The sequence below is a fragment of the Aliiglaciecola sp. 2_MG-2023 genome (assembly GCF_030548145.1).
Classification (GTDB): Bacteria; Pseudomonadota; Gammaproteobacteria; order Enterobacterales; family Alteromonadaceae; genus Aliiglaciecola; species Aliiglaciecola lipolytica_A.
The window spans coordinates 1-102,701 of record NZ_JAUORY010000018.1 but is presented as its reverse complement, the minus strand read 5'-3'; the positions used below and the strand labels follow the sequence as shown (position 1 = coordinate 102,701).

Here is a 102,701-nt window from a genome sequence, read left to right as displayed (position 1 = left end):
GCTCAGAGGTTTGGATTGACCTTGAAAAAGTGGTCAAAAGATGACTAATACCTATTGACCAACAAGAGGCTCATATGTGTTAGGCATTTAGGTTTTAACATTAACAGCCATTTTAAGAACATAACCTCTTTTGGGATCTTGTTCTTTAGGATTTTTTAAAGTGAACGAACCATTGCGATATTCCAAATAATAAATTGTTTGATTCCCATCGTTTCTTAACAAAGTCCATATCTCCAATTCCTCTCCGTAGGAATCAATTTCGACAACCTTCAAAGGAACACTGATATCGCTTGGTTTTTCAGCGGAATGAAGTAAAGAAGTGAAAACCTTTTTTACATTAGGGGCTAAATTAGAACCATCTACTAGTAGTAATTTTTCTTTCTTATTCAACCAGGATGTCACCACCTCATATCCATCTGGCGCTTGATTACTAACGCATCCAAATATAAGTAAGGCCAACAATGTGCTAATTACAATTTTCAAAAAACCTCCAAATAAATGCCTAACGCCTGCGACAACGGCGGTTTAGGATTGGCGGTGTTTTTGCGTCTTTTTGCAAAAACGGTGACAAGACTAAGGCGTGCGATTGCTTGCACTTGTTATGTGCTTGTGCCATCAAACTCTAATCTTAAGTCTTTTAGTGCTAAATCCTTAGTTCTTTCAATTAACCTGGACAAGGATTGCTTGGAACTACGGTGATGATCTAGAAGCCCTTCAAAGAAATCAGATTGAGATTCATAGTCCTCTTGTTTAAGTTGGTCATTAAAAATCTCCCCTTTAAGTACTTCGATATCATGTTCGATTAATTTTAAATCAGAATGCAAATATATAGATTTAACTGAAAAAACATTCTCAAGCTTTATAAAACTATCGTTGGTCTTATTTAATAAATCTTGACGCTCTTTTTGAGACTCAAGAGACTCATAATTCTCATTAAAAGCTCTTTGCTCACCTTCAATGTATTCTACATATGAGCGTTGATATACCTCTTCTTCAGGAGTTTCATATGGAGCTCCTGATGAGCAGCCAATATGAACAAAGCAATCTACGTAATTTTCAAAGTATGCAACCAAACCATCTAAGTACTTTTGAGTGAAGTACAAACTTGTTGTAAGTTCCTCATATGCAACTCTTTTTGTTTCCCATATTTGTTGTTTTACCCAGTACTTCTCGTTCATCTGGCTTTTAATACTTTCAACAGCTTTAGTACTTCTCTCAAGTTGATCTATTGCACCATTAAAATCTTCTTTAGTTGCCAATGCCTTTAAACGATGACTGACATAAGCTCCCAGAGGGGCGATAATCAGTGCAGTTACAATAGCTGGTAAATATGGGATCAAAGAATCCAATTATTAAATCCTCAAAGTTAAAATTATATTGATAGCGCATAACGCCAATATTCAGCGGCGGCTTAAAGCCGTCCGGTGGAGACCCTTTAGGGCCGTAACGAACTGGAATGCCTTGTTAAGCAATTATGCGGGCATCTTCTTTTTGATTCGCTCTATGCGTCCCTCGAAACCGGATTTAGTGCCATCATGCAACCCGTGCGCAATTGCTTGCTCACAGACCTCTATCGCTTTTTCATACTCACCTTTATCCGTTAAAAAAGTTGCGTACTTTTGGAACGTGGTAACGCGAGGAAGGATTCCATCCATTTCCTTTTTGAGGGCCGGCTTTATTTTTGGAAATTCTGCAAGATGCGTCTCTGCCACCTTCCGCAACAGTTCAGCATTCTCAGTATCGCTGCGGTTTTTATACGTTTGATCTACGATACTCATTATCAAAAAATGGCGATCAACGAGGTTGGTCTTCCTCTCAAGGGCATCAACCATTTCGCTCAAGCTGCCGGATGTCCAGGCATGGAACGCATCATCAGCTTCCACAGACTGACCCTGCCTAGTGACATAAGTCTTGGATTCCGAATTACTTATGTCTTGTTTTTTCTGTGCCAGTTTCGGGCTGAAGGTTGCTGGCTTCGATCTCTTGGACAGCCAAACTACAACCAAAATGATCGCTACCAAGATTATCCATTTCATGAATGCTTCCTTTTGCTTAACAATATTAATAAGTCGCAAAAGTCCGTGTTTAAACACTGGCTTTTGCCGTATATAAATTTAACCTATTTTAATCACAGAGGGTAACTTATTACAACATATAGGTTTTTCAGATTTCTACTTTTCCCTCTGTGAAAATACGGCAATTACCAGTGATCTTGCATAGTTACGGCTTCGAAGCTAAATCTGTATATAATCACAATAATCGGTGTGGCGGTGACATTGATTTACTAAAAGTTTGAATGTCTGCATATGTCGACTTAGCCGACCAAAGCATACAACTTAAAAGCGAATAATACAGTCTATTAGTTGGCAACCTGACTTTACTTTAGGCACAAAACATTCTACTTGTCGTCACCACTACTTCACTCAATTTAGATGTTGAACGCTAATCTTCCATAATACCTTTTAAGTTCTCCAAGCCTTGTTGAAGGTCTGGGCCAATTAACGAGTCCATGGCGAGTGCAAAATAGCGGTTAATAGGGTTTAACCCAACATCACCGGTACCAATCCAAGTGACTAATGTTTGGCCATTGCTTTCTTGAAAGGTTAATTGCCCTTGGGATGTCATATCAAAGGCAGAAAAGTAGAGTTCATAGGTGACACTTTGGCTTGGCTCTAAAGCAGAAATTGTCATGATACCATCGCCCTCTGACACACTTTGCCAAGAAGATTGCATGCCTATGGATGCACTATCGCCTGAAAACTCTACTTGCATATCGGGATCTCGTTGATACCAGACACCCCAATTGCGCCATTGTTTAAGATCCGCCACTTGCGGATAAATGTTATCCGCCGAGGCGTTAATTGTAATACTCCGTTGAACTCGATACTCAGATGGCAGAAAGTACCCAAATACAATAAACAGAGTAAGTAGTATTAAAATTGCGAATACGATTTTTTTGAGGGCTGCCATGTTAGGTTCTCCTAGATCAACATCTAAATTGTTTTAATATATAGTTTAGAACAGCATCCTTATCGACATTGAATGCCACGTCGATATCAAACCCTTGCTCTGGATCTCGGTATGTTTGCCCAGCATTAGGTTCGTTTGTAGCGACATTTAATTTTACAGATTCAAATTCTATTTCACCGTTTTGCAGGGCTAATACACTGGTTGCTAATACATCCCACATAAAATAGGTAAATTCATAGCTAGGAATGGTATTGATAGTGGTTGCCCAAAACTGACAAGCCAAACTCGATATAGGATAGTTTTTTTGTTCGGCTAACTGCCCCAAAAAATCAATATTAACGGGCAAACAATTAGTGGCATCCAAACCGATGAGTTTAATCTTTAAACCTGAAGCGAACAGTTTTTGGCTTGCGACAGGATCCCAATAAGCATTCCATTCAGCACTTTTATCGTGGTTGTACATGGCTACATTTCCAGGTACATCCACCGCTCCCCCCATCCAGATAACGTCTTTAATTTTACTCTTTAATTCAGGCTGTTTTTCAAATGCAGCAACTAAGTTGGTACATGGGCCAGTCATTAATACACTTACATTTTGCTGATCAGTTAAACATTTGTTGATCAACTCTTCTGCGCTCAGATTCGAAATTTGCTTTTTGTCATAGGATTGCGCCAACATGTCCGGTAGCACGTTACATATTTTGGGTTGCGCGCGCCAGTCCGCCGGAAAGGCATTTTCACCGTGTAATTGCCCTTGACCAACAGGCACATCAGAACGATTAAACATAGATAGGATTTTTAACGTTGATAGCGTGGCATCAGATAAATAACAATCTGCTGGGGTCACTGTTACCGCCAACAAATCGATATGATCCATTGTTAATAGCAGCATTAACGATAATAAATCGTCCACTCCTCCATCGTGATCGAATATGACTTTTTGTTTTTCTATGGGGGTATTTTGTTGATTTTGTAATGGCATTAATTTCTCTTACTAACCTTGATAAAACTGTTGTTGGTACTCGCTTGGGGAAATACCAACAAATTTATGGAAGTTGAATCTTAAAGTAACGGTATTATCAAACCCAACTCGAGAAGCAAGTTCATCCATGGATAGACGATCATGCTCCAATAATTCTTTAGCTAATCTGATTCGCTGTTGATTTAACCATTCTTTTGGCGGCATTCCTACAGACGCTTTAAAATGACGATCAAAGCTGCGACGGGACATATTTGCATGTCGAGCTAAATCATCTACTTTAGAAATAGTATTTAACTTTTTAATTGACCACTGTAAGGTTTTCGCAAACCTGTGGTGTTTTTGCGGCATCGGAGTTTCAACAAATTGTGCCTGCCCACCAGCTCGATGAGGAGAGATAACCAGTCGTCTAGCCACTATATTGGCTACCTCATGTCCATAGTCGTGGCGCACAATTTCTAACGATAAATCTAATCCGGCAGCGCTTCCTGCAGCGCAGTAGACATTATCTTGCTGGGTATAAAGTACGTTATCCACATACTCCACCATAGGAAATCGTTGTTTAAAAAGTTCAGCATAACGCCAATGAGTGGTGGCTTTACAATGATTAAGCAAACCCAATTGTGCTGGCAAAAAAGCACCAGAACAAAATGTAATTATGCGTTTATTTAAACTGTGGAATGCGACTATTTGTTCTGCCAGTGCCAATTTAATTTTGCGGGAATCGGTATCCCAACCAGGAATCAACAAAATGTCGTAATGCAGTAATTCAGTTACTTCGTTGACCTGCATCAACAATCCGGTAGAAGAAGTTAGCAGTTTGCCGTCAAAACTTATAACATCGCATTTGTACCATGGCGATATTTCTTGTCTAGGCAAACTAAACACTTCCAGTGCACAACCTAATTCAAACACCGGAAAATTGTCGGTGACTAAAATCGCCATATGATGCATTTTCGATTCCTATTCGACGCTGCAACAATTAAAACTGGCTTAATATTAGCGAATAATATCTATTTTGCCACCCTAAGATTGGGTTAATGAAAATATCTTTAATAAAATTTTAACAAATCAAATTGTTTTTGCCGAAAGTACGTGCCAAACTCGTTACATCAAGGTAGCTGTTTGAGCCGTCGTTCGCCTTGATCCAACATTATTATAAATTGTTTGAGGAAGTAATTATATGGAAGGACAGAACCCCCGTTATATTAGTAATTTAACTCGTGATACTTATGCTCTAATTTTAGCTGGCGGCCGCGGTTCTAGGTTGCATGAACTGACTACATGGCGAGCCAAACCTGCCTTGTATTTTGGTGGTAAATTTCGAATTATCGACTTCCCTCTTTCCAATTGTATTAATTCTGGCATACGCCGAGTTGGAGTGGTTACTCAGTATAAATCTCACTCATTAATACGCCACCTGGTTAGAGGTTGGGGACACTTTAAAAAAGAACTGGGTGAGTCAGTAGAAATATTGCCAGCATCACAACGTTCTTCTGATAATTGGTATCAAGGAACTGCAGATGCGGTGTTCCAAAATATTGATATTATTCGTAACGAATTACCTAAATATGTAATGGTCTTATCAGGCGATCATATCTATCGCATGGATTATGGTACTTTGCTTGCTCGCCATGCAGAATCTGGTGCAAAAATGACAGTGTGTTGTATGCCAGTTCCTATAGAAGAAGCCGCAGGTCAGTTTGGTGTTATGTCAGTTGACGAATCAATGCGAATTATAGGTTTTGAAGAAAAGCCAGAAAACCCTACACCTCTTCCAGGTAATCCAGATATGTGTTTAGCCTCTATGGGTAATTACGTATTTGACACCGAGTTTTTATTCGAGCAACTAAAACGTGATTCCGAAAAATCAGAGTCAGATCGTGACTTTGGTAAAGACATAATTCCAGACATCATTAAAGATCAACTGGTTTATGCGTATGCCTTTGATGAAGTCGACCAACGTGAAGTGTATTGGCGTGATGTGGGTACACTAGATTCATTTTGGAATGCTAATATGGAGTTGGTACAACCTGTACCAGCACTAAATTTGTATGATAAGCGCTGGCCGATATGGACTTATCAAGAGCAACTTCCTCCCGCTAAATTTGTTTGGGAAGAAGACAACCGCCGTGGTGCTGCAATCAACTCAGTGGTCTCTGGAGGATGCATAATATCCGGTGCAACAGTCCGTAAGAGCGTCTGTTTCTCCAATGTTCGTGTTCACTCCTATAGTGTTGTTGATGAGTCGGTTATTTTGCCTGATGTGGAAATAAAACGTCATTGTAGAATACGCCGTGCAATCATTGACAGAGGTTGTATTATTCCTGAAGGAATGGTTATCGGACATAGCCGTCAGGATGACGAAGCACGAGGTTTCCGAGTCACCGAGAAAGGCGTGACCTTGGTTACTCGAGAAATGCTAGGCTTACCAGTCGGATATTAATCTCACTGCATTTAAGTAGTTTGGGTATATTGTTTTGAATACTTGATACTCAAACTACTTCTTTCATCGACTCCCACTGAGCAATTTTTTGGTTTATCAACTCAGCAACCAACTTTGGTTGCTCAAGGGGAAACATATGCCCCCCTTCTTTCACTACTAAGTGTTCAAGTTTGTTCTTTTTAATAAAGGGCGCAATTAACCTCTCCTTACACACTTTGGTTTTTTCTCCGGTAATAATCATTGCTGGCAAGTTTTCAGGTAATTTGTAACGACCCATATTCAATGGAATTGTTCTAAAAATATTCGCTTCAATACGATGATCAAAATCCAATTTAAACGCGTCCGGCGTTTCTTTAACGGCAGAACTCACGTAATCGGCAATGCATTCTGGATGCATATCTTTAAATAATGCTTTGCCTTTAAAGTAACTCTCAACATCCGTATCTTTAGACCAGGTAGTACATCTATTCATTGCTTGTTTAGCTGGTGATAATCTGTCAGCAAGACCCAATCTACGTACACTTTTAAATAATAGGCTAGTCAAGCCAGTAATTAGCGGAGGGTCAAGTAACACCAGTCCTTTAACCAGTTTCGGATGCTGGCAAGCAGTTAAAAATGACACTACTGCGCCAAACGAATGGCCAACTAAATAACAGGGTTCAGCCTGCTTTTCATGCAAAAATTCGACGAGCTCAGCGACCTGGTTTTGCCAACCAAAATCAACCGGAAAATTGGGATTATGGGCCAATTTATCTATCGCAATCACCTGATGCTGGCTACTAAGAGAGTCCAACAAAACACGATAACTTCCAGCGGGAAAGCCATTAGCATGGGCAAAATGTATTTTAGAATTCGTTTTCATGTTTATATTAGCTTTCATTTTAATTTAAGTCGAAATTGCCATTTTGTAGACAACTATCATTTCTGTTTTTCACCACTTTATACTAAGAACTTAAGGTATCACTTTAAATACCTAAGTATTACTAAGCAGATTTATTTGTGCGCTCCACTGTACCAAACTCAACCCACGTTAAAAAACAAACCAAATTAATTGAGGTCAAAATGAAGGCACAAGTAAAACTTCTTTTGTTAACCAGCATTGCAAGTTTAGGTATCACTACTTTTGCAAATGCATCAATTAGCGTTTCTATGGAAACGGTTTGTAAACAAGCAAACAATCAGAAATTAGCGGTTAAAGCAACACAATCAACCGCTACGGATAATAGCTCTGCATTATTGTCACAACACTTTGCTGTGACAACCTGTAATGGCAAACAGCTGCTAGAACCCACAACTTTAGAACAAGTTAAAATATTGTCGTCTAAATCAGTCGACAACCAGCTTGCAAGTTCAACTGATTAACCGAATTGGACTATCCAATTTAGAAACTAACCATTTCCTTTGATACTTAGTGGTACTTTCCCATCCCTTGATGGTAATAGCCGCTCCTCCCCGGAGCGGCATTTTTTTATCCGTTTCTTTGCTCGGCATTTTCCCAATCTCTATTGACTCGTCTTGAAGTCCAATAAAATGCCAAAATAGATAAAAGATAAGGGACAACTAACCAACTCAGTGCCAACCTTAAGGATTCCACTTCACCATGTGACTCACTCAACATGTTACTAAGAATACCAATAAACGTTGGTCCTCCGCCTAACGCTATAATATTCAGCACAAAGAAGAATAATGCTGTTGACATTGCCCTTACTCTTACTGGTGCTAATGTTTGCGCTAAGGCAAATGATGGCCCCAGATATGCTCCACTTGTAAACAGTAATACGGTCAATAAAATGAGTGACAAGATTGGACTGCCAACCTGCAATGCCATAAACAATGCGGGCGTTCCAATCAGCAACATGCCAGCGGGCACTAAACCGTAAGCTTTTTTACTTTTCTTACCTAATTTATCAACTAATGCTCCACCAAGCCAAACTCCCGCAGCGTAGGCAGTACCATTACTGATACCCATAAAAATAAGTAAATTAAAGAAACTGAAATCAGGATGTGCTCGAACAAAAAAATCGATTATCCACGTAGAAATTGCGTAATTGCCAAAAGACCCAAAAGAAATACCAATACACATCCCCCACCACGAAGGGATAGTGAGCAAGGTTTTAATAGCCTGTTTAAATGGCACAGTCTGCATATCTGCATTACTGTTATCTCCTCCGCGTACCGGTTCTTTAACCGTAAACTTCAGCAGTAACGCCAATACAACCCCTGGCAAGCCCACACTGATCATAACTAAACGCCAATCCGCACTTCCCCCTTTGATAAGAAAGGCAGTAGCAAAAAACGCCAACATAACACCAAAAGGAATCCCCAATGAATAGAACGCTAGGGCACCTGCACGTTTATCCTTAGGAAATAAATCAGAGATCATAGAGTGTGAAGGAGGACTACCGCCCGCCTCGCCAATCCCAACCCCTATGCGTGCCAATGCAAGTTGAAAGTAACTGGTTGCAAGACCAGACAATGCGGTAAACCCGCTCCAAAGGGTCAAAGAAATTGCAACTATATTCACTCGGCTATATTTATCGGCCAACCATGCAATTGGAATCCCGACAAACGTATACAACAAAGCAAAATAAATTCCTTTCAACCAACCTAACTGCGCATCATCTAATCCCAGATCGGCTTTTATCATCGGAGATAAAATACCGATAATTTGTCTATCGATAAAGTTAAACGCATAAACTAAGGTCAATATGACCAAAACATACATTCTGTATTTGTTGCTGACAGGCTCTTGCGACGCAACTACGTCAGGACCATTTTTAGCGTTATTCGACATGTAAACTCCCAGTTATCATTCAAACTGTATTCATACTAATGACCATTCGTTAAAAATAACAAGCAAACCTGTTAACTATTTGTAAATAAAATAATTATCATCATAGAGATTGATAGATCAGTTGATTCGCGAGCTTCGAACAAGAGAAACTTTAAATCACCTCTGGGTTACATCATGATCGGTAAAATGATTCAAAACCCAACTGGACATCCGACCAGCTTACAGTTATAAAAGCATCTCTTTTAGGGGATCAAATATATGACATTAGATGAGTTATTAGCGCAGGCCAAAGAGCACAGCCTAGATGCTAACAAACAACCAACAATGACCATTCCAAAGGAATGGGGTCAAGGACGCACTGTATTTGGAGGATTATCCGCATCTATACTTTATGCAGCGATAAAGGTAAAAATTGACGATGACAGAGTTATGCGCTCCTTTAATTGCAATTTTGTTGGTCCTTTACTTGTGGATACGACTTTCGAAATAGTTGTTGAAATTTTACGTCAGGGTAAAAATGCGACACAAGCATTAGGTCGAATTGTCCAAGATGGAAAAACTTGCGTGACTTGCCAAGTCTGTTTTGGAGTAGCCAGAACCTCAAAAATAGTTGTGAAAAACAACGATACCCACACTATGGAAATTCCCAAAAAAGGCATGTTTTTACCGCAGATTCCTAAGATAACACCTAAGTTTATGCGTTTTTATGATCTGTCAATTGTGGAAGGCAGAATGCCATTTATGGGCAGCAAAAAAAGCGGAATTAGCGGCTGGATGCGATTCAAAAAACCGCCTGTAGAAATTACCGATGCGCACTTAATCAGTTTAATTGATGCGTGGCCGCCGACTATCCTGCAAATGCTCCGGTTACCTGCGCCATCAAGCACAATGAGTTGGAACATTGAATTCATTCATCCACATCAAGATTTTTCACCTGCGGATTGGTTTGCTTTTAAAGCCATCACCAGACAAGCGGCAGACGGTTATGCTCATACTGAAGGGAATGTATGGGATCAAAGCGGCCAGTTAATTGCCATTAGTCGCCAAACAGTGGGTATTTTCGACTAAAGATTTAAGCAGCTCACACAATAGCCGCAGACGCAGGACTAAACATAGCAAGGACGCTAAGACTCTGCATACCCACATGGCTTAAAGCAGCATCTAAGTCACTATCTTCTAAACCTAAGTTTTCATATAACTCAACTTCGAGGTTAGCGTGTCCAGAATAAATTTCTGGATTACAATTATCGAGAGCCAGAATATAGCTTAATTGCATAATTTGCTGTTCAACATCCGAGACTTCATGTTGGCTGTAGTGCTGTTTACTGATGGGCGTAACGATCGCATCAGGTATTCCCCACATTCTTACTAGTGTAGAGCCAATATCCGCGTAAGTTGCACCGCCTAATAACTTTAACTGTAGCTCAAGTGGGGTTTCAGTTTCGTTAATTTGCGCGCACTTTTTAGCAATTTCGGGGTTGAATCTGACCATAACCAGCTCACCCACATTATGTAGTAGACCAGAAACAAATAATCTTTCAGACTCTTTCAGTTTTTTACGTTCTGCAAAATACTTACATAACAAAGCGCAACAAACAGCATTTTCCCAAAAACGCTCTAAATCAATCACCGAAGAATCTAACTGTGTAAAGGTTCGGCATATACTGCACGCAACCACTAAGTCATAAACGGAGTTAGTACCAATGACTTGAATGGCTTTAGACACTGTTTCGATTTTATTAGGAAATTTGTAAAGTGCACTATTGGCTATTTTTAAAATTTGTACTGTTAACGCAGGGTCGAAATTTATCACGCTAGCAATGTCATCCATACCACTAGCGTCATCATCGATAAGTCTTTTTATCTGAAGCACTGAATCAGGTAATACAAAAATGTCTTTTGCTTCAGAAGCATAATCCAACGCGTGCATCATTAAAACTCCGTTAAACCTTATGGTAACTAGTGTAGTTAACTTAACAAAATTTGCCTAAAAGGTGGAACTATTATTCACAATTTAGGATAAAAATAATCCCAAAACCAATTTAGCATGATTTCATGGTTGTATTGTACAACTCTACCGCCGACATTGATTCTGTTATCGTTTGTGGATTGTTAGTTAACTGGTAGATCAGTTCTATTACCTTTTTATTCACTGGCGCGGCAATTCCTAATTTGGCCCCTTCCTCAACTATTGCCCCATTTAAATAATCAATTTCCGTTTGCTTTCCATTTGAGATATCCCACCACATTGATGTTCTGACATTTTCATCAATAGCTAACATGCGATTAGCAACTATTTTGAATATAAAATCCGGTAAACTCAAAACAAAGGGAAGAGAATGGGCAGAAACGGAGGTCACTTTAGGTAACACTATCCCTTTTGCATCGGTAACCAAAAGTAATTCACGCATCATTTGCGCTATAACCAATCTATATTTTCGCTGTTGCAACATGTGTTTCACTGGAATATTGGCTAATGCATTGACACTATTCCCTAAATTTAATTGTAACTTGGCCCACAATAACCAAGTCATTTGAGTACACATAGAAAACGCTAAAATCGGCGAATCTATACTGGCAATTAACTGCTCAGTAAAGTTGCGATCATCAATACAGCTTTCAATAGTCAATCTGCCTTCTGACCCTCGATGAAAATGGCCATCGGCTATCTCCACCACATTGAACGGCACCATAGCTCTTAACACTCGGTTATTAGGAAAGGCTGTTTTAATCACGCTCTCTGATCCCAAGCCATTTTGACAGCAGATAATGGTTGTCTGATGATTAACCAGTAATTGCAATTGCGCTAAAGAGTCCTCCACAGCGGTGCATTTTACGGTTAACCAGATAATATCAAAACTATGCTCTGTTTCTGAATCAGGTAATAAGAATGTAAGGTTGTTAACTTCCACCCGGTGCTCTAAATAGTCCGTTAAAATGATTCCTTTAGATAATTTGTTTACGCTGTGTGATCGAGCCAAAAACGTCACATTTTGGTTTTTGTGCAGTAAACTAGCGCCTAAGTAGCTGCCAATAAGTCCAGCTCCAAAGACTAAATGTTTCGCCATTATATGTTCCATTATTTAAACTTTAAGCTATCTTAAGTCTTTCCCACTTTACTGCATAGGGTTATCATCCACGACCTCCATTGACATGCCCAAAATTGATACTTAGATGACTCAGCAAGCAGAAAAATTACCTAAACAGCTATTGGCCATTGGTTACGTGTGGCCAGAACCAAACTCTTCTGCTGCAGGAAAACACATGTTGAGCTTATTAAAGTCATTTATAGCTGCCGGTTATCAAGTGTGCTTTGCAAGTCCTGCAATTCAGACTGAACACAAGATCGATCTAACTGAATTGGGGATTGAAGAAGCCAGCATCGAGTTAAATCACAGCTCTTTTGATCAGTTTGTTGCCAACTTAAATCCGCAAATCGTTCTATTTGACCGTTTTATGATGGAAGAACAATTCTCTTGGCGTGTTGCGCAAAATTGTCCCAATGCATTGCGTATTTTGGATACAGAGGATTTACACTTTTTACGTGATGCCCGTCATAAAGCCCATAAACAATCGCGGCAAGTATCTGAATCAGATTTAAAAAGTGATATGGCGATGCGTGAAATTGCCGCGATATATCGATGTGACCTAAGTTTGATTATTTCAGAGTATGAAATGAATGTTTTGCAACAGCAATTTAGCGTGCCTTCAGCGTTATTGCATTATTGTCCTTTTATGCTGGATATTAAACAACTGAAGAGATCTCCGGTCGAGTTTAGCCAGCGACAACATTTCGTAAGCATTGGAAATTTTCGTCACGCGCCAAATTGGGATGCGGTTTTATATCTTAAGCAAACAATTTGGCCATTAATTCGCAAACAAATTCCGTCAGCCCAATTACATGTCTACGGTGCATATCCGCCACCTAAAGCCACTGATTTACACAACCCAAAGAGCGGCTTTTATGTGGATGGATGGGCCGAAGATGCGTTTTCAGTATTGCAACAAAGCAGAGTGTGCATAGCGCCACTGCGTTTCGGTGCGGGTTTGAAAGGCAAGTTAGCTGATGCCATGTGGACAGGCACACCATCAGTGACAACCAGCATTGGGAGTCAAGGGATGAATGACTCTTCAATGTGGCCAGGGGCGATTGCAGATGATCCGCAAGAGATAGCGGATCAAGCCGTTGCTTTATATCAAGATGCCAAACAATGGCAACTTGCTTCTGACTATGGATATCAATTACTCGCGCAACGTTTCAATTTGCAAGTGATCCAACAGCAGTTACTAGAAAGAGTCGACTACTGCCTGACACATCTGGCACAACTCAGATTAGATAATTTTACTGGGATGATGTTACAACACCATTCCCATAAAAGTACCCAATATATGTCACAATGGATAGAAGCGAAAAACGCCAATCCAAAGTGACCTATGAACTATAATCGACTGAGTTATTTGACCTGTTTGACGATGCTTTTTTCACCCAACCATTCAATCCGATAAAGGTCTCGTCTTTTATCTAAAAAGTTACGCACTGAGCCAGTATTTTGTAAAATTTGTAATTTATCCAAATCCACGTCAACGATTAACGTCATTTCGGTATTTGGCGTGGTTTCGGCCATCACTGCATCATGGGGGAATGCAAAGTCAGACGGAGAAAATACCGCTGTTTGTCCGTACTGAATATCCACGTTGTCCACTTTGGGCAAGTTTCCGATACTGCCGGCGATAGCCACATAACATTCATTTTCTATAGCACGTGCTTGCGCACAACGCTTCACTCGTAGATAGCCATTTTTTGTATCTGTCCAAAAGGGTACAAATAGAATCTGCATCTCTTCTTCACTAAGCAAACGTGCAAGTTCCGGAAATTCAACGTCATAGCATATAAGTACACCAATGCGACCAAAATCTGTCTCAAATAAAGTAAGGCGATCTCCGCCTTCCATTGCCCAATCTTTTTTCTCAGAAGGTGTGGGGTGCAATTTATATTGAGACTCTATGGTTCCGTCTCGTTTGCAAATGTAGGCTACGTTGTACAACAAATCCTCTTCAATTAGCGGCATAGAACCGGCAATAATATTAATGTTGTAGCTCACCGCCATATGCGACACCGCATTCACGATTTCTTCGGTATAGGTAGATAGATGTTTAATTGCTTCGATCGAAGAACTCTGGTCGCCAAGCCCCATAAGCGGAGCATTGAAAAACTCTGGGAACAGGGCAACATCGCAACGGTAATCAGACAACGCATCCACAAAGTACTCAAATTGTTGCAGCAACTCCCCGACACTTTCCATTTCACGCATCTGCCATTGCACACAGCCAATACGAACAGAGTCTTTTTGATGACCAAACAGTTTGCGCTTTTTCGGTTCATAATAAATATTGAACCACTCTAATAGCGTTGCATATCCTTCAGACTCTTTGTCTTCAGGCATGTATCCACGTAGTACGCGCTTAACTTCAAAGTCATTCGACAATTGAAAGGTCAAAATCGGATCGTAGAGATCTCTGCGCTTTACTGCTTCTATGTATTTTTGTGGCGAAAGTTCATGACTATGATTTTTATAATTGGGAATCCGTCCACCTAATATAATGGCGCGCAGATTCAAACTTTGACACAGCTCCTTGCGAGCCTCGTAAAGCCTTCTGCCCAGTCGCAAGTTGCGGTATTCAGGATCGACAAAAACTTCAATACCGTACAACACATCACCATTGGGATCATGGGTTGTTAAATAGGAATTACCGGTAATTTCGTCATAGGTGTGCTCGTCACCAAATTTATCATAATCAACGATAACTGAAAAAGCGGCGGCAACCACTTTGCCATCATCTTCAATACAGATTTGCCCGTCTCTGAAGATTTTTAACATCGCCAAATAGCGTTTTTTGGTGATGGAGCCGCCCAAATTTGGGTATACCTTGTTCATTATGACTTTGAGTACGTCAAAATCTGATTCAGTTAGATTTCGAGCAAGTAATTTGACTTCATTTTCTTGAGACATATATTTCCTATCATCAGGCTTTAGAATTGCTAAGCACAACTAAATCGAACATTTACCTATTTTGATTGGCATAATGTTGGATTTTCTCAATTACCGCAGCAAGACCGTTACCGCGGGTTTCACTAAGATGTTTGTCTAACTGTATATCAGACAAATATAATTTGTAATCAAATGCTGAAACAAATTCAGCCGTTTGGTTTTGAATGGGTTCTAAAATAATCGCTAACAAGCCACGGACTATTTTACTGCTGGCATCCACTTCAAATGCTAAGCGATTTGGCGATGTGGTTTTACACAACAACCATACCTGAGACTCACAGCCAAACACTTCAGAATCAGCTGTTTTTTTATCCTCAGCTAAGCGTTTGAGGGATTTCCCCGCCAACATAATTTGCCGAAAAACCTGATCCCATCCCCGTGCCGACTTAATACTATCCGCCAACACCAAATTATGTGTTGGAATGTTCAACACCAGATTATCAACTTGGCGATTGGCAGTATCAGTGGTTTTATCAAAGGCAGCAGATTTTGCTGAACCTGTGAAGCCTAATTGCTGAATAGCGCTGCTTAACTGGGCCACAAAAAAGTCGATTTCAGCAAAGGTATTGTAACAACTTAACGAAACTCTTATGGTTCCTAAGATGTTCAATGCCTTCATCAATGGCATTGCACAATGATGCCCTACTCTAACAGCAATGCCTTTTTCAGCCAGAACAATACCAATGTCCTGACTATCATGACCTTGCACAGTAAAAGACAATGTAGCAATTCGGTTTACAGGGTCGCCATAAATAGTCACCCCGGATAGATTTTGAATTTTGTCGAGCAAATACTTGATTAAAGCGGCTTCGTGTTGAATGATTTGCGCACGGTTAACATCAATAAAATGTAATGCTTCTTTTAACGCTAGTATGCCTTCAATATGCGGTGTGCCAGCCTCAAATTTTAACGGGCTAGCTTGGTAAGTCGCCGTATTGAATTCAACATTTTTAACCATCTCTCCGCCGGTTAAGAATACCGGAAGACTCTCCAGTGCACTCTGTTTGCCATAAAGTACGCCCGTGCCGGTTGGAGCAAACGCCTTATGACCACTAAATACTAAAAAATCACAATCTAAGTTGTTCACGTCAATGGGTAGATGGGCGATGGCTTGTGCAGCATCGACTAAAGAAATGGCGTTTACAGCTTTAGCTTTGCGTAAAAAGGGCTCAACAGGCTGAATGCTACCTAGCGCATTCGAAACTAAAGCCAGCGCCACAATACACGTATTATTGGTAAGCAGTGCCAGGCCCTTTTCGAGCTCCCAAACACCCAGCTCATCAATTGGAATAATGTCGATTTGCAAGTTTTTCTTTTTTGCTAAGATTTGCCAAGGAACAATATTGGCGTGATGTTCTGTGGCCGACAGAAGAATCCGTCCACCAGAGGGAAAGTCCCTTTCTGACAATGATTTAGCAACCAAGTTGATACTTTCAGTTGCGCCTTTGGTAAATACTATTTGCTGTTTTTTTTGTGCGCCGATGAACTGCTGAACATAGCCTCTGGCATCCTCAAACTCAGCCGTGGTTTGATTGGCTAAGGAAAATGACGACCTATGTACATTGGCATTTTTAAACAGATAATAATCTTGAATACTGGTCAGCACGTTTTGCGGTTTCTGAGTAGTTGCCGCATTATCAAAATAGACTAAATCCGCATTCGCTGGATGTTGAAAAAATGGAAACAAATGACGTAGAGAAGTATCTTTCATAGGGGCATTTAATCTGTTGATATCTGTAAAATCGACTGGACATCACCTAACTATTTTTTGTGGGTGATGTCCGCAATTGATGCTAGTTGGACAGAAATATATATGTGGCCATTAGCAAATAGGATTATTCCATTAGTTCGGCAAAACACTCTGTCAGTTCTTTTGCTTCAAGCATGATGCCCTCTTCATCCTCACTCAGCGGAAATACCAGTATCAAAGTTCCGTTTTTTTCCATTCCTGGTAACCACTGCTGTAACCAATCATCTAAAAGTATTTGTTTTGGCTTACAGTCAGGAAAATCATTTTTCTCCCACGCTTTAGCGAAGGATTCACTGGGCCAAATTGGCATGCACGCATCTTCTTCAGCTTGCAGCAATAGCCAACCATTTTCCCCGAACAGCCCCCACAACTCTTTGTTTTCTATCATTTTAGACAACGCATAATCGAAACGCGCTTCAGGCTGTAATTTACTAATAGTGATAAATTCATCCGTAGATAGTTCAGGCATCAGGTTTTCCTTTTTACATCGCCAAAATTCATTCACAGCAAGCCAAATGAACAAAATTTAGCCATTTAGCTTGCAAAATACACAGTTTGATAGCTTAATTATCCTATTAGGGAAAAATATTATGCCACTGGAAACTGTGAAATCTACTATTGCCGCCCCCAATAAAAAAACCTGGGTGTACGGTGTTTTGATTCTGCTGATCTTTGCAGCACTGGGTTATTACGCTCTGTTAAATCAAAAAGATCGCACCGCTAATCATGATTATTATAGAGTGCTTTACGAAGCTTCCAATGAATTTAAAGAAAATTTAAATAAACTGGATAGTATGCACCGATATAAAGAAGGTGTTTCTTCCATACGGTCCCTACTCCCGAGTTATACCCGAAAAGCCAATTCGGAACAAAACCTTTTGAAAGCAGATGGGTTTAAATATTCAATTGCGGGGCAAACTCTGCTCGTCAGTGCAGATCTAGACGCTAATGATGAAAAGTTCGAAGCGGAATTGTCTTTTGAAGATATTCTTCCAAATCCGAAAAAAGGATTTAGCAAATATTTATTCGCAGATAAAGAAGGAAAAGTCATTGCTACCGTTGGTGATGAAAGCACAATCTCCATCGTAGAATTACGTAGTATCAATCAACAAATCCAACAAAAAAACAAACAGTTCCAATTTAATTTTAGTGAATCTCAAAAATCGGCAGCAAGCGACACTAACCCGCCCCTTCCAAGCTACAGCAATCATGTGGATATGAAAATATCCTATGGTGATTTCCGTGTATTTGTATTTCCATTCGCGCTGGAAATTCCATTAAAAAAACTGTCAGAAACCTCAGAAGACGGTGCACAGAATAAAATGGTAGAACTGGACAAACTATATTTAGTTGGACTGCTACCACAGAGTAAACTTAGCAACCGAGAAAACAATGATTGGAACCTGTCTTTGCTGGTTGTCACGCTGGTCAGTTTATTGTTCATGTGGTGTCTTCTACGTTTATATTTACTGCCCAAAAACCAATCTATTACTCGCTCATACCGCTCATTAACCGTTGTATCGAGTTATGCTTTTTTTATCGTAATTTTAGCCTTAACTTTAGGTTACATGCAGAAGTCTTTATTACAATTAGAAAAAGATCAAATAGCCTCAGAATACGCTAATTATTTAGGTCAAAAACTGCGTAAAGATATTAATCATGTGTTCAGCCGCTTAGAACAATACAAAACGTTTTATGGCGAGATGTTAGCGACACTTTCGTTATTTTCCGAAAATTCACAACCTTATGATAATTACAAAAGTGAAGATCTAGAAGCCTTCAACTTATCCATGAAAAAAGCAATTTTAAGTCTTAATGCAACACCCTGTGTTGAAGGCCGCCCAGCATATTGGTTACCAGGTAGTGCAAGTACCCCCAATAAGACTTATCCGATAACGTATAACTGCTCGGTTGCCCCCGAAAACCCCAATTTTCTAAAAGTAACATTCGATGATCACGCGATAAATGTGATGTTGAATGCGTATAGATCTAACAAAGCCGATCATGTCATATTGGATTTCTATTCTAATAATCAACTACTTGACTTAACTGCAGAGAAATCGTTAAACACCTCGGTTACTCCTGATTTTATTCAAGATCAATCGCATACCATATTATCGGCATTCGCGATCAACAAAGAAGGTAACTCAGTGCTTCCTTCTCTGAACTTTCAAGAGAGTAACGCACTACCGGCAACCTTTAATTTGTCGCACCGAAACTATTATAAAAAAGTCAGAGATCAAAAAGGTTGGGATATTGACAGGATCCCCTCTGCGATTAAAAATAATGAGTCCCCAAATCAATCTAATCTTGATATTCAACCCTCAGAAAAAAATGCGCCTTCCGGCCCGTTTAAGAATGTATATATTCAGCGTTTATTAAATGTCACTAATGGCACTCGTGGTACCACAATCTCAATGCCAATTTCGTCTGCTGATAGTGACAAAACCTATGATTACATTTTGGCCGCAGATGTATTATTACCTTCAATGTCACTGGGACAATCTCCCCCATACGATTTTAATTACATGGTGGTAGATCGCAGCACTGGTGACGTTATATTTCATAATGATTCTAGTCGCTCATTAGTGGAAAATTTGTATTTCTCTGGTGATAACCGCTCTGCACTGAGTAAATGGCTCAAAGCTGGCTTAGACCATTATCCTGAATTAGGCAGGGAACTCATTGAAGGTACCTATCACGGACAAAGTGGTCGATTTGCTCTTTCCAGTACGGTAATAGACAAATGGGCAATAGTCGTATTTTATCCAAATGATAGTTTGCAGACTTTCATGACGAACCAATTTCTTTATGTGATGACCACATTTGCAGTCATCATTGGTTTGATGGTGATAGGAATATATTCGGTACGCCATTTTGTTTGGACAAGTACCTTAAAAGAAAAGCTCAAATTACCTGCCAAACTCAATGTTAGGTTAGTCATGTTGGTTAGCTCGGTGCTCTTTAGCACAAGTTATTGTCTTTACTTCTTAGGGCATAATATCGACACGCTGTTCAGCCATGGGAATGGCTTGAATTGGTCACTTTGGTTACCCATAGTTGGTTTACTGATTGCGACTATCTTGGTATATCGCGGTTGTTACAATCATTTTTGTTTTCCATACAAAGAATTGAACGATTGCACTTTGGATTCAGCGAAACGTGGCTCCAAACGACTCATTATTGCGGTTCTTATCGCGGTAGGGATTCACTTTTTATATCTACAAAAAACGGCTAGCACACCAGAAAAAACGTTAGATTTTCACTATCAACAACTGGCTTGTAATTGGCTTAATTACGAAAGACAAGAAGTCAATTCAATTGGCTTAAGTCGCTACCCCAACTCTATTACTTCAACTCGAATTACGCCCACTAATTTACTGCCCTTAGATCCAAAGTGGCGAGCACGTTTGACCCGTAAAGATGGGGATTGTCAGAATCACTCTGCGCAAATCCACCCAGACGATTACCCTAGTTTGAGTTCTGTTTTTGGCGCCACCTATTTATGGCAATGGATAAATATTTATATTCTCGATAGAGAACTTGCAGCCAGCTATCAACCCGACTCTGATTTTCGAAGCTATTCCCATAAAATGCCGGGCGGGCTGATCAGCTCAATTGTATTTTACACTGCGCTATTTGCTGTGATTATTTGGGCATGGTTTAGATTCAACACCCAATTATTGTGGAATCGTCTGTATTGCCCTGAGCGTTTTTTGCAGCATATCAATAGAATGACAAGTTCAGTGCAGACATTGCATTTTGAACAACGCAGTCACAACTTAAAAATTGAATGTGACACGATAAAATTAAACGGCATTGGCTTGTCACTTCTGTTACGCAGCATGAATCTTAAGTCGGCGGTTGCTGCAAACGACATGCAAGCAAACCATCTTTTAGCAGGATTTGAAAAATTATTTTCGCTCAGTCCCTGTTTACAAAAATTCAGTGAACAAAGTAGCTTTTTACCGAATTTAAAACTGAATATTATCAATCAAGATCCTAAGAAGATCGCGGTTGAAATTTGGGACATTGAAACCTGCTTAGAAAAAGGTGAATTTAGACAATTGTTGCTCGACTTAATCATGGAGATTAAATCACTGACGTTATCCGGTCAATTAGATAGTTTTACCATTTACACTGGTTTTCACAGCTTGCAACGGGTCAAAATGAAAGACCCCTTAATGCTAGAACAAAGCAGCGTATTGGATCATGCCGAATACCTTTCTTGGGCAGAATGTTTAATGGACTTCATTGTGGTAATTCCTGAAAGCTTTAAACAAGGCATTGATTGGCAAATGTTGAAGGAAGAAGTGGATGCGTTTCCAGAGTTACAATTTTTACAACAAGAAGTTGAACAATCAGAACAACTAGAATCTTGGGCGCACATATGGAAACGAGATGAACAACTCAACATTGAAAGCCGCTGGAGTACCATCAATTACATATTGCTTAATGCAGAGGCATTATACCGCTTCAAATGGGAATCTTGCTCCAGCGCTGAGAAACTCGCTCTGCTTAATTTGGCTAAACGTCAAAAACTAAACCCTGCAAATACCCAAATGATTGAACATCTTGCCCTTAACGGTCTGATTACTGTGCGCAAAGGCAATATCGATGTTATTAATCGTAGCTTTAGCCATTTCATCTTGCATGCAGAAACTAACGCGACTCTAAACCAATTGGTTAAACACGGTGAAGAAGGTTTGTGGAAAAGCTATCGACTGCCGTTGGGAGTCATTATTATTTTAATTATTGGAGGTATCGCACTTACCTCAGGCGAATCTATTTACATCATTGCAGCTTCCATGGCTGGCGTACTAGGCACTATTGCCAGTGTCACCAATAGTGCCAATCTGCTTCGTGGTCAAATGAAAGATTAATGTCTATGTAGCCAATAATTGAGCACTATATAAAAATCGAAACAATGGATAAATAAAGGCTAGCGACAGCTTTTGTGTGCGCACTCCACTAACGGCTGGTGAGCGGCATAAGTTAGCGATAAAACACGAAAAACGCGCAAACTCTGCCGACTTCAGTCTACTGTGGATTGCAGCTCTTTATTGGGTGGATTTCTCATCCCGTTCACTTAAATGCGAAATAGGTTCGTCTCCCATCCTTGGTACAGGTGGCTTAGGATAGTCAGTCCAATAAGTGATATGAAGCTCTAGGTTATTTGCCCAACTTTCATCTCCCCCTTCGGGATACTGTCCCTTAATTAATGTTTTCACATTCATATTAGGAAGTTGCAGTTGGGATTTATCAGAATCACTGGTTTCAAGACCTTCAGCTTTGGCAAATTCAGTAAATTGCCCCCAGTAATTGCTATTGTCAGCGTTCTCGCCCTGCGCGCTATCATTTGTAACAGATAATTCAAATTTGCAGGCAACACCATATTGGAACAGGGACATCCAAGGTTTTTCGGGGGCTCCTTGATCGTGCAGCTCTTTTTGCTGAACTGGCGTTCGATATCCTTCAACGAGTGTAATCGGAACATTTTTTTGTGTCAGATGCGTAATCAAATTTTGTACTTTTTGTCGCATTATCGGGTGTAAATTTTTTAAGACGGTATTGAGTGTCATGGTTGTTTTCCTTCTATTCCTTCTTTATCTATTTGTTTTTTAAATAAACGGAAATATTTAGTCGAATACTTATCCAATACTTCAATAAATCACTTTGAACATCATTACTTTACACGTAATCTCTATAGTTGCATATTTTTTAAACAGCTTGGTTTATACTTTGAAAAAACTGTTTTTTTTAAGATCCGCAAGGCATCATCGTTAAGAGGAAACTGAATGAGTAGCTTTATTGCTGAGTTAAGACGACGCAATGTATTCAATGTCATAGCGGGTTACGCTGTCATTGGCTGGTTAGTCATGCAATTAGCCGTGGTGTTGGAAAGCGCATTACACTTACCAACTTGGTTTGACACGATCGCAACAATCCTAGTGATAATTGGCTTTCCTATCGCGGTTTTACTCGCTTGGATTTTTCAATTTACGCCTAAAGGTTTGGTTCGTACCGCAAAAAACCCCGCATTAAGTAAAGCGGCTAATTCTAAAAATACGATTACTATTTTTACATTAACTGGGGTAATTAGCGCTGGACTGATCACGCTGATGTGGATGCATTTAGGAAAAAACACATTAGTCGATGAAAACCGAGAAATCACTCAGCAAACAAGCAACGCAAATGTTGAAGTCGTTACCAGCTCTGCGACTCAGTCGATTGCCGTTTTGCCATTTGATGATTTTTCAGCAAGCAATGATCAGGGTTATTTTGGGCATGGAATTTCTGAGGAATTACTTAACCTATTAAGTCGTATCAAAGGCTTACGAGTTGTATCGCGCACCTCATCTTTTGCCTTTGTGGATACAGATTCGACCGTAAGTGAGATTGCTAAAGAACTGAAAGTCGCACATATTTTAGAAGGAAGTATACGTAAATCTGGCAATACTATTCGCATCACAGCTCAACTGATCAATGCACAAACTGATGAACATATCTGGTCTGAAACCTATGATCGTCCTTTGTCAGCGCAAAATTTATTTGCAGTACAAGACGAAATAGCCAGTAAAATAACCCAACAACTCAAGGGAAAGTTAACCGTAGTGCCGTTAAAAGATTCTGATAAAACCTTGTCTTTAGAAGCCTACGAGCTTTATTTGCAAGCCCGCGAAAATCAGAAATTACGCTCGCCAGAAAGTCTAGCCCTAGCAGTTCAAAAATTTATTAAGGTCATTGATCTAGATCCAAATTTTGCACATGCCTATTCAGGTTTATCAGACACTTATTTGCTGATGGAAGCTTATGCCGGCTTAGATAAACAAGCATCCCGAGACAAAGCATCACCATTAGTTGCCAGAGCACTTGAGTTAGCGCCTAATTCTGCAGAAGTGCTAGCAAGTGCAGCATACCTAGCAAAAGATAAGAATACTGCCGCGTCCATCAAACAAGCCCAACAATATGCGACACAGGCCATTGAGGCGAATCATAATTATGCTAATGCATACTTTCTTTTAGGCGGTATTTTGTGGGAACAAGGCAAGCTCGATGAAGCAATTGAGCAGTACAAAAAAGCGAGACTACTGGATCCACTTTCTAACAATATTTTAAGTAATCTTGCGCGTATTTATTTATCCGTTGACGATAGAGTGAACAGCAAAATCATTGGCGACGACTTAGTGCGATTGCACCCTACCCAACCTTTTGGTTACAGTGTTTTAGCCGATCTTGCTTTTAAAAGTGGGAATTATTCGCAGGCTCATAGCATGTTGCAAAATGCCTATACCCTTAACCAACAAAGCACGAGTATCAACAGAAACCTAGCTAGGCTATATAATTTAGTCGGCTTATACCAGCATGCGCTTTGGTATAACGCTAGTCCTACTAGCCAAGTCTGGCACGGCATTTACACAGATAATCTAGGATTGGCGGCCGAGCAGTTAGCAAAAGTCACAGACATGACAGATATTGCATGGTTTTTATATTATTTACGTGACTATGAGAAAACCAACCAAATTGTGAACGCTTATATTGAGGCCTATAAGTTGCTCGACAGGCCCATCGAAAGTGCGGCAAGTGCAGACTTTATAATTGCACTTGCGCAAACTCGTCAAGCACTGGGAGAAAATAATGAGCAACTGTTAAGTATGCTAAAAGAATACTTAACTAACAAACCCACTCAACAAGTAAGTAACTTAAATGAAATAAAACAACGTATTTTGTTTGCCACTCTTACCGGCAACCATCAACAGAGTTATAAATGGTTAGAACGGATGAGATCATTGGGCTATATAATGACTTTTATCGATCCTATTTTTGATGAGATAAAAAGTATTGCTGAATTTCAAAACCAACAACAAGATATGCGTGAACTAAGGGATAAGTATCAATCGCAAATTAAAGCACAATTGCGCACACCTAACCCCTTATGGATAGTTCCTCCTAGCGATATTTAGGACAACTTCATCGTGCTAACTCTTAGCCCGAAATAGCACTAAAAAACCTAACTTGACAAGCGTTGCGCCAAGCCACTACTTCTTAAACAGACATTGTTTATACAAGCTTGCAGGCTCTCTTTGTGACTGTATAACACAAACTTTTCCCGTGCACGGGTAAGGCCAGTATAAAACAATTCTCGGCTTAATCCTTTGGCTGACGGATTTAAGTTTACGTCGGGCAAGCACAGATATACCTGATTAAATTCAGAACCTTGGCTCTTGTGAATGGTCATGGCATACACAGGTTGATGTTCAGGCAACCGGCTTAACAATACACCTTTGTAACCACCTTCTGCGGTCTTGAACCACGCTTTTTTTAATTCTCGATTTTCAGGATCCGGCATTACTATCCCCACATCACCGTTAAATAATCCTAAATTATGATCGTTACGGGTTAACATTATTGGTCGGCCTATGTAGTCTTTTTCATCCATTGAAATAAAACCCTGACGATCTAATTCCCGAGTAACTTGATAATTGATGTTATCCACTCCCCACTCACCGGATTTATGGGCGCATAAAATTTGTTGATTTAATAAATAGCTGAAACCTTGTTTCAAATCCCCTTGATTTACTGACAAAAAATAGGCTTTTAATTGACTAGCGTATTGCCGCGCGAATACTTGTACATTGCCATCTTGATGCCAAGTTAAGGTAGCTTGTTCGGTATCAGTGAGTATCGATAAAACAGCATGGGCATCACCTTCAATAACTTGTTCCGACAACAAACCGATTCCACTTTCTGACGAGAATCTGTGACTTTTTCGCAATTTAACTAAGCAGTCCGCGATGGGACTAGTACCACGACTTTCAGGTCGTTGGGGAATATTTTGGTCACAAATGCGAATAATCTGTTGCGCGGTATGCAATGAATATTCAGGGTATGCTTTACCCAATAACGCGGAGTGACAAATATCGGATAAAACACTGCCAGTCTCAACCGAAGAGAGTTGATTGTGATCTCCTAACAACACGACTTTTGTGTTGATGGGAATCGCACTAAGCAGCCTATACATCAATGGTAAATCTACCATCGACGCTTCATCAACAATCAATGCATCCACATGCAATAAATTTTCCGCATTGTGCCTAAATTCAATTTGTCCCGGTTGACTTCCTAATAGTCGATGAATTGTACTGGTTTGTAGATTTAATCCCGTTTTGTAGTTATCCGGCAATGATTCTCGCGCTGACACTATAGATTCAGTCAGCCGTGCTGCTGCCTTGCCCGTTGGCGCAACGAGTTGTACTTTGAGCTCTTTTCCGTTGGCGTGTTGAAGGGCAAACAACAAGGCTAATAACTTGGCAACTGTGGTTGTTTTACCTGTGCCGGGCCCTCCGGTTATAAGGCTAAAATTACGTGTCGCTGCAATCCCAACCGCCACTTTCTGCCAATCGATTTCGGTTTGATCTTGCCCCTCAGGAGCACTAAATAATTCATCAACAATAGGTCTTGCGACGTCGCTAGACACTGTCGTTTCTACTGCTAACTTTTGTTGAATGATTTGGGTTAAACCCATCTCATATTGATAGTATCGCTGCAAATAAATGGCATTTTGCGCGAATATTAATGGTTTTCGAGGATCTTCAACAGGGTTCGAAGAAATACAATAACTTGCATGAATAGCCTCAATTACCTCATTAATACTCGAAAATCCGAGTAATTTAATTTGCTTGAAAGTAAGCTCATGTAAATTTAAACAACTGTGTTGCTGACTCAAACGTTGACTCACTAGACCTGAAAGCAGCGCTATGTTTTGGCTAAGATGGCTTTCCTGCTGAAAAATAAAATGCGCAAAAGCACTATCGAGGTTAGAAAGGCCCATAGCGCTAATTTGACGCTGACAATTAGTATAAAAGTGCGTATCGAGAAGACCATTTACCATAAATCCATTTGCTCCTGACTGGTACTTTGTGGCGCAGCAAAAGAGTCTATTTCCTCCCCTTGAAACAACTTATCAAGGGATTCAATTATGACTTTCTCTGGTTTATAGAAGTAAATTCCGCTGCCTGGGTAATGCTCTGACATTCCCCGTAAGAACAAATAATATGCGCCACCGACATGCTGATCATAATCATAATCAGCTAACTTACTTTTCAAGAATCGATGTAAGGCTAAAACATAGAGCAAAGACTGCAAATGATAATCGTGCTCCACCATGGCTTTTTGCATTTTATCTTCGGCATAGTCAGCATAATCAGGACCTAAGTAATTAGATTTATAATCGGCAACGTAAAAACGGCCATCTAAGCAAAACGTTAAGTCGATATAGCCTTTTAGCATGCCGTGCAATTGGGTAAATTGATATTGCCTTTTACTGGTTTTAAAAACCTTATTAATCAATTGATTAAAAGGTGCTGCTTGCACCGAATTTAAAGGTAGATGGAACTCCATTTCAGGACAAACTTGGTCCTTGGTTAACGATGCCAAGGTAAAAGTCGTGTTAGTATTTTTGCTATGAGTGAGCACAATACTGGTGTTTAGCACGTCTTTTAGCCAGATTTCCACTGTTGCATTCCACTGCTCATCAATACCAAACCAACTGCGTTGCTGTTCAATCACTTGAGAAAGCTGGCTAGGCTGTTGAAAATCAATATTTTCTAACACGCCGTGTAGGAAAGAACCGGCTTGCGCGCCTCGAGTAAACTCAAATCGACTTAAATTATCTTGCGCAGAATCGAGTTCCACTTCCACCTCTTGGGCTGAAAAAGTTGAATCGAGTTGATTTATGGTTTCGCTTTCGTCGGTACCAGGTTGCTCATGCTCAACATGAAATTGATTGCGAGCAATCGCAGAATAGCTCGTTATCCGCCAGTTAGCATCGATTGGCGTTTCAATGATATTGACTGCCAAGGAAGTATCTAAAGTTAATTTATCAGGTCGGTACGGTAATATCTCCGGTTCAATATGCACTGCGGTGTATCCGATATCACCATACTCTGCCAAGCTCTGAATTCGCTGACCGATAAAACTATTGGTTGGTTCAATATTTTCTAGCGAAAGCAATTTCCCTAAAGCAGTGTGAAATAATCCAGAAACAGATTGGTTTTTTCCCAAAGCAGGATTCCAAATCCCAACAAAACAGTTGTAAACAGCGCGAGTAAGTGCCACATATAACAACCTTGTATCTTCGGCTAAACGTTCAAAATCTGCTTTTTCTAAATTTTCAGGAGTGTTTTCAAAATCCATGGTCAAGTGAAAATCTTGATCATGAAATAGCGCTTCCGATGCGGGTTTATAAGAACACCCGAAAGGCACAAAGACATAGGGAAACTCTAGCCCCTTGGATGCATGAATGGTAATAATTTGAACTAAATTGCCGTCGGTTTCTAAACGTAGTTGATGGGCTTCATTATTATGATCTGGCTGCTGTATTTGTTGCCCCAACCAATACAACAATTGATTATCACCTGGAGTGATAACACTTTGTTGCTGCAACATTTCAACTAAATGCCTTAGATCAGTTAAACGTCGCATGCCATCGCTAAAATGCGTCATTAATCCAGTAAACACGTGAAAATGCTGCATAACTCGATTGAGCGCCATCATAATACCAAAGCGTTGCCAGTGTTGCTGCCAAGTAACAAACAGCTCGACTATTTGCTGCCAAGCTGATTCACTGGTAAATAACTGATCCAACTCTACGCTATTGAAGCACATTAGTTCACTGGTCAATGCTGCTTTAATCCGCCTTTCGTCAGAAGGGTTGACCAATGCATCTAGTACACGATACAAGTCCATGGCTGTTTCTGTGGCGTACACGCTATGGCGAACCAAAAACACACTGTCTACACCTCGAGATGCCAATGCCTGCTTGATTAAGTTTGCTTCATTACGATCTCTAACGAGTACACAGCAATCTTTGGCTACAACGTCGCGTTTTAGTTGCTCTAATTCTGTTTGTACATTTAATTGACCGTGCTGCAATAGGTCAACAATAATATTTGCCGTATGGCCGGCCAAATCAGTCTTTGCATCTTTATTCCCAATAACATCTTTAGCACCATGTAGATGATAGAAATTTAAACTGGCATACCGATTTTCATTCGCTTCCAAAAAAGTGGACTTAGATGCAGCCTCTACGGGAAAAAATGGAATCGCTTGTTCAAACAAGAAGCCCTTATCGCTTTTTGCAAACAATTGGTTTACCGCTTCGACCAAAGATTGCTGTGAGCGCCAGTTTGTCGCTAACGTAAACTGCTTTTCATTGCCGATTTGCTGCTTAGCTTGAATATAGGTGTATATGTCAGCACCACGAAAACCATAAATAGCCTGTTTAGGATCACCAATCATGATTAACGAATAGGATAAATCAGGATTTTCTTGCAGTGGATAAACTTGGCTAAACACATTCAATTGGCAATGATCGGTATCTTGAAACTCATCAATCATTGCGGCTGGATATTGTTTGCGGATCAGATCGGCTAAGGTTTTGCCATTTTCTCCCATCAAGCCATCATTTAAACGAGTTAGCAAATCATTGGGTGACAATTTGCTGGTGCGCGCTTTAAACGCTTCTAGATTTTTCCGTACTTGCAAAAGTGCCGTGTTTTGAACTGCATTACGCAGTGCTGTCACAAATGAATGTCGTAACATCTCTGTTAATTCAAAACGCTTAAAATTTAAATCGCTTAAATCTGGACTGGTTTTAGAACGTGCTTTTTCCACTTTTTCAGGAAAAAAGTCGATCCAACCTTTATCAAACGGGCAGATAACTGAATCACTTTGACAGAAATCATCCATTACCCGGTAGATATCTGGCTTACCCAGTTTAGTATTGCCCTTGAGCTTAGCTTGTTGCAATTGGGCCGACACATTATGCTGCAGCCACCAGCTTTTTAGGCTGTTTGTACTGTCGATTAGTTGTTCTAATAATTGATTCGCATGGCTCAACGTAAGCTGTTTACTGGGAATGAATTCCCGCTCTAAAATCCCCCTCAACGACTTTATTAAAGGTTCGGGGCCTGACCAAATACTACGCACATACTGAACCATAGTTTCCGATAAAGGCACGATTTCACTGCGCCAAAAATCTTCAACTGCTTGTTGTATCCAAGTAGATTGGTCTAACTCTAGCTGTTCGTCAAAAACACTGCCACTGGCAAATGCGTGTTCAGACAACATCCGTTGACTAAAGCCGTGAATAGTAAAAATTGCTGCTTCGTCCATTTGTCGTGAGGCCAACAACAAGGTTTCGCAAGCCAGAGCCATATCAGCCGTATCATCGATTAACTTTTGAATAAAACCATCGCTACTGTGGCCTTGATAAAAGTCCAAATAAGCACTGTGCAAACGTCGTTGAATTCGTTGTTTTAGCTCTGCCGTGGCTGCATTTGTAAAGGTCACAACTAGAATCTGTTCTACTCCCAACCCTTGACGCTGGTCGGATTTAGTTAAATTCAAGCCCTCACTTTGATGCCCAAGCAACAAGCGTAAATACAAATTAACAATGGTATAAGTCTTACCTGTGCCGGCGCTAGCTTCGATTAGCGAAGCGCCTAAAAGTGGGTAGCTGTAGGTATCAAGTTGCTTCATTTAGATACCTTATAATCGAATATTGGCGCAAAAATCATTTCGCTCAATTGTTTAAATTCGGCAAAGTTAGCTGACAAATCAGGGCACACCCGATGAATATTGGTCTCTTGACCTTCTCCTGAGCTAAAAATAGTGCCATTAAACTCAGCTAAGGTTTTATCTATATCTTGAGTTTCCAGCCATTTTTTTGCGCTATTGGCGAAAAACAAAGGGGGTTTATTAAGACCAGAGGCAAATACATCGAATAGAATATTTAAATATTCTATTGCTTGGGCTTGAGGTACAACAGTCAATTCTAATGGTTTCTCAATATTAAGATATCGAGCGACACCACTTTTTCGCTCCGATGATGCGCAATAACATAGCCATTTCAACCATAATTCAATCATATCTTTACCACGTATTTTACCGGCTCGATATAACACTAAATCTGTACCGTAGATCTGTTTTAGCCAACCTTGTATAGAGCCGTTTTCTAGGGCTTGGTCAACCTCTACCAAGCTTGCTTTTTTGGCTTTAATATTCTCTATCAATTGATTACGTAGACTCTCAGATGAGCGCCAAATTTGATTGAAACTTAATGGGCCAGCAGCACCGGTGGGCAACTTGCCTTGTGCCAAATAATCCTGATAGAACTGTTGTTGGAAGGCTTCTTCGTCCATTTGAAGTTTTAACATACTATCTAAAATAGTGTCGTTTAATTGAAACCGAGTTAATGAATCTATATCAAAAGGTTCTTCATCGACTAACTCATTAAAGTAAAGTGACAAACTGGTGCGCCAACGTTGGCGAAAGAAAAATTTGGGCGGATTCTGGAAAAAGGCGATTAAATCGTTCAATTCTACAATGAGTTCATTATCTTCCAGTTGACTTGGCAAGGTTTCAGTAAAAAAATGGGCATCTAGATTTTCAGACATTTGTGCATTCAGTACTTTTAACCAAATTGGTTGATAACTCTGTAAATTGTTGGATTTATCAAAATACTGTTTTGAAAATGGCTGCAGTCCATGGGGTTGCATTAAATGCTTGCTTAGTTGTTGCTGGGTCTGTTCAACCGGCAGGCTTAATGTGTCGGCTACACAAAATACCTGTTGGCAGTAATCCAATAATTCGGTTACTAAAATAGACGGATTACGCTCTGAATTATCACGACTACTATTACCAAGAAAGCTGACATAAAACTCTTTACGTGCTGATAAAATGGCTTCTAAAAATAGATAACGATCATCCATTCTGCGGGAGCGATCGCCTCTGCGATTCTGGGTTTCACGCATTAAATCGAAGCCAATTGGCACAGTCTGCCGCGGGTAGTCCTGGTCATTCATCCCCAACAAACAAACTATTTTGAAGGGAATACTGCGCATCGGCATTAAAGTACAAAAATTAACTTTACCGGCTAAAAACCGCTGCCCTACTCCTTTGTCTTGCAAGCGCTGTGTCAATTCCGCAACAAATACGTCCTGACAAACGTCTTGATTAAACTGGTTTATATGATCTTGCATACTTTCCAATGCTTGACGCAATTGGTTTAAATAGACTTGTTCGTTTTCATCAACTGAATAAATTAATTCTATGAACGACAAACTTTGTTGTACCTTGTTATCTAAAGTGTCGCTTTGTAAGCAAAATTTCAGCACATTTTGCAGAAGCAAAGCAAATTGGTACAACTTACCTAACGCAATAGCTCTTTGCCCTTCGATATCTTTATAGGGGGCAATTGGAAGATTTTCAGACACTCTACCTGTGAACAAAAATTCACCGCTCATGGCGTAGCCAGATAACAATCGTTCGAGCGCAAAAATTAGCGTATTCTGAGATTCTTCAGGTACTGCCCAACGAGTTTTATCATCGCCGCTTAATCCCCAACGAAAACCAACTTCAATTAACCAATCTCGAATATCTTCGTATTCGCTGGCAGAAATATCAAAGCATTTTTGAATTGCGGGGATTTCTAAAAATACTAAAATTTCAGATAGGCTTATTCGACTCTGATGTAAATTGAGTAGATTAATAAAGCTTTCAATAATATGTGATTCTTGCGCTGCATTACGGTCTGAAATTCCATAAGGAATAAAGAGATCCGACTCCGCACTACCAAACACCCCATCGATATAGGGTGCATAGGCTGCGACATCGGGCATCATCACCACTATATCTGACGGCTTTAGTTGTGCATCTTGCGAGAAATGGCTCAGCAAATGATCATGTAACACTTCCAATTCTCTGACTTTCGAGTGACAACTATGAATTTGCACCGATTTGTCATCTTCTGATATCTCTATTTTTGGAAATTCCACACCATTGGTTAACAGTTCATCGGCTGACAACGGCGGTTGAGTATCGCGCATTGTTAACTCATACATTTCATGTTGTAACCAACTTAATAGCGTATCAGGTTGCACCTCGACAAATATATCACTCGATTCTGCACTGCTAGCCAACAGCATTTCCAAGTAATCACGCCCTGGTTTCCCCCAACTCGCCAATAAAGGATTGCCAACGTCGAACAATGCACTGCGCTCAGATTGGGTATCGCCTTCTTTTAATTTATGTCGGCTCAAGGTATTTTCATCCACAATGTCACCCCAGAAGTGTTGACTCGGGTTACTCCAGAATAAAAATACATCGCGATGCGCAGCCAATGCTTCAAATACGTCTAATTGCTGCTGTGGCAAAGTAGAAATGCCAAATACGTATAGCGTTTTTTGCCCCCTAGCCGGCTCACTTTCTGCTATTTTTTGCAGTAACTGGGCATGCAAGTTCGCTCGATGATAGACAGATTCGCCCAGTTTACGAGTCTGCGCCACCAGCGCTCGCCATAATATTGGTTGCCAAAGATGTGACGTGATGAGTCTACCATCAACGCTATTTTCACCCGTTTCCCAAAGATTAATCCACTCAGGACGATAGACTTGATATTGATCGAACACATCTGCAATTTTTTGACATAGCTGATAAAACTTTAACTCGCGGTCCCCGTTGAGATATAGCTTTATCTCAGTAAATTCAGGCGTGTCTAAAAAGCCCTCGAGAATACTCATTAACTTCCAAACCATATTAGGCTTAGTGAATGCAGAAGTTTCAGGTAAATCATTAAAAAAGTATTTATATTGCTGCCAAATATAGCTTGATGGCAGTGGAAATTCGATGTTGGCTGCTACCCCTAAGGTTTCGGCAATGGCAATTTTAATCCATTGCGCCATTCCTGGACTTTGCACAATAATAGTTTCTGGGACGAGTAACGCCGACAAATTGCCTTGTGCTTGAGGTGAATTTTGAGAAGGCTTTGGTGATAACTTGTCTAACAAATCAGCCTGTAACACTTCCATTTTATTTGACTGAATTAAATGCAGCACTCAACACCCTCTTCCTTACTTTTTCATGTTTATTAGGATCATGGTAGCGCGTTTAATCCAGTTCCAGCAAACACAAATATCAGCTTTATCGAAACTACTGATTATCTTTATTTTCAACTAAGTAGCTTTGTTTGTTAGAATCACCGGCAAAATTTAGTCGATGAGAAAAACATGAAATTTATATCATTTAATATAAACGGTATTCGAGCGAGGCTGCATCAATTGCAAGCGCTTATCGAAAAACATCAACCAGATGTTATTGGACTACAGGAAATAAAGGTGCATAACGATCAATTTCCTTTAGAGGATGTTGCCGCTATGGGGTATCACGTTTATTTTCACGGACAAAAAGGTCATTACGGTGTGGCAATGTTGTGTAAAGAACAGCCTAGCGACGTGCAGTACGGATTCCCTACAGATGATGAAGAAGCGCAACGACGAATGATTATGGTGACATACCCATTACCCAACGGCGAAAGTGTGCGAGTACTGAATGGATACTTCCCGCAAGGTGAAAATCAAACCCACGAGACCAAATACCCAGCAAAACGTAAATTTTACCAAGATTTAATGGGTTACTTAAATGATAATCACTCACCTGATGAAAATGTCATTGTCATGGGCGATGTGAATATTTCGCATACAGATTTGGATATAGGAATTGGTGAAGAAAACCGTAAACGTTGGTTAAGAACGAAAAAATGTAGCTTCTTACCTGAGGAGCGTGAATGGTTAAATACACTGTTTGACTGGGGTTTCGAGGATGGCTTCAGAACATTAAACCCTGACGGCGGCGAGCAATATAGCTGGTTTGACTATCGTTCTAAGGGATTCAATGATAATCGTGGTTTACGCATAGATTTAATTTTATCCACATCTAAGTTACACGAAAACCTAAAAGAAGCGGGAATCGACTATGAACTTAGAGGAATTGAAAAGCCTTCTGATCATGCACCTATTTGGGCAACTTACGAGTTTTAAATGTTTGAATTAACTTTCCTTCAAATCTCAGCATGGCTGATCTATTTACTCGGTATAGTGTTTGTTCTAACACGAGTATCTTTTGTTCAATTTAAGCACAATAAAAAGCTCCAACATTTAGTGCTGGGCTCGTCCGTTTCAGTATTCGGTTTATGGCTTTTCCGTGTAGGCGTAGAGCCAGGATTGGATGTACATTTTTTGTGGCTCACAGCAATGACCTTGCTGTTAGGCTTGCGTTGGGCTTTATTAGCAGGGTTTTGTACCCTGCTAGTGTCTACCGTAGCCGGATACGATAGTTGGCAGATGTTTGGAATCAATGGTGTATTGGGGATCAGTATTCCCATTGTCACCAGTTATTTGATTTATAACTTTTCGTTTCACAAATTACCTAGGCACTTTTTTGTCTATGTGTTTGTCTGTTCATTTATTGCTGGCGCGGCGATGATCGCTGTAAAAATGTTGCTACTATCTGGCTATTATTATGTGGATGGCATTTATGACGCAGACACACTTTATGACTCTTACTTACTGTTAATTCCTTTATTACTAATGTCTGAAGGTATGCTCAATGGTTGGACAATGACCATATTGGTTATTTATAAACCAACCTGGGTGTATACTTTTTATGATAAACATTACTTACTAGGTAAATAATTCAGTAGGATTAAAAAAGGGCGGATACATTTATCCGCCCTTTTAAATATAATTTCGACTTATTTGTCGAACAATATGTCGTGAACATTCTTCAAATCAGTTTTGCCTTCAATGATCTCATCAGGAGTCAGTCCTGAGATTTCATGCGGGAAAACCAACCATTCATCACTTTCGTGAATAAAGTAATCAGGTACCATTTGAGTTTTGTTATTTTCCGGTTTGTAATACGGACAAGCAACACGAATATCTTCTGGCATATTCAGCCTAGAAAGCTTTTTAATTTGTTCTATTAGCGCATTTACACTGCGCCCAGAATCAAAAACGTCATCCACAATCAGTAAGCCATCGCTAGCATTAGCATTTTCAATCAAGTAATGCAGTCCATGTACCTTGATTTCTTTAGATTGTTTATCGATTCCATAATATGACGATGTGCGCACCGCAATATGGTCTGTTTCAACTTTTTTATAATCAAAATATTCTTGAACGGCGATACCTATGGGAGCTCCCCCTCGCCAAATACCTACAATAAATTGCGGACGAAATCCGTCTTGATACACCTTTGCAGCCAAACGAAAAGAGTCTTCCAACAATTTCTGTGCAGTAATATACGTTTTTTGCATTAATTAACCTTAATTTACAAATACTCAAAAAGCACTTCTGTTAAAACCTATGTGTTTTTGAATATGATTTTTCTATGTTTTGCCAATTATAGCGAAAGCATTCGATAAAGTGTTGAGAAATCCAATTCAATTTATACCTTACTCGTATTTCAGTGCCTCAGCGGGTTGCACCCTTAACGCTTTATATGCCGGATAAAGGGTAGCAACAAAACATAAACCAATGGATAGCAATACCAGAGAAACGATTTGCTGCCATCGAATATCAACTGGCAAACCTTGCCCATCCCCCACAGCTATCGGCATCCCTAAAATGTTTAAAATAGTATTTAATTGTGTCACCAACAGGATCCCACAAATCAAACCGATGACCGTACCTTTAATACCGTTGTACAACCCATTGATCAAAAAGATAGTAATGATGCTAGTTCCGCGCATTCCTTGGGTACGCAAAATAGCGATATCCCCCCTTTTCTCTGTGACCACCATCACAAGTGCTGAAACTATGTTAAATGCAGCCACTGCAATAATTAGCAACAACATCAATGACATCATGTTTTTTTCCATTTTTACGGCGTCAAATAAGGGCCCTTGTCGAACCCTCCAATCAACCGTTGGCAGATCAATTTGTTGCTCAACTTTTTGATATTGAAAAGCATCATCTAGAAATAAACGAGTTTGTTGCAATTTATCCACTGATTTGCGCAATAGTTTGGCATTATCTTGAATATCGATATACACCACTTTATCGTCCAATTGTGAGGCCAAATCAAACAGTCCAACGACACTAAACAACCGCTGACTAGGCATTCTTCCCATTGGAGAATATGAACTTGCTCCTGCCGATATCAAACGTATCTGATCACCAGGGCGAATACTCAATTTGCTGGCTAAAGCTCTGCCCATGATAATATTGTATTGGCCCGTCTTTAATTGACTAAACTGCCCAAAAATCATATTTTCAGCGACAATAGAATGCTGTTGCATAAATTCAGCGTCTACTCCATGCAGTAGCACTCCTTGTATCCCTCGGCGTGATTGCACTATACCTTCACTTTCAATAATAGATGTTATGGACTCAACACCTTCAATTTCAGCCAACTGTTGTATTTCAGTAGGAGTTGACGCACGGGTATCGGCCACTATGTGAGGGGTAATTCCTAACATGCGATTTTTCAACTGCAATTCAAAACCGTTCATTACCGAAGACACGGTGATTAGCGCAATTAACCCTAGCGCGATTCCTACCACTGAAAATAAGTTAATGAAGGCAATAAAATGACTACTTTTACTGGCTCTTGCGTATCTAAGGCCGATAAAAGTGGAAACTGGATAAGACATATATGAGTATTAAGCCTTTTGGGGAATTAATTAAACCAATATCTATTGAACACAATAATTACCCTTTGGCTATTCATTGTGGACGATAAACTGGCATAATACGTGTTTGAGATCAGCTAAACAAGAAACAAAATAGCATCACTTTGTTAAACTACAATCAAAGACTTACTGAGTCTTTGTGGTTTAATTGAAAGAATTTAATAATTGCCATAATGGCGTTGAAACCTAATCAAACGGGGAAACCATGGATCCAATTAGTTTGGAACAAAAAATGGCTCAATTTCATGAGTTTTTTACCATAAAGCATCAGCTCAGTGTGAATATGACCCCAGTAAATGACGGATTTCAACTTCCAAGTTTAGATGAATTAGTGAGTCAAATGCCCTATGCGTTTAAAATTGCAGCAGAGATGTCAAATATTGACACCCAAGCGCTTAGACCGCTGCGCAACCTCAGCGAACACGCGAAAGATTTAACTGACTTTCTAAATCATCAAAACAAAAAATTAGATTTGATGATGTCCTATATTCTGCAGCAACAAGATGATCCGCAACACCGCTATGTGTCAGTAGAATTTGGTGGCGGAGGTATTATATTAAAACGCAATGCGCCTTTAGCAGAAGGGACTTTAGTTGAACTTAAAATATTTTTAACCGAAGAATCCGCCGCTGTTTACTGTTATTCAGAAGTAATCAAAGCAGAGCCTGTTGGTGATGATTACCATATTTATCTACTTTTTAGTCGTATCCGCGAAGAAGACCAAGAATTACTGGTTAGAGCTAGTTTACATATGCAGACATTACAGCTTCGCGCCCGCTCGAAACAACAAAACAATGATTCAAATTAATGATAACAAGTATTTTTACCCCTGAGTTACCTCAAAAAGCCGGCAATATTATCCAATGGGGCAATATGCATGGCAGTAGTTTATCCCTAGCAATTGCTAACGGAGCGAAACGAAACCCCGGTTCTACCCTATTGGTGACAGCAGACACTCCTACGGCTTTAAAACTAGAAAAAGAGCTACATTTTTTTCTTGCCGGTGCTGGCGATGATGAATTAGACGTTAAATTACTACCCGATTGGGAAACCTTACCGTACGATAATTTTTCTCCACACCAAGATATTATTTCTCAGCGTTTAGAAACATTGTTTGAACTGACTCAAAATAAACGCTGCATTTTTATTGTACCGGTGAACACCTTATTGCTCAGAATGCCGCCCGTGGATTTTCTCGGGCGTTATCTATTGATATTAAAAACCGGACAGACCTTAGATATTGACGAGTTTAGACTCAATCTAAATAAATCAGGTTATCAACACGTTAATCAAGTAATGGGGCATGGTGAATTTAGTATTCGCGGCAGCATTATTGACTTGTTTCCAATGGGCAGCAATGAACCCTTTAGAATAGACATGTTCGATGATGAGGTAGATTCGATTCGTCACTTCGATCCGGACAATCAACGCTCTGGCGATAAAGTAGAGGGCATTAATTTATTGCCTGCTAGAGAGTTCCCGACAGATAAAGATGCGTTAAAACGCTTTCGTGAAAATTATTTAGATACCTTTGAAGCAAATAACAGCAAAGATTCAATCTACTATCAAGTAGGCAAAGGCATTATGCCTGGTGGTATTGAATACTATTTACCGTTATTTTTTGATGATACAGCCACGTTATTCGATTACTTGCACCCAAACACCTTAATCATGACTTACGGTGATTTGTCATCTGCTTGCGATTTCTACTGGGCCGACCTTAACGAACGCTATGAACAGCACCGTTACAATCCAGCGCGTCCCTTATTACCGCCGCAACAGATATTCCAACGCTACGAAGAGCTTTTTGCAGGTTTCAAACAATGGCCACGAATAAATCTTTCAAGACAAAAGTTAGAAGAAAAAGCAGGAAGGATTAATTTAGCCACCGATGATATTGGCGAAATAGCCATTAAGCATCAAAATAAAGTGCCCTGGACGAGCATAAAAGAATCCGTTAAAAACTGGCAAGAAAAAGGACAAAAAGTGCTTTTTTGTGCAGAATCTCAAGGGCGAAGAGAAAGCCTTTTAGATCTTCTACATAAAGCACAAATTCCCGTAAAAGCGTTTGAAAATATTCATGCTTTTTTGGCCAGTCATGAACCTATTGGCATCGCGATAGGTTTGGCAGAACACAGTTTTCAGTTATTGGAAGCTGACGGCGAACTAGCCTTTATCACCGAAACTCAATTGTTAGGGCATAAAGTTAGTCAACGCCGCTTACGTGAAAAACGTCAAGCTACCGATGAAAGTGCGATTATTCGTAACCTTGCTGAATTGACGCAAGGCCAACCTGTGGTTCATTTAGAACACGGTGTAGGACGCTTCTTAGGCTTACAAACCCTTGATGCTGGCGGATTGACCACAGAATATTTGTCCATTCAATACGCTAAAGAAGCCAAACTTTATGTGCCTGTGGCTTCATTGCATCTAATCAGTCGCTATAGTGGTGGTGATTTAGACCATGCACCATTGCATAACTTAGGCTCCGATGCGTGGAGTAAAGCACGCAAAAAAGCAGCAGAAAAAGTACGAGATGTGGCAGCGCAGTTATTGGATGTGTATGCACGAAGGGCCGCTAAACCAGGCTTCGCCTATAAAATTGACTGGCCAGAATACCAATCTTTTGCTGACAGTTTCCCTTTTGAAGAAACAGATGACCAATTGCAAGCCATTAATGCTGTTATTCAAGATATGGGCAGTCCTAACGCAATGGATCGGCTTGTTTGTGGTGATGTCGGCTTTGGTAAAACTGAAGTAGCGATGCGAGCCGCTTTTTTAGCTGCGAATCAAGGCAAACAAGTCGCCATTCTTGTGCCCACAACCTTGTTAGCGCAACAGCATTTTGAGAATTTTAAAGATCGATTTGCTAACTGTCCTTTCAGAATAGAGGTGCTTTCGCGTTTTGTAACCGGTAAAGACCAAAAACAAGTGATTGAAGGCATCGGTAATGGCAAAGTAGATATTGTTGTAGGCACTCATAAGTTATTGCAAGATGATTTGAAGTTTAGTGATTTAGGGTTAGTTATCATCGATGAAGAGCACAGGTTTGGAGTACGTCAGAAAGAGAAATTTAAAGCCTTAAGATCTGACGTGGATATTTTAACTCTCACAGCGACACCAATACCCAGAACATTAAATATGGCATTGAGTGGTATGCGCGATTTATCCATTATTGCCACTCCCCCTGCTAAACGTTTGGCTATCAAAACCTTTGTACATCAGCGTAGTAAAGAATTATTACGAGAAGCAATAATGCGCGAAATTTTGCGCGGTGGTCAGGTCTACTTCCTTCATAACGAAGTGGATACGATTGAAAAAACAGCAGCTGAAATTGCAGAAATAGTACCAGAAGCTCGTATTGCAATTGGTCATGGCCAGATGCGAGAACGTGAACTTGAGCGAGTAATGAGTGAATTTTATCATCAACGCTTCAATGTATTGGTGTGCACCACCATTATTGAAACCGGTATAGATGTGCCATCAGCAAATACGATTATAATGGATAGGGCCGATCATCTAGGATTAGCCCAATTGCATCAATTACGTGGACGTGTGGGCCGCTCCCATCACCAAGCCTATGCATATTTGCTTACTCCACCACCTAAACGTATGACAAAGGACGCTCAAAAGCGCTTAGATGCCATTGCGAATTTAGAAGATCTGGGGGCTGGATTTGCGTTAGCCACCCACGATCTAGAAATTCGCGGCGCAGGCGAGTTATTAGGCGACGATCAGTCTGGACAAATCGCCACTGTTGGATTCTCGTTATATATGGATATGTTAGAACAAGCGGTAGAAGCGCTGAAGGCTGGCAAAGAACCATCCTTAGATGATGCTCTATCAGCTCACACTGAAATAGATTTACGCATCCCCGCATTGTTACCTGAGGATTATATCGGTGACGTAAATACCCGTTTATCCTTGTACAAAAAGCTGGCAGGATGTACAAATCTAACTGAAATAAAAGAATTTCAAATTGAATTAATTGATCGGTTTGGCTTATTACCTGACGCGGCTAAAAATTTAGTCCGAGTCGCAGAATTAAAATTGCAAGCTAAATCTGTTGGTATTAACAAAATTGATGCGACAATAAAAGGCGCAGTAATTGAATTTTCAGACTCCACCAAAATCGAACCTGGATACATTATCCGAATGATCCAAACCAAACCCAATAAGTTTAAATTAGAAGGTCCGGATAAATTGAAAGTGATAATTAACAATGATTCGGCCAAAAGCCGAATAGACGTTATCGAAAACCTACTGAATGATTTTAGCCGTCAGGTAAAAGCCGCATGAAAGGTAAACTAAATCTGTTCTCTGTACAAAAGCGTTTTAATCTAGGCAAATCTTCTGGGCGTCTAGTAATCTTAACTTGGCTTTTTATGTCGATGAGTTTTGTCGCCAATAGCCAAGAAAAAGAATGGTGGTTCGACGTTGAAGTCATCATCTATAAACGCAATATAGACCCAGCATCCATTGTTGAAAAATTTCCAGGCAAGTTGCTAAAAGGAACATCTAATCACGGGTTTGAAAACTTGTATGACTATTTATATCCTGATTTAGAAGGAATTTTTACTGGTCTTCCCTTATGCTTCTCTGATTCGCAGCAACAGCAAGAAATTAGTTCAAAAATCATAATGGATGATAGTTTTGGACAATTCGAAGCATTTGATAAAACTCAGTTCACACTTTCCAGCGACGAGACTGCAAATGATACTGTGGTTTATGCAAACCAAGAGGTTGCAAACCCAGGGTTAGACGGCTCAAATGCCACTGGCTCTTTAGCTTATTTGGATGTTTGGCAATTAGATTTCCAGTTAGAGCCGATACATTTACCAGAAAAACTATTGTGTCGATTGCCTGATGAAAAACCGCTTAAACCTTTTATTGAAAAAGTACCTACCCTAATCAGTAATATTGAAGATCCCAGTTTACGCCATACCCAATTATTGTCTGCGGACAGTTTTCAATTAAATGAGCTGGCAAGAGACATAAACCGACAGAGAGGATTAACCACTTTGTTGCATATGGGATGGCGGCAACAAACGCTTTTTGGCCAAGATAATGGACTTGCACTTCACCTATTTGCTGGCAAAAATTACGGCAAAGAATATGATCCTTCAACGGGAAATCGACTTCCGGATGAAAATCTAGACGCATCTTCAATCAATATGCTGACATCATCACTAACAGAGCAAGACAGCAATCTAAGCACTGCTGATTTAACCTCCATTGATCTTGCACAAACGAGTCAGCAAGCAGACTTAATTGAACAAATAAAACTAGCGTTAAATAATGAAAATTTTGAATTTAACGAGCCGACTATTGACATCCTCGACGAGCCTTCAGTTGAAGATATAAATACTTCAACTAATGTGAACGATATCTGGGAACTAGATGGCACGGTAAAAGTGTTTTTACGCTATATTCAGCGTACTCCGTATCTGCATATCGATAGCAATATAGATTTTCGTGCTCCCGTCTTTGATTCTCCTGCTTACCTTAGAGAACAAGCGGCCGCAAAACAGGTACAAGAATCGTTACCAAAACCGGATCGTTTACAAAGTTATCCGTTTAACCAATTACGTCGTGTGATTAGTAATCAAGTGCACTATTTTGACCATCCAATGTTCGGAATGATTATTCAAATAAGACGTTATGATTTACCCGCTTCTTTTGATAAGCAAAAAACTACAGAGCAATAAACTTGAAAATATATACTAAAACAGGTGACACCGGTAAAACCCAAATTTATGCAGACAAAGTGGTTCGTTTAGATAAGAGTGATGAGGTATTAGAATGTTACGGCACTTTAGATGAGCTGAATGCGCATATAGGGATGTTGATAAGCAACACTATGTGCCCTGTCATCACTGCGCAAACTGAGCTGTTAACGGATATTCAGAAAAACCTGTTTCAAATCGGTTTCGCTATTTCAGCCAATGCAACTTTAACAGATAAAGATGTGCAGGCAATAGAAACCAATATTGACAGTTTGCAAGCTGAACTCCCCCCTCAAACCCACTTTATTTTGCCAGGTGGTCATCCAGTCGCTGCACAAGCTCAAATATGTCGAACGGTGACCAGAAGAGCAGAAAGACGCATGGTTGGGTTACTTTCAAATTACCCCGTACCTGAAGCGTGCTTGCAATATCTGAATCGCTTATCTGACTATTTATTTGTACTGGCCAGGGCCGTCAACCACCACTATGTAATAGACGAAATAAAGGTTTAGTCAGGTTAACTTAGAAAGTAAAAACAGTTACACCCGTGATGACCAAAGCAGCAATAATATTTAGCATCACTCCTTCTCTGGCCATGGTTTTAATACTGAACTTTCCGGTACCATAAACAATAGCATTGGGAGCTGTGGCCACCGGAAGCATAAATGCGCAACTTGCACTCATTGCAGCTGGCATCATCAATAATGCTGGATCTATGCCTGCAGCTACTCCTGCGGTAGCTAAAATAGGCATCAATAGTGTTGCCGTAGCTGTATTCGAGGTTATCTCGGTTAAAAATGTCACAAAAAGACACACCGACAGAACCAACAATGGAACTGGCAATTGTGACAAACCATTCAACCAGCCGCCCATAACCTCACTCAATCCTGATGCGGAAAATGCTTTAGCAATACAAATCCCGCCAGCAAACAACAGTAACATTCCCCATGGAATATCATTCGCTGTGGGCCAATCCAAAAGCGTTTCTTTTTTACCTTGTTTATCCAAGTTGCCATTAGGAACTAGGAACATTAATACAACGCCAAAAAGGGCAATACTGCTATCGCCAACATAAGGCATATTAAACCAATCTGTCCAATAAGGTCTTAAGACCCAAGCCAGAGCAACAATCGAAAAAACAATTAACACGCGTTTTTCGGCTACCTGCCAGCTTCCTACTTTAGGTAAATGGCAATCATCCATGGTCTTAAGGCCTCGAGTTAACCATAAAGCCATCAAGGGTATAGCGATTATTACAACAGGCACCCCAGTCTTCATCCATTGAAGGAAATCAATTTCATGTCCTTGTACTTCTGAATAGACACTCATGAAAATAATATTAGGGGGTGTACCAATCGGCGTGCCTACCCCTCCCAAACTTGCGGAATAGGCAATTCCCAACAACAAGGCGACAACAATCTTTTGTTGTTTAATATGGGGAACGATGGCTAATACAATGGGTAACAACATTAAGGTTGTGGCCGTGTTTGAAATCCACATACTTAGAATAGCTGCCGTTAGCATAAAACCAAGAACTAAACGTCGCGGACTTTGACTGCCCGTCATCCTCAACATATATAGTGCAAGTCGGCTATGAACGTTAGATCGCTCTAACGATTTAGACAACATGAATGCTCCCATCAATAATAAAATGACATGGCTGCCCAGAGCAGATGCAGCGTCTTTATGGGTAATCACCCCCGCCATAGGGAAAGCAAAAAAAGGAATAAGTGATGTTGCCGGAATTGGCAGTGCCTCTGATACCCACAAAGTAGCAATGAATAAGGTTATAGATGCAGTAATGGCAATAATGTGGCTTTGTTGTAATGAAAAATATAAACCCGCATAGACTGCAATAGATACAACAAATGCAGCACCAATAACCGGATAATTAACTTTCATTAAATTGACCTAAGGTTTTTAATGCCATTTGGTATTTCGCCGTTTTTTGTAACTCAGAAAAACCTGGAAAAGGCCCCTTGCGCATACTTTTCACTCGCCCTGTTGATTGGTAATCACTGGGTAAACCATCGATGACTTGGGCTGCGTCATTGGGACTGTTACACACCAATGTCATATCACAGCCTGCATTTAAACCGGCTTGCGCACGCTCTACGATTGAGCCCAATTGCACCGCACCTTGCATCGATAAATCATCAGTGAACACTACGCCGTTAAAGCCAAGTTGTTGACGTAAAATTTGCCCAACCCAAATAGGAGAAAAGCCAGCAGGTAAAGCATCTACCGCAGGATAGATGACGTGGGCTGGCATCACCGCATCTAGCAAACCTTGTTGATGTAACTTATCAAAAACAGTCATATCAAGCTGAAATATCTGTTCTTTACTGCGTTTATCTACCGGCATTGCAATATGTGAATCTTCCTTAACATTGCCATGGCCTGGAAAATGTTTTCCAGTGCACTTCATACCAGCACTGTGCATGCCATGAATAAAGGCGCTGGCAAGTGAGACAATATGTGTTGGATCTTGATGAAAACTGCGATTTCCGATGACATCAGATACGCCATGAATATCTAAAACTGGTGCAAAACTAATATCGATATCAAATGCAAGTAACTCAGCAGCCATTAGCCAACCAAAGGTATTTGCTTGTGTCAGCATCAACTCAGAGATCTTGGCGTCAGCCGCACAAAAGCTACCCATTGCCGGTATCGCACTGAAACCTTCACGAAAGCGTTGTACCCTGCCCCCTTCATGATCAACAGCAATTAACAGGTCGTTACGCGCATTTTTTCGTAGCTCACTAACCAACTCTTTAAGTTGTTTCTGATCATGGTAATTTCGTGAAAATAGTATGATTCCGCCTACCAGCGGATGATCTAAGATGTCTTTTTCTTCGGGTGATATTTCATACCCACTGACATCCAGCATTATTGGTCCCATTGGGCTCTCATTAATAATTCAATTGGATGAACAAAACTATATAAGAATGAATGACATAACTAAAGTGAAAATCACTTTTCTTGTGTTATGCCGCTATTTTGAGTTTTGCATACGTATGTTTCTATCAAAAGCAAACGCTTAGGTTACAATAATGTTAACAGCAGAGTTTTATCTCAAATAATAAAAATAAGAGAATAGTATGCTAGCGGTACAAAAAAATCTTAGTAATGGTTTTTACACCCTCCTTAGTTTACCAGCAAGTGCTATGGGGTTTGCACTATCAGTGCAAATAGCCGCGTTAAGTTGGATATTAACAACCCAGTATGGTTTAGATTTACACGATGTTGGATTTGTCTGGGCAGCAGGGCCAATTGCAGGGATCCTAGGGCAAGTAGTCGTTGGCGCAATTAGCGATAACATATGGTTCTGGGGAGGCCGAAGACGGCCATTTATCATCATTGGTGGTGTACTTGCCTCTTTAAGTTTATTAGCTTTACCCAATATCGGTATTATTTCTGCTGCACTCAATATTGAAGCCATTTTAGGTATTGCCGTTCTTATAGCGTTGACACTAGATTTATCAATCAACATAAGCTTCAACCCTACTCGCTCTATAATCGCGGACGTAACTCCTAAAGGACATGAGCGCACTAAAGGCTATACATGGATGCAAACCGTATCCGGTTCATTCGGTGTTTTGGCCTATGTGATAGGTACATTTTGGAATAATTACGCGCTAATTTATGTGGGCGTTGGCTTAGTATTAGTGATGTCTATTTTGCCACCGCTGTTTGTTACCGAATCCCGTTCTTTACAGCAAACGGAATCTGCCACTCCTCACCCAAAATTAGGTTTTTGGAATGGCTGTAAAGTGATTGAGCCGCTATGGGGGTTTATTCTTTACTCGGTGTACGCGTTTACAGTAAAAATCGCTAATATAGATATTCATCACTATTGGATAGAAGCAATCTGCTTAGTGATAACCTTGGCATTAATTTTAAAAACCCTCATCAGTAAAGAAGTCCAGAACCCCGATGGCACCAGTGAACAGGGATTTAAAAAAGTGTTGGCCGCTCATGCGTTCACATGGCTGGGGGTACAGTCGATGTTTATCTATATTATTGGCTTTATTAAACAGAACCTACCGGAATTGACAGATAACCAAACAGGTCAGGTTATCAGCGCAGGCTTTCTTATTTTAAGTGTGGTTTCAGCAATTTTACCAGCGTTATTGTTAGAGCCATTGGCTAAAAAATTAGGCCGTGTGAAAATACATACTTACTGCATTGCATCGATGTCTTTAGCATATTTTGTGCTGTCTCAAGTTGGCGAAAGCAAATTAAGCATTTATATAATGATGGCGTTTTTAGGGATCGGATGGGCCGCAACTATCAGCCTGCCTTTCGCAATAATGTCGCAAAAAGTACATGCTGCAAAAATGGGCTTGTTCATGGGTTTATTTAATCTATCAGTGGTTCTCCCTCAATTAGTTTCCAGTTTAGGAATAGGAAAATATATAAGTCAAGTGGACAACAAAGACTCACTATTTGTGATTTGCGGTGTTTGTCTTCTAATTTCCGCTTTAGCTTGGCTATTTATTAAGGACGATTTACCCCAAGATTTAAAGATAAAGTAAATTAAAAAACCTTAATGGAACTAATGCCCTTGCTCTTGAGAGAGGTATCCTCAATCGCCTGAATCTCAACCTCGCGAACGTGATTTTTCTATCAAGTTGAATCCGAGAATATCTATTTCCTATCGCTTATGCTAATTTTTATAGAACCAATGTATAATTACTAAAATTTCGATGGCAGTTATAATTGTAAAGAGAATCAATTATTCGTAAACCCTGTCGATTTATTTTTAACTTTATAAATATGCTCACGGACAATATCACTTCGAAATTATTGAGAACGACTCAAATCAAATTCAAATTGAGCAATCGAAGCCAAAACTATTGTTAAATCGTTATACAGGTCAGCAGAACTAAACAGGCATCTCTTGTTAAAATTGTCTGACTAGGAGTTTGTAACATGACATCGAAAAACAGTAAAAAGGCACCTTCTTTAAGTAAATTTTTTGAAAAACCCGATGAGATTGAAAAGTATTTTAATGCTGCTTTCAATATCACAGGAGATCCCATTTTCGTTAAAGATGAAGAATGCAGATTATTACTTGTGAATGATGCATTTTGTAAAATCTTTGGCTTAACCAGAAAAGAAGCATTAGGTAAAACCCTTGCGGAGAAAGTAACAGCAAAAGAACGCGAGCATTTTTTGGCCGTCGACAAAAAAGTGTTACAAACTGGTGATGAAATTCTATGCGAAGAAACGTTAACAATATTGGGGGCCGAAGAAAAAACCGTACTGACTAAAAAAAACCGATTTACCGACTCTCAAGGGAAACATTTTTTAGTCGGTATCATTCACGATATCAGTCAACGAAAACAGGCTGAATTGCGGGTCAAGTCAAGTCGTCACGTGTTAGAGCTGATTTCTCGAGGTAAACCTTTACGCGAAATACTACACGCTATAGTACAGGTCGTTGAACAAGAAAATCCCAATATGCTTTGTAGTGTTCTGTTATTAGATGAATCACAAAAACATTTAGTTATTGGCACTGCAAATGGCCTACCTCAATTTTACAATGACGCTATTAACGGCATAGAGATAGGTATTGGAGTGGGTTCTTGTGGAACCGCAGCGTTTACCAACAAACGAGTGGTAGTAGATGATATTAATTGCCATCCATATTGGGCTGCCTATAAAGAACTCGCAAAAGAAGCTGGATTAGGCGCATGTTGGTCAGAGCCCATACGTTCAACTACTGGAACAGTGCTAGGTACATTTGCCATTTATCATCATGCTCCACACCAACCGACTGACGCAGATCTTTTGCTGATTGAGCAAACCGCGAGTTTGGCAAGTATCGCCATTGAGAAAAAACAAGCCGAAGAAAAGCTGGAACGAGCAGCCAGCGTATTTACCCATGCCCAAGAAGGCATCATGATCACCGATGCCAATGTTAAAATTATTGAAATTAACGAAGCATTTACGCACATTACCGGATATACACTTCAGGATGTGCAAGGAAAGGAGCCCAGTATTTTGCGCTCTAATCGCCACTCTACGGAGTTTTACGATGAAATGTGGGAAACCATTGAAACTCAAGGTCATTGGCGTGGCGAAATTTGGAGTCAACGTAAAAATGGCGACATATATCCAGAATTAGTGACCATTAGTGCGGTAAAAAACTCCACAGGCAATGTTCAGCATTACGTATCTTTATCCACCGATATTACGCCAATGAAAGCATATCAAGGACAACTAGAACGTATTGCCCACTATGATGCTTTGACGAATCTTCCAAATCGCGTATTACTTGCAGATAGATTGAGCCAAGCGACCATGCAGTGCGAACGACGCAACCAATCGTTAGCCGTAGCATTTATGGACTTAGATGGTTTCAAAGCCATCAATGACACCTATGGACACAATGTTGGAGATGAACTGCTTATCGCCGTTTCCCAGCGAATGAAAGAAGCCTTGCGCGAGGGAGATACTCTGGCTCGAATCGGAGGAGATGAATTTATTGCAGTGATGGTTGATTTACAAAAATTTGAAGATACTAAACAAGTATTAAAAAGATTATTGAAAGCGGCATCAGATCCAGTAAATGTTGGCGATGCGTTGATGCAAGTTTCAGCCAGTATTGGCGTCACCCTTTATCCCCACGACAATGTAGATTCCGATCAACTCATTCGTCATGCCGACCAAGCTATGTATATCGCCAAACAAGCAGGTAAAAATCGATTTCATTTGTTTGATACCGCAGAAGATATTGCACTCAATACACAACGTGAAAGTATTGAAAATGTAAATATCGCTTTGCAAAAAGACGAATTTGTACTGCATTATCAACCAAAGGTAAACATGCGAACCGGTGAGGTTATTGGAGCTGAAGCATTAATACGTTGGCAACACCGAGTGAATGGTTTGATACCGCCTTTAGCATTCTTACCTTTAATAGAAGGTCATGTAATTAGTTTAAAATTGGGGGAATGGGTTATCGACAGCGCTTTGTCGCAAATACACCAATGGCAAAAAATAGGCTTAGATATTCCGATAAGTGTAAACATTAGTGCTTATCAATTACAACAAAATAATTTCACAACTCGTTTAGCTGCATTGTTGAGCGCCCACCCAGAAGTCAATCCAAATCGATTAGAACTGGAGATACTTGAAACCAGCGCTTTACACGATACTAGCCTCGTATCCACAACAATGAATACATGCCAAGAACTAGGCGTCCGATTTGCGATTGACGACTTTGGCACTGGATACTCTTCACTTACCTATCTCAAACGATTACCAGCATATTTAATCAAAATAGATCAAAGTTTTGTACGAGATATGTTGGAGGATACTGATGACTTAGCGATTGTTCAAGGCGTGGTAGGTTTAGCGAATGCTTTCCAACGAAAAGTGATCGCCGAAGGTGTAGAAAGCATTGAGCATGGAAAGGCCCTTGTAAAACTGGGTTGCGAACTAGCTCAAGGTTACGGTATAGCTAAACCCATGGTAGCTGAAAAGATACCGGATTGGATTTCAAAATGGCAATCAGAAAACGCTTGGCATCTTAAAGTTAACTAGCATTCTTCCATCACGCTAATTAAGCAATGGTTTTCTGCGCTTATTGCCGGGAAATCCACTGTTCTTTAGCCAATTGTAAATACAATTCAACATCCCCACTCTCGCCTGCTAACTGTTCAGCTAATGCATGAATTTGACTATCTCGAGTTTCAATCAGATTATCTGAACGCTCAAACAAGTCTTGCGCTTCTGGGTAATCGAGTTTCAACTGTTGGATATCTTGAAATGAAAGATAATGTTGTTGGAATTTTTTCACAAAAATTTGTCTACAGGCTAAAAACTGCATAAATCGCAATCCATTATCACCAGAGATTAAGGATACTTCAGTGGCAGGCAAATTAGCGGCTACTGCGATTTCAATGGCTTTTTCCTGTAGCGTTTTAGCAAGCTCAATGTCATTATTTTCAACAGCTTGTTGCATCCCCAGTTTAAACTCATCATTGTTTAAAATATCTTTGTATGAGTATTGTTTAATATCATCCGACTGATTCTGGGATGGATGATTAGGTAAATCAGCGCTTAAAACAGTTTCAGGTTGATTTAACTGCGTTAAGGCGATAACTGCCGCAACAATTAACGTTGCAACCAGTAAGAGTTTTTTGGCCATTTAAATTACTATTTAGATTAAGTGAGCGGATTCAGTAAAGTCCAGATTTTAACCAGCTTATTAGGAGGTTTATCCGGTAATGAAACTGTCTCACACCCTTATAAAAATAAGGGTGTGAAATACTCGATTTAAGAGTTTGAAGGTTCCGTATTTTCCACACGACTTTTGAGTTTTTGACCTGGTCTGAAGGTCACTACTCTGCGTGCTTTAATCGGAATATCTTCCCCGGTTTTAGGGTTTCTACCAGGACGTTCATTTTTTTCACGTAAATCAAAGTTACCGAAGCCGGACAATTTTACTTGCTCTCCGTCTTCAAGTGCTTCTCTTACTTCCTCAAAAAATGATTCAACAAGATCTTTAGCATCCCGCTTATTAATTCCCAATTTTTCGAACAAATGCTCAGCCATTTCAGCTTTGGTTAACGCCATAAAGTCAATCCCTCAATGATGCCCCGAACTTTTCTGCTAACTGGGACAGAATGTCTTCAACTACCGCTTGAATATCATTTTCTTCAAGCGTTCTTGTTTGGTCCTGTAGAGTAAGAGAGATTGCCAAGCTTTTATAACCGGCCTCTATTCCCTTGCCTCTGTACACATCGAATAAGTTTAGGCCAACTAGTTGATTTCCGCCAAATTTTTCGATGTAAGAAATTATTTCACCTACAACTTTATCTTCCTCTACAACGATAGCAATGTCACGTCTATTAGCAGGAAATTTTGAAATTTCTTCAGCTAATGGCAGTTTTTTGCCTCCAATTGCATTGAAATCAAGCTCGAAAACGAATGTTTTGCCGTTCAACCCCAATATTTTGGTAAATTTAGGATGCACAGCACCGACATATCCGACCAACTCTTGATCACGATAAATTTGTGCACATTGGCCTGGGTGAAGAGCTGAATGCTGAGCCGCTTTAAAACTAAACTCAGAAAGATTAGCTGTAGTTTGCAACAAAGCTTCTACATCCGCTTTAACATCGTAGAAGTCAACAGCACGGTCTTCCATATTCCAATGTTCATTGTTGCGATTACCACATATCACACCACCAACAACAACTTCTTGTCTTACACCGGTTTTCTCATTCTCATCAGGTACGAATCTCAAACCTGTTTCAAATAATCTGACACGACTTTGTTGACGTTTTTGATTGTAAGACACGGACTGCAATAGTCCTGTCCACAAACTAACACGCATTGCAGACATATCAGCAGAAATAGGATGAGGCAACTGCATACCTAAGGCGTCAGGGAATAAAGCACTTTGCACTTTAGGATCCACGAATGAATAGGTTATCGCTTCTTGGTAATCTCGCTCTACCAACGTTTGTTTTAGTCTGTCTAAAGTAAGGTTTTGTTCCTTATGGACCGACATTTTTAACTTAGCAGTGGGCGCTATTGTTGGAATACTATTGTATCCATAGACTCTGGCAATCTCTTCAATCAGATCTTCTTCGATGCTGATATCAAATCGATAAGCAGGTACAACAACCGTCCACTTATTATCGGAGAAGCTAACGTCTAAACCTAAACGAGTTAGGATATCGGTCACCTTCGCGTCTTCTACATGGATTCCAAGAATACGCGTCAGACGCGATGCTCGCAGTTGAATAGTCTTTTGTGTTGGAAGATGCTCTTGGCTAACAGACTCAGTTATTGGTCCAGCTTCACCACCAACAATATCCAAAAGAAGTTGGGTCGCTCGCTCCATTGCCACTCTTTGTAGCTGTGGATCTACGCCACGCTCGTAGCGGTGTGATGCATCAGTATGCAAACCGTATTGACGGGCTTTGCCCATAATCGCGTCAGGCGCAAAAAATGCACTTTCTAAAAATATATTCTTAGACTCATTTGTGACACCGGATTCTAAACCACCGAAAATCCCAGCCATTGCTAATGCTTTACGTTGATCAGCAATCACCAGTGTATTGGTTTTTAGCTTAGTTTCGTTGCCATCCAGAAGCGTTAATTTTTCATTTTCACTGGCAAAACGGACAACAATATCGCCATCCAATTTATCCAAATCAAACGCGTGCATTGGGTGACCCAGTTCAAGTAAAACGTAATTTGTTACGTCTACCACGGGATCAATACTACGAATACCGCTACGTCTAAGTTTCTCTTGCATCCACAAAGGTGACTTTGCTGCAAGGTTTATGTTTTTTAATACCCGGCCTAAATATCTTGGGCACGCTTCAGGTGCGACAAGTTGGATTTCTCGAGTATCCTCAATTTTACTATCAACGCTTTCTATTTTTGGTGCGTTCACTTCAACCTGATTCAACACACCTACTTCCCGCGCTACCCCTCTGATACCAAGGCAATCCGCTCGGTTAGGTGTTAAATCGACTTCAATAGTGACATCGTCCAATTGTAGATAGTCACGAATATCCTGACCAATTGGCGCATCACTAGGAAGCTCTACAATACCGTCATGATCATCGCTAATACCTAACTCAGAAAAACTACAAAGCATACCAAACGAAGGCTCACCTCGTAATTTCGCCTTTTTAATTTTAAAGTTACCTGGTAGTACAGCGCCAACAGTTGCTACAGCAACTTTGATGCCCTGTCGACAATTCGGTGCACCACAAACGATATCAATTAACTCGTCTTCTCCGATGTTAATTTTTGTCACTCGTAACTTGTCTGCATTAGGGTGTTGTCCACACTCAACAACTTCGCCCACTAATACACCTGAAAACTCGCCTGCAACCGGATCAACTGCATCAACTTCTAAACCGGCCATACTAAGTTGTTCTGATAATTGTTGTGTTGATATTGCTGGATTAACCCACTCTCTCAACCACTTTTCACTGAATTTCATTTTATCGAGTCCCCTTAATTAAACTGCTTGAGGAAACGAAGATCGTTCTCAAAAAAGGCACGAAGATCGTTCACACCGTAACGCAACATGGTAAGACGTTCGACTCCCATGCCAAAAGCAAATCCAGTGTATTCTTCTGGGTCTATGTTAACCGCTCTAAGTACATTTGGATGGACCATGCCGCAACCCAGTACTTCTAACCATTTGCCGTTTTGTCCCATCACATCAACTTCCGCTGAAGGCTCTGTAAAAGGAAAATAAGAAGGACGGAAACGCACCTGTAAATCGGCTTCAAAGAAATTATTTAAAAAGTCATGAAGTACACCTTTAAGTTCCGCAAAACTGACATTTTTATCCACCATTAACCCTTCCACCTGATGAAACATAGGCGTATGAGTTTGATCGTAATCATTACGATATACACGACCTGGAGAGATAATACGTAGCGGTGGCTTTTCTACTTCCATGGTACGAATTTGCACACCTGATGTTTGCGTACGCAGCATTACATCAGGATTAAAATAGAAGGTATCATGATCAGCACGAGCTGGATGATTAGCGGGTATATTCAAAGCATCAAAATTATGGAAACCGTCTTCCACTTCGGGCCCTGATTTCACGGTGAAACCTAGTTCTCCAAAGAAACTTTCAATTCGGCGTATAGTTCTGCTTACTGGGTGCAGCCCGCCGAGATTTTCAGTTCTGCCTGGTAGAGTGACATCAATTGTTTCACCGGCTAATTTAGCGTTCAGCTCAGCATCTCGCAAGTATTCGCCGCGAACTGAAATAAGCCCTTGAATCTTTTGCTTAGCTAAGTTTATTTTTTGTCCGGCAATTGGACGCTCTTCAGCTGATAACTTACCAAGTCCTTTAAGCAAATCGGTCATATGACCTTTTTTACCCATAAACTCTACTCGCACCGCGTCTAATGTTGCCGCATCTTGTGCATCGTTAATTTTAATTTGTGCCTGTTCAATTATGGCGTCGAGATCCATAGCTTCCTCGAATTGGAATTTTACTTAATAAATTAAAGGCCTATCTTCACAAACCTGCTAATGGTACTTCAAAAAAAGAACCGGCAATTCTACACGAAATCAGCCCCTTATAGCTAGAGTCTGGCTGTGAATGATCAACAAATTTTTATTAATTTTGAAAAATGCTAAGTAAATATGCATCAGAGAAGCCCGTTGGGGCAATGAAAGAGTTTTGAATGGGAAAATGTTACTAATAAGTGACTGGTGATCAGACTCTTTTTTAACTTCTAAACCCCACAAAGATTCACTAAATAAGCGTCACTTTGTGAGGTAATGTAAATTTACAGTTTTAGAAAATGTTATATACGATAAACGCCATCAAATATGCGAGGGCTCCATAACCCACAACTAAACCCCAAGCGATCTTTTGACTGCCAGTTTCGGCTTTAATAGTTGCAACAGTGGCAACACATTGCAGTGCAATAACGTAAAACATTAACAGCCCCATGCCTGCGGCAAAGGTTAGCCCATCGTTTTGGATGTTGGCAGCTAAGCCAGCAATATTCTCATCTGCCCCTTCAATACCAAACAATGTTCCTAAGGTACCAACAAATACTTCACGGGCAAGAAATGACATCAAAATAGCCACGCCATATCGCCAATCGATACCAAGAGGTTCAAATAAAGGCTCAATAAAATGACCTATATGGCCTAAGTATGAATTTTCTAAACCGCCCTCATGAATAGGGAAATACCCCAAAATCCAAATCCCCACCGAAACCATGAAAATCACGGGTGCTGCGCGTCGAATAAAATACTTAGCGCTATTTAGCACGCGATACATCAGTGGTTTCCAGTGCGGCAAACGATAACTTGGTAACTCCAAGATAAAAGGCATTTCGCTTTTATCACTGTCGGCGAAATGCATTTTATCCATCACAAAACTTACGATTAATGCCGTCACTATGCCAGTCATGTAAAGACCAAAGAACACCATCCCTTGAGTATTTACCAATCCGCCAAGATATTGGACTTGCGGGATAAATACTGCGATTAATAAAGCATACACGGGCAAACGAGCTGAACAGGACATTAAAGGAATGGTCATCATCGTAATTAGACGCTTACGTGGTGACTCAATTGTTCGAGCGGCCATTATTGCAGGGATGGCACAGGCATGTCCCGATAAGTAAGGAATAAAACTTCGACCTGATAAACCAAAGAAGCTTAAGGGTTTATGACAAATCAATGCCGCACGGGCTAAATATCCACTGTCTTCTAACAACCCAATAATAAAGGTTAACACCATAATTTGTGGAACAAAAACTAAGAAAGAGCCTACCCCACCAAATATAGCGTCATTTAAGAAGTCATTAAAAATACCTTCAGGCAGCATCTCACTGACAAAACTGGCAAGGATTCCTATACCACTTTCAACCGCGTCCATAAGTGGTGTTGCCCAAGTAAAGATACTTTGGAATAACAAAAACATAATTGCCATGAAAGCAACACCGCCTAACCAATTATGTAATAGAAATTGATCTATCTGGTTCTGTTGTTTCAGCACTACGTTGGCATTCATGCCGAACTTATAAGCTAGCTGACGGCTTCGCTTGATAACGTCATCGTGATTATCATTTACTATTTTCGGTATCGTGCTCTGGTGTTTTTCAACTAGTTCAGGTAACGCTTGTTGAAACTCAGACAGTCCAATCAATGTTTTCGCAGATAATGCAAAAACCGGTGAGCCTAGCTCTGTTGATAGACCTTGCACATCGATTTCATGTCCAAAACGCAATGCGTCGTCGATCATGTTGATGACAAATACAAAACCTTTGTTGTGCTTTTTTGCTAAAGCTTGAATTTGCAGTCCAAATACCAAGCTGCGCTCTAGTCTAGAGGCATCTAAGACACACACAATTAAACTAGTTTCATCGCTATCGAGAGCTTTATAAATCGCATCTACTGCCACTTGCTCGTCTTGAGAGAAACTATGTAGTGAATAAGTTCCAGGGAAATCTACAATCGTTAGATCTTTCATCTTACCTGATTTCAGCTCTACTGTGACGCCAGGAAAGTTAGCCACTTTTTGCTGCAATCCCGTTAATTGGTTGAACAGTAAGCTTTTACCGCTATTTGGTCGTCCAATTAAAACAACTTTCTGTTGAGCATTATTAATATTATCTGAAACAGTTGAAGACACTACGGGTACCTGTTTAGTGAGAATTTAGTAAAGTAGAAAATAACGAGCTAACGAGTTAGACGAAATTGAGCTATATTTTAATTTTAATATTTTGCGCTATTTCTTTATCAATTGACAAGATTGCACCACCCAATTCCACAACTTTTGGACCGTTAAATGGACATTGCTTTAAACATACGATTATCTCACCGTCACAAAAGCCCATTTCTTTAAGCCTATTACTCATAGCAACCGAAAGACCACTTTGTAATCCAACGATTTCGGCGGTTTTTTTAGTAGGAAGTTCCCACACTGTATTTTGCAACATGACTTACTGACCACAAATGAGAATTATTTTCATTTATTATCTTATAAAGTACTAGTAAAAGGCAAGGTTTGAATAGCCTGCTTTGAGATTTTTTAAGCGATAAAGTGCATATCTAATTATTAACCCGAATAATCAGTACAATTTATATTCAGCCAAAACGAAAAAAGGCGAACCATCCTGGTTCGCCTTTTCCCGAAAGAACTTAAACTTAATTGTTAAAAATTAAGCCAATGCGCCTTTTGCTGCATCAACCAATGCAGTAAATGCGCCTTTATCATGCACAGCGATGTCAGCAAGGATCTTACGATCGATTTCGACAGACGCTTTCTTCAGACCGTTAATGAAACGGCTGTAAGACATGCCATTTTGACGTGCCGCAGCATTAATACGTGCAATCCATAATTGACGGAATTGACGCTTACGCTGACGACGGTCACGGTATGCATATTGACCTGCTTTTGTTACTGCCTGGACAGCAACGCGATAAACTCGACTACGAGCTCCGTAATAACCTTTGGCTTGCTTTAGTACCTTCTTATGACGGGCACGGGCAACTACACCACGTTTTACTCTTGCCATTTTTTAGTCTCCTGTGCTTTAAACGTAAGGTAACATGCGTTGAATCAACGCAGTGTCAGCTGAATGGGCTAATTTCTTGCCACGCAAGTGACGTTTACGCTTAGAGCTCTTCTTGGTCAAAATGTGACGCAAGTGAGACTGCTTACTTTTGAAACGACCTGAAGCGGTTTTTTTAAAACGCTTGGCTGCTCCACTATTGGATTTCATTTTAGGCATTGCTAAAACTCCGCATTGTTAAGACCACACTTGAGGACATGCATTGCATGACTACTCTGGGGTCGTTGTTTCAACATAGCAGCAAGGTGAACTTAAGGTGCAGATCCGATTTTACGGTCCTTAGTTACTTGTAAACCTTTACTACTTCTTAATTGGGGCGAGCACCATGATCATTTGACGACCTTCCACTCTATGAGGGAAAGATTCGCAATTAGCAATGTCTTCTAAATCCGCGCGCACGCGTTTTAGTTGTTCAATGCCGATCTCTTGGTGGGCCATTTCACGTCCGCGAAAACGAATCGTTACCTTGGCCTTATCACCTCCTTCTAGAAAGCGACGCAGGTTGCGCAGTTTTACCTGGTAGTCGCCTTCATCAGTGCCAGGGCGAAATTTAATCTCCTTGACCTGAATTTGCTTTTGTTTTTTCTTCTGCTCTTTTTGAGCTTTACTCTTCTCGAAAAGGAACTTTCCGTAATCCATTACCTTACATACAGGCGGCTCAGCGTTCGGACTTATCTCTACTAGATCCAAACTAGCTTGGTCGGCGAGAGTTTGAGCTTCTCCTAGAGATACTATCCCTAGCTGTTCACCTTCTTTACCAATTAAGCGAACTTCTGTCGCTGTGATTTCTTCATTGATGTTGGCTTTATCGCCTTGAGCCTTATTATTAGCGCCTTTAATATGTCGTTCCTCCACGAAATTAATCTAATTGCTTAGATGTGACCTGTTGATTAATCAACTCCATAAACCCTTCTATTGAGAATTTACCGAGGTCATCACCCTTGCGAGAGCGCACCGCTACTTCGTTTGCTTCCATTTCTTTGTCGCCTACGACTAATAAAAATGGAACACGTCTAAGAGTGTGCTCGCGGATTTTAAAGCCTATCTTCTCATTTCTCAAGTCCGACTTCGATCTAATTCCATTTTGTTGTAATTTTTTCGCTACATTTGCAGCATATTCACCCTGTTTATCGGTGATATTCATCACCACAACCTGAGTTGGAGCTAACCAAGTCGGATACAAGCCAGCATACTCTTCAGTCAAAATACCGATAAAACGTTCAAGTGAACCTAATGTTGCACGGTGAATCATGACAGGCACTTTACGTTCCCCATCTTCGGCAACATAAGTAGCACCTAAACGACCAGGCATTGAGAAATCAAGTTGCACGGTACCACATTGCCAAGCACGGTCTAAGCAATCATGTAAGGTAAATTCAATTTTGGGGCCGTAAAAAGCACCTTCACCTGGTAAATACTGAAAATCGATATTCTTTGAGGTCAATGCATCGGCAAGCTTTTGTTCGGCTTTATCCCAAACTTCGTCTGAGCCCACGCGTTTTTCAGGACGTGTGGATAATTTCACTACAATTTTATCAAAGCCAAAGACTTTGTAAACTTCGTAAATCATATCAATACAACTTGCCACTTCGGCCTGTATCTGATCTTCGGTGCAGAAAATATGTGCGTCATCTTGGGTGAATCCACGTACGCGCATCAGGCCGTGTAAAGCACCAGATGGTTCGTTACGGTGACAACAACCAAATTCAGCCATACGCAAAGGTAGGTCACGGTATGATTTCAAACCTTGATTAAATATTTGTACGTGTCCCGGGCAGTTCATCGGCTTGATAGCATATTCACGCTTCTCAGACTCTGTGGTAAACATATGCTCAGAGTATTTTTCCCAATGACCAGATTTTTCCCACAAAACGCGGTCCATCATCAGTGGGCCTTTTACTTCACCAAAACCATATTCACGTTGTTTTATGCGAATATATTTTTCTAGCTCAGTGTAAATACTCCAACCATCGTTGTGCCAGAACACCATTCCAGGCGCTTCTTCTTGCCAATGGAACAAATCTAATGCTTTACCAATTTTACGGTGATCACGCTTTTCAGCTTCTTCTAAACGATTGAGGTAAGCTTTCAGTTGTTTTTTATCAGCCCAAGCTGTGCCATAAATGCGCTGCAACATTTTATTGTCACTATTACCACGCCAATAAGCTCCAGCCACTTTCATTAACTTGAAATGTTGACAAAAACGCATGTTAGGTACATGAGGACCGCGACACATATCGACATATTCTTCGTGATGGTATAGTCCTGGACTGTCATCTTTGCTGATGTTTTCATCCAAGATTTCTATTTTATAAGTCTCACCACGAGCTTCAAAGGTATCTCTTGCTTGCTGCCAACTTACTTTCTTCTTAACCACGTCATAACTGGTTTTCGCCAGCTCTAACATACGCTTTTCCAGCTTGACTAGATCGTCATCATTTAATGAATGTTCCATGTCGATATCGTAATAAAAACCGTTATCGATTGTTGGACCTATGGCCATTTTGACGTCAGGATAGAGCTGTTTGATGGCGTGACCAATCAAATGTGCACAAGAGTGACGGATGATTTCTAATCCCTCTTCGTCTCTGGCAGTAATAATCTGTAGACTGGCATCTTCAGTGATCATGTCGACGGCGTCCACCAGCTCGCCATTTATTTTTCCAGCAATAGTAGCTTTCGCTAGCCCTGGTCCAATATCATTGGCTACATCTAATACAGAAACGGAATTTTCGAACTGGCGTTGACTGCCATCAGGAAGAGTAATTGTTAGCATTGAATAATCCTTTACACAGTGGTGACACCTACCAAGCGCCACGTGTGAATTATAAAGTTATTTTTCGGTTCTCAGTGTATAAACAATAAAAAACACCCAGCGGAGGGTGTTTAAACAACTTAAACCGAAAAATGAATAAGTTAATAAAAAATCAACCCTGCTACGATCAGGGAGAAGGAACACATGATACCTAAAATGTTACTGCCGATGCAATCAGTACGGACATATAATGCATGTATAAAATACGCATTACTGTGTTTATCATTGTTGCTGCATGTTCAAACCTTTGCCAAGCCATCAAGGGAAAATTGGTTGTTAGCACAACAAACAGAGCATATCAAGATTCACACTGTTGAAGATGTCAGCGGTTACGTTTGGCTCAAAGCAACGATTACAGTCAAGGGCGTGCCCGAAGATTTTTTAACACTTCTGGATAATACCGCAATCGCCGCTAGCTGGATTGATAATTGCGAAAAAGTCGAACTTCTTGCCTCCCCCTCGCCTGTAGAGAAAATCGTCAAAACGACTTTCAACGCACCTTGGCCAGCCAAAGACCGTGAAATGATAACCAAGTCATTTACCGAAATTGATTCAGTAACTCACACAATAAGGATTCAAGTACAAGACTACTCTGAATATTATCCGCCCAACAACACACTTGTTCGGATACAAAATGTGCGCGGTAATTGGCGAATAACCGCAACATCAAAAAATACTATGCAAATTGAATACATCGGATATGGTGAACCCTCTGGAAATCTCCCTATCTGGCTAGCAAATAAGTTAGTTGTATCTTCGATGTTTAAAACTTTTCATAATCTGGGGGAAATATTCGGTGCGCCTACAAGGTTTTAACATTACAAAAAGTTATAACGTGTACTTTTTAATAATGAAAAATACCTTCAATTATTTGCAAGTGATCCATACTCAGGTTTTATAGCTAAATTAAGTCAAACTTATGTGGCATTTTGTTAGCGATCAAATTAGTCAAATATTAAATCAAGAATTTATTTGTGACGATATCCGAGAGATCACTGAAGGAGACTCTCATAGCGCTTACCGCATTACAGATGGACACAAACGTTTTTTTGTTAAGCTCAATGATGAGGACAAAATATCGAATTTCAGTGCCGAAGCTGAAGGGCTAGAGCACCTTGCACAAGCCAATATTATTAAGGTGCCGAAAGTCATCTGTTTTGGTGTTTGTGAAAATAAAAGTTATCTGGTTTTAGAGTATCTTCGGTTAGTCGCAGGCAATGAAAAAAACTGGTTCGATTTAGGTTCAAAATTAGCTACCATGCATCAAACTCAAACACAAAAAATGTATGGTTGGCAGGAAGATAACTTTATAGGTTTAACTCCTCAACCGAATCGTTGGTCGAAAAAGTGGGCGCAATTTTTTGCCGAACAACGTATCGGTTATATGCTTCAACTTTTAGCAGAAAACGGTCATCACATTGCAGCCATCGATGATGTGGTTGAATCTGTCGAAAAATTGTTACACGGACATAATCCTCCAGCCTCTATGCTGCACGGCGACCTGTGGATTGGTAACACAGGCTTCCAGCATGATTCACCGGTGGTATTTGACCCAGCGTTCTATTTTGGCGATAGGGAGACAGATATTGCGATGACAGAATTATTTAATAAATTTCCAGTTACCTTTTATCAAGGCTATTACTCGATTTGGCCGCTTACGGAGCATTATGCTTACAGAAAGCAGGTTTACCAGTTGTATCATATTCTCAACCATGCATTGTTGTTTGGGGGAAATTATTTGCAAACCGCAAAATCACTGCTTAGGAATATGCAAGGATGAAGGACTTGCTTAAACTCAGAACTAAAACCGGACTTGTGTCAAAAATCTATCCCAGCTAGTCTTTGTTATCTTCATAAACGATTAAACTAGGTATCATGGAAAACAAAGTAGTATTTATCACTGGCAGTGCCAAACGTCTTGGGGCTTACACGGCTAAATTTCTGCATAATTTAGGCTATCGAATTGTGCTGCACTGCCATCATTCTGTGGAACAAGTTGAAGCATTGTCTAAGCAATTGAATGGCAAACGAGCAGATTCAGTAAAATGGGTACAAGGTAATTTGTGTGAACTGGAAGCGTTAAACAAAATTGCCCAGTCAGCTGTCGACGCTTTTGGTCGCATTGATGTGTTGATTAACAACGCATCCGCCTTCTACCCTACTCCCCTAGGAGACTTTGTAGCACAAGATTGGCAAGCTCTAATGGGCAGTAACGCTCAAGCCCCGCTATTCCTAATTCAAAAATTACAAAAACAACTTGCACAAAATCAAGGTGTTGTGATCAATATGGTGGATATTCATGCACAACGTCCATTGTCAGGCCATACTATATACTGCATGGCGAAAGCGGCTTTGGTGACGCTAACCCAATCACTTGCACAAGAATTAGCACCTGATGTTCGTATTAACGGTGTAGCCCCTGGGGCAATTTTGTGGCCGGACACGGCCCTCCCAGAAAACGAAAAAAATGCGATACTGTCTCAGATCCCATTAGGCCGTTTAGGTTGTGAAAAAGACATTTCTGAAGCAATCGCATTTCTAATTTCGGCTCCTTATATTACAGGCCAGATATTGGCAGTTGACGGAGGTCGAAGTATCGCGAACCCTAGTGTCGCATAGGAGAATGAATGACTACTGAAGTGTTTGAAACTGAACAAACTATTGCTTGTCCAGAGTGCGGTCATCACTTGCATATAAGTGTAGATTACAGCAATGGTGATCAGGACTTCTTTGAAGAGTGCCCCAACTGCTGTCACGAGTTTCACGTTAAGCTCCATATTGATGAGCTTAATCGCAAACTTCAAATCAATATCAATTCAGATGATGAGCAGTTGTATTGACCTCAATTATTAAATTAGGTTGAGGTTTTAAATTTTTTAAAGGCCCATCAAATTTGCTGGGCTTAAATATACAAACAAACAGCAAAAGGTGGTTTATTTGTCATCAATACCCTTGCTGCCGCTATTTTGTAGCCTCATTTTGGTAAATGCATGCGGCCAGTCATCGATTCAATCGAGTTTTACTGAATATCAAAACCAAGTTGGCGAAGAGCTGAACATTTCAATTCTATTAAACACTGAAAACCCTAGTCTTCATTATCCATCATCGCAACAGATGAAATTAGATATTCCTGAGACGACGATGAATTTACGAGACTTTTATGCTTTGAAGCATTGTCCTGTATCCACCTTAATTGCACAACGAAACACAGCACTAGGTAAGGTTCAATTGCCATCCCAACGCTTCGCTTACGAAGTTAAATTAATTCAAGGGCTTAATGAATGTCTTCAGCAAACTGATGACGAACAACAACAGCAGCAGTTAACCCAGTGGCTTGAGGACAAATATCAAACACTACCAAAAGTGTGGGCGCAAATGGTCCTTAGCAGTGCTGAAATCAGGCGCTCGTTGAGTACCAATTCAACGCTATTTACACAAATAAGTAACGAGCAACTGCGATCATATCAAGCTTCGCTAAGTTTAATAGTTAACTTATACTCCCCTACGATGACAGACATTGATGGATTAGAAGCAGCATTAAATACGCTACGACAACAACCACTACCTGCACAAATTTGGTATACACAAAATCAACTGAGCTTTTGGCTTAACAATCTGGCTGATAGATTACAAAGTGAGTTTGCTAAGATATCTTGTCAATCCGCTTCCTCTGCTGAACAGATAGCAAATCTGAAGCTAATCTACGAGCAAAACTTCATCGCAGATATCCTCCCCGTTATAGGTCGTTTAGCGGAGGTTCACCACATGTTAGAACCTAACTTCAAGACTTTACGTAATAACCCAGTATTATTGGAGCCTTTCAAAAAATTTTTAATACAAAGAAAATTAGAATCAGAAAATTATCTCAATGCACGGCATAAACACGAGAAAGTCTGGCAAAATTTATTTATCAAATGCAATAGTACCAATCAAAAAGTCTAGCCCAACACAAACAACTGTATATAATCACAGTTATGATAACTCATAATATTCGATACTCAAAACGCACTTGCTTTATTTATAAACAGAATCAGTTGCTTGGTAAAATTCAATTTCAGCGAGATGCAAAAATCGGGATTTGGAGAGTGACTTATTTATCGGCAGATTTACCAGTGAATAGTGATGATCGACCATCTGATATTCATGCCAAACTGTGTAGCTTAGAACTGTCTTGGCGGTGGGGTAAAATTTATCACTGCTACAACCAATTACGATTTTAAGAATTTACCCCAATCAACTACTGGCAGATCATCGTTTTAGACTGAATTTCGATCTCATTTTTCATAATAAGCCTGTGTAAATTATTCCATAGAATAAGAATATTTGGCTAAAAGCAACTCTCCCAACCTAAATAAAATTGAGTAAATGACATTAAATTCAAAGGCTTACAAATTGGCATTAAACTCGCTTAGTTCAGTATAACGTAGTGCTTTAAATCCCATTTATAGACTTGTTATCAAAACACAGTGAGGCAACATTATGACTTTACAATCAAAAATTAAAATTATTCTTACCTTGACGTTAATGCTAGTGATGCTAACAGGTTGTGCAACTGTTGAAGGTGCAGGCAAAGATATAGAAAGTGCGGGTGATGCCATACAAGAGGCCGCCAATTAAAATTACCGAGACAAACGGCTCAACATTTTATCAATGTTGAGCCGTTTTTAAATCTAACCTTGCAACATCACTAATGCAGTAGTGCTTTAACTTCAATGCTTAAAAATAAGTTTCATCAATTTTGTTATACACATTAATCAAGCCTAATTGCATTTCATCAATAAATTCATGTAATTTATCCTGAATTAACAATTGCGGATTAGCTTCCAATAATTGCTTTTCAACCTTGGATATCATCTCCACACATTGCTCGTAATTAGGTAATTCTCGCAAACAATATTCGACTTGATTTAAGGTATGAATCAAGGCTCTGGGGAAACGATTTTCCAACATCAGGAATTTCAGCACATCAGGTCGTCGAATTTTGAGTCGAACCTCTCGACGATACATTTGATAAGCAGTAAGCGACTTTAATACACTCATCCACTGTAAATTCTCCAGTGCTGATTGCTCAGTTTGCATATCCTGAACTAAAGACGCAGAACGAACATCAATAATCCGAGTCGTCATATCTGCTCGCTCCAAATTACGTCCAATACGTAAAAATTGATATGCCTCATCTCGTGTCATCGTACTAACAAGAATCCCCGTGATCTTTTGATTGGATTCAATTATTTCCGTTAAATACTCATATCGAGAGCGTCGAGCTATGGCTTTTTGACGATTAGCATAGGCGAACAAGTAAAGTTCGTTAATCTGCTCCCAAGCCTCTCTAGGAATAATTTCACGAATCGTCCTTGCATTCTCTCTGGCGGCACTTAACGAGTTTACAATTGAGCCTAAATTTTTGCTATCACCTACCATAAAGTTCAAAACGTTTCGTTCGTTCGCTTCTTGGTACTTTGCGTAAAACTCTTCTCGGTTCGAGACAATATCAACAAGCGGTTCCCAGCCTAAAACAATGCTTTTGGGAAGATCTAAAAGTAGGTTAAAATTAACATTAATTAATCGTGCGGTGTTTTCTGCTCGCTCCAGATAACGCCCCATCCAGCATAAATTACTCGCGACACGTGACAACATATTAATTGCCCTCCATATCAACAATCCATGTATCTTTACTACCACCACCTTGTGATGAGTTCACCACAGTAGAGCCTTTAATCATGGCGACTCTGGTCAAGCCCCCCATGGTTACTTTGATATCTTGCCCACTTAATATAAAGGGTCTTAAATCTAAATGACGTCCTTCTGCTTTGTTATCTATCAAAGTAGGCGCAGTGGATAACAACAGCATTGGCTGAGCTACATAATTACGCGGATCTTTTTTGATTAATTGTCGGAATTTTTGATGTTCTCGTTTAGATGCATGTGGACCAATCAACATGCCATATCCACCAGATTCATTGGCCGGTTTTACAACCATTTTTTCAATATTTTCTAACACATATTCACGTTCTTCTGGATTAACGCAGCGATAGGTTGGCACATTCGGTAGAAGAGCGTCTTCATTAAGATAATATTTAATAATTTCAGGTACATAACTGTAGACAACTTTATCATCAGCGACCCCTGAACCCGGTGCGTTGGCCAAACCAACATTGCCTTTTTTCCAAGCTCGCATGATCCCAGGAATACCTAACGTTGAGTCAGGATGGAATACTTCTGGGTCAATATACCAGTCGTCAATTCGGCGATATATTACGTCCACACGATTTAATCCATTGATGGTTCGCATATAGACGCAATCATCTTCTTTCACAACTAAATCATCACCTGTTACCAATTCAGCACCCATTTGTTGCGCCAAATAAGCATGTTCAAAATAGGCTGAATTATATATACCGGGAGTTAACACCACTATTTCTGGCTCTTTCACATCTCGTGGTGACAGACTGGCCAACATGTCATATAAATCTGAAGGGTAATTATCAATGGGAAGAATATTGTATTTTTCGAACATTTCTGGAAAAACGCGCTTCATAACTTGTCGATTTTCCAACATATAGGAAACACCAGAGGGAACACGAAGGTTGTCTTCTAACACATATACGGTTCCGTTGTGATCTCGCACCAGGTCTGAGCCACAAATATGCGCCCAAATGCCCTGCGGTGGCTTCACACCAATACAATCTTTCAAAAAGTTTTTAGATTTTTTTAATAAGTTCGCCGGAAAAACACCGTCTTTGATAATGTTTTGATCATTGTATAAGTCATCAATAAACATATTTAGTGCTTTTACACGCTGTTTAAGGCCTAGTTCAATTTGCTGCCATTCTTTGAGTTCAATTAGGCGAGGTATAATGTCGAAAGGCCATGCGCGGTCTATGGAACCCTCTTCATCGTTATAGATTCTAAACGTTATGCCCATAACCTGAATGGCAGAATCGGATGCGGCTTTATATTCTTTTAGTTCGTTATCAGACAACCCCTTGAGGTAGTCACACAAATCTTTCGCATACTCTCTCGGTTTAGATCGCCCCTGAATCAGCTCGTCATAAAATTGACCTATTGCATAGTTTCCCCATCTAATCGCCATAGATCCTCCAGACTTACTTATTATTGTTGTTTAATCTTAGTTTACTCACATAGTTAAGCTTTTGTCAGGTGTAAATTTAAAATTTTATTGTTTTTAAATTCGCCACAGTTCAAAATAACTGCGCTGCATTATATGAGCAAGTTTTTTCTCAATAACAAGATGTTTTAACGTTAAATAAATCAAAGAGAAGCCAATTGACTTACTGTTTAGCTATTGCCCTGAATAAAGGTTTAGTATTCGCCTCGGACTCCCGTACCAATGCTGGCGTCGATTATGTTGCCACTTACAGTAAGATGTCCAGTTTCGTATTTCCTGATAATCGAACAATCGTACTATTAACCTCTGGTAGCTTAGCCACATCTCAAGCGGTAATAAATGCCATAAAACGTGACTTATCAGATCCCAACGCTGATTTTGATATCAGTCAAGGAAACTACCTCCATGAAGTAGCTCAGTACATTGGAGATTTAAGTCAACAAGAACAAAAACGACATGCTGATGCCATGGAAAAGTCAAAAACCAGTAATGAATCAAGCTTTTTACTCGGTGGTCAAATCAAAGGTAAAAAGAGTGAAATATTTTTGATATATCCGCAAGGCAATTATATTTCGGCATCTGACGAAACCCCCTTTTTACAAATTGGCGAGAATAAATATGGGAAACCAATATTAGATCGTATTATTACGCCCTCAACATCATTAGAAGATGCCGCCAGATGCGCTATCGTTTCATTAGATTCAACGATTCGCAGTAACATATCCGTTGGACCACCAATTGAATTAGCGATTCATCGAACAGACCAGATAGAAGAGCCTTATCACAACGTATTGACGACAAATAGTAACATGTACAGATCAGTACAAAAGCAGTGGAATGAAGGTTTAAAAAGAGCGTTCGAAAATCTTCCTCGCTTCGACTGGGAAAAATAACCATCAAAAGGCTCAAATGATAAAGGCTCAATTAAGCTTTCAAGCGAAGGTTAACTGCGTTTAACTAGGCTTTTAACCAACTAAGAGACAGACCACGATTGATTACGCAGCACCCTTGCTCAAACTGGTCATCTCAGAATCTAATACGACTTCATGGATGAAGCGTAATTTATCCAATGCCGAAATGGAAATCACAAAAGGATAAGCATCATCAAGACCCATGCTTCTATTCAAGGCGTTTAATACCTTGGTCAATTGGCACCAATCGTTGAAAAGATGGGTGAATGAGGTAGAAGTATAAATTTGATCAATCACGCTATCCATGTTTGGAATTGGACTGGCAATTTTATTGCCAGAAATTGAGAAGTCATAATCGTTAGCGGTTTCTAACGTATCTAGCATATGTAAATAGTGCGCCCATGTTTCAGCCCAATCTTCCCAAGGATGCATACTTGCATAAGCACTTATCCAAACATTTTGCCAGTTTTCGTTAGGCCCCTTTGCATAATAGGTTTCCATCGACTTCACGTAATCTAGACGTTCATCACCAAATAATCTTCGAAATTCATCTATTTTATCGCTGTCAGATATTAACCTATCCCAATAATAATGGCCTGATTCATGTCGGAAGTGACCAAGCAAAGTGCGATAGCGTTCATTCATTTTTTCACGCATATCAACGCGCGCACTATCATCGGCTTCATTAAGATTAATCGTAATCAACCCATTGGCGTGGCCTGTAGTAACAAAACTCTTTACGGTTAGTTCATTGCCAAATGAATCTTGAGTTTTATCACGCAAAAACGCAAACCCCAATCCATTTATAGGGTCTTTTGTACGATCAACGAGGGGTAAATTAAGTTTCAGCAAGGTATATAGCAAACGCCTTTTTGCGAGCTCCATTTTTGCCCATAGCACTCTATTTTCTACATCATCCAGATCTGGAATCACTTCATTAAGTCGGCATGAAACACAATAATCATGCGAATCTTCAAGGGGAACCATCCAGTTGCAAACATTGTGCTCTGAATAATTTTTACACTTTTTAAATAACAAACCATTACTGGAAGCCTGCAAATTACCATACTGGTTAGTTGTAAAAGCGCTAAGTCTGTTGTCTTGTGGAATAAAACCTAGCATTAACCCGCACGATACGCACTGAACGTTCGCGAAATGCAAAGTATTACCACATTGGCATGTAAATGTTTTCAAAAAAGTGTCCTAGATATAACTTCAACCTAAACTGAATATTCAATTTTAGTACAATATCGATAGCCGAGTATTAGAACCCGCATGAGTCAGAATAGCAATCCCACAGAGCACAATGCAGCAGTCACTATCAATGGCAAAAGGATATCCTTTAGAGTTGAAAATCTAGATAAAATTTAAACAAAGCAAAGTGTTATGTAGAATAGAAGAATTGCGTTTTAGTGAATAAAAGTGCCTGCAAAATTCATTGAAAGCACATTATTTATCTTCAACACGTTGAAACCTAAAAGGTTATTAAATTAATGTAATTGAGAAGCTGACATACTTGAAAAATAACTATGATTCTCGACTAAGTTCGAGTTGGCCTCTAATAATGCCGTTTCACAATGTTTGAAAAAGGCCACTTTTGCCCCGTAACCTTCTGCACAAGCAATTGCTCGATTGAGCTTTTGTCGAATTTTACGTAAAAATACACAAGCCTTATCGGTTTCCCCTAAAGCGGAATATGAAGAAGCTAACATAATGGCAATAGCGGTCATTTTTGTAGTCAATTGTGGAGACTCTAATCGGCTATCAAAAATAATTTCCGTTGTTTCTAGGGCTGTGCCTAAAAATGGAATCACGTTCTGATATTGTCCTCGGTGAAATAGACTCTCCGCGTAATCGGTTAATTCATTCACCTTTTGAAACGCTTCTTTAGGATGATCTTCCACCCATATTTGGTGACTCGGACAAACAAATTGGAAATTTGACATACTAAAACCCCTCTGGATTTTGCTTATTTTCGTGATGGATTAAAAGAAAAGATTTGAGAACCACTGGCTTTCGAAATGCTTGGGTCAGTGTTGTGCGTATACTCAATAAAATAATGATAAAGCGTAGAAATATCCGCCATTTTTCGCTGATATTGCTGCTTTTCTAATATCTCGAATAACAAAGGTTTGAGACGTTGGATCATACGAAAACAATATTTACGCCATGCTATGCTTAGCAAACTGTCACAAACCACATTTAATAAAGTATCAACAATGCGTAAATGCGCAGCTTTAGTCTCCTTGCTATCAGACATTGTTTTCGCCCTTTCCAATCCTGCATGAACATATCGATTTATAATTTCAAACTCTGCGTCTTCAGAAGGTTTTGTCACTGCCATTTCTAAACACGAAAAAGTAAAACAATACATATCCACAAACCTTATTGATAATCATTATCATTTAGGTTAAGTGATAAGACATATAAGGTCAACGCTAAAACGTAAATTAATTAGTGTAATTTTATTCACAGATTCTAATACACTGAAAATATGTGATTTTTTATTTCGATGAGAATTTTAATATTGCAGTTTTAAATTGTGAGCAACTTATACACCGAGTCAAAAAAGTGATAGCGCTGAGCACGAATACGCAAATTGCAGCCATATAAAAGGATCAATATAAAGTAGATGATTCGAATAAATTGGTGCGTCCGAGTAGACTCGAACTACCGACCCCTACCATGTCAAGGTAGTGCTCTAACCAACTGAGCTACGGACGCACTGTATAAAGATGCTTAACACGAATGTCTCAAGCGGCGCGTATAATAACGATGCTTTTCGCTATCTTCAAGGAGTTTTTCAGCTTTGTTGCCACAAATGCACAATTTTTCCCCATAACGCCGAGTTCCGCGGAAATTTAGGAGTGCCAGCGAGTGAATTTTCCGTAGCAGCGCCGTGTTATGCATTTTGTGTCACTTTTGTAATATTGAAACCTTCCTCTGATGTTGGCGCTACAAAATATTTTGTAACCTGCTCAAACATATCTGCTGTATCAGTTGCTGCTCTTTCTGGCTGCTCTTTGCGTCTTTTTCCAATCTGTTTTAGGCAGACTTCATTTGGCAAGTCGATGTATATCAAATTATGTGGCGCTTCGATCTCGGAGAAAATACTCCGAAACCAATTTCTTTGCGAAAGAGTGTTTGCTGGAAAATCCATAACCACATTAGTTCCCGCAGACAGTATGGATTGAACAAGTTTTTTAATCTGCGGCTTAAGTAGATTTGAATATTCAATATAATCATTTAGCGATGAAATTCTATTTGCATAAAGCGACGAAAGCCATTCATCTTCTGAAAGCAATACTGCGTTACTTTCCTGCGCGATTTCAGCAGCTCTTGTAGACTTTCCTGAACCCATTTTTCCACAGAAAAAAGTCAAAGATCCTTTGTTCATAGTTTCTCTCTACTTTGATGCATAACAGTTAAAAGTTAAAGGGTTTCACTTTATTTGCTACGTCTTGATCTTGGGTTAAATTAGCAAATGCCTCCCCTAACCTGTCACTTTGCTGAATCACTGTCTGCCAATATTCGATACGTTGTTGAGCAGGCATTGTTTCGAAATCTTTGCGGTCGGGAATTTTTTGATAAGGTAAAGAAGCGACAAACTCATCCGATGGAACGGCCATCACCACTTTGTCATAGCTGCTTTTGTGAGGTAAACGTCGCTTCAATGATTTATCAAACCAACCTGGAATCGGCTTAGGATAAAAATGTGGATAAAATACCAAGCCATCATGGGGTCCGAAGTTTAAATCAAAATGATAGTCTATGATGCCGCCGTCTCGATACATGCCTTTAGGCGCTCCATTTATATTCGATACACCTTCAATCACTAGCGGAATAGAACCTGAGGCCATTAATGCTTGTGCTAAGTTGCGTTTTGACAACGGCACGTAACGAGTTGGCATTTTATTAGGATCAGATATCTGTAGTTCACTTGTAGGGGAAGCAAAAACATAGCGTTCATAAAATCGTTGCAAAAAGCGCCGCTGTACCGCGTTAGCACCTGCACTGGCTAAAAGGCCGGTTAATTGCAACGGTTTAGCTTCAAACTGCGTGAGTCCTTTACATCGCGCGACAATGAAATGCGCTTTAATAATAGGATTGTGAATAATTTCCTCAACCCCATTATCCCCTAATACATAGTCTAATAATTCTAAACCAGATAGGGTGATTTCTTTGGCTGTGGGCTTGTCGCTGTATTCTGTGTGTGAATAACGATCTGCTAAACGGTTAATTGCAGCTAAGGGATCTTGTTGGGCAAAACACGCAAATCTAAACGCTCCAGCTGAAGAACCAATAACCTGCAGCGGTGTTTTACGCTGAGCAAAAAAGGTAGAAAAGACATACCTATCTAACCCTGCTAACACGAACCACTTCGGCCCGCCAGAAGCACCTAACATGTAATCAAACATGTGTTGTTTTAGACCATGCTGCTGAATTTCCTTCAAAGCAGTTGGACCTGCATATAAATCAAGTACTTGCACTAACTTTAAACCCATAAAATAATTGAAGTTTAATGTACCAATCAATAAGTTATTTGCAAGTATCAGAAATATTTTAGTTTTTAATAGTTATCTACAAGCACCTAGGTTAAGTGTTTTCCTCAAACAAGGCACATACCGCGCCAGCAGGATCTTGGATAATAATGTAGCGACTCGTTGAACCATATGACTTCACTTTCGATAATAATTGACCTCCGCGAGCTTGAGTCTGCGCAATGGAGTCATCTAAATTAGCCACTTTAAAATAAAGCAGCCACTGCGCAGGGAGGCCTGCATTGCTGCCTTTTGCATGACAAATCCCCACAACATCCTGATTATTACTTGGTAACTGCATGGAAAAATCTTCATAATCTCCCATGTTGATGGGATTAGCTTGCCAACCTATAACTTGTGCATAAAAATCTTTTACATCCTCTGCGTTTTTAACTGTAAGGTCACTCCAAACCACTGAACCTACGGGTGCTGTAGACATATTCATTCACCTTAAATTAAAACGGTTTAATTTTAACCAAAAATGTCACTTGATGGATTTCTGGACAGCGAAATATAACCCATATATTTCAACAAGTTAAGTGACATATAAAGTTTCCTCAACAAGGTTATCCACAGAAACAGTGGATAACATTTAATAAAGCGACTTTCACACTAACACTTGACTTACAGCTTAGCTAACGCAAAATAAAAGACCAATTAAAAAGGAATGCAAATGGCCACTCAGACATTAGCTGCTCTGCCTGACACTTATACAATCCATAGCCTTCCGTTACACGCTCAGATCCCTTCTCAAATGTTTAATGCGTCTTTGTATTTATCGTTGGTGAGTATTATGACGCAAATAGGTAATGTACTGGTGACTGCCAAAATCAGTAGATTTGTTGTATCTAATTTTGAAACCGATAACTTTCTGATTAAACAAAACGATATTGATTCTGCCGCTAATGCGCGTGAAAATCACGGCTATAAAGTTGTATTCTAATGCGCCTTTTCAATCGACTACTAGACAATCCAGAACTCACTGAGCATAAACGTAAAATTGATATTTTGAGCCCCGTTAGCGGCAGTATCAATTTACTTGATTCAGCCAGTAACCTGTTATTCAAACAACGATTATTTGGTGAAGGAGTGGTTATCGCGCCAACCGGCTTTCAAATATTGGCACCATTTGACGCAATCGTTTTAGAAATAAGTGAAACGGCCCACCGAGTGCGCTTAAAAGACAGACATGGATTGAAACTACAGATCCATTGCGGTTGGGGTGCACAAAATCTAAATGGTGAAGGATTTAAACGAAAAGTTGTTGTTGGCCAAAAACTTAAACTAGGACAACCCATATTAGATTTTGACGCTCGTAAATTGAAACTCGCATTAGAGGATAACGCTTTTTACATAACCCTTCTCAATAGTGATAAAGTAAAAGGGCTTATAGTTAACCCTCGTAAGGTTACGGCATGTGAAGATCCTGTATTTTCTGTGTTGATCTAAACTTTAAGGATTGGTACAACATCGTTTACTTGGCAATGACATTATTAAGCCTTTAATAATAATCATTTATTTTCATTTCATAATTAACAAACAAGAACCATTTTTATGACTCAAATGTTCGGCATCAAAAATTGCGATACCATTAAAAAAGCCAAAAAGTGGCTGGAAGAGAACCAAATAGAATTCACTTTCCACGATTACCGTGTCGACGGTTTAGAACGTGATTGGCTTGAAAAAACAGAATCTCAGTTGGGTTGGCAAAAATTGCTAAATCAAAGAGGAACGACTTTTCGTCAGTTACCAGATGAACAAAAACAAGATTTAAATCGGGAAAAAGCCATCGAATTGATGCTGGCATCTCCTGCCATGATAAAACGTCCAGTGTTAATCCATGATGATAAATACATTTTAGGTTTCAAGCCGGCAGATTATGAAGTGGTTTTTAACTAATGATGGACTCAATTGCACTGACTAAAGAACTGATAAATCGTAAATCCGTCACCCCTGAAGATGCTGGTTGCCAACAGCTAATGGCTGATATTTTAGCTCCCTTGGGTTTTGATATAGAATCAATGGTTTTTGACGACACCACCAATATGTGGGCAAGAAAAGGCAAACAAGGTCCGCTATTTTGTTTTGCCGGACACACTGACGTAGTGCCATCAGGCCCTGCCGAAAAGTGGCAAACACCGCCTTTTGAAGCAACCCAAATTGGCGAATATTTGCATGGCCGAGGTGCCGCAGATATGAAAGGAAGTTTGGCTGCTATGTTGGTGGCGACTCATCGTTTTGTAACAGCTCACCCAAATCATAATGGTGGCATCGCGTTCCTTATTACCAGCGATGAAGAAGGACCATTTATTAATGGCACAACCAAGGTTATTGATACCCTCGAAGCCCGCAATGAAAAAATTGACTGGTGTTTAGTAGGCGAACCGTCAAGTACCGAAGTAGTTGGCGATGTGGTTAAAAATGGTAGACGGGGATCACTTACAGGCGATCTAATTGTGAAAGGAATACAGGGTCACGTAGCCTATCCTCATTTAGCTAAAAATCCCATTCATATTGCTTCACCAGCGCTTGCGGAACTGGCTAAAACTCACTGGGACGATGGCAATCGATATTTCCCCCCCACCAGCTTTCAGGTATCTAATATCAATGGTGGCACGGGTGCCGGCAACGTCATACCAGGTGAACTTCATGTGTGTTTCAACTTTCGATTCTCAACCGAAGTTACCGACAAACAATTAATAGAAAGAGTGTATGAAGTTCTCGATCGTCACGGATTAGATTACGACATTAAATGGACGTTTAACGGACAACCTTTCCTAACGGATCAAGGCCCTTTAGTTGAAGCTACGCAGCAAGCCATAAAGGCAGTAACAGGCAAAGATACCGAGTTATCCACTGCTGGTGGCACTTCAGACGGTCGATTCATAGCGCCAACAGGAGCTCAAGTGATTGAACTAGGTCCGGTAAACGCAACTATTCATAAAATAGACGAAAAAGTGAAATCTACTGATCTGGAAATACTCACAGATATTTATCACGATATATTATGTCGACTGCTCCTCTAATGCCTGCAACAAAAATGTCTGCACCGAGCTGGATGGGCTTAACTGATGCCCATATCCAGCCAATCGGTAAACATCACGGCTTAGTTGCCGATGTGAAAACAGCGTTTGAAGCTATGCAGTTAGCTGCACAAAAAGACGGCATTGACATTCAGTTGGCTAGTAGCTTCCGCAGTTTTGACCGCCAATTAGCTATTTGGCAAAAAAAGTGGTTAGGAACCTTGCCAATAAATGATATCCATAGCCACCCCATAAATACCTCTGAGTACACTGAATTAGAAAAGATACATGCCATTATGACCTGGTCGGCTCTTCCAGGAGCAAGCCGTCACCATTGGGGAACAGACTTGGATGTATACGATAAAAAGGCCATTGAACGCTGCGGGCAGCCCTTGCAGTTGGTGAGTGCCGAATATGAACTAGCCGGCCCATGTTATGAACTGCATTGCTGGCTTGAAGAAAATGCAGATAACTTTGGCTTTTATCGTCCCTATAAAACCTACAATGGTGGAGTTGCCCCCGAAGCATGGCATTTAAGTTATGCCCCAATCTCGAAGTCAATCATTAATCAACTAGAACTGAGTCAACTCGCCAATCAACTCGCCAGTGTCAATATTGGTGGAAAGCAAACTATCTTAAGGCACTTAGACAAGCTATTTGAGCGTTATACATTAAATGGAATAATACAATGAATATATGGCTGATAGTTACCTTGTTGATTGCATTAGGCTTGGTTGTAGGCAATATTTTATTACTGAAAATGAGTGCTAAAATGACATTCGAAAAAACCAAAGCAAAACCAGAAGATACAAACAAGCCTTAATTGGAGTACTGAGCGGTGCGGATAACTCTTCTTGCCAATCGAGATTTAGCCAGCAACATGGCAATAAACTTATTACTTCAACAACTCCCTGAACATCATTATTGTATTTTTCTGTCTGCAAAAGTGGGTAAATTAGACAATGTCCCTGAACCACTGAAAAACTTGGCCTTTATCGAGCAAACCTTGTTTAATCAAATTGTTTTTCCAGTGCTTGCAAGCCAACAACACTGCAAAGCCAAGATTTCAACGCCACCAGCTCGACAATCAAGCCGATTTAAGAGTTTTCAACAAATGGCTCATGACTCAGTGCCGGTCAGTGATATTAAAGACATTAATAGCCTGGCAGGAATTCAACGCATTGCTGAGCAAAAACCTGAACTGATCATTTCAATTCGATTTGGTCAAATATTAAAAGATCCCATAATCAGCATTCCTAGCTTAGGTGTGATAAATCTTCATTCGGGTAAATTACCGGATTATAGAGGGGTAATGGCCACATTTTGGGCAATGTTAGATAACAAAGAGGAAATAGGCACAAGCTTACATTTTATAGATTCATGCCAGATAGACGCAGGAAAAATCATTTCTTCGACTCAACAAAAAGTGAATTATAGTCAGTCTTATTTACTCAACGTTTTAGCCTTATATCCACAAGGTGTGAATAACATTGTATCTGCGGTCAACAGATTGAACCGCGGCGAGACGTTGGACACAAGAAGTATGGATCTCGCGTCGGGTAACTACTATAGTTTTCCAGACTCAACAACCCTTAATCAGTTTATTGAACAAGGAAAACAACTCATTAACTATGATGAAATCCCTTCAATCATTGAAAAATATCTGTAGTGCCGCTCAACTAAATTAAGTGAATAACATTTTACTTTTGAATATTGCAAATCTTGCCTATCAGAAAACGCTTAAACGTCACCAAGGTTAAAAAGGCGTCCCTAAGTTATGCCCTTTACTCATATACAAATCATCATATTTTAAGCCACCATTTCCATAAGGTTGTTTTTTAGGACCTGTATTACAGTTCATTAAAAAATGCGTTAAAGGCAACTCCCGTTGCATTCGGAAGGTGGCATCACTATACACTTTTTGCTGTTGAGGGAACTCATCTCCGCCCTTTACATAAACATCGTAGCTTTGACCGCCATCGCGGCTTTCACTGTTATCAACCACATACCATATTTCATACCATACTCCGGGCACTAGAGGTTTGGCGTCTTTTCCTGTGCTGTTATTTTGAATATTAGCGTATCCGTCCTGTGTCTTAACCATTAAGGCACCAGTATTTTTATGGCCGTTTGATTCTGTTTTATCGGTTACCCTCAAGGTAGCTTCAAATGCATTGTAATCGTTTAACTCAATACCTTCTGGAGTCATATTGCTAATACCAAATGCGTGGTTATTGGGGAAGGACTCCACATTTATGCGGGTATAAAACGTATAGGTTTCCCCCACTTTGACCGTTTGGGGAAGAACAGCATAAGTTAACGCCTTTCGATTGCCAACGATTCCCTCAGCCGCCGGTTTTTTAATTAAATAAAAATTGCTTTTACTGGCAAAGTCTTCCTTACGGCGTTCGCTAATTTGTGGGGAATGAATTTTTGGTGAAGTGTCGTTTTTGGTATCCGCTTTAGTCCATTTATCTAAACTGTTGGCCGCTTCAAAGTTATCTATCAGTATCCAATCTGTCGCCCGAGCCTTATTTGCAGTAAAAATACTTAACGTCACGGACAAAATGAGTAAACTAAATTTAAGCACACTCATGAATTCACCTGCAAAACTAACTGGATATGATGTTTTTTTAAGAATCATTATAGAAACCTCATGGATAAGATCACTTTAAACGATGCACCAACTAGTGGGCTCTTTGCAACGTTAACCGATTCTTTGACTATAACGCAAAATCATTTTATTTTGTTAGTAAACCAATGCCACTGCTTTCATCGCAACATGATATTGCACATCGAATAAAAGCAGTGTTGTTAAGCAAATTTCAGCGCTACATGAAAATCAATCTAAATTCCATGCTAGCTGAAATTCAATATTTTATTAAAAGGTTAAAACATACATTTGGCTTGTATCAAACTTACCTTTCAATCCATCTAAGTATATTGATTGGATTGCATTTACTCCAACTATGTTAGTAGTGCTCAACAAAGGCTCCATATGTTTCGAAAATCCCCCCCAAGCCTCCGCGTAGCGCAGCATAAACCCTTTCCCACCCCACTCTTTCATGCGTTTATTGACTTGCGTTGGCGCAAAAAAGAACTCTCCATGCAACTCGCCGGCGTAAGACTTTGCTTGTGATTCAACATCGGTAACACCAATATAAATCATCTTTTGCAAACTAGCGGCTAAATGAGCTTGAATATCCAATAGCAATGGTTTGTTTCCAGAAAAGTCTAATACGATAGTTTGCGCATTTTTATCTAGCGAGGAAAATTCTTGGTAATCGAGTACCTGATCGTAACAAGACGTCTTTTCGGTAAATGCTTTGTTGTTTGCAGATGTAAGACCCACAACTTGGTAATTTAATCCGCGACTCTTACAATGATGCTTCAAAAGATAAGCAGCTCCGTATGCAGTTTTACTGGATGCACTAGTTAACACAATGGTCGCTGTATCAGAGGTTGCAATTTCGCCGACAAAATCATCCAATACAAAAGACGTCATGAATAATGGACGAAAGTTGAGTTGCCAATCTTCTTTATTAGGGTCATACGCTGGATCTGCATTGCAACGCACATATTGGTCGTAAACGCTGGAAATACTTTTGCGTAAAGGGCTAACATCGTAAAAATCATTGGATGTTACTTTTCCTGCGGTAATCACTAAATGCGTAGCAAAAGGTAAATACCCAAAAACTTTTTCTCCGACAACGAGATCTGGACTATTTGAATACTCGACTGTAGCGAAGCCCCATATGGGCATAATACCAAAGCCATCCTGCGCTGGGAAAAATCCCCAATACCCCATTTTTTCACCAAATAACGCATAAGTAATGTTGTTGGCCGAAAAGCCAAAAGAATCAACTTTAAGAACCACTTCGTTCGTTTCTAACGAATCTGTATCAATTGAACTACTTACAACATCGAGTTTACTGAGATCGGATTTATTGGTTTGGATCTGTTGAAGATTGAAGACTGACATTTAGCATTCCCCTAACACTTGAAGTTATTATTAACGTTAATAATAACGCTAAGCTGCTAACAGATTTATCATCCTTTTGAATAGAAGAGAATAACACCCCAAAATATTTAAATCATTTAGCATAATGAGCTACCAAGCATCTAAATTGTCAAAAGATTGATGCACTAGAGGGACAAACCAACTTTCAAATAACTTCACCTTTTGCCACTCGAAATTCTGCGCAGGCGCGACCAAATACAAGGAGAACGGACTAGGGTAACTAAATTCTAGCAAAGCCAATAATGAACCGTTTTGTAAGTGATCTGCAACTAAACTTTTGTTCACCAGTGTAAACCCACGCCCAGCCACTGCATTTTCAATTAACAGAACTGAATTGCTTGCACGAATTGACGGTGTTAACCCATGTATGTCCACTGCATAGGTTTGACATAAGGTTTCAAAAACAGTCGCCACATCCGGACTAGTATCTTCAATCCAAGGCAATTGAAATACCACGTTCGGGTTATTTATTTGCTGTTGCGCAATAACGTCGGGGCTTGCCACTAGAATAAGTTGATCGTTAACTAGTTTCTTCTCAGCGAGGCCTTTATATCCGCCCTGCCCCATTCGTATGGCTAAATCAATATCGCCGCGATTAAAGTCGACTAAATCATTACTTGGCGCTAATTGAACCATCAGTTCAGGATGTAATTTTTGAAACTGGAGTAATCGCGGTAATAACCAAAGTGAAGTAAAAGAGTGAATTGTGGAAATTCTCAATATATTAGGGTTTGCATCGCCTGAAATGACTTTTAAGCCTGTTTTGAACTGGGAAAACCCTTGTTGAACATAGGGAAGTAATAATTCACCGGCATGAGTCAACTGAGTTTGTCGATTCGAACGTTCAAACAACCTTTGCTCCAAAAAGCTTTCCAGTAACTTTATCTGCTGACTGACTGCTGCCTGGGTTACAAATAATTTTTCCGCGGCTAATTTAAAACTTGATAACTCTGCCGCCACCATAAAAAAATGCAGAGATTTAAGTGGTGGAAGATTTTCTCGCATAATTAGGGACTTCCCTTCAACTCAAACTCAATTAAGTTTTTCTTAATCATAGTTAATTTTTAATCGTTTGTTCAAGTTGTATTTCAACACTAATCTAACCTTGAAACATCCACTAAAAAAAGGAATCAACATGAAAAACTTAATCTTAATAACTTTAGTTCTATTGAGTTTAAATCTAAATGCGAAAAATAGCGAACAACTAGAAACTAAGTATTCAAACCAAGGATACCCTTACAAAATGTTAATTGACCGCTCAGATTCAATAAAGATTTTATTTACTGAAAAAAGTGAAAGCGTTCGTTGTGCAGTGCGCTTTAATCAAGGTGATATAGAGCAACAAACAACTTATTTAGATGTGAATAAAACAGATTTTAAAAAACAGCCGTTAGTTAGCTGTTTACCAAGGTTCCAAGCCAAAGCTTGGTTGAAACGAACTTTCGAGTGATTAATAGATTTTATACTGATAGCAAAATCACTAAATATAAATATCTAAGTGCTTTCTTCCCTGTTCATCTACGGATGGAAGTTCAGGGTCTACGGCCTCTTGATCTTTTGCCTGCTTTTCAGCTTTTTGTTCCTTTTGGCTTTTTTTATCCGACTTGCTTTCTTCTTTATCATCAGAAGATTTTTTAAAATACTTTTCCCGCGCGTCTCTCTCCTCGGTGTTCAGCTCCTTTTCTTCGTCATTCAATTCACGAAGTTTCGCCTCTTTTTCGACTTGTTTAACTTTGAGCTCATCTTTTTCAATGGCCACTTTACCTTCACGGGGTAAAACAGAAAAAATCAAATCACTCGTCATAGGATTTACTCACTCTATTTTCAACTGAAAATGAATTTTGTAGGTATATACCCACAAACCATGCATTTGCGCATTTATTTAGCTATCGTATTGATTTTGACTTACTTTAACACTTTTCGTTCAATATTTGAGCTAGATTGCGAAATTGCATGATGCTAATGCCTTTTAGTTTTAACTAATACAATCTTAAATTATCACTTTTAGGTGTTTGTACTTGCATTATCTTTGTGGTTTGGATAATGTTCTGCGCATCAACACGAGAAACCAAAGCGAACAAGAGAAGCATATGATTTTTTTCACCAATAAAGCACGTCTAAACTGGCATCATCATCATATAGCATAACCTTTCAGGTTCGTGCTGGAAGGTTAATTGTCCTTCCAGTGGTACAGAATTTTTCTAAACCCCCGGAAGGAAACTTCTGGGGGTTTTTCGTTGTTATGGCAACGATTTGAAATTTAACTTTATATTGAGGCAACAACATGAGCGAGAGCAAACGACTACGTATAGCGGTTCAAAAGAAAGGGCGATTAAGTGATGAAAGTATTGGATTGCTTAAAGCTATTGGCATTAAATTACAAATACGTGATCGCCTTTTAATCGCTCATTCTACCAATCAACCGATTGATCTATTATTGGTGCGTGATGACGATATCCCAGGTTTGGTTATGGATGGCGTGGTCGATTTAGGCTTTATTGGCGAAAATGAACTTGAAGAAAAAATGCTAGAGCGCCAACAATCAGGTAAACCTCACGAATTTAAAACCTTACGTCGTTTAGATTACGGTGGTTGCCAATTATCCATTGCCGTTCCTACCGAATTTGATTATCAGGGGTTAGAGTCCATTAACGGTTTAAAAGTAGCAACGACTTATCCTTTTCTTTTAGAGCGGTTCTTCAAAAACAATAACATTGATGCTCAGTCAGTTATGTTAACCGGCTCTGTGGAAGTTGCCCCCCGAGCAGGTGTAGCAGATGCGATTTGTGATCTAGTATCCACAGGCGCAACACTGGAAGCAAACGGTTTACGTGAAGAAGCGGTAATTTTCAAATCTAAGGCTGTGTTAATTCAACGTGCTGGCGAACTAACAGATGATAAACAAGCGTTAATTAATCGTCTGTTACCTCGAGTCGATGGCGTTATGCAGGCCAAAGAAAGCAAATATATTATGTTGCATGCGCCTAAGGCTTATTTAGAGCAAGTGAAAAGCTTGTTACCGGGCGCTGAAAACCCAACGGTTTTGCCGTTAGCAAACAATGACGATACGGTTGCAATTCACGTGGTTAGTTCAGAGACACTTTTCTGGGAAACGATGGAAAAGCTGAAGTCACTCGGTTGCAGCTCAATATTAGTTATGCCAATCGAAAAAATGATGGGCTAAACATATGACCACGCAGATTCAAAACTGGGCAAATTTGTCAGATTCTCAAAAACAAAATATTTTGAGTCGCCCAGCTCAGGCTGACAACGAAAAATTGACTAAAATTGTTAGTGATATTTTACAGCAGGTAAAAGAGCGCGGTGATGACGCTGTCCGAGAATTAACCGAGCAGTTTGATGGCATTCGATTAACGAAATTGCGTCTGAGCAATGAAAGCCTAATCAATGCCGCGAACGAGATCAGCGATAACGTGCGAACTGCCATCGATTTAGCATATGCAAATATCAAGGCGTTTCATCAAGCTCAGTTTCCTACTGATGTAAAAATAGAAACTCAGCCAGGCGTGCTGTGTGAGCTTAAACATTCAGCCATTGATTCGGTTGGTTTATATATTCCCGGTGGGAGCGCACCATTGCCATCAACAGTGCTTATGTTAGGCGCCACGGCTCAAGTTGCCGGTTGTGAACGCAAAGTGTTATGCACTCCTCCCGATGCGAAAGGCAATATTGCCGCAGAAATTCGCTATGCAGCACAACTGTGCGGCATTGATGAGATATATTTAATTGGTGGTGCCCAGGCGGTCGCAGCTATGGCATTTGGCACTGATTCTATCACTAAAGTGGATAAAATCTTCGGCCCCGGCAATAGTTTCGTTACCGAGGCTAAACAACAAATTAGTACTAAATCAGATGGTGCTGCTATTGATATGCCTGCCGGTCCTTCAGAAGTTTTAGTGATTGCAGATGAATCAGCGGACCCAAACTTTGTTGCCTCAGATTTACTTTCGCAAGCAGAACATGGTGCTGACTCGCAAGCGGTTTTGGTAAGCAATAGCCAAACATTGATAGAAGCGGTGCAATTAGCCGTAGAAAAACAATTGCAGCAGTTATCTCGCAAGGAAATTGCCGCAAAAGCGATGCAACATGGGCGATATATATTAACCTCTGACGTTAACGAATCAATTTTGGTCAGCAATCAATATGCACCTGAGCACTTAATTGTACAGGTCGAAAACGCTCGGGATTTATTACCGAAGCTAAAATATGCCGGTTCTATTTTTATCGGTAAGTGGTCTCCTGAATCTGCAGGCGATTACGCTAGTGGGACGAATCACGTATTACCCACTTACGGATACTCTAGAAATTACTCAAGCTTAGGTTTGGCAGATTTCATGCGTCGTTACACGGTTCAAGAACTCAGTTATCAAGGGCTTTCCAATATTGGTAATGCAATTATGGACCTTGCCGAAGCAGAGGGGCTTGATGCCCATAAACGTGCGGTTTCAATTCGTTTAAATGGAGATAGCGTATGAGCAATTTAGTCGAAAAGCTACTCTGCGATAACGTAAGAAGCTTGAAACCTTATGAATCTGCGCGCCGGTTATTTGCAGCAGGTTCGGGGGAAGTTCAACAAACGTGGCTAAATGCTAACGAATCCCCCTTTGCAAACAATTACGATGTCGATAGTGAACGCTTTAATCGATACCCAGATTGCCAACCCACCAGCGTTATTAATTCCTATGCAGCGTATTCAAAAGTGGCGGCAGAAAACACCTTGGTTAGCCGAGGTGCCGATGAGGGTATTGAATTGCTAATTAGAGCCTTCTGTACCCCTGCAAAAGACGCCATTTTAATTTGTCCTCCAACCTACGGTATGTATGCAATCAGCGCAGAAACATTTAATGTAGGCGTGCACAAAGCACCACTAAACGATGATTTTAGTTTGGACGTAGAAAGTATTTGCGCACACAAAGACAAAGTAAAATTAGTCTTTATTTGTTCACCTAACAACCCTACGGGGACGAGTGTTGATTCAGCACAATTACAGCAAGTTGTTGAACATTTTGCAGATTCAGCCTTAGTGGTGGTAGATGAAGCTTATATTGAATTTGATTGGCACAGCACTTGGGCAAACAAGCTAGCTACTTATCCAAACTTGGTAATCTTGCGAACGCTCTCAAAAGCCTTTGCGCTAGCCGGTATACGATGTGGCTTTACCTTAGCGGCTCCAGCGGTGATACAAGCATTGTTAAAAGTCATTGCCCCCTACCCGATTCCAGAACCTGTCGCGCAGATTGCTAAACAAGCGTTACAGACACCAGGTATCGACAGAATGAAGCTGCAGGTAAGTGAATTAAATGCGCAAAGAGCGTTACTTAAAGAACGTTTGATGAGCATTCCAAGCGTTGAATTAGTCGGCGACGATAAAGCGAATTTCATTTTGTTCCGATGCGAACAAAAACAAGAACTTATGCAGTATTTAGTTGATAATCACACTTTAATTCGTGACCAATCAAAACAAATAAATCTACAAAACTGTCTGCGCATAACCGTTGGCACAGCTGAGCAAAATCAACAGCTAATGGATTTAATCTTTTCATTTTTCAAAAAACAGGAATCGGCACAATGAGCGCCCTACCGATTTTATTTATAGACAGAGACGGCACATTAGTAGAAGAACCCCCTATTGATAAGCAACTCGATCGTTTAGACAAATTAGTTTTCGAGCCGAATGTAATACCTGTGCTGTTGAAACTACAACATGCTGGTTATCGTTTAGTCATGGTTTCAAATCAAGATGGTTTAGGAACTGATTCGTTCCCACAAGCAGATTTTGATGCTCCTCATAATATGATGATGGATATTTTTTCTTCACAAGGTGTGATTTTTGATGATGTGTTAATTTGTCCGCACTTTGAAGAGCAACAATGTAGTTGTCGCAAACCCAAACTTGGTTTAGTGAAAGACTATCTGCAGCAGGGTAAAGTCGATTTTAGTCGCTCTTTGGTCATTGGTGACCGACAAACTGATATTGGCTTAGCTGATAACATGGGTTTAAAATCTCAGTTGTATAACCGCGAATCAAATAATTGGTTGGCAATTGAAAAAAGTATTTTAAGCTCAAGCAGAACAGCGACTGTGACGCGAAATACATCGGAAACGCAAATTAGCGTATTTGTTGATTTAGATAGCACGGCCAAGTCTACTATCGATACCGGATTAGGCTTTTTTGATCATATGCTCGATCAAATATCGACTCACGGTGGTTTTGAATTACATTTATCAGTCAATGGCGATTTGCACATTGATGATCATCATAGTGTTGAAGATACGGCGTTAGCCTTAGGTGAAGCAATTAAAAAAGCGCTAGGCGACAAACGCGGCATCGGTCGTTTCGGTTTTGCGCTACCTATGGATGAATGTCGTGCTGAATGTATCATGGATATTTCTAATCGACCTCACTTGAAGTTTGAAGCCGAGTTCAGTCGCGATACAGTTGGTGAAATGGCAACTGAAATGGTGCCACATTTTTTCTATTCCATAGCCCAAGCAATGGGATTATCTCTGCATTTATCCACCACAGAAGGTAATGCTCATCATCAAGTAGAAAGCCTGTTTAAAGTGTTCGGGCGAGCATTGCGTCAAGCGATTACCAAACAAGGTGATATGCTACCCAGTAGTAAGGGAGCATTATAAGCATGTCAGTGGCAAGTTCTTCACAAAACACCGTTATTATTAATACTGGGTGTGCAAATATCTCTTCGGTAAAATTTGCACTGCAAAGGTTGACGCAAAATGTAACAGTATCGGATGATCCAGCTATTATCGGAGCTGCAGACAAACTTATTTTGCCTGGTGTTGGTAGTGCTAATGCGGCGATGGAAAGCATTGCAAACAAGCAACTAGCTAGTTGTATTCAATCTCTGACTCAACCTGTTTTGGGGGTTTGTTTAGGGATGCAATTAATGGTTACCGATTCCCAGGAAAAAGCCCATCAAAGCGACCTTGGAAATACCCCTTGCTTAAATTTAATACCTGGGCAAGTAAAACGCATGCAAGTAGGTGATTTACGCTTACCTCATATGGGTTGGAATACGGTGGACGCAGTTGAACAAAACTCAATATTTAAAGGAATTCCGCAAGGAACTTATTTTTATTTTGTACACAGCTTTGCGGTAGATGTTTACTCCCATACTTTGGCTGCTAGCCAATACGGAATGCCTTTTTCTGCGGCAATACATAGAGACAACTTCTATGGTGTGCAATTCCACCCAGAACGTTCTGGAGATGCCGGAGCTACCCTACTGGAGAACTTTTTAAACTTATGATTATTCCAGCAATAGATTTAATTGACGGTGCGGTTGTGCGTTTATATCAAGGCGATTACGATCAAAAAACCCAATACAAACTTGATCCTGTTGACGTTGTTCATAGCTACGCTGATCAAGGGGCAAAATGGTTACATATTGTCGATTTAACTGGCGCAAAAGATACAAGCAAACGTCAACTCGAATTAATCAAGCGTATGGTTGATACCCAACGTATGCAGTTTCAAGCCGGTGGTGGTATTCGTTCTGAAGCGGATGTTGCGCAACTGCTTGAAATTGGAGTTAAACGCATTGTAATTGGCTCATTAGCAGTTAAACAACCAGCAGTAGTTAAACAGTGGGTGACTAAATATGGACCAGAAGCCATTGTTTTAGCATTAGACGTCAATATCGATGAAAACGGCAATAAATTTATTGCCACCCACGGTTGGCAAGAAAGCTCTGGGGTTGCACTAGAAGGGTTGCTAGATGACTTTTTAAGTGTCGGAGCCAAACATGTGTTGTGCACTGACATCAGTCGAGACGGAACCCTACAAGGGGCCAATCACCAGTTATATACAGAAATGAAACAGCGTTTCCCAAATGTAATTTGGCAGGCTTCTGGTGGTATAGGTTCATTGGCAGACATTGAAGCATTAAAACCTAGTCATGTTGATGGTGTGATCTTAGGGCGAGCGCTTTTAGAAGGTAAGTTTACCCTTAAGGAGGCTATCCAATGTTGGCAAGGAGAATAATTCCCTGTTTAGATGTCCGAGATGGCAAAGTAGTCAAAGGTGTTAAGTTTCGCAATCACGAAATAATTGGTGACATAGTGCCATTAGCTGAGCAGTACGCACAGCAAGGTGCCGATGAGTTAGTATTTTATGATATTACCGCATCCAGTGACCAACGAGTTGTCGATAAAAGTTGGGTTAGCCGAATAGCACAAGTAATAGATATTCCGTTTTGCGTGGCTGGAGGCATCAAATCAGTAGAAGATGCGGGACGAATTTTAGAAATGGGAGCGGATAAAATATCTGTCAACTCCCCCGCTCTAGCCGATCCAGAATTGATCACACGATTACATGATACCTATGGTCAGCAATGTGTTGTTATCGGTATTGACAGTTACTTCAATGAACAAAGCCAACAATACGAAGTTTATCAATTTACCGGTGACGAAAAGCGCACGCAAAATACTGGACGCTTAACAGCAGACTGGGTAGAAGAAGTGCAACAACGCGGCGCAGGTGAAATTGTGCTTAACTGTATGAATCAAGATGGTGTTCGCCAAGGATATGATATCGCGCAATTAAGCCTTGTGCGTAAGGTCTGTAAAGTGCCATTAATTGCCTCTGGCGGTGCAGGTGAAAAACATCATTTTTACGACGTTTTCAAACAAGCCGATGTTGATGGTGCTTTAGCTGCCTCAGTTTTCCATAAAGGCATTATTCCAATTCCAGAATTAAAAGACTTTTTACGTGCACAAGGGGTGGTCATTCGCGAAGATTTTGTGCAAATGACACCCTAGCAGCGCAACTGAAAAAACAGAGAACTCGATGATTATCAATCAACAAACAATAGACCAGTTAAGCTGGGATAAAATGCAAGGTTTAATCCCATGCATTGTGCAAAACGCAGTAAGTGGCAAAGTATTAATGCAAGGTTATATGGACCAAGCGGCCGTGATGACAACTTTAGATAGTGGTCACGTCACATTTTTTAGTCGCTCAAAACAGCGCTTATGGACCAAGGGGGAAACTTCCGGCCATACTTTGGACTTAATAGAATTAACTGCTGATTGTGACAAAGATTCAATCCTCGCTTTGGTAACACCAAACGGGCCCACTTGTCATTTAGGTACAGAATCTTGCTGGGCATCCAGCGAAAGTGCAGACTTTACCTTCATTGCCGAACTTGAAACCATCTTGGCGGCAAGAAAAACAGCCGATCCCGAGTCCAGTTATACTGCGAGCTTGTACAACAAAGGCATTAAACGTATTGCCCAGAAAGTTGGCGAAGAAGGCGTTGAAACAGCCCTAGCTGCAACAGTCAAAGATTTGCAAGAATTGAAAAATGAATCCGCAGACTTACTCTATCATTTAATTGTTTTATTACATGCTTCGGATCTGTCATTGAGCGATGTGGTTGACATCTTGAAGTCTCGCCACAACAAAAAATAAGTATAGAGTATGGCTTGGCATCACATTGCCAAGCCAAACACAGCTTTATCTTTACATATCCCGCGTTTCTGCCGCCAAATCTCGCGTCTTTAAACTTCAAGTTATTTTATCTACTTGTTGTTAGAATAATCTCCTAACAGCTTTGAGTTTCATCCAAATGAAAGGACGACTAAATCATGCAAACTTCTCGTGCCACTTTGATATTTAGTGCTGCTTTAATCATTAGTAGCGCAATTTTAGGCTATTTCTTAGAGCAATCTGTTGAGCGCTTTCGAGCCTTCGAACGTACTATCACAGTAAAAGGCTTATCAGAACATGAAGTACCTGCCGACACTGCCATTTGGCCAATTCAGTATAGTGTGATCAGTGATGATCTAGCGGATTTGTACAAGCAACTCGAAATTCAACAAAGCATCGTTGAGCAGTTTTTATTAGAAAATAATTTTTCAGAAGAAGAGATAAGCGCATCAACTCCCACGATTAATGACAAAAAAGCGCAAAACTACGGAAGCTACAATCCCAATGATACTCGCTTTACTGCAAACCAAACATTCACTGTGTACAGTGAAAAGATTGACACCGTACTGCAAGCACAAACCAAGTTATTAGAGTTAGGTAAACGAGGCCTAGTGCTTAATGGCAATAGTTATGAAAACCAAACTCAGTTTTTGTATTCGGGATTAAATCAAATAAAGCCTAATATGATTGAGGATGCCACTCAAAAAGCCCGTGAAGTAGCCGAAAAATTTGCGGCTGACAGCAATAGCCAATTAGGAAAAATAAAGCAAGCCAGACAAGGTCAGTTTAGTATTTCCGATAGGGACAGTAATACACCACATATTAAACAAGTAAGGGTGGTTTCCACCATTGAGTATTACTTAATAGATTAATGCCAATTTAATTGTTTTCGTCAAATCTAATAAGGGGTATTCACGATGCGCACAATTGGTTTAATCGGCGGTATGAGCTGGGAATCAACTGTAAGTTATTACCAAGTGATTAATCGACAAGTAAAATTGCGTTTAGGTGGTTTTCATTCTGCAAAACTCATCCTGCACAGTGTTGATTTTGCACAAATTGAACGCTTACAACATCTGCAAAAGTGGCAAGAATTGGCTGAACTTCTAGCCGATGCAGCTCGTGGACTTGAACTGGCGGGGGCTGAATGTGTAGTGATTTGTACCAATACTATGCATAAAGTCGCTGATAAGGTTGAACAAGCGACAAAACTCCCGCTTATACATATTGCCGACGCAACGGCGAAAGAGTTGGTCTCAGACAAGATCCAAAAAGTAGGATTATTGGGTACACGCTTTACGATGGAACAAGATTTTTATCGCCAAAGAATACAAGACAAATTCGCAATCGAGGTATTAACCCCTGATCAATCAGATAGAGATTTTGTGCATCAAGTCATTTACGATGAACTATGCTTGGGGAAAATTAACTCATCGTCACGAAAAAACTACCTTAATATTATACAAAAGATGTATCAACAAGGTGCACAAGCAATTATTCTAGGTTGCACTGAGATTGCGCTTTTAATCAATCAAAATGATACTGACATTCCGCTCTACAACACCACGGATATTCATGCTTTAGCTGCTGTGGATTTTTCCTTAAATAATTAGCTTTTGCCATCTAACTAGTCACATTTAACTCGCTACTTTTACGACATAAATATTTACATACTAAGTTTGAACTATGAAATTCACGGTTATCTAATAAGACAATCAGTAGCATTACAACGGACTATCACTTAGGAATATGATGATGATAAAACAAAAGTTAGTGGGTGTATGTAAGCAGAATTGGGGATTCTTACTGTTTATTTTTCTCATGTTTGCATCACGAAGTAGTTTAGCCGATTGGTATCATGTGCCTTCTGGTTCGATGTTACCCACCATCGAAGTAGGTGATCGCATTTTAGTTAACAAAATGGCCTATCGCATAGAATTACCCTTTACAGATATCCCTTTAATTCAAACAGGCGCACCAGAACGAGGGGATATAGTAACTTTTAACTCGAAAGTTGCACAAGAAAGACTGGTAAAACGCATTGTAGGAATACCCGGAGATCATATTTCAATGGTCAATAACCAATTAATAATTAACGGCCGAATATTAGCCTATACAAGTCAACAACAACGGGATTTTTATCAAGAAGATCTATTGGGCAAAAAACATTTGGTGCAATTTGTAGCCGTTCCTCACAGTAAAGACAATTTTAACAATATTGAAATTCCAGTGGGGTACTATTTTGTGATGGGTGACAACCGTAATAACAGTGTTGACTCCCGTTATATTGGCTTAGTTAGTGAACAGGAATTACAAGGTAAAGCCACAAAAGTGATCGCCTCTTTTGATAAAGATAATTATTATCTACCCAAAACAAACAGAAATTTATTAAATTTAAATTAATATAAATCAATGAGTTATAAATTATTTTTATTTTTTTAAATTTTTTTCATTGAAAATCTATTCCTCCACCACATATTTATATTGTCGACGCCGAAAGGGTCGACAAATAAAAACGCCGCCGAATACTCGGGGCACAATTTGAAAATTTAAACATATTGCTTAATAGCGAGGATATGACTATGCGTAACATCGACTTATCACCACTTTATCGTTCTTTTATTGGTTTTGATCACTTAGCATCTATGATTGATGCCGCTTCACAAAGTGAAAAACAAACAACCTACCCTCCATACAATATCGAGTTGTTAGAAGAAGACAAGTATCGAATTACTATGGCAGTGGCAGGATTTTCCCAAGAAAATATAACCATTGAGACTCAGGAAAATACCTTGAAAGTCTCTGGTACGCTGCCAGGAAAAGAAAGCGATCGTAAGTTCCTTCACAAAGGTATTTCCGAGCGAAATTTCGAAAGAAAATTTCAACTTGGAGATCACGTGAAAGTATTAACAGCGGATATGCAAAATGGTCTGCTGCATATAGAACTCGAACGCGTGATTCCTGAAGCGAAAAAGCCTAGAAAAATTGAAATAGGTAGCAAAACTAACAACTATATAGAAAATAAACCTGAATAGTTAGTTACTATTGATAATTTAAAACGGCGTCCTCGGACGCCGTTTTTTGTGTTCTTCACCAATAAAAACCTGATGACTTTTGTATCAATTAATATAACGCCAGGATATTCAGTACTGACGCACCAACAAGTGATGCAAACGTCATTAACATGCCCCACAACCGTTGCCAACTAACGCCAGTGTGATGACGCAATCCGTAGGCATGAATTATTCGACCTAGTAATAATAATGAACCTATTGCATGAAGAATAAGATGATTACCTTGATTAAGCTCTGCCACCAACAACAAAACAAGTATTAAAGGTACATATTCAGCAAAGTTACCATGTGCTCTGATGATACCTAGGAAATGGCTATCACCACCATCACCTAAACTTACTTTGCGACCTCGCCGCTGTTTTATTACTAAGATAGAAAGATAAAAGAAAGTTATCCCTAAAAGACCAGCGTAAAAAGCTGTTATCGGTGTGCTCATATCGCATCCTAAATTAAAAAGCCCACAATATTGTGGGCTTTAGTCTAAACTATTTGCATAGAGTTTCCAGTGCGGGATTACCCTAACTTTTCAGCTAACTGGCTACTTACAGTTTCAACTGCTTGGGTACCATCGATTTTAATGTATTCACAGTTGCCCGCCCGGGCTTCAGTTGAATAATAATCAATTAACGGCTTAGTCTGTTCATGATAAACAGTCAAACGTTTACGTACAGTTTGCTCTTCATCATCAGGTCGTATAACGAGTTCTTCCCCCGTCACATCGTCCTTACCTTCGGTTTTTGGCGGATTATATGAAACATGATAAACACGGCCTGAACCAGGGTGAACACGTCGACCAGCCATTCTTTCGACGATTACATCATCAGCTACATCAAATTCGATACAAAAATCGACTTTAATACCTGCTTGCTTCATGGCATCGGCTTGCGGAATAGTGCGAGGAAAGCCGTCCAATAAAAAGCCGCGTTCGCAATCCGGTTGGGTAATACGTTCCTTTACTAACCCTATTATCAGTTCATCGGAAACAAGTTTCCCTTCATCCATGACTTTTTTTGCAGCAAGACCAAGCTCGGTACCTGCTTTTATAGCTGCTCTGAGCATATCGCCTGTAGAGATCTGTGGAATCCCATACTTACCCATTAGAAACTGGGCTTGTGTGCCTTTGCCAGCACCAGGCGCGCCTAGTAGAATAATGCGCATGCCGTGTCCTCTCATAGTTAAAATTCAATCCAACCGCAACTTTACACATTCATTTGCTGGTATACAAGAATATCAAAGCAGACTCCCCCTAAAGTCTTATAAAAATTAGATATAAGTATGTAAATTTTTCAATTGCTTCTAGTTCCGGGAGCTAAATGGTTGAATTTTAACCTTTTGCTTCAATTAGTTTGAGCCAATGCGGCAATACACCAATTTGCGCAATAGTCAGTTTAATACAAACGAGGATTGGCACTGCTAGTAACACGCCTAGGATCCCCCATAACCACCCCAACATCAGTAACCATAGAATAATAACCAAGGGATTTACTTGCATATTACGTCCTAAAATCGCCGGAGTAATAAATTGTGACTCAACAATATTCAAAATTAAAAACACAGCACTTGGCATTAAAGCGATTAACTCAAAGCCAAATTGCACGGTACCAGCCAAGCACAAAATAATCAGACTGATGAGAGAGCCTACATAAGGTACAAAATTGAGCAAAGCCACTAAGGAGCCCCACAGCAATGCATCTTGAACGCCTAAAAAATGTAGGATAGCGGCGGTAGATAATCCTAACGCAGAGTTGATGATACTAATCGTCACTATATACTTCGATAACGTTTGTTGAATTTTAGTCACTAGAAACACGGTTCGTTTTTTGTTTTTAACAATTGGGAAATCTTCTATAAAAACGGTAAACAAAGACGGTCCAAAAATGAGTAAAAATAAAATCAATATAAGACTTGCCAGAAGCTGACCGATAAACGTTGGTGTCGCTCCTAAAACAGACAGCAACATCTCAATGCTGCCTTGTTTAATATGTTCTTTAACTACATTTTGTTCAGGGTTTGGAGTGGGTTCGGGTGTTTCTTCTTCAAACCAGCCAAAAAAACTAAAACCACTCTTTTCGTTATTTTCATCGACTTGTTTTTTAGCAAGGGTTTCGTGTTTTGAAAACGCTTCACTCATACTGTCAATTTGTTCACTCAATTGAACAGAAAGCTTTGGAACTAACTGTGCCCATTTTTGTGCAGGTTCAGCAAGTTGCGCTCCTAAAAAGCTAAAAGGAGCCACTAACATCACTAGCAGCACAACTGCAGAGATGGGACGCGGAATATGTACTTTTTTAAACAGAGTGACCAAAGGACTCAACAATAACGCTGTTAACACTGTAAAAACCAAAGGGATCAATAAAGATTGCGCAAAATATAGCGTATAAAATACGGCTAATATTAACAGCCAATGCAACGATTTCACCGCCGTTGGTGTTGTTAAATTTGTGCCACCATCAGGAGCTTGTTGACTACTAGTAATATTGTCAGACACTGTTCAACCTTGGTTATTTTTATTTGTCACTTAGAATAGTGCGGCGAATAGAATTTTACCATCTATTCATTGGCAACTAATCCCGTGTAATACCTTTCTAATCCTTCAAACATAAAAAATCCGATGAGAAACTCTCACCGGATTTTTCAAACGCTTACTATTCTAGAAAACCAAGCAAACGCATTTAGCTTGCTTGCACTTTATCTAAAATTTACTTGGCTAGATCAATCAATAGCTTATTCAAGTTTTGGACAAAACTCGCAGGGTCTTTAAGACTTCCCTGCTCTGACAACGCAGCTTGATCGTATAACACATCAACCCATTGCCCAAACTGACCTTCATCCTGTAAATCAGCAAGTAATTTCACCAATTGATGCTCGGGATTCAATTCAAAATGATATTTTGCTTCAGGTGCAGGTTGTCCCGCAGCCTGCATCAGTTTAATCATTTGCGTAGACATACCCTGCTCATCAGTTACGATACAAGCAGGCGAATCAGTTAGTCGATGAGTAAATTTAACGTCAACGACTTTATCGCCTAGAGCAGTTTTCACGCGTTCTAATACGCCTTCAACTTCTTTTTCAGCTTGCTCTTGTTCTTTTTTGCTTTCTTCATCTTCTAAATCACCAAGATCAAGTGCACCACGTGCTACAGACTGGAATGATTTTTCATTGAATTCAGTTAAATGAGACATCAACCATTCATCAATGCGATCACCCATTAACAGTACTTCAATTCCTTTTTTACGGAAAATCTCTAAGTGTGGGCTAGATTTAGCTGCTTGGTAACTATCTGCAGTAATGAAGTATATTTTTTCCTGACCTTCTTTCATGCGGCCAATATAGTCTTCCAATGATACTGTTTGCGCATCACTGTCATTGTGAGTTGATGCAAAGCGCAGCAAACCAGCAATTTTTTCTTTGTTTGCATGATCTTCTGCAGGGCCTTCTTTTAAGACACTACCAAACTCTTTCCAGAATAACTGATATTTTTCAGCATCATTTTTAGCCAGACGCTCAAGCATTTGCAGAACGCGTTTTGTACAACCTTGACGAATTGCCTGAGTTATTTTGTTATCTTGCAGAATTTCACGAGAAACATTTAGAGGTAAATCGTTTGAATCTAACAAGCCTTTAACGAAACGCAGGTAAACTGGCATAAACTGTTCTGCGTCATCCATAATGAATACACGTTGAACATATAATTTTAAGCCATGATTCTGATCGCGGTTCCACATATCAAACGGCGCTTTTGAAGGAATATACAGTAAACTGGTGTATTCAGTTTTACCTTCAACTTTGTTGTGGGAATGCAGCAAAGGATCGGTGAAATCGTGAGAAACATGTTTATAGAACTCGTTATATTCTTCATCACTTATTTCTGACTTATCTCGAGTCCACAGTGCGCTGGCTTTATTGACGGCTTCCCATTCTCCAGGTTGAGCAGGAATTTTTTCGCCATCAGGGCCTTCAGACTCTGCAACTTCTTCTTTCCACATTTTAACTGGAATACCAATGTGTTCAGAGTACTTAGTAACGATTGAGCGTAGTCGCCAGTCATCCGCATACTCTTTTTCTTCATCGCGCAAATGCAGAATGATTTCCGTCCCGCGATCTGCCTTTTCGATATCTTTAACAGTAAATTCGCCTTCACCGGCAGATTGCCATTCAACACCTTTATCTGCACTGTCACCTGCCGCACGGCTGCGTACAATGACGTTATCAGCAACGATAAAAGCAGAATAGAAACCAACTCCGAATTGACCAATTAGCTGCGAGTCTTTTGACTGGTCTCCAGATAAATTATTAAAGAACTCTTTGGTACCAGATTTGGCGATTGTACCAAGATGTTCAATAACGTCTTCTTTGTTCATTCCAATTCCATTGTCTGAAATTGTAATGGTTCCGGCTTCTTTATCTGCACTGAGCTTAACGCAAAGATCACTGTCATTTTCATATAATGAAGGATCAGAAAGCACTTTAAATCTCAATTTATCTGCAGCATCAGCAGCATTTGAAACCAATTCACGAAGGAATATTTCTTTGTTGGAATAAAGTGAATGAATCATCAATTGAAGTAATTGCTTTACTTCAGTTTGAAAACCATGAGTTTCTTGGTGAGCTGTTTCAGCCATAAACAAATTTCTCCTATAAACCGTTTTGCTTCTAGGCTTAGGAGATAAGGTCGTTTACTTTCTTTTCAAGCAAACAAAACAATTTATTATCAATAATTATTAAAAAATTAGAACGAAGATTTAAAAATTGGATGCTATTTGCGCAATTAAAGTAAACTGTTCAAACGCGGGTGGTGTTAAGTAAAGTGATTAATTTAAATAACTCTTCTGCCGGTAAATGCGTGCATCAAAGTATTACCGTCTACATACTCAAGTTCTCCGCCTACAGGCATTCCATGCGCCAACCGTGTGGCAGAAATTTCATTGGATTTGCACATTTGAGCGATAAAGTGAGCTGTAGCCTCACCTTCCACTGTAGGGTTTGTGGCTAAAATAACCTCTTTAAATTTGTCTGATTTGAGTAAAACTTCAAGCTCATTCAAGCCAATTTCATTAGGTCCAATTCCATCAATAGGTGACAAATGCCCCATTAAAACAAAATAGCGTCCTTTAAACTCTGAGGTTTGCTCAACAGCAAGTACGTCTTGCGGAGACTCAACAATACACAGTTGTCCAGACTCTTCTCGAGCAGGATCACTGCAAATTGAACACAAGCTAGCTTCTGTAAAGGTTCGACAAGACTGACAGTGTTGGATGTGCTCCATCGCATTATGCAGTACTTGACTCAGTTGCAAAGCCCCTTCTCTATTACGCTCTAACAAATGAAACGCCATACGCTGAGCACTCTTCTTACCTACGCCGGGTAAGTGAGTTAATGCGCCTATCAGTTCAGTAATGAGGGGGCTATATTGCATCTATTTCTTCTTAAAACGGCATCTTGAAGCCAGGAGGTAGGGGCATTCCCCCTGTTACATCACCCATTTTCTCTTTAGTTGTTTCTTGAACACGACGTACAGCATCATTAATCGCAGCGGCAACAAGATCTTCAATCATCTCTTTATCGTCTTCCATTAAAGATGGATCGATATCTACTCGTCTGACATTATGATTACAAGTCATGGTAACTTTAACTAGGCCAGCACCAGATTCTCCGGTGACTTCAATTGTCGCTAATTCTTCCTGTGATTTTTGCATGCGCTCTTGCATTTGCTGCGCTTGCTTCATGATATTACCCATACCACCTTTAAACATAACACTCTCTCTTTATTGGTAAATTAAATTAGCGAGGCTTGATACTAGACTCTATCACCTGCGCAGAAAATATATTTTTAATCCTATTTATTTCAGGATTCGTTTCAGCAACATTTTTTGCATGCTGCATTCTTACCTGATTAATGGTTTGCTGCACTGCAAATGGTGTACTTATTGGCTGACAATGCTCAATACGTAATTCAATTTGTTGCTGAAAAAGTTCACTTAAAGCCTGTTGTAACTGACTTCTAGCTGTAACAGTATCTAAATGTAGTTTCGAATCTAACAACTTCAAGGTCACAAGGTTATCATTTTTTTCATAAGACGAGTGCAGCGCTAATTGCTTAGTTAACGCGGTGACCTGCATTTGTTCGATTAATTGACTCCAAGTATCTAACTGACTGGAATGTATTACCTTTTCGCCATTTTCTAGAAATGCTGGCACGTCAAAATCCACATTCACTTCTACAGGTTCATTAAGATGAGCCATTGGATCGAACTCTTCTTGTATTTCCTCGTCATTTACAGCGACTTGCTCAGAGTCTGTAATACTTTGTGAATTTGCTGCAGTTTCAGGTAGCCAGGGTGGAGTATCCTGATTGTGTTGTTGTTCAGCATAATCACTATCAATACTAGCTTGTGATTTTGCATCTTCGTCTGCTAAAACGTCAGGGCTAACCGCCTGTTCGGATAAATCAATATGGCTATCAGAATCAGATTCTATTGGAATAATTTCGTTGCTAGGGTTAAATTGCGTCTCTGAGTTTTCAGAATCTGTAAATTGTGTACCAATCTGTTTTTGAGCATCTATTTCTTGTTCTGAAATATCTTGGCTTTTTTCAATGACTGCAGAGTCTTCAATTATATTATTTGACTGAGGCTTGAAGCGCGAAGGTAGAAAGTCATCTGTAGACTTTACTTCCTTTTTCTCTTCTTCATCCGAAGCCACTTCTAACTTAGAAAGTCTATCTTTTAGAGCAATCAGACTTTCAGTTGCTGATAACGAATTAGCCTGAACACTAATATCATTGTGGCTTAGTTCAGATGGCGAAATCTGTTGCTCCGCCGTAGGTAAATTATTAACTTCATTTGTATCTGAATTTTGAACAGTGTTGTCTGCATGGAAATCAGCTAAATTGCTCTGCTGTTCAAAATATTCCTGATGGTAAACATCGGAATTTTCGTAATTTTGTTGGTTCTCATGGTTCTTCTGAAAATCTATATCTACAGGATTTTGAGCAACATTATCAACCTGAGTTGCTTGGATTTCCTGATGTAAATCATTTGCATTTGAACGTTCAGAACCTCTTGCTTGGGTTCCCACTAAGGAATTAGCTTGACGGATAATATCACTTTGTTGTTCAACAAGAGTTTGTTCTATTTCGTTTCCATTAAACTCAGCTTTTTCAACCGTTTTTTTTTCTCCAGTATCACTATGAATGGGAATCGATGATGTACTGGCTTTTGTGGTCAAACTGTTAGTTTCATCAATCGTCAAAGAAATCGGCGAAGGGTTGAATGCTAACATACGTAAAAGCGTCATTTCTAAACCTATGCGAGCATCTGCAGCATGGCTTATGTCTTTTTTGCCCTGCAAGGCAATTTGATACGCTAATTGAACTTGCTCAGGCGGCATCATTTTAGCTAATTGGTATACAGCCCGTGCTGCTACGGTTTCGAGCTTACAAGCTTCTGGTACGAATTGAGTCAGAGCAACTTGATGTAGCAAACTCATTAGCTCTGATAACACCTGTTCATAATTTACTGATTGTTGCGACATTGTTTCTATTTGCGCCATGACTTGTGCCGGCTCATTACTAAAAACAGTATGCAGTAGTTTGATTATTTGGCCTTTATCCATTAGGCCTAGCATATCGGTAACTATGACATTTGATACTTTGCCATCACCTTGAGCGATGGCTTGATCTGTCAAACTTAAAGCATCTCTCATGCTTCCTTGCGCAGCTCGAGCCAATTGCGATAATGCCTGAGGCTCGCTAAAGATATTCTCTTCTTTAAGTATATAACTTAACTGCTGAGTAATTTGATCCCGTGATAACGCTTTTAAATTGAACTGTAAACAACGAGACAGTATGGTCACAGGTAATTTTTGTGGATCGGTGGTTGCGAGCAAAAACTTCACATGTGGAGGCGGCTCTTCAAGGGTTTTTAAAAGTGCATTGAAGCTATGTTTAGACAACATATGCACTTCATCTATTAAATAAACCTTAAACTGTCCACGTGTTGGTTTGTATTGAACATTGTCGAGAAGCTCGCGCGTATCTTCAACTTTTGTTCTTGATGCTGCATCAATTTCCAACAGATCAACAAAACTGCCATTTTCAATATCCAAGCAAGTATGACACTTACCACAAGGATTAGCGCTTAAACCAGTTTCACAATTCAAGCTTTTAGAAAATATTCGTGCAATTGTTGTTTTACCAACTCCTCGCGTCCCCGTAAACAGGTAAGCGTGATGCAGTCTATTATTATCTAATGCGTTTGAGATCGCTGTAACAACGTGCTCTTGGCCAACCAATTCAGAAAATCGATTAGGACGCCATTTACGAGCAAGTACCTGATAAGCCATTAGACGTTATTCACCATCAAAATCGCATAAAGCATGACATTGAACGCCATGCTCATTTAGTTTAGCTTCGCCACCCAAGTCAGGAAGAGAAATGATAAAGCCAGCATGTTCAACTATTCCACCAAGTTTTCTAATCAAATTGGCAGTAGCAACCATAGTCCCGCCTGTAGCGAGCAGATCATCTATCATCAATACTTTTTCACCAGGCTTAATTGCATCAGAATGAATTTCTAACGTATCCATCCCATATTCCAGTTCGTATGATTCAGAAATGGTTTCCCGAGGTAACTTATTCGGCTTACGAACCGGAATAAAGCCTATCCCCATTTCTATTGCTAGAGGCGCGCCAAACAAGAACCCTCTAGCTTCAGTTCCAGCAATTTTATCAAATTTTAGTGGTGCAAACTTTTCTAGTAGTAAAGCAATACTGCTTGAAAAAGCGGTATGGTCTTCCAATACTGAGGTAACATCACGGAACAAAATTCCTGGTTTTGGATAATCAGGGACGGTTTTAACGATTGATTTTATATATTCAGCTGACACAGACTTCCTCTTAGTGGCTCGCTTAATTATTGGGGTTAAAGGTAAAACGTTAGCCAACCAGCGATAGCAGGTAAAAGAGGAAGTGCCAATAAGACAACAAGGGCCACTAATAAATATGTCCAGCTAAAAGGGTCTTTTTCAAAACTATGATCTTGCATTTTAAAACTCCAATAAATCCTATTTTAGAAGCGCCAAATAGTAATGCAAACAAGCTAAAATTAATAGGCTTAATCAGCTTTGATCGACAATTGTTACCTTTAAAGTAAGCTGCCAGTTAATATTCTCATCACTTATTAGAAATAGTATGAACAATTTTTAAACATAGATGGAAAAACAGATTACTTTAAGCCAATGGTAGCGTTAAATTTAGATTCCACGGGCTGAAGCCCGTGCTACGGGGTTGTACATGCATTTTCTCTCACATGGGGGTGAAGGAGGCTGTTCTTAGTTGCGCAGCAACGTTAGCCGACTGAACGA

At 39.9% G+C, this 102,701-nt stretch carries 93 protein-coding genes, 1 tRNA gene and 1 other annotated feature; of the genes, 41 read left to right on the top strand and 53 right to left on the bottom strand.

Annotation, left to right across the window (positions count from 1 at the left end):
* Nucleotides 1-87: 87 nt before the first annotated feature.
* The 6 genes from Q4567_RS16545 to Q4567_RS16520 all read right to left on the bottom strand — a co-directional run bounded on the left by Q4567_RS16545 (nucleotide 88) and on the right by Q4567_RS16520 (nucleotide 4,903).
* The gene (locus Q4567_RS16545; RefSeq protein WP_303501139.1) at nucleotides 88-483 is read right to left on the bottom strand and encodes a hypothetical protein; all 396 of its coding nucleotides are present in this window, start codon (nucleotides 481-483) and stop codon (nucleotides 88-90) included.
* A 116-nt stretch (nucleotides 484-599) separates the two neighbouring features.
* Entirely contained in the window at nucleotides 600-1,349 is a 750-nt protein-coding gene (locus tag Q4567_RS16540; protein ID WP_303501138.1) for a hypothetical protein, read from the bottom strand.
* 123 nt (nucleotides 1,350-1,472) lie between these two features.
* A complete protein-coding gene (locus tag Q4567_RS16535; RefSeq protein WP_303501137.1) occupies nucleotides 1,473-2,036 on the bottom strand; it encodes a hypothetical protein in 564 nt (187 codons plus the stop codon).
* A 406-nt stretch (nucleotides 2,037-2,442) separates the two neighbouring features.
* The gene (locus Q4567_RS16530; RefSeq protein ID WP_216047262.1) at nucleotides 2,443-2,970 is read right to left on the bottom strand and encodes an SRPBCC family protein; all 528 of its coding nucleotides are present in this window, start codon (nucleotides 2,968-2,970) and stop codon (nucleotides 2,443-2,445) included.
* A gap of 16 nt (nucleotides 2,971-2,986) precedes the next feature.
* Nucleotides 2,987-3,952, bottom strand: coding sequence for a nucleoside hydrolase (locus Q4567_RS16525; RefSeq protein ID WP_303501134.1), 966 nt, complete (start codon nucleotides 3,950-3,952; stop codon nucleotides 2,987-2,989).
* Between the two features lie 12 nt (nucleotides 3,953-3,964).
* Nucleotides 3,965-4,903 (bottom strand): GlxA family transcriptional regulator, encoded by a 939-nt coding sequence (locus Q4567_RS16520; RefSeq protein ID WP_303501132.1) that lies wholly within the window; start codon nucleotides 4,901-4,903, stop codon nucleotides 3,965-3,967.
* Nucleotides 4,904-5,132: 229 nt separating this feature from the next.
* Here Q4567_RS16520 and glgC point away from each other — a divergent pair, with 229 nt between their 5' ends.
* Nucleotides 5,133-6,395, top strand: a complete 1,263-nt coding sequence (gene glgC / locus Q4567_RS16515) for a glucose-1-phosphate adenylyltransferase (protein ID WP_216047265.1) — start codon at nucleotides 5,133-5,135, stop codon at nucleotides 6,393-6,395.
* Between the two features lie 49 nt (nucleotides 6,396-6,444).
* Here the strand turns inward: glgC and Q4567_RS16510 are convergent, their stop codons facing one another.
* Entirely contained in the window at nucleotides 6,445-7,257 is an 813-nt protein-coding gene (locus Q4567_RS16510; RefSeq protein WP_303501129.1) for an alpha/beta fold hydrolase, read from the bottom strand.
* Between the two features lie 200 nt (nucleotides 7,258-7,457).
* On the opposite strand from Q4567_RS16510, the gene Q4567_RS16505 reads away from it, so the two are divergent.
* Complete coding sequence (locus Q4567_RS16505; protein ID WP_303501128.1) at nucleotides 7,458-7,757, top strand: hypothetical protein; 300 nt, start codon at nucleotides 7,458-7,460, stop codon at nucleotides 7,755-7,757.
* Nucleotides 7,758-7,863: 106 nt separating this feature from the next.
* Here the strand turns inward: Q4567_RS16505 and Q4567_RS16500 are convergent, their stop codons facing one another.
* The gene (locus Q4567_RS16500) at nucleotides 7,864-9,189 is read right to left on the bottom strand and encodes an MFS transporter (RefSeq protein WP_216047268.1); all 1,326 of its coding nucleotides are present in this window, start codon (nucleotides 9,187-9,189) and stop codon (nucleotides 7,864-7,866) included.
* Nucleotides 9,190-9,447: 258 nt separating this feature from the next.
* On the opposite strand from Q4567_RS16500, the gene Q4567_RS16495 reads away from it, so the two are divergent.
* Nucleotides 9,448-10,257 carry an acyl-CoA thioesterase II gene (locus tag Q4567_RS16495; RefSeq protein ID WP_303501126.1) on the top strand — a complete coding sequence of 270 codons (810 nt, stop codon included), beginning with the start codon at nucleotides 9,448-9,450 and terminating at the stop codon, nucleotides 10,255-10,257.
* A 13-nt stretch (nucleotides 10,258-10,270) separates the two neighbouring features.
* Here the strand turns inward: Q4567_RS16495 and Q4567_RS16490 are convergent, their stop codons facing one another.
* Nucleotides 10,271-11,122, bottom strand: a complete 852-nt coding sequence (locus Q4567_RS16490; RefSeq protein ID WP_342807978.1) for an HDOD domain-containing protein — start codon at nucleotides 11,120-11,122, stop codon at nucleotides 10,271-10,273.
* Between the two features lie 109 nt (nucleotides 11,123-11,231).
* Nucleotides 11,232-12,257: a 2-dehydropantoate 2-reductase gene (locus Q4567_RS16485; protein ID WP_303501124.1), complete on the bottom strand. Its 1,026-nt coding sequence runs from the start codon at nucleotides 12,255-12,257 to the stop codon at nucleotides 11,232-11,234.
* A gap of 106 nt (nucleotides 12,258-12,363) precedes the next feature.
* On the opposite strand from Q4567_RS16485, the gene Q4567_RS16480 reads away from it, so the two are divergent.
* The gene (locus Q4567_RS16480; protein WP_303501123.1) at nucleotides 12,364-13,620 is read left to right on the top strand and encodes a glycosyltransferase; all 1,257 of its coding nucleotides are present in this window, start codon (nucleotides 12,364-12,366) and stop codon (nucleotides 13,618-13,620) included.
* Nucleotides 13,621-13,643: 23 nt separating this feature from the next.
* Here the strand turns inward: Q4567_RS16480 and Q4567_RS16475 are convergent, their stop codons facing one another.
* From Q4567_RS16475 to Q4567_RS16465, 3 genes are all read right to left on the bottom strand, one after another.
* Nucleotides 13,644-15,200, bottom strand: a complete 1,557-nt coding sequence (locus Q4567_RS16475; protein ID WP_216047271.1) for a bifunctional GNAT family N-acetyltransferase/carbon-nitrogen hydrolase family protein — start codon at nucleotides 15,198-15,200, stop codon at nucleotides 13,644-13,646.
* A 52-nt stretch (nucleotides 15,201-15,252) separates the two neighbouring features.
* Nucleotides 15,253-16,950: an aminotransferase class V-fold PLP-dependent enzyme gene (locus tag Q4567_RS16470; protein ID WP_303501120.1), complete on the bottom strand. Its 1,698-nt coding sequence runs from the start codon at nucleotides 16,948-16,950 to the stop codon at nucleotides 15,253-15,255.
* A gap of 124 nt (nucleotides 16,951-17,074) precedes the next feature.
* Nucleotides 17,075-17,458, bottom strand: coding sequence for a DUF2750 domain-containing protein (locus Q4567_RS16465; RefSeq protein WP_216047273.1), 384 nt, complete (start codon nucleotides 17,456-17,458; stop codon nucleotides 17,075-17,077).
* A 121-nt stretch (nucleotides 17,459-17,579) separates the two neighbouring features.
* Here Q4567_RS16465 and Q4567_RS16460 point away from each other — a divergent pair, with 121 nt between their 5' ends.
* Complete coding sequence (locus Q4567_RS16460; protein ID WP_303501118.1) at nucleotides 17,580-21,872, top strand: hypothetical protein; 4,293 nt, start codon at nucleotides 17,580-17,582, stop codon at nucleotides 21,870-21,872.
* Between the two features lie 177 nt (nucleotides 21,873-22,049).
* On the opposite strand, the gene Q4567_RS16455 is transcribed toward Q4567_RS16460, so the two are convergent.
* The gene (locus tag Q4567_RS16455) at nucleotides 22,050-22,571 is read right to left on the bottom strand and encodes a hypothetical protein (RefSeq protein ID WP_216047275.1); all 522 of its coding nucleotides are present in this window, start codon (nucleotides 22,569-22,571) and stop codon (nucleotides 22,050-22,052) included.
* 216 nt (nucleotides 22,572-22,787) lie between these two features.
* Between Q4567_RS16455 and Q4567_RS16450 the strand changes: the two genes are divergently transcribed.
* On the top strand, nucleotides 22,788-24,953 hold the full coding sequence (locus tag Q4567_RS16450) for a tetratricopeptide repeat protein (RefSeq protein WP_216047276.1): 2,166 nt from the start codon (nucleotides 22,788-22,790) through the stop codon (nucleotides 24,951-24,953).
* A gap of 47 nt (nucleotides 24,954-25,000) precedes the next feature.
* Here Q4567_RS16450 and recD read toward each other — a convergent pair whose 3' ends face one another.
* Genes recD through recC form a run of 3 tightly spaced genes read right to left on the bottom strand, consistent with a single transcriptional unit; the run spans nucleotide 25,001 to nucleotide 33,887 of the window.
* Entirely contained in the window at nucleotides 25,001-26,881 is a 1,881-nt protein-coding gene (gene recD / locus Q4567_RS16445) for an exodeoxyribonuclease V subunit alpha (protein WP_303501116.1), read from the bottom strand.
* Nucleotides 26,875-30,531, bottom strand: a complete 3,657-nt coding sequence (gene recB / locus Q4567_RS16440) for an exodeoxyribonuclease V subunit beta (RefSeq protein WP_303501115.1) — start codon at nucleotides 30,529-30,531, stop codon at nucleotides 26,875-26,877. The genes recD and recB overlap by 7 nt, the downstream gene beginning before the upstream one ends.
* Nucleotides 30,528-33,887: an exodeoxyribonuclease V subunit gamma gene (gene recC / locus Q4567_RS16435; RefSeq protein WP_303501113.1), complete on the bottom strand. Its 3,360-nt coding sequence runs from the start codon at nucleotides 33,885-33,887 to the stop codon at nucleotides 30,528-30,530. Before recC ends, recB begins: the two co-directional genes overlap by 4 nt.
* Before the next feature lie 171 nt (nucleotides 33,888-34,058).
* Here recC and xthA point away from each other — a divergent pair, with 171 nt between their 5' ends.
* Entirely contained in the window at nucleotides 34,059-34,868 is an 810-nt protein-coding gene (gene xthA / locus Q4567_RS16430; RefSeq protein WP_216047280.1) for an exodeoxyribonuclease III, read from the top strand.
* Complete coding sequence (locus tag Q4567_RS16425; protein WP_216047281.1) at nucleotides 34,869-35,522, top strand: energy-coupling factor ABC transporter permease; 654 nt, start codon at nucleotides 34,869-34,871, stop codon at nucleotides 35,520-35,522.
* A 59-nt stretch (nucleotides 35,523-35,581) separates the two neighbouring features.
* On the opposite strand, the gene Q4567_RS16420 is transcribed toward Q4567_RS16425, so the two are convergent.
* Nucleotides 35,582-36,145, bottom strand: a complete 564-nt coding sequence (locus Q4567_RS16420; protein WP_216047282.1) for a phosphoribosyltransferase — start codon at nucleotides 36,143-36,145, stop codon at nucleotides 35,582-35,584.
* Between the two features lie 138 nt (nucleotides 36,146-36,283).
* A complete protein-coding gene (locus Q4567_RS16415; RefSeq protein WP_216047283.1) occupies nucleotides 36,284-37,483 on the bottom strand; it encodes a lipoprotein-releasing ABC transporter permease subunit in 1,200 nt (399 codons plus the stop codon).
* Between the two features lie 244 nt (nucleotides 37,484-37,727).
* On the opposite strand from Q4567_RS16415, the gene Q4567_RS16410 reads away from it, so the two are divergent.
* From Q4567_RS16410 to Q4567_RS16395, 4 genes are read left to right on the top strand one after another with little or no spacing between them, the layout of a single operon-like run.
* The gene (locus Q4567_RS16410) at nucleotides 37,728-38,330 is read left to right on the top strand and encodes a PilZ domain-containing protein (protein WP_303501111.1); all 603 of its coding nucleotides are present in this window, start codon (nucleotides 37,728-37,730) and stop codon (nucleotides 38,328-38,330) included.
* The gene (gene mfd / locus Q4567_RS16405) at nucleotides 38,330-41,821 is read left to right on the top strand and encodes a transcription-repair coupling factor (protein ID WP_303501109.1); all 3,492 of its coding nucleotides are present in this window, start codon (nucleotides 38,330-38,332) and stop codon (nucleotides 41,819-41,821) included. Before Q4567_RS16410 ends, mfd begins: the two co-directional genes overlap by 1 nt.
* On the top strand, nucleotides 41,818-43,230 hold the full coding sequence (locus tag Q4567_RS16400; RefSeq protein WP_303501108.1) for a CsiV family protein: 1,413 nt from the start codon (nucleotides 41,818-41,820) through the stop codon (nucleotides 43,228-43,230). Before mfd ends, Q4567_RS16400 begins: the two co-directional genes overlap by 4 nt.
* A 2-nt stretch (nucleotides 43,231-43,232) precedes the next feature.
* Nucleotides 43,233-43,760, top strand: coding sequence for a cob(I)yrinic acid a,c-diamide adenosyltransferase (locus tag Q4567_RS16395; RefSeq protein ID WP_216047287.1), 528 nt, complete (start codon nucleotides 43,233-43,235; stop codon nucleotides 43,758-43,760).
* A gap of 10 nt (nucleotides 43,761-43,770) precedes the next feature.
* Here the strand turns inward: Q4567_RS16395 and Q4567_RS16390 are convergent, their stop codons facing one another.
* Nucleotides 43,771-45,150: a DASS family sodium-coupled anion symporter gene (locus tag Q4567_RS16390; protein WP_216047288.1), complete on the bottom strand. Its 1,380-nt coding sequence runs from the start codon at nucleotides 45,148-45,150 to the stop codon at nucleotides 43,771-43,773.
* Entirely contained in the window at nucleotides 45,140-46,153 is a 1,014-nt protein-coding gene (gene nagZ, locus Q4567_RS16385) for a beta-N-acetylhexosaminidase (protein ID WP_303501105.1), read from the bottom strand. The genes Q4567_RS16390 and nagZ overlap by 11 nt, the downstream gene beginning before the upstream one ends.
* Before the next feature lie 199 nt (nucleotides 46,154-46,352).
* Between nagZ and Q4567_RS16380 the strand changes: the two genes are divergently transcribed.
* Nucleotides 46,353-47,789 carry an MFS transporter gene (locus tag Q4567_RS16380; RefSeq protein ID WP_303501103.1) on the top strand — a complete coding sequence of 479 codons (1,437 nt, stop codon included), beginning with the start codon at nucleotides 46,353-46,355 and terminating at the stop codon, nucleotides 47,787-47,789.
* Between the two features lie 397 nt (nucleotides 47,790-48,186).
* On the top strand, nucleotides 48,187-50,805 hold the full coding sequence (locus tag Q4567_RS16375) for an EAL domain-containing protein (protein ID WP_303501102.1): 2,619 nt from the start codon (nucleotides 48,187-48,189) through the stop codon (nucleotides 50,803-50,805).
* A 40-nt stretch (nucleotides 50,806-50,845) separates the two neighbouring features.
* Here Q4567_RS16375 and Q4567_RS16370 read toward each other — a convergent pair whose 3' ends face one another.
* The 10 genes from Q4567_RS16370 to thrS all read right to left on the bottom strand — a co-directional run bounded on the left by Q4567_RS16370 (nucleotide 50,846) and on the right by thrS (nucleotide 61,128).
* Nucleotides 50,846-51,412, bottom strand: coding sequence for a hypothetical protein (locus Q4567_RS16370; RefSeq protein ID WP_303501101.1), 567 nt, complete (start codon nucleotides 51,410-51,412; stop codon nucleotides 50,846-50,848).
* Between the two features lie 128 nt (nucleotides 51,413-51,540).
* Entirely contained in the window at nucleotides 51,541-51,840 is a 300-nt protein-coding gene (locus tag Q4567_RS16365) for an integration host factor subunit alpha (RefSeq protein WP_216047293.1), read from the bottom strand.
* Nucleotides 51,841-51,844: 4 nt separating this feature from the next.
* Nucleotides 51,845-54,232 carry a phenylalanine--tRNA ligase subunit beta gene (gene pheT, locus Q4567_RS16360; protein ID WP_216047294.1) on the bottom strand — a complete coding sequence of 796 codons (2,388 nt, stop codon included), beginning with the start codon at nucleotides 54,230-54,232 and terminating at the stop codon, nucleotides 51,845-51,847.
* A gap of 14 nt (nucleotides 54,233-54,246) precedes the next feature.
* Nucleotides 54,247-55,227 (bottom strand): phenylalanine--tRNA ligase subunit alpha, encoded by a 981-nt coding sequence (gene pheS, locus Q4567_RS16355; RefSeq protein ID WP_216047295.1) that lies wholly within the window; start codon nucleotides 55,225-55,227, stop codon nucleotides 54,247-54,249.
* Nucleotides 55,228-55,555: 328 nt separating this feature from the next.
* Nucleotides 55,556-57,409 (bottom strand): ferrous iron transporter B, encoded by a 1,854-nt coding sequence (locus Q4567_RS16350; RefSeq protein WP_216047296.1) that lies wholly within the window; start codon nucleotides 57,407-57,409, stop codon nucleotides 55,556-55,558.
* Nucleotides 57,410-57,479: 70 nt separating this feature from the next.
* A complete protein-coding gene (locus tag Q4567_RS16345) occupies nucleotides 57,480-57,716 on the bottom strand; it encodes a FeoA family protein (protein WP_216047297.1) in 237 nt (78 codons plus the stop codon).
* A gap of 222 nt (nucleotides 57,717-57,938) precedes the next feature.
* Nucleotides 57,939-58,295: a 50S ribosomal protein L20 gene (gene rplT / locus Q4567_RS16340; protein ID WP_216047298.1), complete on the bottom strand. Its 357-nt coding sequence runs from the start codon at nucleotides 58,293-58,295 to the stop codon at nucleotides 57,939-57,941.
* Nucleotides 58,296-58,313: 18 nt separating this feature from the next.
* A complete protein-coding gene (gene rpmI / locus Q4567_RS16335) occupies nucleotides 58,314-58,511 on the bottom strand; it encodes a 50S ribosomal protein L35 (protein ID WP_216047299.1) in 198 nt (65 codons plus the stop codon).
* A gap of 141 nt (nucleotides 58,512-58,652) precedes the next feature.
* Nucleotides 58,653-59,207, bottom strand: coding sequence for a translation initiation factor IF-3 (infC, locus tag Q4567_RS16330; protein ID WP_216047300.1), 555 nt, complete (start codon nucleotides 59,205-59,207; stop codon nucleotides 58,653-58,655).
* Nucleotides 59,208-59,211: 4 nt separating this feature from the next.
* On the bottom strand, nucleotides 59,212-61,128 hold the full coding sequence (thrS, locus tag Q4567_RS16325; RefSeq protein WP_216047301.1) for a threonine--tRNA ligase: 1,917 nt from the start codon (nucleotides 61,126-61,128) through the stop codon (nucleotides 59,212-59,214).
* A gap of 183 nt (nucleotides 61,129-61,311) precedes the next feature.
* Between thrS and Q4567_RS16320 the strand changes: the two genes are divergently transcribed.
* From Q4567_RS16320 to Q4567_RS16295, 6 genes are all read left to right on the top strand, one after another.
* On the top strand, nucleotides 61,312-61,983 hold the full coding sequence (locus Q4567_RS16320; RefSeq protein WP_303501097.1) for an START domain-containing protein: 672 nt from the start codon (nucleotides 61,312-61,314) through the stop codon (nucleotides 61,981-61,983).
* 103 nt (nucleotides 61,984-62,086) lie between these two features.
* Nucleotides 62,087-62,947 carry a fructosamine kinase family protein gene (locus tag Q4567_RS16315; protein ID WP_303501095.1) on the top strand — a complete coding sequence of 287 codons (861 nt, stop codon included), beginning with the start codon at nucleotides 62,087-62,089 and terminating at the stop codon, nucleotides 62,945-62,947.
* Nucleotides 62,948-63,042: 95 nt separating this feature from the next.
* Nucleotides 63,043-63,786 (top strand): pteridine reductase, encoded by a 744-nt coding sequence (locus tag Q4567_RS16310; protein ID WP_216047304.1) that lies wholly within the window; start codon nucleotides 63,043-63,045, stop codon nucleotides 63,784-63,786.
* An 8-nt stretch (nucleotides 63,787-63,794) separates the two neighbouring features.
* The gene (locus tag Q4567_RS16305; protein WP_216047305.1) at nucleotides 63,795-64,007 is read left to right on the top strand and encodes a CPXCG motif-containing cysteine-rich protein; all 213 of its coding nucleotides are present in this window, start codon (nucleotides 63,795-63,797) and stop codon (nucleotides 64,005-64,007) included.
* Between the two features lie 97 nt (nucleotides 64,008-64,104).
* Nucleotides 64,105-65,109 (top strand): DUF3080 family protein, encoded by a 1,005-nt coding sequence (locus Q4567_RS16300; protein WP_216047306.1) that lies wholly within the window; start codon nucleotides 64,105-64,107, stop codon nucleotides 65,107-65,109.
* 537 nt (nucleotides 65,110-65,646) lie between these two features.
* Nucleotides 65,647-65,784, top strand: coding sequence for an entericidin A/B family lipoprotein (locus tag Q4567_RS16295; RefSeq protein WP_216047307.1), 138 nt, complete (start codon nucleotides 65,647-65,649; stop codon nucleotides 65,782-65,784).
* A 99-nt stretch (nucleotides 65,785-65,883) separates the two neighbouring features.
* On the opposite strand, the gene Q4567_RS16290 is transcribed toward Q4567_RS16295, so the two are convergent.
* Complete coding sequence (locus tag Q4567_RS16290) at nucleotides 65,884-66,804, bottom strand: alpha-E domain-containing protein (RefSeq protein WP_216047308.1); 921 nt, start codon at nucleotides 66,802-66,804, stop codon at nucleotides 65,884-65,886.
* Between the two features lies 1 nt (nucleotide 66,805).
* On the bottom strand, nucleotides 66,806-68,260 hold the full coding sequence (locus Q4567_RS16285; protein WP_216047309.1) for a circularly permuted type 2 ATP-grasp protein: 1,455 nt from the start codon (nucleotides 68,258-68,260) through the stop codon (nucleotides 66,806-66,808).
* A 194-nt stretch (nucleotides 68,261-68,454) separates the two neighbouring features.
* On the opposite strand from Q4567_RS16285, the gene Q4567_RS16280 reads away from it, so the two are divergent.
* Complete coding sequence (locus tag Q4567_RS16280) at nucleotides 68,455-69,189, top strand: peptidase (RefSeq protein WP_216047310.1); 735 nt, start codon at nucleotides 68,455-68,457, stop codon at nucleotides 69,187-69,189.
* Between the two features lie 102 nt (nucleotides 69,190-69,291).
* Here Q4567_RS16280 and Q4567_RS16275 read toward each other — a convergent pair whose 3' ends face one another.
* The 7 genes from Q4567_RS16275 to Q4567_RS16245 form a co-directional block, all read right to left on the bottom strand.
* Nucleotides 69,292-70,401, bottom strand: coding sequence for a putative zinc-binding metallopeptidase (locus tag Q4567_RS16275; protein WP_216047311.1), 1,110 nt, complete (start codon nucleotides 70,399-70,401; stop codon nucleotides 69,292-69,294).
* 296 nt (nucleotides 70,402-70,697) lie between these two features.
* Nucleotides 70,698-71,153, bottom strand: a complete 456-nt coding sequence (locus Q4567_RS16270; RefSeq protein ID WP_216047312.1) for a hypothetical protein — start codon at nucleotides 71,151-71,153, stop codon at nucleotides 70,698-70,700.
* A 23-nt stretch (nucleotides 71,154-71,176) separates the two neighbouring features.
* Nucleotides 71,177-71,551 (bottom strand): hypothetical protein, encoded by a 375-nt coding sequence (locus Q4567_RS16265; RefSeq protein ID WP_303501144.1) that lies wholly within the window; start codon nucleotides 71,549-71,551, stop codon nucleotides 71,177-71,179.
* A gap of 303 nt (nucleotides 71,552-71,854) precedes the next feature.
* Nucleotides 71,855-71,931, bottom strand: a tRNA-Val gene (locus Q4567_RS16260).
* A gap of 178 nt (nucleotides 71,932-72,109) precedes the next feature.
* On the bottom strand, nucleotides 72,110-72,604 hold the full coding sequence (locus Q4567_RS16255) for an ATP-binding protein (protein ID WP_216047314.1): 495 nt from the start codon (nucleotides 72,602-72,604) through the stop codon (nucleotides 72,110-72,112).
* Nucleotides 72,605-72,632: 28 nt separating this feature from the next.
* Nucleotides 72,633-73,697 carry a patatin-like phospholipase family protein gene (locus tag Q4567_RS16250; RefSeq protein WP_303501090.1) on the bottom strand — a complete coding sequence of 355 codons (1,065 nt, stop codon included), beginning with the start codon at nucleotides 73,695-73,697 and terminating at the stop codon, nucleotides 72,633-72,635.
* Nucleotides 73,698-73,803: 106 nt separating this feature from the next.
* Nucleotides 73,804-74,187 carry a VOC family protein gene (locus tag Q4567_RS16245; protein WP_303501088.1) on the bottom strand — a complete coding sequence of 128 codons (384 nt, stop codon included), beginning with the start codon at nucleotides 74,185-74,187 and terminating at the stop codon, nucleotides 73,804-73,806.
* A 234-nt stretch (nucleotides 74,188-74,421) separates the two neighbouring features.
* Here Q4567_RS16245 and Q4567_RS16240 point away from each other — a divergent pair, with 234 nt between their 5' ends.
* The 7 genes from Q4567_RS16240 to Q4567_RS16210 all read left to right on the top strand — a co-directional run bounded on the left by Q4567_RS16240 (nucleotide 74,422) and on the right by Q4567_RS16210 (nucleotide 78,440).
* A complete protein-coding gene (locus Q4567_RS16240) occupies nucleotides 74,422-74,691 on the top strand; it encodes a hypothetical protein (protein WP_216047317.1) in 270 nt (89 codons plus the stop codon).
* Nucleotides 74,691-75,197, top strand: a complete 507-nt coding sequence (locus Q4567_RS16235) for a PTS glucose transporter subunit IIA (RefSeq protein WP_216047318.1) — start codon at nucleotides 74,691-74,693, stop codon at nucleotides 75,195-75,197. The genes Q4567_RS16240 and Q4567_RS16235 overlap by 1 nt, the downstream gene beginning before the upstream one ends.
* A 105-nt stretch (nucleotides 75,198-75,302) precedes the next feature.
* Nucleotides 75,303-75,647, top strand: coding sequence for an ArsC family reductase (locus Q4567_RS16230; RefSeq protein ID WP_216047319.1), 345 nt, complete (start codon nucleotides 75,303-75,305; stop codon nucleotides 75,645-75,647).
* The gene (dapE, locus tag Q4567_RS16225) at nucleotides 75,647-76,774 is read left to right on the top strand and encodes a succinyl-diaminopimelate desuccinylase (protein WP_303501086.1); all 1,128 of its coding nucleotides are present in this window, start codon (nucleotides 75,647-75,649) and stop codon (nucleotides 76,772-76,774) included. The genes Q4567_RS16230 and dapE overlap by 1 nt, the downstream gene beginning before the upstream one ends.
* Nucleotides 76,756-77,463 carry a M15 family metallopeptidase gene (locus tag Q4567_RS16220; RefSeq protein ID WP_252728866.1) on the top strand — a complete coding sequence of 236 codons (708 nt, stop codon included), beginning with the start codon at nucleotides 76,756-76,758 and terminating at the stop codon, nucleotides 77,461-77,463. The genes dapE and Q4567_RS16220 overlap by 19 nt, the downstream gene beginning before the upstream one ends.
* Complete coding sequence (locus Q4567_RS16215; protein ID WP_303501084.1) at nucleotides 77,460-77,594, top strand: DUF2897 family protein; 135 nt, start codon at nucleotides 77,460-77,462, stop codon at nucleotides 77,592-77,594. Before Q4567_RS16220 ends, Q4567_RS16215 begins: the two co-directional genes overlap by 4 nt.
* A gap of 15 nt (nucleotides 77,595-77,609) precedes the next feature.
* Entirely contained in the window at nucleotides 77,610-78,440 is an 831-nt protein-coding gene (locus Q4567_RS16210; protein WP_216047322.1) for a formyl transferase, read from the top strand.
* 87 nt (nucleotides 78,441-78,527) lie between these two features.
* On the opposite strand, the gene Q4567_RS16205 is transcribed toward Q4567_RS16210, so the two are convergent.
* The 3 genes from Q4567_RS16205 to Q4567_RS16195 all read right to left on the bottom strand — a co-directional run bounded on the left by Q4567_RS16205 (nucleotide 78,528) and on the right by Q4567_RS16195 (nucleotide 81,797).
* Nucleotides 78,528-79,367, bottom strand: coding sequence for a hypothetical protein (locus Q4567_RS16205; RefSeq protein ID WP_303501083.1), 840 nt, complete (start codon nucleotides 79,365-79,367; stop codon nucleotides 78,528-78,530).
* Nucleotides 79,368-79,652: 285 nt separating this feature from the next.
* Nucleotides 79,653-80,753, bottom strand: coding sequence for a DUF2855 family protein (locus tag Q4567_RS16200; RefSeq protein ID WP_216047324.1), 1,101 nt, complete (start codon nucleotides 80,751-80,753; stop codon nucleotides 79,653-79,655).
* Nucleotides 80,754-80,882: 129 nt separating this feature from the next.
* Nucleotides 80,883-81,797 carry a LysR substrate-binding domain-containing protein gene (locus Q4567_RS16195; protein WP_303501082.1) on the bottom strand — a complete coding sequence of 305 codons (915 nt, stop codon included), beginning with the start codon at nucleotides 81,795-81,797 and terminating at the stop codon, nucleotides 80,883-80,885.
* Between the two features lie 130 nt (nucleotides 81,798-81,927).
* On the opposite strand from Q4567_RS16195, the gene Q4567_RS16190 reads away from it, so the two are divergent.
* A complete protein-coding gene (locus Q4567_RS16190) occupies nucleotides 81,928-82,242 on the top strand; it encodes a hypothetical protein (RefSeq protein ID WP_216047326.1) in 315 nt (104 codons plus the stop codon).
* 30 nt (nucleotides 82,243-82,272) lie between these two features.
* Here the strand turns inward: Q4567_RS16190 and Q4567_RS16185 are convergent, their stop codons facing one another.
* Nucleotides 82,273-82,596, bottom strand: coding sequence for a hypothetical protein (locus tag Q4567_RS16185; RefSeq protein ID WP_216047327.1), 324 nt, complete (start codon nucleotides 82,594-82,596; stop codon nucleotides 82,273-82,275).
* 318 nt (nucleotides 82,597-82,914) lie between these two features.
* Nucleotides 82,915-83,028: a sequence feature (His leader region), on the top strand.
* Nucleotides 83,029-83,076: 48 nt separating this feature from the next.
* On the opposite strand from Q4567_RS16185, the gene hisG reads away from it, so the two are divergent.
* From hisG to Q4567_RS16125, 12 genes are all read left to right on the top strand, one after another.
* Nucleotides 83,077-83,976, top strand: coding sequence for an ATP phosphoribosyltransferase (hisG, locus tag Q4567_RS16180; protein WP_216047328.1), 900 nt, complete (start codon nucleotides 83,077-83,079; stop codon nucleotides 83,974-83,976).
* A gap of 16 nt (nucleotides 83,977-83,992) precedes the next feature.
* Nucleotides 83,993-85,288, top strand: coding sequence for a histidinol dehydrogenase (gene hisD, locus Q4567_RS16175; RefSeq protein ID WP_303501143.1), 1,296 nt, complete (start codon nucleotides 83,993-83,995; stop codon nucleotides 85,286-85,288).
* Nucleotides 85,285-86,385, top strand: a complete 1,101-nt coding sequence (hisC, locus tag Q4567_RS16170) for a histidinol-phosphate transaminase (protein ID WP_303501079.1) — start codon at nucleotides 85,285-85,287, stop codon at nucleotides 86,383-86,385. The genes hisD and hisC overlap by 4 nt, the downstream gene beginning before the upstream one ends.
* On the top strand, nucleotides 86,382-87,452 hold the full coding sequence (hisB, locus tag Q4567_RS16165; protein ID WP_303501078.1) for a bifunctional histidinol-phosphatase/imidazoleglycerol-phosphate dehydratase HisB: 1,071 nt from the start codon (nucleotides 86,382-86,384) through the stop codon (nucleotides 87,450-87,452). The genes hisC and hisB overlap by 4 nt, the downstream gene beginning before the upstream one ends.
* A gap of 2 nt (nucleotides 87,453-87,454) precedes the next feature.
* Nucleotides 87,455-88,084: an imidazole glycerol phosphate synthase subunit HisH gene (gene hisH / locus Q4567_RS16160; RefSeq protein ID WP_216047331.1), complete on the top strand. Its 630-nt coding sequence runs from the start codon at nucleotides 87,455-87,457 to the stop codon at nucleotides 88,082-88,084.
* Nucleotides 88,081-88,818 (top strand): 1-(5-phosphoribosyl)-5-[(5-phosphoribosylamino)methylideneamino]imidazole-4-carboxamide isomerase, encoded by a 738-nt coding sequence (gene hisA / locus Q4567_RS16155; RefSeq protein ID WP_303501076.1) that lies wholly within the window; start codon nucleotides 88,081-88,083, stop codon nucleotides 88,816-88,818. The genes hisH and hisA overlap by 4 nt, the downstream gene beginning before the upstream one ends.
* Entirely contained in the window at nucleotides 88,800-89,594 is a 795-nt protein-coding gene (hisF, locus tag Q4567_RS16150) for an imidazole glycerol phosphate synthase subunit HisF (RefSeq protein WP_216047333.1), read from the top strand. The genes hisA and hisF overlap by 19 nt, the downstream gene beginning before the upstream one ends.
* A gap of 28 nt (nucleotides 89,595-89,622) precedes the next feature.
* Complete coding sequence (gene hisIE / locus Q4567_RS16145) at nucleotides 89,623-90,246, top strand: bifunctional phosphoribosyl-AMP cyclohydrolase/phosphoribosyl-ATP diphosphatase HisIE (protein WP_216047334.1); 624 nt, start codon at nucleotides 89,623-89,625, stop codon at nucleotides 90,244-90,246.
* 176 nt (nucleotides 90,247-90,422) lie between these two features.
* Nucleotides 90,423-91,136, top strand: coding sequence for an SIMPL domain-containing protein (locus Q4567_RS16140; RefSeq protein ID WP_216047335.1), 714 nt, complete (start codon nucleotides 90,423-90,425; stop codon nucleotides 91,134-91,136).
* 45 nt (nucleotides 91,137-91,181) lie between these two features.
* Nucleotides 91,182-91,877, top strand: coding sequence for an aspartate/glutamate racemase family protein (locus Q4567_RS16135; RefSeq protein ID WP_303501073.1), 696 nt, complete (start codon nucleotides 91,182-91,184; stop codon nucleotides 91,875-91,877).
* Nucleotides 91,878-92,019: 142 nt separating this feature from the next.
* Nucleotides 92,020-92,667 carry a signal peptidase I gene (lepB, locus tag Q4567_RS16130; RefSeq protein WP_216047337.1) on the top strand — a complete coding sequence of 216 codons (648 nt, stop codon included), beginning with the start codon at nucleotides 92,020-92,022 and terminating at the stop codon, nucleotides 92,665-92,667.
* 179 nt (nucleotides 92,668-92,846) lie between these two features.
* Nucleotides 92,847-93,299, top strand: a complete 453-nt coding sequence (locus Q4567_RS16125; RefSeq protein ID WP_216047338.1) for an Hsp20 family protein — start codon at nucleotides 92,847-92,849, stop codon at nucleotides 93,297-93,299.
* Between the two features lie 88 nt (nucleotides 93,300-93,387).
* On the opposite strand, the gene Q4567_RS16120 is transcribed toward Q4567_RS16125, so the two are convergent.
* The 9 genes from Q4567_RS16120 to Q4567_RS16080 all read right to left on the bottom strand — a co-directional run bounded on the left by Q4567_RS16120 (nucleotide 93,388) and on the right by Q4567_RS16080 (nucleotide 102,382).
* Nucleotides 93,388-93,774, bottom strand: coding sequence for an MAPEG family protein (locus Q4567_RS16120; protein ID WP_303501072.1), 387 nt, complete (start codon nucleotides 93,772-93,774; stop codon nucleotides 93,388-93,390).
* A gap of 77 nt (nucleotides 93,775-93,851) precedes the next feature.
* Nucleotides 93,852-94,496 carry an adenylate kinase gene (gene adk / locus Q4567_RS16115; protein WP_303501069.1) on the bottom strand — a complete coding sequence of 215 codons (645 nt, stop codon included), beginning with the start codon at nucleotides 94,494-94,496 and terminating at the stop codon, nucleotides 93,852-93,854.
* 166 nt (nucleotides 94,497-94,662) lie between these two features.
* Complete coding sequence (locus tag Q4567_RS16110) at nucleotides 94,663-95,826, bottom strand: AI-2E family transporter (protein ID WP_354667864.1); 1,164 nt, start codon at nucleotides 95,824-95,826, stop codon at nucleotides 94,663-94,665.
* A 211-nt stretch (nucleotides 95,827-96,037) separates the two neighbouring features.
* Complete coding sequence (htpG, locus tag Q4567_RS16105; RefSeq protein ID WP_216047341.1) at nucleotides 96,038-97,960, bottom strand: molecular chaperone HtpG; 1,923 nt, start codon at nucleotides 97,958-97,960, stop codon at nucleotides 96,038-96,040.
* 194 nt (nucleotides 97,961-98,154) lie between these two features.
* A complete protein-coding gene (recR, locus tag Q4567_RS16100; protein ID WP_216047342.1) occupies nucleotides 98,155-98,754 on the bottom strand; it encodes a recombination mediator RecR in 600 nt (199 codons plus the stop codon).
* Between the two features lie 10 nt (nucleotides 98,755-98,764).
* Nucleotides 98,765-99,091 carry a YbaB/EbfC family nucleoid-associated protein gene (locus Q4567_RS16095; protein ID WP_216047343.1) on the bottom strand — a complete coding sequence of 109 codons (327 nt, stop codon included), beginning with the start codon at nucleotides 99,089-99,091 and terminating at the stop codon, nucleotides 98,765-98,767.
* A 28-nt stretch (nucleotides 99,092-99,119) separates the two neighbouring features.
* On the bottom strand, nucleotides 99,120-101,681 hold the full coding sequence (gene dnaX, locus Q4567_RS16090) for a DNA polymerase III subunit gamma/tau (protein WP_216047344.1): 2,562 nt from the start codon (nucleotides 101,679-101,681) through the stop codon (nucleotides 99,120-99,122).
* A gap of 6 nt (nucleotides 101,682-101,687) precedes the next feature.
* A complete protein-coding gene (gene apt, locus Q4567_RS16085; RefSeq protein WP_216047345.1) occupies nucleotides 101,688-102,224 on the bottom strand; it encodes an adenine phosphoribosyltransferase in 537 nt (178 codons plus the stop codon).
* 35 nt (nucleotides 102,225-102,259) lie between these two features.
* Nucleotides 102,260-102,382 carry a hypothetical protein gene (locus tag Q4567_RS16080; protein ID WP_289847863.1) on the bottom strand — a complete coding sequence of 41 codons (123 nt, stop codon included), beginning with the start codon at nucleotides 102,380-102,382 and terminating at the stop codon, nucleotides 102,260-102,262.
* Nucleotides 102,383-102,701 lie beyond the last annotated feature (319 nt).

Coding starts and splice junctions, on each gene's coding strand:
- Q4567_RS16095 (WP_216047343.1), bottom strand. CDS start 99,091: ATGTTTAAAGGTGGTATGGGTAATATCATGAAGCAAGCGCAGCAAATG.
- Q4567_RS16120 (WP_303501072.1), bottom strand. CDS start 93,774: ATGAGCACACCGATAACAGCTTTTTACGCTGGTCTTTTAGGGATAACT.
- Q4567_RS16375 (WP_303501102.1), top strand. CDS start 48,187: ATGACATCGAAAAACAGTAAAAAGGCACCTTCTTTAAGTAAATTTTTT.
- thrS (WP_216047301.1), bottom strand. CDS start 61,128: ATGCTAACAATTACTCTTCCTGATGGCAGTCAACGCCAGTTCGAAAAT.
- Q4567_RS16285 (WP_216047309.1), bottom strand. CDS start 68,260: ATGGCGATTAGATGGGGAAACTATGCAATAGGTCAATTTTATGACGAG.
- Q4567_RS16290 (WP_216047308.1), bottom strand. CDS start 66,804: ATGTTGTCACGTGTCGCGAGTAATTTATGCTGGATGGGGCGTTATCTG.
- Q4567_RS16460 (WP_303501118.1), top strand. CDS start 17,580: ATGCCACTGGAAACTGTGAAATCTACTATTGCCGCCCCCAATAAAAAA.
- Q4567_RS16370 (WP_303501101.1), bottom strand. CDS start 51,412: ATGGCCAAAAAACTCTTACTGGTTGCAACGTTAATTGTTGCGGCAGTT.
- Q4567_RS16220 (WP_252728866.1), top strand. CDS start 76,756: ATGTCGACTGCTCCTCTAATGCCTGCAACAAAAATGTCTGCACCGAGC.
- Q4567_RS16215 (WP_303501084.1), top strand. CDS start 77,460: ATGAATATATGGCTGATAGTTACCTTGTTGATTGCATTAGGCTTGGTT.
- Q4567_RS16450 (WP_216047276.1), top strand. CDS start 22,788: ATGAGTAGCTTTATTGCTGAGTTAAGACGACGCAATGTATTCAATGTC.
- Q4567_RS16320 (WP_303501097.1), top strand. CDS start 61,312: ATGATACCTAAAATGTTACTGCCGATGCAATCAGTACGGACATATAAT.
- Q4567_RS16425 (WP_216047281.1), top strand. CDS start 34,869: ATGTTTGAATTAACTTTCCTTCAAATCTCAGCATGGCTGATCTATTTA.
- Q4567_RS16380 (WP_303501103.1), top strand. CDS start 46,353: ATGCTAGCGGTACAAAAAAATCTTAGTAATGGTTTTTACACCCTCCTT.
- glgC (WP_216047265.1), top strand. CDS start 5,133: ATGGAAGGACAGAACCCCCGTTATATTAGTAATTTAACTCGTGATACT.
- Q4567_RS16455 (WP_216047275.1), bottom strand. CDS start 22,571: ATGACACTCAATACCGTCTTAAAAAATTTACACCCGATAATGCGACAA.
- Q4567_RS16315 (WP_303501095.1), top strand. CDS start 62,087: ATGTGGCATTTTGTTAGCGATCAAATTAGTCAAATATTAAATCAAGAA.
- hisC (WP_303501079.1), top strand. CDS start 85,285: ATGAGCAATTTAGTCGAAAAGCTACTCTGCGATAACGTAAGAAGCTTG.
- Q4567_RS16520 (WP_303501132.1), bottom strand. CDS start 4,903: ATGCATCATATGGCGATTTTAGTCACCGACAATTTTCCGGTGTTTGAA.
- nagZ (WP_303501105.1), bottom strand. CDS start 46,153: ATGGGACCAATAATGCTGGATGTCAGTGGGTATGAAATATCACCCGAA.
- Q4567_RS16495 (WP_303501126.1), top strand. CDS start 9,448: ATGACATTAGATGAGTTATTAGCGCAGGCCAAAGAGCACAGCCTAGAT.
- Q4567_RS16365 (WP_216047293.1), bottom strand. CDS start 51,840: ATGGCGTTAACCAAAGCTGAAATGGCTGAGCATTTGTTCGAAAAATTG.
- Q4567_RS16345 (WP_216047297.1), bottom strand. CDS start 57,716: ATGTTGCAAAATACAGTGTGGGAACTTCCTACTAAAAAAACCGCCGAA.
- dapE (WP_303501086.1), top strand. CDS start 75,647: ATGATGGACTCAATTGCACTGACTAAAGAACTGATAAATCGTAAATCC.
- dnaX (WP_216047344.1), bottom strand. CDS start 101,681: ATGGCTTATCAGGTACTTGCTCGTAAATGGCGTCCTAATCGATTTTCT.
- Q4567_RS16190 (WP_216047326.1), top strand. CDS start 81,928: ATGAAAAACTTAATCTTAATAACTTTAGTTCTATTGAGTTTAAATCTA.
- Q4567_RS16400 (WP_303501108.1), top strand. CDS start 41,818: ATGAAAGGTAAACTAAATCTGTTCTCTGTACAAAAGCGTTTTAATCTA.
- Q4567_RS16305 (WP_216047305.1), top strand. CDS start 63,795: ATGACTACTGAAGTGTTTGAAACTGAACAAACTATTGCTTGTCCAGAG.
- Q4567_RS16245 (WP_303501088.1), bottom strand. CDS start 74,187: ATGTCTACAGCACCCGTAGGTTCAGTGGTTTGGAGTGACCTTACAGTT.
- Q4567_RS16235 (WP_216047318.1), top strand. CDS start 74,691: ATGCGCCTTTTCAATCGACTACTAGACAATCCAGAACTCACTGAGCAT.
- htpG (WP_216047341.1), bottom strand. CDS start 97,960: ATGGCTGAAACAGCTCACCAAGAAACTCATGGTTTTCAAACTGAAGTA.
- Q4567_RS16390 (WP_216047288.1), bottom strand. CDS start 45,150: ATGAAAGTTAATTATCCGGTTATTGGTGCTGCATTTGTTGTATCTATT.
- Q4567_RS16125 (WP_216047338.1), top strand. CDS start 92,847: ATGCGTAACATCGACTTATCACCACTTTATCGTTCTTTTATTGGTTTT.
- mfd (WP_303501109.1), top strand. CDS start 38,330: ATGATAACAAGTATTTTTACCCCTGAGTTACCTCAAAAAGCCGGCAAT.
- recB (WP_303501115.1), bottom strand. CDS start 30,531: ATGAAGCAACTTGATACCTACAGCTACCCACTTTTAGGCGCTTCGCTA.
- pheT (WP_216047294.1), bottom strand. CDS start 54,232: ATGAAATTCAGTGAAAAGTGGTTGAGAGAGTGGGTTAATCCAGCAATA.
- Q4567_RS16205 (WP_303501083.1), bottom strand. CDS start 79,367: ATGAGTGTGCTTAAATTTAGTTTACTCATTTTGTCCGTGACGTTAAGT.
- hisG (WP_216047328.1), top strand. CDS start 83,077: ATGAGCGAGAGCAAACGACTACGTATAGCGGTTCAAAAGAAAGGGCGA.
- Q4567_RS16480 (WP_303501123.1), top strand. CDS start 12,364: ATGACTCAGCAAGCAGAAAAATTACCTAAACAGCTATTGGCCATTGGT.
- Q4567_RS16230 (WP_216047319.1), top strand. CDS start 75,303: ATGACTCAAATGTTCGGCATCAAAAATTGCGATACCATTAAAAAAGCC.
- Q4567_RS16420 (WP_216047282.1), bottom strand. CDS start 36,145: ATGCAAAAAACGTATATTACTGCACAGAAATTGTTGGAAGACTCTTTT.
- Q4567_RS16185 (WP_216047327.1), bottom strand. CDS start 82,596: ATGACGAGTGATTTGATTTTTTCTGTTTTACCCCGTGAAGGTAAAGTG.
- rplT (WP_216047298.1), bottom strand. CDS start 58,295: ATGGCAAGAGTAAAACGTGGTGTAGTTGCCCGTGCCCGTCATAAGAAG.
- Q4567_RS16200 (WP_216047324.1), bottom strand. CDS start 80,753: ATGTCAGTCTTCAATCTTCAACAGATCCAAACCAATAAATCCGATCTC.
- Q4567_RS16270 (WP_216047312.1), bottom strand. CDS start 71,153: ATGTCAAATTTCCAATTTGTTTGTCCGAGTCACCAAATATGGGTGGAA.
- Q4567_RS16410 (WP_303501111.1), top strand. CDS start 37,728: ATGGATCCAATTAGTTTGGAACAAAAAATGGCTCAATTTCATGAGTTT.
- Q4567_RS16195 (WP_303501082.1), bottom strand. CDS start 81,797: ATGCGAGAAAATCTTCCACCACTTAAATCTCTGCATTTTTTTATGGTG.
- hisH (WP_216047331.1), top strand. CDS start 87,455: ATGTCAGTGGCAAGTTCTTCACAAAACACCGTTATTATTAATACTGGG.
- Q4567_RS16535 (WP_303501137.1), bottom strand. CDS start 2,036: ATGAAATGGATAATCTTGGTAGCGATCATTTTGGTTGTAGTTTGGCTG.
- Q4567_RS16310 (WP_216047304.1), top strand. CDS start 63,043: ATGGAAAACAAAGTAGTATTTATCACTGGCAGTGCCAAACGTCTTGGG.
- Q4567_RS16080 (WP_289847863.1), bottom strand. CDS start 102,382: ATGCAAGATCATAGTTTTGAAAAAGACCCTTTTAGCTGGACATATTTA.
- hisF (WP_216047333.1), top strand. CDS start 88,800: ATGTTGGCAAGGAGAATAATTCCCTGTTTAGATGTCCGAGATGGCAAA.
- Q4567_RS16255 (WP_216047314.1), bottom strand. CDS start 72,604: ATGAACAAAGGATCTTTGACTTTTTTCTGTGGAAAAATGGGTTCAGGA.
- pheS (WP_216047295.1), bottom strand. CDS start 55,227: ATGGATCTCGACGCCATAATTGAACAGGCACAAATTAAAATTAACGAT.
- recD (WP_303501116.1), bottom strand. CDS start 26,881: ATGGTAAATGGTCTTCTCGATACGCACTTTTATACTAATTGTCAGCGT.
- Q4567_RS16415 (WP_216047283.1), bottom strand. CDS start 37,483: ATGTCTTATCCAGTTTCCACTTTTATCGGCCTTAGATACGCAAGAGCC.
- Q4567_RS16240 (WP_216047317.1), top strand. CDS start 74,422: ATGGCCACTCAGACATTAGCTGCTCTGCCTGACACTTATACAATCCAT.
- rpmI (WP_216047299.1), bottom strand. CDS start 58,511: ATGCCTAAAATGAAATCCAATAGTGGAGCAGCCAAGCGTTTTAAAAAA.
- Q4567_RS16470 (WP_303501120.1), bottom strand. CDS start 16,950: ATGAAAGATACTTCTCTACGTCATTTGTTTCCATTTTTTCAACATCCA.
- recR (WP_216047342.1), bottom strand. CDS start 98,754: ATGCAATATAGCCCCCTCATTACTGAACTGATAGGCGCATTAACTCAC.
- Q4567_RS16490 (WP_342807978.1), bottom strand. CDS start 11,122: ATGATGCACGCGTTGGATTATGCTTCTGAAGCAAAAGACATTTTTGTA.
- Q4567_RS16505 (WP_303501128.1), top strand. CDS start 7,458: ATGAAGGCACAAGTAAAACTTCTTTTGTTAACCAGCATTGCAAGTTTA.
- adk (WP_303501069.1), bottom strand. CDS start 94,496: ATGCGCATTATTCTACTAGGCGCGCCTGGTGCTGGCAAAGGCACACAA.
- Q4567_RS16510 (WP_303501129.1), bottom strand. CDS start 7,257: ATGAAAACGAATTCTAAAATACATTTTGCCCATGCTAATGGCTTTCCC.
- Q4567_RS16475 (WP_216047271.1), bottom strand. CDS start 15,200: ATGTCTCAAGAAAATGAAGTCAAATTACTTGCTCGAAATCTAACTGAA.
- Q4567_RS16485 (WP_303501124.1), bottom strand. CDS start 12,257: ATGGCGAAACATTTAGTCTTTGGAGCTGGACTTATTGGCAGCTACTTA.
- Q4567_RS16140 (WP_216047335.1), top strand. CDS start 90,423: ATGCAAACTTCTCGTGCCACTTTGATATTTAGTGCTGCTTTAATCATT.
- Q4567_RS16295 (WP_216047307.1), top strand. CDS start 65,647: ATGACTTTACAATCAAAAATTAAAATTATTCTTACCTTGACGTTAATG.
- Q4567_RS16500 (WP_216047268.1), bottom strand. CDS start 9,189: ATGTCGAATAACGCTAAAAATGGTCCTGACGTAGTTGCGTCGCAAGAG.
- xthA (WP_216047280.1), top strand. CDS start 34,059: ATGAAATTTATATCATTTAATATAAACGGTATTCGAGCGAGGCTGCAT.
- hisB (WP_303501078.1), top strand. CDS start 86,382: ATGAGCGCCCTACCGATTTTATTTATAGACAGAGACGGCACATTAGTA.
- Q4567_RS16530 (WP_216047262.1), bottom strand. CDS start 2,970: ATGGCAGCCCTCAAAAAAATCGTATTCGCAATTTTAATACTACTTACT.
- hisA (WP_303501076.1), top strand. CDS start 88,081: ATGATTATTCCAGCAATAGATTTAATTGACGGTGCGGTTGTGCGTTTA.
- Q4567_RS16135 (WP_303501073.1), top strand. CDS start 91,182: ATGCGCACAATTGGTTTAATCGGCGGTATGAGCTGGGAATCAACTGTA.
- Q4567_RS16465 (WP_216047273.1), bottom strand. CDS start 17,458: ATGCCTGAACTATCTACGGATGAATTTATCACTATTAGTAAATTACAG.
- Q4567_RS16265 (WP_303501144.1), bottom strand. CDS start 71,551: ATGGCAGTGACAAAACCTTCTGAAGACGCAGAGTTTGAAATTATAAAT.
- hisIE (WP_216047334.1), top strand. CDS start 89,623: ATGATTATCAATCAACAAACAATAGACCAGTTAAGCTGGGATAAAATG.
- Q4567_RS16525 (WP_303501134.1), bottom strand. CDS start 3,952: ATGCCATTACAAAATCAACAAAATACCCCCATAGAAAAACAAAAAGTC.
- lepB (WP_216047337.1), top strand. CDS start 92,020: ATGATAAAACAAAAGTTAGTGGGTGTATGTAAGCAGAATTGGGGATTC.